This window comes from Streptomyces chattanoogensis, assembly GCF_001294335.1.
Taxonomy (GTDB): Bacteria; Actinomycetota; Actinomycetes; order Streptomycetales; family Streptomycetaceae; genus Streptomyces; species Streptomyces chattanoogensis.
Map to the genome: position 1 here is coordinate 1 of NZ_LGKG01000196.1, position 113164 is coordinate 113164.

General features: G+C 71.9%; 105 protein-coding genes, 1 tRNA gene, 2 pseudogenes and 1 riboswitch (1 of these 109 cut by a window edge). Of the genes and pseudogenes, 62 read left to right on the forward strand and 46 right to left on the reverse strand.

Going from position 1 to position 113164, the window contains the following annotated elements; translation table 11 throughout:
* Positions 1–420 (reverse strand): annotated as a pseudogene (locus tag ADL29_RS36455) (cbb3-type cytochrome c oxidase subunit I); the annotation flags it as partial.
* A 135-nt stretch (positions 421–555) separates the two neighbouring features.
* On the opposite strand from ADL29_RS36455, the gene ADL29_RS36460 reads away from it, so the two are divergent.
* Both ADL29_RS36460 and ADL29_RS36465 read left to right on the forward strand, forming a co-directional pair.
* Entirely contained in the window at positions 556–1095 is a 540-nt protein-coding gene (locus tag ADL29_RS36460; RefSeq protein ID WP_046928247.1) for an RNA polymerase sigma factor, read from the forward strand.
* Positions 1088–2137, forward strand: a complete 1050-nt coding sequence (locus tag ADL29_RS36465; protein ID WP_053927800.1) for a CU044_5270 family protein — start codon at positions 1088–1090, stop codon at positions 2135–2137. The genes ADL29_RS36460 and ADL29_RS36465 overlap by 8 nt, the downstream gene beginning before the upstream one ends.
* 55 nt (positions 2138–2192) lie before the next feature.
* Here the strand turns inward: ADL29_RS36465 and ADL29_RS36470 are convergent, their stop codons facing one another.
* Entirely contained in the window at positions 2193–3197 is a 1005-nt protein-coding gene (locus tag ADL29_RS36470) for an aldo/keto reductase (RefSeq protein WP_053927801.1), read from the reverse strand.
* A gap of 614 nt (positions 3198–3811) precedes the next feature.
* Here ADL29_RS36470 and proP point away from each other — a divergent pair.
* Positions 3812–5302, forward strand: a complete 1491-nt coding sequence (gene proP, locus ADL29_RS36475) for a glycine betaine/L-proline transporter ProP (RefSeq protein ID WP_107095183.1) — start codon at positions 3812–3814, stop codon at positions 5300–5302.
* Between the two features lie 156 nt (positions 5303–5458).
* Complete coding sequence (locus tag ADL29_RS36480; RefSeq protein WP_425424308.1) at positions 5459–6586, forward strand: DUF2330 domain-containing protein; 1128 nt, start codon at positions 5459–5461, stop codon at positions 6584–6586.
* Here ADL29_RS36480 and ADL29_RS36485 read toward each other — a convergent pair.
* Positions 6581–7390, reverse strand: a complete 810-nt coding sequence (locus tag ADL29_RS36485; protein WP_053928053.1) for an AraC family transcriptional regulator — start codon at positions 7388–7390, stop codon at positions 6581–6583. The two genes, ADL29_RS36480 and ADL29_RS36485, sit on opposite strands and share 6 nt — an antisense overlap.
* A gap of 194 nt (positions 7391–7584) precedes the next feature.
* Here ADL29_RS36485 and ADL29_RS36490 point away from each other — a divergent pair, with 194 nt between their 5' ends.
* The 3 genes from ADL29_RS36490 to ADL29_RS36500 all read left to right on the forward strand — a co-directional run bounded on the left by ADL29_RS36490 (position 7585) and on the right by ADL29_RS36500 (position 9120).
* On the forward strand, positions 7585–8070 hold the full coding sequence (locus tag ADL29_RS36490) for a DUF2000 domain-containing protein (RefSeq protein WP_078971563.1): 486 nt from the start codon (positions 7585–7587) through the stop codon (positions 8068–8070).
* A gap of 63 nt (positions 8071–8133) precedes the next feature.
* A complete protein-coding gene (locus ADL29_RS36495) occupies positions 8134–8460 on the forward strand; it encodes an antibiotic biosynthesis monooxygenase family protein (protein ID WP_053927803.1) in 327 nt (108 codons plus the stop codon).
* A gap of 99 nt (positions 8461–8559) precedes the next feature.
* Positions 8560–9120, forward strand: a complete 561-nt coding sequence (locus tag ADL29_RS36500) for a GNAT family N-acetyltransferase (protein WP_053928054.1) — start codon at positions 8560–8562, stop codon at positions 9118–9120.
* 11 nt (positions 9121–9131) lie between these two features.
* Here the strand turns inward: ADL29_RS36500 and ADL29_RS36505 are convergent, their stop codons facing one another.
* The 5 genes from ADL29_RS36505 to ADL29_RS36520 all read right to left on the reverse strand — a co-directional run bounded on the left by ADL29_RS36505 (position 9132) and on the right by ADL29_RS36520 (position 14124).
* Complete coding sequence (locus ADL29_RS36505; RefSeq protein ID WP_053927804.1) at positions 9132–9560, reverse strand: lasso peptide biosynthesis B2 protein; 429 nt, start codon at positions 9558–9560, stop codon at positions 9132–9134.
* Complete coding sequence (locus ADL29_RS36510) at positions 9557–9808, reverse strand: lasso peptide biosynthesis PqqD family chaperone (protein WP_053927805.1); 252 nt, start codon at positions 9806–9808, stop codon at positions 9557–9559. The genes ADL29_RS36505 and ADL29_RS36510 overlap by 4 nt, the downstream gene beginning before the upstream one ends.
* A complete protein-coding gene (locus ADL29_RS36515) occupies positions 9792–11627 on the reverse strand; it encodes a lasso peptide isopeptide bond-forming cyclase (RefSeq protein WP_053927806.1) in 1836 nt (611 codons plus the stop codon). The genes ADL29_RS36510 and ADL29_RS36515 overlap by 17 nt, the downstream gene beginning before the upstream one ends.
* Before the next feature lie 33 nt (positions 11628–11660).
* On the reverse strand, positions 11661–11798 hold the full coding sequence (locus tag ADL29_RS43180) for a lasso RiPP family leader peptide-containing protein (protein WP_107095175.1): 138 nt from the start codon (positions 11796–11798) through the stop codon (positions 11661–11663).
* Between the two features lie 247 nt (positions 11799–12045).
* The gene (locus tag ADL29_RS36520; protein WP_053927807.1) at positions 12046–14124 is read right to left on the reverse strand and encodes an MDR family MFS transporter; all 2079 of its coding nucleotides are present in this window, start codon (positions 14122–14124) and stop codon (positions 12046–12048) included.
* A gap of 293 nt (positions 14125–14417) precedes the next feature.
* On the opposite strand from ADL29_RS36520, the gene ADL29_RS36525 reads away from it, so the two are divergent.
* Both ADL29_RS36525 and ADL29_RS36530 read left to right on the forward strand, forming a co-directional pair.
* On the forward strand, positions 14418–15338 hold the full coding sequence (locus ADL29_RS36525; RefSeq protein ID WP_245689789.1) for a peptidoglycan-binding domain-containing protein: 921 nt from the start codon (positions 14418–14420) through the stop codon (positions 15336–15338).
* 187 nt (positions 15339–15525) lie between these two features.
* Positions 15526–16188 carry an HAD-IA family hydrolase gene (locus ADL29_RS36530; RefSeq protein WP_053927808.1) on the forward strand — a complete coding sequence of 221 codons (663 nt, stop codon included), beginning with the start codon at positions 15526–15528 and terminating at the stop codon, positions 16186–16188.
* 70 nt (positions 16189–16258) lie between these two features.
* Here the strand turns inward: ADL29_RS36530 and ADL29_RS36535 are convergent, their stop codons facing one another.
* Together ADL29_RS36535 and ADL29_RS36540 are read right to left on the reverse strand one after the other, a co-directional pair.
* On the reverse strand, positions 16259–16840 hold the full coding sequence (locus ADL29_RS36535; protein WP_053928055.1) for a TMEM165/GDT1 family protein: 582 nt from the start codon (positions 16838–16840) through the stop codon (positions 16259–16261).
* A gap of 178 nt (positions 16841–17018) precedes the next feature.
* Positions 17019–17777: an ABC transporter permease gene (locus tag ADL29_RS36540; RefSeq protein ID WP_053927809.1), complete on the reverse strand. Its 759-nt coding sequence runs from the start codon at positions 17775–17777 to the stop codon at positions 17019–17021.
* Positions 17778–17986: 209 nt separating this feature from the next.
* Here ADL29_RS36540 and ADL29_RS36545 point away from each other — a divergent pair, with 209 nt between their 5' ends.
* The 5 genes from ADL29_RS36545 (at position 17987) to ADL29_RS36565 (ending at position 22996) form a co-directional block, all read left to right on the forward strand.
* On the forward strand, positions 17987–18631 hold the full coding sequence (locus tag ADL29_RS36545) for an HNH endonuclease family protein (protein ID WP_053927810.1): 645 nt from the start codon (positions 17987–17989) through the stop codon (positions 18629–18631).
* Between the two features lie 253 nt (positions 18632–18884).
* Positions 18885–20870 carry an FAD/NAD(P)-binding protein gene (locus ADL29_RS36550; RefSeq protein ID WP_425424309.1) on the forward strand — a complete coding sequence of 662 codons (1986 nt, stop codon included), beginning with the start codon at positions 18885–18887 and terminating at the stop codon, positions 20868–20870.
* Positions 20871–20949: 79 nt separating this feature from the next.
* Positions 20950–21414, forward strand: a complete 465-nt coding sequence (locus ADL29_RS36555; protein WP_046928232.1) for a DoxX family protein — start codon at positions 20950–20952, stop codon at positions 21412–21414.
* Positions 21415–21673: 259 nt separating this feature from the next.
* The gene (locus ADL29_RS36560) at positions 21674–22330 is read left to right on the forward strand and encodes a DedA family protein (RefSeq protein WP_053927812.1); all 657 of its coding nucleotides are present in this window, start codon (positions 21674–21676) and stop codon (positions 22328–22330) included.
* 75 nt (positions 22331–22405) lie between these two features.
* Positions 22406–22996, forward strand: a complete 591-nt coding sequence (locus ADL29_RS36565) for a GNAT family N-acetyltransferase (protein ID WP_245689790.1) — start codon at positions 22406–22408, stop codon at positions 22994–22996.
* 39 nt (positions 22997–23035) lie between these two features.
* Here the strand turns inward: ADL29_RS36565 and ADL29_RS36570 are convergent, their stop codons facing one another.
* Positions 23036–23965 carry a universal stress protein gene (locus tag ADL29_RS36570; protein WP_053927814.1) on the reverse strand — a complete coding sequence of 310 codons (930 nt, stop codon included), beginning with the start codon at positions 23963–23965 and terminating at the stop codon, positions 23036–23038.
* A gap of 155 nt (positions 23966–24120) precedes the next feature.
* Here ADL29_RS36570 and ADL29_RS36575 point away from each other — a divergent pair, with 155 nt between their 5' ends.
* Positions 24121–25290, forward strand: coding sequence for a methyltransferase (locus tag ADL29_RS36575; RefSeq protein WP_053927815.1), 1170 nt, complete (start codon positions 24121–24123; stop codon positions 25288–25290).
* A 49-nt stretch (positions 25291–25339) separates the two neighbouring features.
* On the opposite strand, the gene ADL29_RS36580 is transcribed toward ADL29_RS36575, so the two are convergent.
* A complete protein-coding gene (locus ADL29_RS36580; RefSeq protein WP_053927816.1) occupies positions 25340–25921 on the reverse strand; it encodes a TetR/AcrR family transcriptional regulator in 582 nt (193 codons plus the stop codon).
* Between the two features lie 166 nt (positions 25922–26087).
* On the opposite strand from ADL29_RS36580, the gene ADL29_RS36585 reads away from it, so the two are divergent.
* The 5 genes from ADL29_RS36585 to nicT all read left to right on the forward strand — a co-directional run bounded on the left by ADL29_RS36585 (position 26088) and on the right by nicT (position 30385).
* Positions 26088–26573 (forward strand): cupin domain-containing protein, encoded by a 486-nt coding sequence (locus ADL29_RS36585; protein WP_053927817.1) that lies wholly within the window; start codon positions 26088–26090, stop codon positions 26571–26573.
* Positions 26574–26619: 46 nt separating this feature from the next.
* On the forward strand, positions 26620–27291 hold the full coding sequence (locus ADL29_RS36590) for a nucleoside/nucleotide kinase family protein (RefSeq protein WP_053927818.1): 672 nt from the start codon (positions 26620–26622) through the stop codon (positions 27289–27291).
* An 82-nt stretch (positions 27292–27373) separates the two neighbouring features.
* Positions 27374–27925: a MarR family winged helix-turn-helix transcriptional regulator gene (locus ADL29_RS36595; RefSeq protein ID WP_053927819.1), complete on the forward strand. Its 552-nt coding sequence runs from the start codon at positions 27374–27376 to the stop codon at positions 27923–27925.
* 121 nt (positions 27926–28046) lie between these two features.
* Positions 28047–28895 carry an alpha/beta fold hydrolase gene (locus tag ADL29_RS36600; protein ID WP_053927820.1) on the forward strand — a complete coding sequence of 283 codons (849 nt, stop codon included), beginning with the start codon at positions 28047–28049 and terminating at the stop codon, positions 28893–28895.
* A 114-nt stretch (positions 28896–29009) separates the two neighbouring features.
* Positions 29010–29229, forward strand: a riboswitch (cobalamin riboswitch).
* A gap of 31 nt (positions 29230–29260) precedes the next feature.
* On the forward strand, positions 29261–30385 hold the full coding sequence (nicT, locus tag ADL29_RS36605) for a Nickel transporter NicT (RefSeq protein WP_053928056.1): 1125 nt from the start codon (positions 29261–29263) through the stop codon (positions 30383–30385).
* 31 nt (positions 30386–30416) lie between these two features.
* Here nicT and ADL29_RS36610 read toward each other — a convergent pair whose 3' ends face one another.
* A complete protein-coding gene (locus ADL29_RS36610; RefSeq protein ID WP_046928224.1) occupies positions 30417–30917 on the reverse strand; it encodes a VOC family protein in 501 nt (166 codons plus the stop codon).
* A gap of 488 nt (positions 30918–31405) precedes the next feature.
* Here ADL29_RS36610 and ADL29_RS36615 point away from each other — a divergent pair, with 488 nt between their 5' ends.
* Positions 31406–32242 carry an ATP-grasp domain-containing protein gene (locus ADL29_RS36615; RefSeq protein WP_053927821.1) on the forward strand — a complete coding sequence of 279 codons (837 nt, stop codon included), beginning with the start codon at positions 31406–31408 and terminating at the stop codon, positions 32240–32242.
* Between the two features lie 692 nt (positions 32243–32934).
* Here the strand turns inward: ADL29_RS36615 and ADL29_RS36620 are convergent.
* Positions 32935–33009, reverse strand: a tRNA-Val gene (locus ADL29_RS36620).
* A 154-nt stretch (positions 33010–33163) separates the two neighbouring features.
* Here ADL29_RS36620 and ADL29_RS36625 point away from each other — a divergent pair.
* The 7 genes from ADL29_RS36625 (at position 33164) to ADL29_RS36655 (ending at position 39551) form a co-directional block, all read left to right on the forward strand.
* On the forward strand, positions 33164–34543 hold the full coding sequence (locus ADL29_RS36625) for a hypothetical protein (RefSeq protein WP_053927822.1): 1380 nt from the start codon (positions 33164–33166) through the stop codon (positions 34541–34543).
* Between the two features lie 118 nt (positions 34544–34661).
* Entirely contained in the window at positions 34662–35393 is a 732-nt protein-coding gene (locus tag ADL29_RS36630) for a DUF4383 domain-containing protein (RefSeq protein WP_053927823.1), read from the forward strand.
* 167 nt (positions 35394–35560) lie between these two features.
* Positions 35561–36265 (forward strand): FadR/GntR family transcriptional regulator, encoded by a 705-nt coding sequence (locus ADL29_RS36635; protein WP_053927824.1) that lies wholly within the window; start codon positions 35561–35563, stop codon positions 36263–36265.
* Between the two features lie 177 nt (positions 36266–36442).
* Positions 36443–37588: a galactonate dehydratase gene (gene dgoD, locus ADL29_RS36640; protein WP_053927825.1), complete on the forward strand. Its 1146-nt coding sequence runs from the start codon at positions 36443–36445 to the stop codon at positions 37586–37588.
* Positions 37589–37626: 38 nt separating this feature from the next.
* Positions 37627–38247, forward strand: coding sequence for a bifunctional 4-hydroxy-2-oxoglutarate aldolase/2-dehydro-3-deoxy-phosphogluconate aldolase (locus tag ADL29_RS36645; protein WP_046928218.1), 621 nt, complete (start codon positions 37627–37629; stop codon positions 38245–38247).
* 59 nt (positions 38248–38306) lie between these two features.
* Positions 38307–39314: a sugar kinase gene (locus tag ADL29_RS36650; protein ID WP_211274468.1), complete on the forward strand. Its 1008-nt coding sequence runs from the start codon at positions 38307–38309 to the stop codon at positions 39312–39314.
* Between the two features lie 24 nt (positions 39315–39338).
* Positions 39339–39551, forward strand: a complete 213-nt coding sequence (locus ADL29_RS36655; RefSeq protein ID WP_046928217.1) for an FmdB family zinc ribbon protein — start codon at positions 39339–39341, stop codon at positions 39549–39551.
* Positions 39552–39611: 60 nt separating this feature from the next.
* On the opposite strand, the gene ADL29_RS36660 is transcribed toward ADL29_RS36655, so the two are convergent.
* The 3 genes from ADL29_RS36660 to ADL29_RS36670 all read right to left on the reverse strand — a co-directional run bounded on the left by ADL29_RS36660 (position 39612) and on the right by ADL29_RS36670 (position 42145).
* A complete protein-coding gene (locus tag ADL29_RS36660) occupies positions 39612–40271 on the reverse strand; it encodes an O-methyltransferase (protein WP_053927826.1) in 660 nt (219 codons plus the stop codon).
* Between the two features lie 90 nt (positions 40272–40361).
* A complete protein-coding gene (locus ADL29_RS36665) occupies positions 40362–41021 on the reverse strand; it encodes a response regulator transcription factor (RefSeq protein ID WP_053927827.1) in 660 nt (219 codons plus the stop codon).
* Positions 41012–42145: a sensor histidine kinase gene (locus ADL29_RS36670; protein ID WP_425424310.1), complete on the reverse strand. Its 1134-nt coding sequence runs from the start codon at positions 42143–42145 to the stop codon at positions 41012–41014. Before ADL29_RS36670 ends, ADL29_RS36665 begins: the two co-directional genes overlap by 10 nt.
* A gap of 108 nt (positions 42146–42253) precedes the next feature.
* Here ADL29_RS36670 and ADL29_RS36675 point away from each other — a divergent pair, with 108 nt between their 5' ends.
* Positions 42254–42892 (forward strand): DedA family protein, encoded by a 639-nt coding sequence (locus ADL29_RS36675; RefSeq protein WP_053927829.1) that lies wholly within the window; start codon positions 42254–42256, stop codon positions 42890–42892.
* On the opposite strand, the gene ADL29_RS36680 is transcribed toward ADL29_RS36675, so the two are convergent.
* From ADL29_RS36680 to ADL29_RS36690, 3 genes are read right to left on the reverse strand one after another with little or no spacing between them, the layout of a single operon-like run.
* Positions 42855–43676, reverse strand: coding sequence for a hypothetical protein (locus tag ADL29_RS36680; protein WP_053927830.1), 822 nt, complete (start codon positions 43674–43676; stop codon positions 42855–42857). The two genes, ADL29_RS36675 and ADL29_RS36680, sit on opposite strands and share 38 nt — an antisense overlap.
* Positions 43676–46180 (reverse strand): phosphoribosyltransferase, encoded by a 2505-nt coding sequence (locus tag ADL29_RS36685; RefSeq protein WP_053928058.1) that lies wholly within the window; start codon positions 46178–46180, stop codon positions 43676–43678. The genes ADL29_RS36680 and ADL29_RS36685 overlap by 1 nt, the downstream gene beginning before the upstream one ends.
* A 15-nt stretch (positions 46181–46195) precedes the next feature.
* Positions 46196–47368 carry an HpcH/HpaI aldolase/citrate lyase family protein gene (locus ADL29_RS36690; protein WP_053927831.1) on the reverse strand — a complete coding sequence of 391 codons (1173 nt, stop codon included), beginning with the start codon at positions 47366–47368 and terminating at the stop codon, positions 46196–46198.
* A gap of 217 nt (positions 47369–47585) precedes the next feature.
* Here ADL29_RS36690 and ADL29_RS36695 point away from each other — a divergent pair, with 217 nt between their 5' ends.
* Positions 47586–48719 (forward strand): TerD family protein, encoded by a 1134-nt coding sequence (locus ADL29_RS36695; RefSeq protein ID WP_053927832.1) that lies wholly within the window; start codon positions 47586–47588, stop codon positions 48717–48719.
* A 35-nt stretch (positions 48720–48754) separates the two neighbouring features.
* On the opposite strand, the gene ADL29_RS36700 is transcribed toward ADL29_RS36695, so the two are convergent.
* From ADL29_RS36700 to ADL29_RS36725, 6 genes are all read right to left on the reverse strand, one after another.
* Entirely contained in the window at positions 48755–49507 is a 753-nt protein-coding gene (locus tag ADL29_RS36700; protein ID WP_046931267.1) for a TerD family protein, read from the reverse strand.
* A gap of 98 nt (positions 49508–49605) precedes the next feature.
* The gene (locus tag ADL29_RS36705; protein WP_053927833.1) at positions 49606–50748 is read right to left on the reverse strand and encodes a DUF475 domain-containing protein; all 1143 of its coding nucleotides are present in this window, start codon (positions 50746–50748) and stop codon (positions 49606–49608) included.
* Positions 50749–50801: 53 nt separating this feature from the next.
* Positions 50802–51377: a TerD family protein gene (locus tag ADL29_RS36710; RefSeq protein ID WP_053927834.1), complete on the reverse strand. Its 576-nt coding sequence runs from the start codon at positions 51375–51377 to the stop codon at positions 50802–50804.
* A 126-nt stretch (positions 51378–51503) separates the two neighbouring features.
* Complete coding sequence (locus tag ADL29_RS36715) at positions 51504–52079, reverse strand: TerD family protein (protein ID WP_030068391.1); 576 nt, start codon at positions 52077–52079, stop codon at positions 51504–51506.
* A gap of 169 nt (positions 52080–52248) precedes the next feature.
* Positions 52249–52707 carry a peroxiredoxin gene (locus tag ADL29_RS36720; RefSeq protein WP_053927835.1) on the reverse strand — a complete coding sequence of 153 codons (459 nt, stop codon included), beginning with the start codon at positions 52705–52707 and terminating at the stop codon, positions 52249–52251.
* Between the two features lie 148 nt (positions 52708–52855).
* Positions 52856–53287, reverse strand: a complete 432-nt coding sequence (locus ADL29_RS36725) for a DUF3052 domain-containing protein (RefSeq protein ID WP_053927836.1) — start codon at positions 53285–53287, stop codon at positions 52856–52858.
* Positions 53288–53804: 517 nt separating this feature from the next.
* On the opposite strand from ADL29_RS36725, the gene aceE reads away from it, so the two are divergent.
* Entirely contained in the window at positions 53805–56552 is a 2748-nt protein-coding gene (aceE, locus tag ADL29_RS36730) for a pyruvate dehydrogenase (acetyl-transferring), homodimeric type (RefSeq protein WP_053927837.1), read from the forward strand.
* Positions 56553–56653: 101 nt separating this feature from the next.
* Here aceE and ADL29_RS36735 read toward each other — a convergent pair whose 3' ends face one another.
* The gene (locus ADL29_RS36735) at positions 56654–57085 is read right to left on the reverse strand and encodes a peptidase inhibitor family I36 protein (protein ID WP_053927838.1); all 432 of its coding nucleotides are present in this window, start codon (positions 57083–57085) and stop codon (positions 56654–56656) included.
* Between the two features lie 497 nt (positions 57086–57582).
* Positions 57583–59184: an MFS transporter gene (locus tag ADL29_RS36740; RefSeq protein WP_053927839.1), complete on the reverse strand. Its 1602-nt coding sequence runs from the start codon at positions 59182–59184 to the stop codon at positions 57583–57585.
* Positions 59185–59299: 115 nt separating this feature from the next.
* On the opposite strand from ADL29_RS36740, the gene ADL29_RS36745 reads away from it, so the two are divergent.
* From ADL29_RS36745 to ADL29_RS36775, 7 genes are all read left to right on the forward strand, one after another.
* Entirely contained in the window at positions 59300–59956 is a 657-nt protein-coding gene (locus ADL29_RS36745; protein WP_053927840.1) for a TetR/AcrR family transcriptional regulator, read from the forward strand.
* A 214-nt stretch (positions 59957–60170) separates the two neighbouring features.
* Positions 60171–61385 carry an alpha/beta hydrolase gene (locus ADL29_RS36750; protein WP_053927841.1) on the forward strand — a complete coding sequence of 405 codons (1215 nt, stop codon included), beginning with the start codon at positions 60171–60173 and terminating at the stop codon, positions 61383–61385.
* A 106-nt stretch (positions 61386–61491) separates the two neighbouring features.
* The gene (locus tag ADL29_RS36755; RefSeq protein WP_053927842.1) at positions 61492–62370 is read left to right on the forward strand and encodes a DUF4429 domain-containing protein; all 879 of its coding nucleotides are present in this window, start codon (positions 61492–61494) and stop codon (positions 62368–62370) included.
* Positions 62371–62502: 132 nt separating this feature from the next.
* Positions 62503–63969 (forward strand): sensor histidine kinase, encoded by a 1467-nt coding sequence (locus ADL29_RS36760; RefSeq protein ID WP_078971565.1) that lies wholly within the window; start codon positions 62503–62505, stop codon positions 63967–63969.
* Complete coding sequence (locus ADL29_RS36765; protein ID WP_053927843.1) at positions 63966–64646, forward strand: response regulator; 681 nt, start codon at positions 63966–63968, stop codon at positions 64644–64646. Before ADL29_RS36760 ends, ADL29_RS36765 begins: the two co-directional genes overlap by 4 nt.
* A gap of 180 nt (positions 64647–64826) precedes the next feature.
* The gene (locus ADL29_RS36770) at positions 64827–65993 is read left to right on the forward strand and encodes an alpha/beta hydrolase (protein ID WP_053927844.1); all 1167 of its coding nucleotides are present in this window, start codon (positions 64827–64829) and stop codon (positions 65991–65993) included.
* Positions 65994–66067: 74 nt separating this feature from the next.
* Positions 66068–67348 carry an acyltransferase family protein gene (locus tag ADL29_RS36775; protein WP_245689791.1) on the forward strand — a complete coding sequence of 427 codons (1281 nt, stop codon included), beginning with the start codon at positions 66068–66070 and terminating at the stop codon, positions 67346–67348.
* 27 nt (positions 67349–67375) lie between these two features.
* Here the strand turns inward: ADL29_RS36775 and ADL29_RS36780 are convergent, their stop codons facing one another.
* Positions 67376–68392: an aldo/keto reductase gene (locus tag ADL29_RS36780; RefSeq protein ID WP_053928059.1), complete on the reverse strand. Its 1017-nt coding sequence runs from the start codon at positions 68390–68392 to the stop codon at positions 67376–67378.
* A gap of 109 nt (positions 68393–68501) precedes the next feature.
* Positions 68502–69035 (reverse strand): MerR family transcriptional regulator, encoded by a 534-nt coding sequence (locus ADL29_RS36785; protein ID WP_053927846.1) that lies wholly within the window; start codon positions 69033–69035, stop codon positions 68502–68504.
* Positions 69036–69270: 235 nt separating this feature from the next.
* Between ADL29_RS36785 and ADL29_RS36790 the strand changes: the two genes are divergently transcribed.
* Entirely contained in the window at positions 69271–70083 is an 813-nt protein-coding gene (locus ADL29_RS36790; RefSeq protein WP_053927847.1) for a serine hydrolase domain-containing protein, read from the forward strand.
* A 76-nt stretch (positions 70084–70159) separates the two neighbouring features.
* Here the strand turns inward: ADL29_RS36790 and ADL29_RS36795 are convergent, their stop codons facing one another.
* The gene (locus ADL29_RS36795) at positions 70160–70837 is read right to left on the reverse strand and encodes a pirin family protein (RefSeq protein WP_211274462.1); all 678 of its coding nucleotides are present in this window, start codon (positions 70835–70837) and stop codon (positions 70160–70162) included.
* Between the two features lie 58 nt (positions 70838–70895).
* On the opposite strand from ADL29_RS36795, the gene ADL29_RS36800 reads away from it, so the two are divergent.
* From ADL29_RS36800 to fabF, 5 genes are all read left to right on the forward strand, one after another.
* Positions 70896–72080 (forward strand): PucR family transcriptional regulator, encoded by a 1185-nt coding sequence (locus ADL29_RS36800; RefSeq protein ID WP_046928195.1) that lies wholly within the window; start codon positions 70896–70898, stop codon positions 72078–72080.
* An 89-nt stretch (positions 72081–72169) separates the two neighbouring features.
* Positions 72170–73126, forward strand: a complete 957-nt coding sequence (locus ADL29_RS36805) for an ACP S-malonyltransferase (protein WP_211274463.1) — start codon at positions 72170–72172, stop codon at positions 73124–73126.
* Positions 73127–73140: 14 nt separating this feature from the next.
* Complete coding sequence (locus ADL29_RS36810; RefSeq protein ID WP_053927850.1) at positions 73141–74187, forward strand: ketoacyl-ACP synthase III; 1047 nt, start codon at positions 73141–73143, stop codon at positions 74185–74187.
* A 130-nt stretch (positions 74188–74317) separates the two neighbouring features.
* Entirely contained in the window at positions 74318–74566 is a 249-nt protein-coding gene (locus ADL29_RS36815; RefSeq protein ID WP_046928192.1) for an acyl carrier protein, read from the forward strand.
* Positions 74567–74661: 95 nt separating this feature from the next.
* Complete coding sequence (gene fabF / locus ADL29_RS36820) at positions 74662–75924, forward strand: beta-ketoacyl-ACP synthase II (protein WP_046928191.1); 1263 nt, start codon at positions 74662–74664, stop codon at positions 75922–75924.
* A gap of 70 nt (positions 75925–75994) precedes the next feature.
* Here fabF and ADL29_RS36825 read toward each other — a convergent pair whose 3' ends face one another.
* Positions 75995–76489 (reverse strand): DUF3145 domain-containing protein, encoded by a 495-nt coding sequence (locus ADL29_RS36825; RefSeq protein ID WP_053927851.1) that lies wholly within the window; start codon positions 76487–76489, stop codon positions 75995–75997.
* A 323-nt stretch (positions 76490–76812) separates the two neighbouring features.
* Between ADL29_RS36825 and ADL29_RS36830 the strand changes: the two genes are divergently transcribed.
* Positions 76813–77730, forward strand: coding sequence for an SGNH/GDSL hydrolase family protein (locus ADL29_RS36830; RefSeq protein ID WP_053927852.1), 918 nt, complete (start codon positions 76813–76815; stop codon positions 77728–77730).
* 147 nt (positions 77731–77877) lie between these two features.
* Entirely contained in the window at positions 77878–78603 is a 726-nt protein-coding gene (locus ADL29_RS36835; RefSeq protein WP_053927853.1) for a DUF4097 family beta strand repeat-containing protein, read from the forward strand.
* A 43-nt stretch (positions 78604–78646) separates the two neighbouring features.
* Here the strand turns inward: ADL29_RS36835 and ADL29_RS36840 are convergent, their stop codons facing one another.
* Positions 78647–81151 carry a beta-glucosidase H gene (locus tag ADL29_RS36840; RefSeq protein ID WP_053927854.1) on the reverse strand — a complete coding sequence of 835 codons (2505 nt, stop codon included), beginning with the start codon at positions 81149–81151 and terminating at the stop codon, positions 78647–78649.
* A gap of 186 nt (positions 81152–81337) precedes the next feature.
* Here ADL29_RS36840 and ADL29_RS36845 point away from each other — a divergent pair, with 186 nt between their 5' ends.
* On the forward strand, positions 81338–81949 hold the full coding sequence (locus ADL29_RS36845) for a TetR/AcrR family transcriptional regulator (RefSeq protein WP_279634884.1): 612 nt from the start codon (positions 81338–81340) through the stop codon (positions 81947–81949).
* Between the two features lie 25 nt (positions 81950–81974).
* Positions 81975–83339, forward strand: a complete 1365-nt coding sequence (locus ADL29_RS36850) for a nitrilase-related carbon-nitrogen hydrolase (RefSeq protein ID WP_053927855.1) — start codon at positions 81975–81977, stop codon at positions 83337–83339.
* 38 nt (positions 83340–83377) lie between these two features.
* On the opposite strand, the gene ADL29_RS36855 is transcribed toward ADL29_RS36850, so the two are convergent.
* From ADL29_RS36855 to ADL29_RS36890, 7 genes and pseudogenes are all read right to left on the reverse strand, one after another.
* Positions 83378–84304, reverse strand: coding sequence for a ribokinase (locus ADL29_RS36855; RefSeq protein WP_053927856.1), 927 nt, complete (start codon positions 84302–84304; stop codon positions 83378–83380).
* 41 nt (positions 84305–84345) lie between these two features.
* A pseudogene (locus ADL29_RS45830) lies at positions 84346–86273 on the reverse strand (ABC transporter permease/substrate-binding protein).
* The gene (locus ADL29_RS36870) at positions 86263–87864 is read right to left on the reverse strand and encodes a sugar ABC transporter ATP-binding protein (protein WP_053927859.1); all 1602 of its coding nucleotides are present in this window, start codon (positions 87862–87864) and stop codon (positions 86263–86265) included. Before ADL29_RS36870 ends, ADL29_RS45830 begins: the two are co-directional and overlap by 11 nt.
* 59 nt (positions 87865–87923) lie before the next feature.
* Positions 87924–88925, reverse strand: a complete 1002-nt coding sequence (locus ADL29_RS36875) for a LacI family DNA-binding transcriptional regulator (RefSeq protein WP_046928182.1) — start codon at positions 88923–88925, stop codon at positions 87924–87926.
* Positions 88926–89107: 182 nt separating this feature from the next.
* A complete protein-coding gene (locus tag ADL29_RS36880; protein WP_046928181.1) occupies positions 89108–89536 on the reverse strand; it encodes an organic hydroperoxide resistance protein in 429 nt (142 codons plus the stop codon).
* 133 nt (positions 89537–89669) lie between these two features.
* Complete coding sequence (locus ADL29_RS36885) at positions 89670–90152, reverse strand: nuclear transport factor 2 family protein (protein WP_053927860.1); 483 nt, start codon at positions 90150–90152, stop codon at positions 89670–89672.
* Between the two features lie 181 nt (positions 90153–90333).
* The gene (locus ADL29_RS36890; protein ID WP_053927861.1) at positions 90334–91356 is read right to left on the reverse strand and encodes an NADP-dependent oxidoreductase; all 1023 of its coding nucleotides are present in this window, start codon (positions 91354–91356) and stop codon (positions 90334–90336) included.
* Between the two features lie 187 nt (positions 91357–91543).
* On the opposite strand from ADL29_RS36890, the gene ADL29_RS36895 reads away from it, so the two are divergent.
* A complete protein-coding gene (locus ADL29_RS36895; protein WP_053927862.1) occupies positions 91544–92053 on the forward strand; it encodes a MarR family winged helix-turn-helix transcriptional regulator in 510 nt (169 codons plus the stop codon).
* Positions 92054–92096: 43 nt separating this feature from the next.
* Positions 92097–92723 carry a mycothiol-dependent nitroreductase Rv2466c family protein gene (locus tag ADL29_RS36900; protein ID WP_053928060.1) on the forward strand — a complete coding sequence of 209 codons (627 nt, stop codon included), beginning with the start codon at positions 92097–92099 and terminating at the stop codon, positions 92721–92723.
* Here ADL29_RS36900 and ADL29_RS36905 read toward each other — a convergent pair.
* Entirely contained in the window at positions 92716–94317 is a 1602-nt protein-coding gene (locus tag ADL29_RS36905; RefSeq protein ID WP_053927863.1) for an MFS transporter, read from the reverse strand. The genes ADL29_RS36900 and ADL29_RS36905 overlap by 8 nt on opposite strands.
* A 180-nt stretch (positions 94318–94497) precedes the next feature.
* Between ADL29_RS36905 and ADL29_RS36910 the strand changes: the two genes are divergently transcribed.
* Positions 94498–95466 carry a TetR/AcrR family transcriptional regulator C-terminal domain-containing protein gene (locus ADL29_RS36910; protein WP_053927864.1) on the forward strand — a complete coding sequence of 323 codons (969 nt, stop codon included), beginning with the start codon at positions 94498–94500 and terminating at the stop codon, positions 95464–95466.
* Here the strand turns inward: ADL29_RS36910 and ADL29_RS36915 are convergent.
* Both ADL29_RS36915 and ADL29_RS44335 read right to left on the reverse strand, forming a co-directional pair.
* On the reverse strand, positions 95446–96684 hold the full coding sequence (locus tag ADL29_RS36915) for a PucR-like N-terminal domain-containing protein (protein WP_078971566.1): 1239 nt from the start codon (positions 96682–96684) through the stop codon (positions 95446–95448). The genes ADL29_RS36910 and ADL29_RS36915 overlap by 21 nt on opposite strands.
* Before the next feature lie 29 nt (positions 96685–96713).
* Positions 96714–96860, reverse strand: coding sequence for a hypothetical protein (locus tag ADL29_RS44335; RefSeq protein WP_169795288.1), 147 nt, complete (start codon positions 96858–96860; stop codon positions 96714–96716).
* A gap of 330 nt (positions 96861–97190) precedes the next feature.
* Between ADL29_RS44335 and pgfA the strand changes: the two genes are divergently transcribed.
* The 11 genes from pgfA to ADL29_RS36970 all read left to right on the forward strand — a co-directional run bounded on the left by pgfA (position 97191) and on the right by ADL29_RS36970 (position 111220).
* On the forward strand, positions 97191–98180 hold the full coding sequence (gene pgfA / locus ADL29_RS36920) for a cell envelope lipid trafficking protein PgfA (RefSeq protein WP_053927866.1): 990 nt from the start codon (positions 97191–97193) through the stop codon (positions 98178–98180).
* 242 nt (positions 98181–98422) lie between these two features.
* Positions 98423–99643, forward strand: coding sequence for a glycosyltransferase family 4 protein (locus ADL29_RS36925; protein ID WP_053927867.1), 1221 nt, complete (start codon positions 98423–98425; stop codon positions 99641–99643).
* Positions 99644–99650: 7 nt separating this feature from the next.
* On the forward strand, positions 99651–100376 hold the full coding sequence (locus ADL29_RS36930; RefSeq protein WP_046928172.1) for a class I SAM-dependent methyltransferase: 726 nt from the start codon (positions 99651–99653) through the stop codon (positions 100374–100376).
* Positions 100373–104794: an alpha-(1->3)-arabinofuranosyltransferase domain-containing protein gene (locus tag ADL29_RS36935; protein ID WP_053927868.1), complete on the forward strand. Its 4422-nt coding sequence runs from the start codon at positions 100373–100375 to the stop codon at positions 104792–104794. The genes ADL29_RS36930 and ADL29_RS36935 overlap by 4 nt, the downstream gene beginning before the upstream one ends.
* The gene (locus tag ADL29_RS36940) at positions 104791–106257 is read left to right on the forward strand and encodes a condensation protein (RefSeq protein WP_053927869.1); all 1467 of its coding nucleotides are present in this window, start codon (positions 104791–104793) and stop codon (positions 106255–106257) included. The genes ADL29_RS36935 and ADL29_RS36940 overlap by 4 nt, the downstream gene beginning before the upstream one ends.
* Positions 106254–107072, forward strand: a complete 819-nt coding sequence (locus ADL29_RS36945) for a class I SAM-dependent methyltransferase (protein WP_053927870.1) — start codon at positions 106254–106256, stop codon at positions 107070–107072. Before ADL29_RS36940 ends, ADL29_RS36945 begins: the two co-directional genes overlap by 4 nt.
* Before the next feature lie 139 nt (positions 107073–107211).
* Positions 107212–108282, forward strand: a complete 1071-nt coding sequence (locus tag ADL29_RS36950; protein WP_211274464.1) for a DMT family transporter — start codon at positions 107212–107214, stop codon at positions 108280–108282.
* On the forward strand, positions 108269–108520 hold the full coding sequence (locus ADL29_RS36955; RefSeq protein WP_053927871.1) for a Trm112 family protein: 252 nt from the start codon (positions 108269–108271) through the stop codon (positions 108518–108520). The genes ADL29_RS36950 and ADL29_RS36955 overlap by 14 nt, the downstream gene beginning before the upstream one ends.
* Entirely contained in the window at positions 108517–109386 is an 870-nt protein-coding gene (locus ADL29_RS36960; RefSeq protein ID WP_078971567.1) for an FkbM family methyltransferase, read from the forward strand. Before ADL29_RS36955 ends, ADL29_RS36960 begins: the two co-directional genes overlap by 4 nt.
* Positions 109370–109987 carry a hypothetical protein gene (locus tag ADL29_RS36965; RefSeq protein ID WP_053927872.1) on the forward strand — a complete coding sequence of 206 codons (618 nt, stop codon included), beginning with the start codon at positions 109370–109372 and terminating at the stop codon, positions 109985–109987. Before ADL29_RS36960 ends, ADL29_RS36965 begins: the two co-directional genes overlap by 17 nt.
* 204 nt (positions 109988–110191) lie before the next feature.
* Positions 110192–111220 (forward strand): rod shape-determining protein, encoded by a 1029-nt coding sequence (locus ADL29_RS36970; RefSeq protein WP_053927873.1) that lies wholly within the window; start codon positions 110192–110194, stop codon positions 111218–111220.
* 174 nt (positions 111221–111394) lie between these two features.
* Here the strand turns inward: ADL29_RS36970 and ADL29_RS36975 are convergent, their stop codons facing one another.
* From ADL29_RS36975 to ADL29_RS36985, 3 genes are all read right to left on the reverse strand, one after another.
* Positions 111395–111991: a histidine phosphatase family protein gene (locus ADL29_RS36975; protein ID WP_046928164.1), complete on the reverse strand. Its 597-nt coding sequence runs from the start codon at positions 111989–111991 to the stop codon at positions 111395–111397.
* Entirely contained in the window at positions 111991–112428 is a 438-nt protein-coding gene (gene trxA, locus ADL29_RS36980) for a thioredoxin (protein ID WP_281182020.1), read from the reverse strand. Before trxA ends, ADL29_RS36975 begins: the two co-directional genes overlap by 1 nt.
* Positions 112429–112608: 180 nt before the next feature.
* A protein-coding gene (locus ADL29_RS36985; protein ID WP_107095177.1) for a maleylpyruvate isomerase family mycothiol-dependent enzyme crosses the window boundary here: on the reverse strand, positions 112609–113164 show its 3' portion. Its footprint extends 215 nt past the window's final position; only the last 556 of its 771 coding nucleotides appear in the window; its start codon lies beyond the right edge, outside the window; the stop codon is at positions 112609–112611.

A 113164-nucleotide genomic window follows, 5' to 3' on the forward strand; every position in this document is an offset into this window, starting at 1 on the left:
CACACCGGTCAGCAGCACGTTCCAGGTGAAGATCGGCATCCGGAACATCGTCATGCCGGGCGCGCGCATGCAGATGATCGTGGTGATGAAGTTGACCGAGCCGAGGATGGTGCCGAAGCCGGAGAAGGCCAGACCCATGATCCACATATCTCCGCCGACGCCGGGGGAATGGACGGCATCGGCGAGCGGCGCATACGCGAACCAGCCGAAGTCGGCGGCCCCTTGCGGAGTGAGGAAACCGCCCACGGCAATCAGGGATCCGAAGAGATAGAGCCAGTAGGCGAGCATGTTCAGCCGGGGGAAGGCGACATCGGGGGCGCCGATCTGCAGCGGCATGATCCAGTTCGCGAATCCGGCGAACAGCGGCGTCGCGAACATCAGCAGCATGATCGTGCCGTGCATCGTGAACGCCTGGCGGGGAGCTTCATGCTCCGTAGGTGTCCGGGGCCGCCGCACACTTCACCGTCTCCGGGGACGAAGGGGCGTCACGGCCGGGTGTGAAGTCTCACCCGGGGAAGGTGTGAAGATCGGGGCCATGCCGGACACCAACGGTTCATGAGCACGGACGACGCCTTCGCCGATGCCTACCGCGCGCACTACTGGGCGGTCAGCCGCTTTGTGGCGCGGCGGCTGGACGGGCAGGCACATGAGGTCGAGGAAGTGGTGGCGGAGGTCTTCTCCATAGCCTGGAGACGCCGCGCCGAACTCCCCGACGCCCCGCTGCCGTGGCTGTACGGGGTGGCCCGGAACTGCCTGGCCAACACGGTGCGCGGGCTCGGGCGCTACCGCCGGCTGCTGCACCGGATCGGCCATCACGAGGCGGCGCACGGCAGGCAGACCGTGGACAGCCCCGACACGGAACGTCCCGGCTCCTGGGTGCACGACGTGCTGGCCCGTCTCTCGGCCGCCGATCAGGAGGTGCTGCGTCTGACGGCCTGGGAGGAACTGACCGTAGAGGAACTGGCGGTGACGCTGGGGTGCGGGCAGAGCGCGGCGGCGATGCGGCTGCACCGGGCGCGGCGGCGGCTTCGCGCGGAAATCGACCGTACGCGGATGACCGTGTCCGTACGAGCAGGAGACGATGGCAATGGGTGACGAACTGGATCTGCTGCGCGCGGCCGATCCCGCCCGGGCCGACGACGGCCCCTGGCGGGACGGCCCGCTGCACGCCCGCGCCGAACGCGGCCTGAACCGCCTGCTGCACAGCGCACGGACGAAGCGGGCCCGGCGGCGCCTGGTGCTCAGGGCCGAGGCCGCCGTGCTCGCCCTCGGCGCCGCGCTCGCCTTCACCTTCTCCGATGCCGGGTCCGGCAAGGCCGTTGCGATGCCCGTCGCACTCGCCCCGCGCGCCGACGCCCCCGCCGTCCCGCTGGCCGAGCTCGCCCGCCGGGCCGAGGCCAGGGCGCGGACGGCCGGCGCCGCGGACGGGCCGCACAGGGGCAGCCATCTGCAGAGCTGGTATCTGAGCATGAGGACGGGCCCCGATGCCGCGCCGCCGGTCACCGTGCCCGAGGAACGCATCACCCGGTGGCGCGCGGACGGCAGCGGCTCCGAACTGGTCGTGGCCACCGACCCGCGGCTCCCCGGCCGCCCGGTGATCAACGACACGGGCGGCAGCTGGCACACCGTCAACGACGGCAAAGTGCTGCACCGCAAGACCTATCCGGCGGGTTCGGCGGACGGGCAGCGGCAGCGACGCCTCACCGTCCGTACGAAGCCGCCGACCGACCCCGGCGCGCTGCGCGACCAGCTTGCCACGCTCTACGGGGGCGGAGGGGGCGGAAGAGGCGACACGGCGGGCCCGGCAGGCGCCCGGACGCCGCAGCTGCTGCTCGCGCTCTCGTCCCTGCGCCAGGAATGGACACCGGGGCCGCGGGAGACGGCGGCCATCGTCCGGGTGCTGGCGGATGCGGAGGGCCTGCGTCCGGCGGGTGCGGTCACCGACCGGCTGGGCCGCCGCGGTCAGGCATATGTCTACGACGGCCCGGACGGCGGCCGGAACGCCACCCGCCAGATGGTGATCCTCGATCCCCGGACCGGACAACTCCTGGGCAGCGAGATCACGTTCACAAAGAACCTTCCCGACTTGAGGATCAGGTCCGGGGAGGTGCTGTCGTACGAGGCGTGGATGCCATGAGGCGTCCCCGGGAGCGGGCCCGGGACCGGGTACGGCCTTCCGGTGGCCGGCCCGGTCAGTGGCCCAGACGGCGCAGCGCCTGCTCCGGGTAGCGTGCGCCGGCCACGGCCGCCCCGGGGACCGCCGCCCGCAGCCGCTCGGCCTGCTCGGGTGTGAGGCCCGTCCCGGCGGCCGCGGCGTTCTCCTCGACGTAGCGCACCCGTTTGGTCCCCGGGATCGGCACGATGTCGTCCCCCTGGGCCAGCAGCCAGCCGAGTGCCGCCTGCGCGGGCGTGACGCCGATCTCCGCGGCGAGACGCCGGACCTCGTGGACGAGGGCGAGGTTGCGGCCGATGTTGTCCGCCGAAAAGCGGGGCCAGCGGCGGCGGTTGTCCTCCTCGGTGAGCTCGTCCCGGGAGGCGAGCGCCCCGGCGAGCATGCCGCGGCCCAGGGGTGAGTACGCCACGACGGAGATGCCCAGCTCACGGCAGGTGGCGAGCATCTCGCCCTCCACCACGTCCCGGGTGAAGAGGGAGTACTCCAACTGGACCGCGGCGATGGGGTGTACGGCGTGCGCGGCACGCAGCGTCGCGGGGCTCACCTCGGAGAGGCCGAGATGTGCCACCTTTCCGGCCGAGACCAGTTCCGCCATGGCGCCCACGGTGTCCTCGACGGGGGTGGCGGGGTCGCGGCGATGGGCGTAGTAGAGGTCGATGCGGTCGACGCCGAGGCGTCGGAGCGAGGCGTCGCAGGCGGCCGGTACGTACCGCGGTGAGGTGTCCACGGTGTCGACGCGCCCGGTGGCGGCGTCGTGCCGCAGCCCGAACTTCGTGGCGAGGAAGACGTCGGCGCGGCGGCCCCGGTCGCGCATCCAGTGGCCGATGAGCTCCTCGTTGGCGCCGCGGCCGTAGGCGTCCGCCGTGTCGAGGAAGGTGACGCCCAGCTCGGCGGCCCGGTCGAGCGTGCGCCGGGCCTCGTCCGCGTCGGCGGGCCCGTACGCGACGGACATCCCCATACAGCCGAGACCGATCGCGGACACGGGTGCGGAGCGCTCGCCGCTGCCGAGCCGGCGGGTCTTCACCGGGTGCCGTTCCGGTAGCCGGACGTGCGCCGGTGAGCGCCGTTCAGGTCAGGTGTGCTGCCCATGACGTTCTCCCTCACGCGCTGGATCGGCTCCGCCGGACCCTTCGGGGACGGGGAAGCCGCTTGGAGGTGATCGTAACGGAGCGAACACGCCCTGGCGTCAACGGGGTTGGGCCCGCGCGCGGGGCGACGAGGGGCGCGGCCGCCGCGGGTTCCGCTGCCCGGCCGGGCCCCGGGGACACACCGCACCCAAGTGGCGGGACGTGCCCGGATGCCGGATCCTTGAGGGACGCGACGATCCATCGGCGCGGCGGCGAAGTGGGCCGTCGCGCCGTTTTCCTGCATGGCGCGCGCCACAGGGACCCGCACTCCCCCGCGTCACAGAGCGTGAGGGTTGCAGTGAATTACCGCGATATGGATCACAGACGAAAGTCCCGCGAAAATCCGCAAGGAAACGCGTTTGCCCAGCAAGGAGCGGGTAGACGACCGATCGCGCGGTCATCCGCACACTGTCCGTGATGACCCGTTCTGCCCCTATGGTCGACCTTTGCCCGTCACTCCATGGCGGGCGATGTCATGCAGTCGTCCAAGAGAGCGCAGGCGAGCGAACACGTGCCGACGCAGTCCCCCGTCGCATCCGGGGCCCCCACCCACGGCCGCGGCCCCAGCCGTACCGATGCCGCACCCGACCTGGAGAAGCGGACGTCGGACGAGGTCACCGTCGTCGACCCCGCGATGGTCAGGCGAGCGGTGTCCGCGGCCGCCCTCGGCAATGCGATGGAGTGGTTCGACTTCGGCGTCTACAGCTACATCGCCGTCACCCTCGGGCATGTCTTCTTCCCCTCCGGCAACCCCACCGCGCAGCTGCTGTCGACCTTCGGTGCGTTCGCGGCGGCGTTCCTGGTCCGCCCGATCGGCGGCATGGTCTTCGGGCCGCTCGGCGACCGGATCGGGCGGCAGAAGGTCCTCGCGATCACCATGATCATGATGGCGGCGGGCACCTTCGCCATCGGCCTGATCCCCTCCTACGCCACCATCGGCGTCGGTGCGCCGATTCTGCTGCTGGCCGCGCGCCTGGTGCAGGGCTTCTCCACCGGTGGTGAGTACGGTGGCGCGTCCACCTTCATCGCCGAGTACGCGCCCGACAAGAAGCGCGGTTTCCTCGGCAGCTGGCTGGAGTTCGGCACGCTGGCCGGTTACGTCGGCGGCGCCGGCCTGGTCACGCTGATGACCGCGCTGCTGTCCACCCACGATCTGCACGCGTGGGGCTGGCGGATTCCGTTCCTGATCGCGGGCCCGATGGGCATCATCGGCCTCTACCTGCGGATGCGTCTCGAGGAGACCCCGGCCTTCGCCCGGCTGGAGAAGGAGGCGCGCACCAAGGAGAAGGAGCGCCGCGAGGCCGAGAAGCGGATCGGCGTCCGCGAGATGGTCTTCGGTCAGTGGCGGGCGATGCTGCTGTGCGTGGGGCTGGTCCTGGTCTTCAACGTCACCGACTACATGCTGCTGTCGTACATGCCGAGCTATCTGACCTCGGAGCTGAAGTACGACGAGACGCATGGGCTGATGGTCGTGCTCGGCGTGATGGTCGTGATGATGGGCGTGCAGCCCTTCGCGGGCAGGCTGTCCGACCGCTTCGGCCGCCGCCCGGTCATCGCGGCGGGCTGCGCCGGCTTCCTGGTGCTGTCCGTTCCGGCGCTGCTGCTGATCCGCCAGGGCTCGCTGGCCGCCATCGCGCTGGGCATGGGTGCACTGGGCCTGCTGCTGGTGTGCTTCACCGCGGCGATGCCCTCCGCGCTGCCCGCGCTCTTCCCGACCAAGGTGCGCTACGGCTCGCTGTCGATCGGCTTCAACATCTCGGTCTCGCTGTTCGGCGGTACGACTCCCCTGGTGGTCACCGCGCTCATCGGGGCGACCGGCAACAAGATGATGCCCGCCTACTACATGATGGCGGCGGCCGTGATCGGCGGGATCGCCGTATGGCGGATGTCCGAGAGTGCGCGCAGGCCGCTGCCCGGTTCGCCGCCGGCCGTCGAGACCGAGGCGGAGGCCCGCGAGATCGTCCGCGCGTCCCGCGGCGCCGAAGCCGCATCGGCGGCCTGAGGCGGCCTGACGCCGCCTGACACGGCCTGAGGCGCCACTTGGGGCCGCCCCCTGGGGCGGCCTCACCGGCTCCGGCCGGTGAGGAACACGCCCGCAGGGGGAACCACAGGCACCGCCGCGCCCGTCTGTGACGCTGCCGATCACCGTGATCGGCACGTGGCGATCGGGGGACTGGGGATGGGCGCGGCTTCGGCTCGGAATGTCCGGAGCATCCGGCGGCAGCAGGCGCTGCTGGTGGTGCTGATGCTGCTGGCCATGCAGCTGGTGGCGCTGGCCAGGCCGGCGTACGCCTGCGGCTGCGGTGCGATGGTCGTCGACCCGAAGACCACCATGTCGGTGGACCGGGAGACCTCGGCGGTGCACTGGGACGGCAGGACCGAGCAGATCGTGATGAGCCTGACGGTGCACGGTGACGCCCCGGATGCCGCCTGGATCATGCCGGTCCCGCACCGCGCCACGGTGAAACTGGGCGACAGGGCGCTGTTCGACGAGCTTGCCTCGCTCACGAAGCCGGTCGAGAAGGACCGCTCCTACTTCTGGCCGCACGGCGGCGACTGGCCCTTCCGGTGGAGCGACGGGGACACGGCCGGGGCCCCCGCACCCGGCGCCGCCGGCCCGGGCGTCGGCCTCGTCGGCCGGGAGCGCCTGGGCCCCTTCGATGTGGCCCGGCTGACCGCCACCGACCCCGACGCCCTGCGCGGCTGGCTGACGTCCCACGGCTTCCGGCTGCCGTCCTCGCTCGCGACCGGACTGCGCCCGTATGTGGCCCAGCACTGGGAATACGTCGCGATCCGGCTGGCCCCCGCCCAGAAGTACGGCTTCCTGAACGGCACCCTCGACCCGCTGCGGCTGTCCTTCGCCAGCGACCGCCTGGTCTACCCGATGCGGTTGTCCCGGCTCGCCACGACGCAGCAGTCGCTGGGTCTGTATGTGCTCGCACCGCACCGGATGGAGCCGCGCGGCGCCATCGGCGGTTCGGCGCCGGAGGTCTTCTTCGCGGGCCGGATCAAGACCGAGGGGACGCCGGTGAGCGCCCTTGCCGGTACCGGCGGGGCCTTTCTGACCGCCATCGACCAGCGCTTTCCGCATCCGGAGCGGATCAGCGGCGATCATGAGCTGCGGCGGGCGGCCGCCGATACGCCGTATCGGCGGGTCCACTACACGGATGTGCTGATGAAGGCGGGCGGCGTACCCGTCTGGATTCTTGTGGTGGGCGGGGTGCTGCTGCTGGTGGTGATCGCGCTGACGGTGCGGCGGCGCAGGCGGGACGTCAGCGGGTCATGACCTCGCCGGGCCGGGGCACTGCGTCACCGCCGCGGCCCGCCGGAACGCCCCCGGTGTGATGCCGAAGCAGCGGACGAACCAGCGGTGGAAGTGCGCCTGGTCGGCGAAGCCCGCCTCGGTGGCCGCCTCGGAGGCGGGGCGGCCACCGATGAGCAGCGTGCGGGCGTGGCGCAGGCGGAGCAGCCGCTGGTAGTCGCTGGGGGACATGCCGTACGCGGCGCGGAACGCCCGGTAGAGCGCGAAGCGGCTGCATCCGGCGGCGTCGGCGAGGTCCTGGGCGGTGAGCGGCCGGCTGTAGGCGGCCCTCAGGAGGTCGCGTACCCGCCGGGCCGCCCTCGTCTGCGCACCGCCCGTCAGCTCCCGGGGCCCGGACCGGGCGGCACCCCTGGTGGCGTTGCGCCGCACCATGGCCTCGACGGCGGCGCCGAGCCGTTCCTCCCGTACGAGCGGGTCCGCGGCCCCGACCAGCGCGGGGTGCAGTCTGCGCAGCGCCCGCGCCAGCACCGGATCGTCGACCACCGGCTGGGCGAAGAGCGGCATGCTGCCGCGGCCGTCGGTGACATCGTCGAGAACGTCGCGTACCACGTCGGGACCGATGTGCATGATCCGGTAGGTGAAGCCGAGGTCGACGGCCGCCTCCCCGTCGTGCGGGTCGTCCGGGTTGAACGCCATGACCATGCCGGCGGCGCTGGTGTGACCGGCGCCGCGGCAGGTGAAGCGCTGGGCGCCGGCCTCGGTGACGGCGAACGAGTAGGCGTCATGGCTGTGCGGGTGGAACACATGCCGGACGAAGTGCGCATGCATGGCCTCCAGGGGACGCTCCGGGTCGCGCCAGTACCGCGCCCAGTCGCCGCCGCCGGTGCCTCCGCGCTCCCGGGTGTCCCCATGCTCCCGGGCGTTCCCGGCGTCCCCGTCCCGCCTCCCGTTCATGCGCCCAGTGTGCCGCGCCGCACCAGCGTTCAATACGGCGGTCCGGATGCCGGACGAGACTCCCTGCCATGACTACGCCGATCACCAGCCCCGCTGTGACTCCCCCCGCCCTCGCGACCGCGCCCGCCGCCGGCCCCGGCCCCCGCTTCGGGACCAAGATCGCCGTAATCGTCCGCGAGGACCTCGCCGTGTGGCAGAAGCTCAACGTCACCGCCTTCCTGGCGAGCGGCATCGCCCATTCCTCCGACGACATCATGGGCAGGCACCGCTACGAGGACGCCTCGGGGAACGACTACCTGGCGCTGTTCCGCGAACCGGTGCTCTGCTTCACCGCCGACTCCGGCGCGCTGTCCCGTACCCACGCCCGCGCGCTCAGCCGCGCCGTGCCGACCGCCGTCTACACCACCGAGATGTTCCGCACCGGCAACGACGACGACAACCGCGCGTCGGTGCGGGCCGTGGCCGCCGGTGACCTCGATCTGGTGGGGCTCGCGGTGTACGGGCCGCGCAACACCATCGACAAGATCACCAAAGGCCTGAAGCTGCACGGGTGACCCGTCCGGCACCACGGTGGACCTGGTCGGCGGCTCCTTTGCGCCGTACGGCACGATGGGCGCATGAGCATCGTGAAGATCAACGTGCTGACCGTCCCCGCCGAACAGCGGGAGGTCCTGGAGCAGCGGTTCGGGGCGCGCGCCGGAACGGTGGACTCCGCGGACGGCTTCGAGTGGTTCGAGCTGCTGCGGCCCGTGGAGGGCACCGATCAGTACCTCGTCTACACCCGCTGGCGGGACGAGGAATCCTTCCAGGCCTGGATGGAGGGGCCGATGAAGGCTGCTCACCAGGGCGGCGGCGAGGGCGGGGAGCGGCCCAAGCCGGCCGCGACCGGGTCCACGCTGTGGTCCTTCGAGGTGGTGCAGCAGGCGAGCCCCAAGAAGGGCTGAGCGTACGGCGGTGGCGGGCGCCGCGCGGTGTCCGTCGCCGCCGACCGCGCCGCCGAAATCGCTTGCGTCCCGCTCCCCGGCCGCGGCGACAATGCGGCCATGAGTCAGACCGCCGCCCTCCGCCTCCCCTGGACCGTTTCCGCCGAGCCTTGGGGTTCGCCCGATGCCCGGGCGCTGTTGCGGGACTACTACACCGAGGTCGCCGACCGCTACTTCGCGCTGCACGAAGGGCGGCGCGCGACGCCCGAGGAGATCGCGGAAGGCCTGGCGGAGTATCCGGACGACCATCTGACGCCGCCTCATGGCGTGCTGCTGATCGCCCGGTACGACGATGCCGTCGCCGGCTGTGCCGGGGTACGGCTGCTGGACGAGCGGACCGCGGAGCTCAAGCAGATGTTCGTAAGGGTCCCCTACCGCGGCCGGGGCGGCGCGGGCGGACTGCTCACGGCCGCCGAGTCGGCCGCGGTCCGGATGGGTGCCGGGCGCATCCGGCTGGACACCCGGCTGGATCTGGTGGAGGCGATCGCGCTCTACCGGCGGCACGGCTTCACCGAGATCCCGCGGTACCACGACGACATCTATGCGGAGATCTTCTTCGAGAAGCGGCTCGGTGTCTTCGAGGAGCGGCTGGGTGTGTGCGAGGAGCGGCTCGGCGGGTGAGTCCGGGCCGGCTATCCCTCGCCGCTCCGCAGCGGAGGTATGGAGATCAGCGGCTTGAAGTGGCCCTTGGGGTGGGGTTCGCCGACGGGTTCGCCGTCGGCTTCCACCCAGGCGTGGGCGGCGAAGGGATGGGTGCGTACGCCCGTGCACCAGGTGGGCCAGACGCCGCGTGTGCGGCAGAGCAGTGCGGTGGCGATGGAGCGTTGCAGACAGCCCTGACCGGCGCAGCGCAGGCTGACCGAGACGACCGCTGCGCGGGCCTCGAGGGCCTGGTCGGCGGTGGCCGGGGACGCGCCGCGGCGGGCGAATTCGAGGACGGTGCGCAGCCGGGCCGGTTTGGCCTTGGCGAGCAGGCGGGCGATGCCGACCGCCAGCAGCGGTACGAGCCGCCGGTGCAGGGGCAGTCGGCGTCGCTCGGCCAGCGCGACGGGCAGGCTCACGCGATCACCAGTCCCGCGGTGCGGAGTTGGCCGATCACGGTGGTGACGTCCCGCTCGGCCCGGGACGGGTCTATCCGGTGCCGGGTCGCGACGCCGGCCGCGATGTCGTCGGGGCTGAGGCCGTCGAGGAGCCCGCGCAGCACATGGGCCCCGGTGGCGTTGAGCTGCCAGTAGCGCCCGGTGCGTCCGTTGAGCAGGACGGTGCCGTCGTCGGTGTCGGTGGAGACCACGTCAGGATGCAGACGCATGGGCGTCGAACCTCCAAGCAGGGGTGGGTCGGGTGGCGGCGCGCAGCCAGGTTTCGCAGCCGATCAGCGGTTCCAGGGCGATGCTCATGGCGTTGTCCGCCTGCGGGGCCAGCAGACGGGTGCGCAGTTCGCCGGGGTCGATCAGGCCGTGGGCGGCCAGCGCGGAGTCGTCGAACAGCTCCAGGATCGCGGGCAGGTTGCGGCGCAGGCCGGAGTTGGCCTCCTCGCTGAATTCGCCCTTGGTGGAGCGGCCCAGCACCGTTTCGGGCACGATGCCGCGCATCGCCTCGGCCAGCAGCGGCTTGTAGCGCCAGGGGCCGGAGTGCTCATGGACACGGACGCCCGCCACGGCTTCGACGACCCGGTCGTCGAAGAACGGCGAGTCGAGCTGCACACCGGCCTCGGCGAACGGGCGGGCCAGCAGGCGGTACCAGGGGGCGCTGGTGCGCACCGCCAGGAGCAGCTGGTGCTGGCCGAGGTCGCGGGAGAGCGGGCGGGTGGTGTCCGCGGTGTGCCGCAGCACCTCCCGGGCCTCCGCGACGGCCGTGCCGGTGACGTAGGACGGGGCGCGCAGCGGCCACAGGCCCCAGCCCAGGCCGGGCCGGCGTTTGCGCAGCGGCGGGTCGGTGAGGTGATCGGCCTGCGCCCGCCACCATGACGCCTCGTCACCGGGGCGCACCAGCGAGGCCAGGGTGTGCAGCAGCGGCCAGCGTTCGAGCGCGGCATATCCGCGGACGTGCCGGAACGCGGCCACCGGATGGCGCCGCAGGAGACCGTGCAGATAGCCGGAGAACGGGGTGAAGAGTTCGTCGCCGCCGTGGCCGGCCAGATGGCGGTGCGATCCCCGGTCGGCGAGCAGCCGTGCGGTGTGGTGCGTGCGCGCGGCGGTGCGGACGAAGGGGTAGGGCTCTTCGGTGTCCATCAGGACGTCCGCGTCGGCGTACAGCGCGGGGAGTTCGGCGGGCGGCACCACCACGTGGTCGGCCCGGTCGAGGGCGCCGATGGAGTGGGCGGCGAAGGCGGCGTCGTCGTTGCCCGCCTCGGCCTCGCCCCATCGGAACGTCAGGAGGTCCGGGACGCTGCGGGCGGCGAGAAAGCACAGGGAGGTGGAGTCCATGCCGCCGGACAGGTCCGTGCTCAGCCGGCCCTCGGCCGGTCCGCGGTCCTGCAGGGCGGAGGTGAGCGCCTCCCGTACGGCCCGTGCCCCGGCCGGCAGCGGCTGTTCGGGGGCCGGCGGCTGCCACCACCGTACGTCCCGGGTCCGTTCGCCGTCCCACAGCAGGTAGTGGTCCGGAGCCAGCGGGGTGACGCCCTTCCACAGGGGCCGGTCGCCGAGCGCCGGCGGGACGAGCCCTCCGCAGGCAAGCCGTACGGCCAGGGCGCGTTCGTCGATTCCGGCGCCGGTCATCGCGGCCAGGACGTCGGCCCGGTCGGCGGCCACCGTCAGGCCGTTGACCCGGGTGTGGAACACCCGGCGCAGGCCGGTCAGGCTGCCCTGGACGCGCAGCCGGCCGTCGACGGAGGCGACCACGTGGCAGGAGCCGGGCAGCGCCGCCGCGAGGGTGTCCACATCGGACACCGTCCTTATCCGCGCGGTGAGTTCGGACAACCGCGTGGCGGTGACCGGGCAGACCCCGATCACCGCCACTCGTACCGGGCCCGCGGTGACCACCTGGATCTCTCCGGGCAGCCACCGTCCCACCAGCCATGGACGCCCCGACGCATGCGAGTGCACCCGCGGAGCCGCCCAGGGCACCACCACGCGCGCCTCGGCTGCGGACGCCGTGTCCGGCAGGACCACGAACCCAGCACCGGTCATCTCTGCTTGCTCCTGAGAGTCAGCCGTCGACGGTCAGCGGCCGCCGTAGTGGCCGAAGATGTCCTTGCCCCAGCCGATGAAGCCCAGCGTGTCCTCGCTGAACTCGCCGACCTCGACCAGCATCGGGGGCGCGTAGGGCTCTACGTTCGAGAGCTCGTTCTGCTCTTCCATAACAGCCTCCAACAGTACAAACCGGCAGTCATCCGACTGCCGGTTCACAAGTTAACACCCATACAAGGGACTTGATCGAACTTTTTTACGATCTAGCGGGTGATGCCCGATCCGGACGGTTAGGTTCCAGGCCAATGCCGCTGGTGGAGGGGGTGATTGAGCGGCGGAAAGCCCCTTGTCGCCGGTGAACGGGAAACGTGTTTCTCACTCGGTGGGTTCCCGGTGGGTTCCCGCTGCCCGGCCACCGTCACTTCGGCACCCCGGGCGGCCGCGGCGTCCGGTGCGGTGTGCGGGCGACGGGCTGGCGGGCGTTGCCGTCGTGCGGCTCCTCCGCGTCGGATCCGCAGAGTTCGGCGGTCAGTTCGCGGACGATTTCGGTCAGGTCGGTGGGGCAGTCCTCGGTCCACCAGTCGCCCAGCAGTTCCGCCAGGGATTCCTGGCGCGCGTCGGAGAGCCGCCCGGCCGCCTCGCGTCCGCGGTCGGTGAGCAGCAGCATCAGGCCTTCGCGTGCGGCGAGGCCGCGCTCCTCGATCTGGCGGACGCCCTCGGAGATCACGCCGAGCGGCACATTGGTGCGTTCGACGAGCAGGGCCGGTTCCACCGATCCGTAATGCCGGATGCGCAGCAGCAGCCAGCTGGCGGCCGGTCTGAGGTCGAGGCCGGCCCGCGCGGTGATCTTCTCGTAGATGTGCTTGCGGCCTTCCATGCTGCCGAGCTTGGACAGGGCGCGGGCGCATTCGTCGCGCGAGGACCGCTCGACGGGGTTGGAGGAGACCACCTCGCTGGTCTCGGGAGCGGTGACGCTGGCGCGCAGCGGCTCCTCCTTGAGGAACCAGGCCAGGGTGAAGGCGACGAGGACGACCGGGACCGCGTAGAGGAAGACGTCGGTGATGGAGACGGAGTAGGCGTCCAGGACGCGGGCAGCCGTTCCGGCCGGGAGCCGGGTGACGGTGCGCGGGTCCTCGGCGATCCTCGACGGGTCGACGCCGGGCGGCAGTTGCTGCCCGGCGAGGGCGTGGGCGATCCGCGGGCCGAGCTTGTTGGCGAAGACCGTGCCGAAGAGGGAGACGCCGAACGAGGCGCCGATGGAGCGGAAGAACGTGGCGCCGGAGGTGGCCACGCCGAGGTCCTGGTAGGGAACGGCGTTCTGCACGATGAGCACCAGGACCTGCATGACCAGGCCGAGCCCGAAACCGAAGACGAAGAAGTAGCCGCTCATCTCGGCGACGCTGCTGGCGGGGTCGAGCTGGTGCAGGAGCAGCAGGCCGAGGGTGACCACGGCGGTGCCGAGGACCGGGAAGACCTTGTAGCGGCCGGTGCGGGAGACGATCTGCCCGGATGCTGTGGAGGAGAGCAGCATGCCGAGCACCATCGGCAGCATGTGCACACCGGACATGGTCGGCGAGACGCCCTGTACGACCTGCAGGAACGTCGGGAGATACGTCATCGAGCCGAACATCGCGAAGCCGATGACGAAGCCGATGACGGCGCAGAGGGTGAAGGTGCGCAGGGTGAACAGACGCAGGGGGAGGACGGGTTCGGCGGCCCGGCGCTCCACCAGGACGAACGCGCCCAGCAGAAGGACGCCCAGTACGCCGAATCCCACGATCTGCCAGGAGCTCCAGGGGTAGGTCACACCGCCGAGCGAGGTCATCAGCACGAAGCAGGCGGCCACGGCGGCGATCAGGGCGGTGCCCAGGTAGTCGATCCGGTGCGGGGTGCGGCGGCGCGGGATGTGCAGTACGGCGGCGATGACGGCCAGCGCGACGATGCCGACGGGGACGTTGATGTAGAAGACCCAGCGCCAGCTGAGGTGGTCGACGAACAGCCCGCCCAGCAGCGGTCCGAGGACGCTGGTACCGCCGAACACGGCGCCGAACAGGCCCTGGTACTTGCCGCGTTCCCGGGGCGGCACGATGTCGCCGACGATCGCCATCGACAGCACGATCAGGCCACCGCCGCCCAGCCCCTGGAGGGCCCGGAAGGCGATCAGCTGCGCCATGTCCTGCGCGATACCGCAGAGCACCGAGCCGATCAGGAAGATCACGATCGCGGTCTGGAACAGCTTCTTGCGGCCGTACTGGTCGCCGAGTTTGCCCCACAGCGGTGTCGCGGCCGTCGAGGCCAGGAGGTAGGCGGTGACCACCCAGGACAGATGGTCGAGGCCGCCCAGGTCGCTGACGATGGTGGGCAGCGCGGTGGCGACGATGGTCTGGTCGAGTGCCGCGATCAGCATGCCGAGCAGCAGCGCGCCGATCGCGACGAGGACCGTCCGCTGGGACCGGCCCGCACCGGGTATCGCCGGAGCGCTGGTGTCCTGCGCCATGAGCGTCTCCTCCGTCCGCGGCGTGACCCGCCGTCCGTCCAGGGCGTGACCGCCATGGGGGCGGCCCGCTCCCGGCGGACCGCCCTTGGCGTTCCTTCCATCGTGGTGGGTTCCGCCCGATATGGCCTGCTGAGCGGGCTATGGCGCACCCTGCCCCCTCCGGCGGCCGTGGTTGCCCGATGGACACCCGGGGGATGCCCGGCGGACGCCCGGAGTGCCTGTCCGGACCCCGGCGGGCTCTGGATAATCGCTGCCGGTTCGAGGGCTCGACGGCTCCATGGAGGCGACCGTTCGTGACGGCACAGACCTGCCCGCACTGCTCTGCTCCCGCACGCGGCGACGGCCGGCCGGCCTGTCTGTGTGCGGCGGCCGGTGCGGAGGACTTCGATCCGCTGCGCATACGGCCGTATGTGTCACTGACCGGGCGGGACGCCCAGCCGGACAGTGCGGGCCGCCCGAACGGCTCCGGGCAAAGCTCCGGGGCCTCTACGGGAACGGACTCCTCCGCCCCCGGGGCGCCGCCCACGGTCCCCCGGCCGCGCCGCCCCGGCCCCACCTCCAGGACCTTCACCGCGTCCTGGGCGTCCCCGGCCGCCCCGGACGATCCCGTCACCCCCGTCCCGCCCCGCAAGCGCGCGTTATCCGCGGCACTGGCGGCCACCGGGGCAGCCGTGGCCGCCGCCGCGGTACTGATCGGCAGCGAGGCCCTGTCCGGCGGCGGGCGGGACCGGGCCGCACCGCCCGACCGCGGCACGGCCGCCCCCACCACCCCCTCCCCCGCATCCGACAGCCCCGAGCCCTCCGGAACCGGCTCCCTCACGGGCCCGCCCACCCGCCACGCGCCCGCGCCGCACCCCAGCTCCCGCCCGGCCCCCAGGAAGACCTACACCCTGTACCGGACACCGGCACCGCGGCCGCCCGCCCCCACCCGGGCCGCGGGCAGCGTCGGCCACGCCCCCGGCGGCCCCACGAGCGCCCCGCCCACCGGCCCGATCGTGCTCCGCGAAGGATCCAGCGGCCCGGAGGTGGCCGAGCTGCAGAACCGGCTGCGGCAGCTGGGCCGCTATCCGGGCCTCACCGACGGGCGGTACGACGCGGAGGTACGGGCCGCGGTGTCGCGCTATCAGGAGGCGTACGGGGTGACGGGAGACCCGGACGGTGTCTACGGGGCGGGGACCCGGTCCTCCCTGGAGTCACAGACCCGGGAGCCGTAGCGAGCCCTTCGGCTGACCGGGGGGGGTGGTTGTCGGCGCCCGGAACCGTTTTGTATCGTGTAGGAACAAAGTGGTTCCGCCCGTTCTCCCTGACCGGCGGGCGGGACCGCATTGTGTCTTTCGGGACCGCCTGCGTCGTTCGCACGCAGCGCCGTCCCCTCCGCCTGTAGCGCCCAGGAGCCCGCCGATGACGGCCACCACCACGCTCACCGCCCGCGCCCTGCTGCTGGACATGGACAGCACGATCGTGAACTCCGAGGCCGTCGTCGAGCGCTGCTGGCGCCGCTGGGCGGCCGAGCAGGGTCTGGACGCCGAGGAGGTCCTCAAGGTCGTCCACGGGCGGCAGGGCTGGGCCACCATGGCCGCGCTGCTCCCGGACCGCCCGATGGAGCTCAACCTGGCGGACAACCGCCGGATGCTGGCCCAGGAGACCGCCGACACGGACGGCGTCGTGCCGGTGCCGGGTGCGCCGGCCTTCATGGAGGCGATATCCCGCCTTCCGCACGCCCTGGTGACCTCCGCCGACGCCCCCCTGTCCGACGCCCGGATGCGCGCCGCCGGGCTCGCCATGCCGGTCGTACGGATCACCGCGGAGTGTGTGAGCGCCAGCAAGCCCGACCCGGAAGGGTTCCTGAAGGGGGCCGCGGAACTGGGCCACCGGCCCGAGGACTGCATCGTCTTCGAGGACTCCGAGGCGGGCATCTTGGCCGGCCGGGCGGCGGGGATGCGGGTCGTCGGGGTGGGCGACCGCGCCGCGGCGTTCGCGCCCACCGCCCACGTCCGCGACCTCACCCAGGTCCGCGTCGAGGCGCGGGCGGACGGCGTGATCGCGCTGCACATCGCGGCCTGAGCGCCCGGTCGCGCGGGCCGAGCGGCCACGCCGGGCGTCCCGCCCCGAGCGGACCCGCACGAGTCCCGCCTCAGCCCGTGACCGCCTCGTACAGACTCAGCCCCGCCAGCAGGGCCATCACCCCGGCCGCCACCTTGGTGATCAGCTTGAGCGGTACGTACTTCATCAGCGTGCGGCCGCCCAGAATGCCCAGCCCCGCCACCGCCCACAGCCCCAGGACGGCGCCGACGCCGACCGAGAGCGGGTTGTCGTAACGGGCGGCGAGGTTGGCGGTCATGATCTGGGTCAGATCGCCGAACTCGGCCACCAGGATCATCATGAAGCCCGCCCCGGAGACCTTCCAGAAGCTCTGGTCGGCGGGCTTCCTCACCTCTTCCTCGTCGTCGTGCTTCTTGAGGAGCAGCACGGCGGCACCTGCGAGGAAGAGCACCCCGACCACCGCCGCGACGATGCGGTGCGGGAGCAGGGTGAGCACGCTGCCCGCGGCGAGGGCGAGCGCGACATGCACCAGGAAGGCGGCCGCGACACCGGCGAAGACGTACGAGGCCCGGTAGCGGGTGCCGAGCATCAGGCCCGCGAGTGCGGTCTTGTCGGGCAGCTCGGCCAGGAAGATGACGCCGAAGACCACGGCGGCGACGGTGAAGCTGAACACGAAGTGCATACCTCGATCGGTCGGGCCGCACCAAAGGGGCCCGGAAGAGGGGTCGCTTCGGCACGGCAGCGTTGGACACTGCGGCCGAAGGTCTCGCTGGCGCGGTACGGCTGCGTACCGGGCTCCGGGCGCCGGCCATCCACGAGGGACAGCAGTATGTCGACGGTCCGGCGGAGAGCTACTCCCCTTCTGCTGACGTCGAGGGTACGCGGTGGATCCGTCCGCGCGCGACCAGCTCCAGCACCACCGCACACGCCGCCGCCTGCACCGCCAGCAGCGCGACCAGCACGAACAGCTGCACCGCACCGGCCTGAACGGGCGAGGCGCCGCCCAGCAGCATCCCGACGAAGGCGCCGGGGAGTGTGACCAAGCCCACGGTCCTGGTCTGGTCCAGCCCCGGCAGCAGGGCGTCCGACGCGGCCGGGCGGGCCACTTCCATCCGCGCGTCCCGGTCCATCAGCCCGAGCGCGAGCCCCGCCTCGAACTCCCCCCGCCGGGTCTCCAGCTCGTCCAGCGCGCGCCGCCCGCCGAGAACGGTGGCGGTGAGCGCGCCGCCGATGAGGATGCCGGTGACGGGGATGAGGGTGAGGCCGCGGAGCGGGAGGAGGCCGGTGAGCAGCAGCAGACCGATGACCGGGGCGACCCCGACGGCGATCGGTACGGCGGCCCACCACCAGGTGCGGTTCTGGGTGATCCGGCGGCCCGCGGTCCGTACCGCCACCGCAAACATCAGCACCAGGAAACACAGCAGCCACGGCAGCGCCCGCACCACCCAGCCGATGAGGTAGGAGACGGCGGCCAGCTGGGCGGCGGCGCGCAGACCCGCGACGGCGATGGCCCGGCCGTGGCCCAGGCGGGCCACGGCGGCGACGGCCACGGCGACGGCCAACAGGACGGCGAGGACGACTCCGAGGGTGACGTTGACCGGCAGCAGCACGCGCTCACTGTAGGGGGGCGGATGCGCCGGTATGTCCCAACCGGACTGCCCCGCCACACTCATGGCGGCCCGTCAGCGATGCTGTCAAGACCTTGAACTGACGTGAGCATGTCGTCACTCTGTTACCTGGAGCCCATCCGGTGGCAACCCCACGTCGCCACCATGGGCCCGCTGCGAACTCAACTTCCCCCCACTTCAAGGGAGTTCCGATGTCAAAGGTCTACGCGCGTCGCGTGTCCGTCGCCGTGGGCGCGGCCACGGCACTGATCGGCACCCTGGCGCTCAGCGGCCAGAGCGCCCAGGCCGCCCCGCCCAGCCCGCCGGACGCGGCCACCGCCCGGACGTACCTCGCCGGGATCAAGGAGCAGCCCGAGGGCCCGCAGGACGGCTACAGCCGGGACAAGTTCCCGCACTGGATCGACCAGGGCAACAACTGCAACACCCGCGAGGTCGTCCTCAAGCGGGACGGTACGGACGTGCAGCAGGACGGCAGCTGTGCGGCCGTGAGCGGCAAGTGGGTCTCGGCCTACGACGGCGCGACCTGGACCCAGGCCGCCGACCTGGACATCGACCATGTCGTACCGCTGTCGGAGGCGTGGAAGTCGGGTGCCGCGCAGTGGACCACGGAGCGCCGCAAGGAGCTCGCCAACGACCTGACGCACTCTCAGCTGATCGCCGTCACCGACAACCTCAACCAGGAGAAGGGCGACAAGGACCCGGCGAAGTGGCTGCCGCCGAAGACGTCGTACCACTGCGAGTACGCCCGGATGTGGGTGTGGGTGAAGCATGAGTACGGCATGACCGCGGACTCCGCGGAGAAGGCCGCGCTGAAGAAGATCCTCGACGGCTGCTGAGCCCTCCGGTGACGCCGCGCGCCCGCCGTCCGGTGGCCCCGGACGGCGGGCGCAGCGCCGTACCGCACCCTCGGGACGGCGCCCGGCGCTTGGGGCGGTCTGGCGGGTTTCGGCCTTCGCTGCGCGGCTTGCCGGGTAATGCGGTGATGCGGGGGCATCCGCTCCTGCGGGCCCACGGCCACCAGGCGGGCGGCCCGCATTTCCGCGCGTGATTTTGGTCTACCCGGGTGCTGAAACGCTGGGGAAGGCGGTGATGATGGGGCGCACGATTCGCCCGCCGCCCCAGGGAGAGCCCCTCTTGGCCGCCGACCACATCGCCGACCGCCACGCCCGGCCCGCCATCGCCCTCGTCGGCGCGGGGCCGCGCGGTACGAGTGTGCTGGAGCGGATCTGCGCCTCCGCCGCCGAACTGGCCCCGGACGCCCTCCTGGCCGTTCATGTCATCGACCCCGCCCCGCCCGGTGCCGGCCAGGTATGGCGCACCGCCCAGTCGCCCGAGCTGCTGATGAACACCGTGGCGTCGCAGGTCACGCTGTTCACCGACGCCAGTGTGGAGTGCGCGGGGCCGATACGCACCGGGCCGAGCCTGTACGACTGGGAGGGCTGCGACGTCGGGCCGGACGACTACCCGGCGCGGGCGCTGTACGGCCGCTACCTGGAGTGGTTCCACCGCCGGGTGGTGCGCACGGCTCCGGAGGGGGTGACGGTCGTGCCGCACGCCGCCCGTGCCGTACGTCTGGCGGAGGCGCCCGACGGCACCCAGTCGCTCCACCTGGACGACGGCCGGGTGCTGCACGGCCTGGGGGCGGTGGTGCTCGCCCAGGGCCATCTGCCCGCCGCGCCCGCCCCGGAGGAGCAGCGGCTCGCCGGGTACGCCGCCGCGCACGGGCTGCGCTACCTCCCGCCCGCCAACCCGGCCGACCTCGCCGCGGACCTGTCGGCGCTGGCCCCGGGCCGCCCGGTACTGCTGCGCGGGCTCGGTCTGAACTTCTTCGACCACATGGCGCTGCTGACGACGGCCCGCGGCGGGCGGTTCGTCCGGGCGGCGGACGGGACACTGGCCTACCGGGCCTCTGGGCGCGAGCCCCGGCTGTACGCGGGTTCGCGGCGCGGCGTCCCGTATCACGCGCGCGGCGACAACGCGAAGGGCGCGCACGGCCGTCATCTGCCGCTGCTGCTCACTCCGGAGGTGATAGCCGCCTTCCGCAAGCGCGCCGACTCCGGCGATCTGCCCGACTTCCTGGTGGAGGTGTGGCCCCTGGTGGCCAAGGAGGTGGAGACGGTCTATTACGAGGCGCTGCTGGGCCGGCGGGGAGGCGGCGCCCCCGGCGGCACACCGGAACGTTTCCGCGCGCGTTTCCTGGTCAGCGCGCACCGCAGCCCCGAAGAGGCCGCCGTCCTGGACGCGTTCGGCATCGCGCCGGCCGATCGCTGGGACTGGGACCGGATCTCCCGCCCGTACGCGGACCGACGGTTCGCCGGGCCCGCCGCCTTCCGGGACTGGCTGCTGGCCCGGCTGAGGCAGGATGTCGCGGACGCCCGGCACGGAAATGTCGCGGGTCCGGTCAAGGCGGCGCTGGACGTCCTGCGGGATCTGCGCAACGAGCTGCGGCAGATCGTCGACCACGGCGGACTGCTGGGCGCCTCCCGCCGCGACCATCTGGACCGCTGGTACACGCCGCTGAACGCCTTCCTGTCCATCGGGCCACCGCGGCGCCGCATAGAGGAGATGGCGGCACTCATGGCGGCGGGGGTGCTGGAGGTGATCGGCCCCCGGATGGAGATCCGGCCGGGTGCCGTCGACGGTGGCGGGCCGGGCTTCACGGCGCATTCGCCGGATGTTCCGGGGTCCGGAGTGACGGCGACGGCCCTGATAGAGGCGCGGCTGCCGGAGCCGGATCTGCGGCGCACCGCCGATGAGCTGCTGGCCCGCCTGCTGGCCGACGGGGGCTGCCGGCCGCACACGGTGGACGGTTACGAGACCGGCGGCCTGGATGTGTCGCCGAGCCCGTACCACCTCGTCGAGGCCGACGGCAGGCGCCATCCGCGGCGCTTCGCGGTCGGGGTGCCGACGGAAGGGGTGCACTGGGTGACGGCGGCGGGGGCGCGTCCCGGGGTGGGGTCGGTGACGCTCGCCGACACGGATGCGGTGGCGCGGGCCGCGCTCCGGGCGGCGGTGCGGGTGCCGGTGCCCGCGGGTGCCGGCGGGGCGGGTGCCGGCGACACGGCAAGATGTTGAACTTGCAAGTACATCTTAGGTTCCCCTAACCTATGCCCTCCACGGTTCCCTCGTCCCCAGAACCCGCAGGAGACACTTCATGTCCGCTCAGCTGACCTCCTTCACGCAGAGATCGACCCCGCACGTCCTCGCGCTGTTCCGCGTTGTCATCGGCCTGCTCTTCGCCTGCCACGGCGCCTCGTCGCTGTTCGGCGTCCTCGGGGGCGCCATGGGCACCGGCGCCAGCGTCCCCACGGGCGCCTGGCCCGGCTGGTACGCCGCGGTCATCCAGCTCGCGGGCGGCATCCTCGTGATGGTCGGCCTGAGCACCCGCGCGGCGGCGTTCGTCAGCTCCGGCTCGATGGCGTACGCGTACTTCTCCGTCCACCAGGGCACCGCCCTGTGGCCGATCCAGAACGGCGGCGAGGCGTCCGCGCTGTTCTGCTGGGCCTTCCTGCTGATCGCCTTCATCGGCCCCGGCGCCTGGTCGCTCGACCGCCTCTTCTTCGGCGACCGCCAGGCCGAGCGGGCACCCGCCGCCGAGCCCGAGCCGAGCGCCGTCTGATCCGGCGCCCGATCTGTTGCGGCGAGCGTCCCCCTGCCGCTTCCCGGCCCGTACGGCATCGCCGCCGTACGGGCCGTCTCGTTCCAGGGGGCCGGTCCAGCCGTCCCAGGGGGCCGGTCAGGTGCTGGTCCGGTGACCCACGCAACACCTGCCGCCCCAGGTCAGAGGCCCGAAAGGGCCAGGCGTACGCTGTATGGCTGAAGGGCCGCCCCTGCCGCACCGAGCGACGTCGCGGCGGGTTCGGACCGGGAGTGGCACGTTGTTGGAAGACCTGGGGTCCCTCAGCGGCACCCCCTGGGTGTACGTGATCGTCAGCCTCTCCATCGTCCTCGACGTCTTTGTGCCGATCCTGCCCAGCGGGGTCCTGGTGGTCGCCGCGGCGACCACGGCCGCCGGTACCACCACCGCCGCCGACGCCGTCGGCTCCGTGACCGCCCGCACGTCCGTCCACGGCGGGACCCCCCACCTGGCCGCGATGTTCTCGCTGGTCCTGTGCGCGGCCACCGCCTCGGTACTGGGCGACATGGTCGCCTACCGGCTGGCCTGGCGCGGCGGCGACCGCTTCGACCGGGCCATCGGCCGGTCCCGCCGCCTGTCCGCCGCGCAGGAACGCCTCGGCGCGGCGCTCACCCGCGGGGGCGGCGGCATCGTCGTCCTGGCCCGCTTCGCACCCGCAGGACGCTCCGTGGTCAGCCTCGGCGCCGGCGTCGCACACCGTACGGTCCGCGAGTTCCTGCCCTGGTCCGCGCTGGCCGGTCTCACCTGGGCGGCGTACAGCGTGAGCCTGGGCTACTTCGGCGGCCAGTGGCTCGGCGCGTCCTGGGCGAGCACCGCGCTGTCCGTGGTCGCCCTCCTCGCCGCGGGGTCGGCGGCGGTGTACCTCATACGGCGGCCGGAGCGCCGGGCGGCGCACTGACGGCCGGGGCCGGGCGCCGGGTGGGAGCGGAAAACGCATGGCTCGTTGTCAGACCCCGGTGCGACCATTGCGGGCATGAGCAGTCCGAGCGGTTCGAGCGGTGCAGACGACGTCGGCGGCATGAGCGACCCGATCCGCAGCGGCAGCGTGCGGACCGGCGGGTGGCTCCCCCGCCCCGAGACCGCCGCGGACATATCCGCCGTCCGCCGGGTCAACCTCGCCGCGTTCGGGACGGCGGAGGAGGCGGATCTCGTCGACGCGCTGCGCCGCGACCCGGCGGCCTGGCTCCCCGGTCTGTCGTTCGTCGCCGACGCCCCTGACGGCCCGGTCGCCGCCCACGCCCTGCTGACGCGCTGTTACGTCGATGATGTCCCGGCCGTGGCGCTCGCGCCGTGCGCGGTGGCCCCCGAGCACCAGAAGAGCGGTGCGGGCAGCGCGGTGATCCGGGCGCTGCTGGACGCGGCACGGGCGGCCGGCGAACGGACCGCGATCGTGCTCGGCCATCCGCCGTACTACCCGCGCTTCGGCTTCGAACCGGCCACTGCCCGCTTCGGCATCCGGCCTCCGCAGCCCTGGCCGGAGGAGGCGTTCATGGCGCTGTCCCTGGACGGCTCCATACCGCCGCGCGGCACGGTCCGTTATCCGGCGGCCTTCGGCACCGGCTGACCGGCTCCGGCCGCCGGGCCCGTCCGGCCGCCGGGCGGGCTACGCCTCCGGGGACCTCGCCTCCTGCGGGCCCTGCGCCTCCTCCGGGACGACCGCTATCGGGCAGACGGCGTGCAGCAGTACGGCATGGGCCACCCCGCCCAGCCGCCGGCCGATCGGCAGCCGGCGGCGGCGCCGTGCGACCACCACGAGATCGCTGTCCTGGGACGCCGCCACCAACTGCCCGGCGGCGTCCGCGTTCCGCAGCTCGACCTGGACGCCGACCTCGGGGTGGCGGGCGCGGTGCGGGGCGAGGGCATCGGCGAGCTGGGTGCCGAGCGCGTCCTCGTACTCCCGCTGACCGGTCTCGTAGGCCGTGACGTACTCGAAGGCGGGCGGCATCAGCAGCGGCCAGGAGTAGCCGGAGACGACCTTGAGGCGGGCGCCGCGGCGGCTCGCCTCGGCGAGCGCGAAGCCGATCGCGCCGGGCTCGTCGAAGGCAGCGTCCACGCCGAGGGCCACCTGCGGGACGTCCGGCGGCAGGCGCTCGCCGTCCTCGCCCCGCCGGGTGCCGCCGCGGTCCGGGCGGGGTACGACCACGACCGGACAGGCCGACTGGGCGGCACAGGCCATGCCGTTGGAGCCGAGCAGCAGGCCGGTGAAGCCGCCGCGGCCGCGGGAGCCCAGGACCAGTAGCTGCGCCTCGGCGCCCAGCGCGGGCAGCTGGGTGTCGGTCAGCCCGCTGAGGCTGCGGAACGCCACATCCGGCAGGCTCCAGGCCAGCGGCTGCGCACGCAGCTCGTCCAGCACCGGATCGCCGGTTCCGTCGTCGTCGGCGACCCGCACGGCGGTGACGTACGGCCAGACATGCACCACCTGGAGCGACGCGGACCGCAGCCGCGCCGCCTCCCCGGCCCAGCGCAACGCCCGCTCACTGTCGGCGGAGCCGTCCACCGCGACGATGACCGGGAGATCGCCCCTGTCCGCCATCCACACCCCCGTTCGCCCGCTTTCTCGCCTCATTCCATCCTGCTCCCGCCCGGGTGCGGACGACAGCGGGCGCAGGTTCCGCCCCGACACGGAGTAGAGTCGAACGTCGCCCTCCGCAAGGAGGGACCCGAACCACTGACACGAGGCACAATTCGGTGAACTCCCCGGTCGTCGCTCCGCCGGTCGTCACATGGACCGAGGCCGACGAGGCCCGCTCCGCCCGCTGGCGTTCCGAGAACGGCTCCCCGCCGCCCCGCCGGATCGTCATCGCGGACGACCGGACCAGGGCCGACGACGCCTACAAGCTCGCCTGCGAGGGCACCGCCCTCCTGTGGCGCGGCGATTTCCACAACGCCCGCCAGTTGCTGACGGCGCTGACCCGCCGCATCGACCGCCGCCCCCGCAAGGCGCCGCCCGCCGATGTCACCCAGGCGTTCCATCTGCACCGCGCCGCCCAGAACCAGCGCGCCCGCATCCTGGGCATGCTACTGGTCCCGCTCGACGCGTCCTACACCGTCCCGCTGCACCGCGCGCCCGACGTCCGCGAGGCCTGCACCAGGGCCTACGGCCCGCCGCCGGAGCCGGAAACCGCCGGCCCCGCTCCCGCCGGCTCCCTGCTCTCCCTGCGGGAACTGCTCGCCCTCATCGGCGCCAACGAATGGCGCAGAAAGGGCGTCGAGATCCCGGCGCTCGGCGGCGACCGGATCCATCCGCACTACGGCGTCTTCTCACCGGCCCGCGGCGAATACGTCGACCTGGTGGCCGAGGCGCCGCTGCCCGGCCGGGACCTGGCGTTCGACATCGGCACCGGCACCGGCGTACTGGCCTGCGTGCTGGCGCGGCGCGGGGTGCGGCGGATCGTCGCCACCGACCAGGATCCGCGCGCGCTGGCGTGCGCCCGCGAGAACACCGAACGGCTGGGGGCCGCCGGGCAGGTGGAGGTCGTCGAGGCCGATCTGTTCCCGGCCGGGCGCGCCCCGCTGATCGTCTGCAATCCCCCCTGGGTGCCCGCCAAACCGACGTCCCCGGTGGAGCGCGCGGTCTACGATCCGGGCAACCGGATGCTGCACGGCTTCCTGGACGGCCTGGCGGACCATCTGGCACCGGGCGGCGAGGGCTGGCTGATCCTTTCCGACCTGGCCGAACACCTCGGGCTGCGGCCACGCGCCGAACTCCTGGACGCCTTCGCCCGAGGCGGTCTGACGGTCCTGGACCGGCTCGACATCGCACCGCGCCATCCGCGTGCCCGCGACACCTCCGACCCGCTCCATGTGGCCCGCGCGGCGGAGGTCACGTCCCTGTGGCGGCTGGGCGCGGCGACCTGACACCGCGGGGCCCGCGGGCCGCCGGCCGGAGCACCCGCCCGTACCGGTCTCAGCCCGAAGTCCCCAGCCCCGCACACGCGTTGTGCACATAGCGGCGCCAGTCCCCGGCGTCATTGCGGATCACCGCGGCCAGCCCGCAGACGATCATCACCACATCACCGACCTCGGCATCGGGCCGCACGGTGCCCTCCTCCTTGCCCCGGGCGAGGAGTCGGGCGGCGACGTCCTCGGCTCCCGCACGCCCTTCCCCGGTCGGTTCGGCCGATCCGAACGCCGCCTCGATGGATGCGGACAGCCCGCGCTCGGCACCGAGCACCTCCCCGATGTGCTCGAGGTAGGCGGCCAGTCCTTCCGAGGCCTTGGCGCGCGGCAGACAGGCCGTGCGCCCGAACTCGACGATCTCCGCCTGCCGTTGCTCCCCCACCGCGGCGATCAGGGCCGCCCGGTTCGGGAAGTGCCGGTAGACCGTGCCGACGCCGACCCCGGCCGCACGGGCCACCTCGGGCATCTGCGCCTCGTCGCCGCGCGCACGGAACACCTCACGCGCGGCGTCGAGCACACGGGTGCGGTTGCGCTCGGCATCGGCGCGTGGTCTGCGTTGCGGTGCGGGGGAGGTCGAGGAGGCTGCCACATCGCCGATGCTACTGCTACGCTAAATAAACGGAATCGGATTCCGATTCTGTTTTCACCTCCTGCTTCCGCTTCCCTTGCAGCTCCCTTCTCAGCTTCCGACTTCCCAGCTTCCGATCTCGCGCACGTCGTCTTATGTCCGGCTCCGGAGAGGACCAGCAATCACCATGCCCAAGGAGACAGCGCGGCCGAGGCCGTCCGCAGAGCGCTTTTTCGCACTGCCGGCCGGCGCACGGCGACCGGGACGGGTCCCCCTCCCGCCGGGTTTCGCCGTCAAGGCCCGCACGAGCGACACCGAGGGCCGGCTCTCCGTCCTGGAGACCCAGCTCGACATCGACATTCCGCCGCACATCCACCACGACGCCGACGAATTCCTCTACATCCTCGAGGGCGAGATGGAGGTCGACCTCGACGGCGCCACCCATCGGCTGACGCCCGGAATGTGCGTCCTGCTGCCGCACGGCATACCGCACGCGCTGCGCAACGCCTCCCGGCCGCCCGCCAGATGCCTGCAGATCTCGTCACCGGGAGGCTGGGAGGAGTTCATGGAGGACATGTTCGAAGCCGGTCCCGTGGTCATGAAGGACGGACACCCCGACCTCGGCCGCCTCAACGAGATCGGCGCCGCATACGGGATGGAATACCGGCGCTGAAACCCGCCCCGGCAACCCGCCGCCCATCGGGCACCATGGACGCACCATGGACACCCCCTACCTTCTGTCCCGCGCCCGCCGGCTCGCCGCCTCCGCCCGCCCCGACCGCCGACGGCTGCTCGGCATCGCGGGCCCGCCCGGCGCCGGCAAGTCCACCCTCGCCGCCCACCTGGTGGCGGAGCTGGCCGGACAGGCCGTACTGGTCCCGATGGACGGCTTCCATCTCGCCGAGGCGGAGCTGCACCGCCTGGGCAGGATCGACCGCAAGGGCGCACCCGACACCTTCGATCCCGCCGGATATGCGGCACTGCTGACCCGCCTGCGCTCCCCGGAACCCGGCACCGCCGTCTACGCCCCGGCCTTCGACCGCCGCATCGAAGAACCGGTCGCCGGAAGCATCCCCGTAGCACCCCACATCCCCCTTGTCGTCACCGAGGGCAACTACCTCCTTCTCAACTCCCCGCCATGGGCGCCCGTCCGCGCTCTGCTCGACGAGGTCTGGTACGTCGACCTGGACACCCCGGAGCGGGTCCGGCGCCTGGTCGACCGCCATGAACGCTTCGGCCGCCCGCGCGCCGACGCCGAACGGTTCGTCCGTATCTCGGACGAGGCGAACGCCCGCACCGTGGCGGCGACCCGCGACCGCGCCGACCTCATCGTCACCTTCACCCCCGAAGAAGCCCCCCTCCCACAGCCCGACCGGACACCGGCCGGCTAACCCTCGCTCCGCCCTCGCTTCACCGACATCCTTCCGCGCACAGCGCCTTCCCAAACGACACTTCCGATGTCATTCTGACACCATGAGTGTCGTAAAGAGTGGTATCGATAGCGGTAGCGATAGCGACGGTGACGACGGACCGGCCCCCACCGACGACCTTCTGTACGGCGTCATACGGCGCCTGTGGCCCCTGCACCGCACGGTCGTGCGCGCGGTGGAGCGCGAGCTGGAAGGCACAGGCATGACCGCCGGCGAGCACGCACTGCTCGATGCGCTGCGCAGCCAAGGCCCCCGGACGGTGCCGCAGTTGGCCCGCACCATGGGCCTCGACCGGCAGCCGGTGCAGCGCTGGGTGAACCACGCGGCGGAGCTGGGCCTGGTGGCGACGGCCCCGAATCCCGCGCATCGCCGTTCATCCCTGATCGAGCTCACCCCCGAGGGCAGCGAACTGATGCGGGGAATCCAGGAGTCCGAGGCCGCCGAGCTGCGCCGCGCGCTGTCCGACCTGTCCGCGCAGGAGGTCTCGACGACGCTTCGCGTACTCGACCGGCTCGGCGAGGAGTTCCGGCATCTCGCGAACGGCTCACGCGTCGCCCCGGAGGACCCCGACAACAAGGACAACCACCCCGAATAACCGCAGATCCGCACCATCTCATAACCTGCAGGTCCCACGGCTCGACGCCCCCGTCGCACCGCCCCGCCGGTCGTTCAAGACCGCTCGTTCAAGACCGCTCGTTTCCGAGGGAGTGCAGAGAATGACCCACCCGTTCGCCGCCTGGACCGAGCTCGACAACGGCACCGTGCCGATCGAGGAGGGCGAGCTGTTCTACGAGACGGCTGGCGAGGGTCCCGCGGTGGTGCTGCTGCACGGCGGCATGCTCGACCAGCGCATGTGGGACGAGCAGTTCTGCTGGCTGGTGGGATCCGGCCACCGCGTGATCCGTTACGACTCCCGCGGTCATGGCCTCTCGTCCACCGCCACCGGCGACTGGGCCAACCACGACGACCTGTGCGCGCTCCTCGACGCCCTCGAGGTCCCCAGCGCCGTCCTCGTCGGTCTCTCGCACGGCTCCCGGGTCGCCCTCGACACCGCCCTCGCCCACCCGGAGCGGGTCAGCGCCCTGGCGCTCGCCTCGCCCGGGATCAGCGGCCGCGCCTTCACCGACCCGTTCGTCCTCGGTCATATCAAGGAGCAGGTGGCGGCGATCGGCGCACCGGACGGCCTGGAGCGGTATGTGGAGCACTTCTTGCGGATGTGGGTGGACGGCCCGCACCGCAGGCCGTCCGATGTCCACCCCGGACTGCGCGAGCGGATCCGCGCCTCGGCCACGGCCACGGCCGAGGCGCACGCCGACGGCGTGGGTGCCGGCATGCCCCTGGAGGTCGGGGCCGCCGGCCGGCTGTCCGAGATACGGGTGCCGACGGTCGTCTTCGACGGCGATCTCGACAGCACGGACATCAGCGCCAACGCCCACGCCCTCACCCTCGCCGTGCCGGGTGCCCGCAGGGTCCGCGTACCCGGCGCGGCCCACATGGTCAACCTGGAGAACACCGCCCTGTTCGACCACGAACTGCGCGCCTTCCTGTCCTCCTTGGCACGCTGATACCGCCCGGCCTCCGAAGGCAGCCCTCGCACCACTCTCACACCACTCCGGGACGGCTGGTCCAGAACGGCTGGTCCGGGACGGCTGGTCAGAACGGCCACTGCAGGTCGGCAGTTAAAGTGACCATGCCGTGGTGTTCGGGAAGACCGGTGACGGACCTTGTGGTCCCAGTCCGGAGCGGCCCTCGCCACTGTGATCGGGGAGTTTCCGGCCCTTCCGTATGCGCGGCGCGCGTACGGCGCCACTGACCGCAGCCTGCGGCCGGGAAGGCGGGGCGGGCACGAGCGTCAGCGAACCCGTAAGCCAGGAGACCGGCCACGGCATCTCACGAACTGATCCACGAGGTGCTGGAGCGTGACCGCCGGATGGCCCTGTCCACCGATACCCCGAGCCCGACCACCCCTGCTTCCCCTGCTTCCCCGACTTTCCGCTGGCGCCGGCAGGACACCGTCCGCACCGCCGGCCTGATGGCCGTCATAGCCGGCCTGCACGTCATCGCCTTCGGCGTGCTCTTCCTGCTCGTCGTCCCGTATCACTACTCCGTCGGAAGCCAGGTCTTCGGCGTCGGGCTCGGCATCACCGCCTACACCCTCGGCATGCGGCACGCCTTCGACGCCGACCACATCGCCGCCATCGACAACACCACCCGCAAGCTGATGGCCGACGGCAAACGGCCGGTCTCGGTGGGCTTCTGGTTCGCCCTCGGCCACTCCAGCGTGGTCGTCGTGATGGCGGCCCTGGTGGCGGGCGGCGCCCAGCTCGCCGGCACCCTCCTCAACGACGCGTCCCGCACCCACCAGGTCCTCGGCACCATCGGCACGACGGTCTCGGGGACGTTCCTCTACCTCATCGCCGCCCTCAACCTCATCGCGCTGGCCGGGATCTGGCGGGTCTTCCGCGGTATGCGCGACGGCAACTACGACGAGGCCGAACTGGAGCAGCGGCTCGATGCGCGCGGCTTCATGAACCGCTTCCTGGGACGCTTCACCCGCTCCATCTCCCGCCCCGGCCAGATGTTCCCGCTCGGCTTCCTCTTCGGGCTCGGCTTCGACACCGCGACCGAGGTGACGCTGATGGTGATGGCGGGCAGCGGCGCCGCGGCCGGTGTGCCCTGGTACGCGATCCTGTGCCTGCCGCTGCTGTTCGCCGCCGGAATGAGCCTCTTCGACACCCTCGACGGCACCTTCATGAACTTCGCCTACCAGTGGGCGTTCTCCAACCCGGTGCGCAAGGTCTACTACAACCTCACCATCACCGGCCTGTCGATCGCCGTCGCGTTCTTCATCGGCACGATCGAGCTGGTGACCGTGCTGCACGACAAACTCGCCCTCGACGACCCCCTGACCGGCTGGATCTCCTCCATCGACCTCGACAACGCGGGCTTCGTCCTCGTCGGCCTGTTCGTGGTGGTGTGGGCGGCCGCGCTGGCGTACTGGCGCCTGTCCGGAGTCGAAAAGCGCTGGGCGGCGCGAGGGGCGTCGGGCTCGTAGCCCGTACACCCCCGGCCAACGCGCCGGCCTGTCAGGTGGCCGAGCCCGCCGCCGCGCCGGTCATCAGGTCGGGTCCCCAGCGCTTGAGCTCCGCCGCGAGATCGAGCGGCCGCAGCCGGTCCTGCTCGTCCGGGCCGGGCCACTCCTCGCGGGGGACCCGCCACATCACCTCGAACTCGTTGCCATCCGGATCCTTGGCGTACAGGGACTTGGAGACGAGATGGTCGGTGGCACCCACCAGGGCGCCACGGGCCGCGAGCCGGGTCTCGGTCGCGGCGAGTTCGCCGAGCGTCCCGACCTCCCAGGCCAGGTGATAGAGCCCGGCGCGACCCGCCTCGGGTCCCGGCGCCTCCGCCCCCACCGCGAACAGCCCCAGATCGTGATCGTTGAGCGAACCGGGAGCGCTGAGAAAGGCAGCGCGGCCCGGTATCTCGATGTCCAGCGTCAGCCCGAGGGCTTCGGTGTAGAAGGCGACGGACCGCGCCACATCGCGGATGTAGAGCACCGCGTGATTGAGACGTCGTACGGACAAGAACCTCTCCCAACTCCCGACGTGGCGCCCCCGGGACGCCGCGGCTCCACTACTCCCCGTGCACTTCCGCTCACTTCTGCGCACTCTACGATTTACTTGAAACTTCAATTCAATGCCTGTGACGATACACAGCGCCCCCCGCAACGGACAACCAAGAACAAGCCGAAAAAGCCGAACAACCACACAAACGCGCCCCCTGGGAGCGCCGCAGCACTGCCGTACAACCTGGGCCCGGCCCCGTACCTCGGCATGTGGCCGACGGAGCGGGCCGAGCACGCGGACCGGATCGCCCGCCTCGGGCCGGACGACGGCCACAGCCACGGGCAGCTCGCTGGGCCGTCCTGACGCCCACCGGGCTGCTCGCACCGCATGCGGCCACTGCGGGTCGGTCGACGACGTCCCGCGGGAACGAGGCTCAGGCAGCCGGCACCAAGCCCGTGCCCCGCGCACCGTTAGGCTGACGGGACCGCCGCCCGAGGAGATGCACCGTGCCCGCCCGCCCCAGTGTTCTGTTCGTCACCGATCTCGCCTACCAGGCCCGCGGACGGCGCTACTGCGACGAGGACGTCTTCCTCACCTCCCGGCTGCGCAACGACTTCGACATCGCGCTGTGCCACCCGCTGGATGCGGCCGCGCTGATGGATTCCTTCGACGCGGTCGTGGTCCGCAACAGCGGCCCCGTGCTGCACTACCAGCAGGAGTACGACGCCTTCCGGGTGCGGGCCACGGTGCGCGGCACCCGGGTCTACAACCCGCTGTCCGGGCGCGGCGACATGGCCGGAAAGCAGTACCTGCTGGATCTGACCGCCGCCGGATACCCCGTCATACCCACCGTCGACCGGCCCCAGGACCTGCACATGCTGCCCGCAGCCGGTCAGTACGCGGTCAAGCCGAAGGCCGGCGCGGACTCCATAGGCCTGGCCTTCGTCCCCCAGGACGGCCTGGGCGGCCTCGCCTACGGCGACATCCTCGTCCAGCCGCGCATCGACTTCCGCTACGAGGTGTCGTTCTACTACGTCGACGACGCCTTCCAGTACGCCCTCCATGCCCCCGATCCCGGCCGGCGCTGGGTCCTGGAGCCCTACGAGCCCACCAGCACCGACCTCGCCTTCGCCGACCGCTTCATCGACTGGAACACCCTCGGCCACGGCATCCAGCGCGTGGACGCCTGCCGCACCCAGGAAGGCGAACTGCTCCTGGTCGAGCTGGAGGACCTCAACCCCTACCTGTCCCTGGACCTGGTCCCCGACCACACCCGCGACACCTTCGTGACGAGCATGACGGCCTCCCTCCACCGGTTCCTGGACGCTCCGCCACACCCCTGACCTGCAAGGCTGCCGGACAGCGGACAGCCGGAGGCGGGGCCCCTGGATGCGCGTCAACGGCCGGCCCACCCAGCAGGACAACCGCCGGAAGCGCCAAAGCGGCCACCTTCTCGCCAACTCCCGTGCCATCCAAAGCAGTTCACTGCATCGCGCACCCCGCAAAAGATGCACGCCAGGACCAACTGCACTGCCCGACCGGGGGGCGACAAACCCGGGACATGACAGCCATGTCCATACGCGCCTGATCTCCCCAGTCAGGCGGCGATCCGCCGACAACGGCGACAAGAACGTCGAGCCGGCCACTGCTCACCGGCCGAAGCCTGGCCGTGGCGCCACCGCCAGGCCGGCGGTCACGCCGTCCCGCCATCACTCCCGCCCAAAGGCGGCTCCGTCACCCCTGGGCGATCGGCGGCAGCCCCGTCGAGGCCGGGACAGATGCGCCCCACCCGTCTCTGCCCCGGCCATCGTCCCGGACGCTTGCAGCCGGCCCGTACGGGCACGAGGAACGGCTTCTCCCGCGAATGCCACTCGAGCGCCGCCACCCAGCGCATGATCATTCCGACTCCGCAGAGCCCCGCATCCCCGGGACAACCACCAGCGCCCCGTCCCCCGCCCATCCCCCGCAACGCAAAAAAATGTCCTTCCGGATCATGCTCCGGAAGGACATTTCCTGCGTTTATGCTGGTCACACATGGTGGGCACAGACGGATTTGAACCGCCGACATCTGCTTTGTAAGAGCAGCGCTCTACCGCTGAGCTATGCGCCCTGGCCGAGCCGACAGACTACCTTGCCGACGGGGCTGCACTGCAAACCAGTACTAAACCGGTGCTCGAACCGCGAACTTACCGGCCGGTGTGTTCGTTTCTGCGGAGTGGGAGAATGACAGTCGGTTCTGGGGCGAATCCGATCGGGAGAGGGATGTGACGGCGACACACACGCAGCCGTACGAGCAGCGAGCACGCCGTCGTCCCCGGAGGGGTCCCGTCACAGACCTCGTGACGCTCGTCCTGCTGCCGTTGCCGCTGTTGGCGGCACTGGCGCCGCAGTCGTTCGCGGGCGGGGGGACGCGCCGCTGGTTCGGGCGGGGGGACGGACAGCGGGCCGATGCGCAGGCCGCGAAGGATGCCGCGGCGGCGGCGTTCTACGAGCTGGACACCGCGCAGCGGGATCTGCGGATCTCCATAGAGACGATCACCGCGGTCGACGATTCGCCGGCGGCCCGGCGGGCGGCGGAGGAGTACGCGGGGTTCGGCCGCCGGATCGATGAGGTGAGCCAGGGATACATCACCGCCGTCGATTCCCATGATCTTGACCGGGACGACCTGGACGGCGCGGCGATATCGCGGGCACGGGCCGATCTGAACCGGGCCAAGGACGAACTGAACAAGGTCAAGGCCGACCTCGACCGCTTCGCGCAGGGGCTGGGGCCGCTGCTGCAGAGCGCCGAGACGCAGCTGGCACGGCTGGCACCGGCGGTGGAGCGGGCGCGGCAGACGCTGCTGGCGGCCAGCAATGCGCTGGATGCGGTCCGGGCGCAGGGCCTGAAGGCCGACGAGCTCGCGGCACGGCTGGCGGCGCTCGCGCCGGAGCTGACCAAGCTCAATCAGGGCGCCGGACAGCACGGTGTCCAGGAAACGATCCGGCGCGCCGACGACGTGCTGCGCAAGGCCGAGGAAGTACGTAGCGAGGCCGAGCGGCTGCCGGAGAAGGCGGCGGAGATCGACAAGCGGCTGGTGTCGCTGCGGACGCGTGCGCAGGCGATCAGCACCCGTGCCGAGAAGGTCGATCCGATCCTGAGTGAGCTGCGGCGGCGGTACAGCTCGGCGTGCTGGCAGGACCTGCAGAAGGTGCCGGAGCAGGCCGCGGAGTCCGTCAGGCAGGCCGAGGCGAAGCTGCGGGAGGCGCAGCAGGCCCGCGACGAGCAGCGCTGGGCGGATGCCACGACCAGGCTGGGGACCGTACGGGCCCTGCTGGACGGCACCGACGCGGCGGTGTCGGCGGCGGGCGACCGGTTGCAGCGGCTGGATGCGGTGTCGTTCGACCGGCAGAAGGAGGTCGATCGGACGCGCTTCGCGATCCGTGATGCGCAGCGGCTGGCGATGGCCGGGCGCAACACCCCCGATCCGCGGCATGCCGGCCCCCTGGACGATGCGGTGGCGCGGCTGGAGCGGGCGGTGGCGGGCCTGGAGGGCCGGCATCCGGACTGGTGGCATTTCCTGACCGAGACCGAGGCCGTACGGGAGACCGTCGCCCGGGTGGTGCAGGAGATCCGGGAGGGGCGGGGCGCGGCCGGCGGCTGAGGCGCGGCCCCTGGCACGCCCTGGTCCCCTTGCCGAGCGCGATGGCGTGAAGCGACGCGTTGGCGGATGCTGGAGTGAGTACGGCCCAGGCGGCACATCTGCGCGAAGGAGGCCGGACATGGCTACTGGGGCTACTGACCAGACCCTGCACGGGCCCGCCAACCCATTCCACCGGGTCAAGCTGCGTCGTACCCGGCTCGATGAGCATCTGCCGGTGGATCACCGGCTCAGCAAGGTCTACCGCATCGGCGCCGGGCTGATGGGCCTGGTGCTGATCGCCTTCGGCATCCTCGGTCTGACCCACAACATCGGCTTCTTCGACACCGGTGGCGACACCGTCGCCGGACTCAACACCAATGGCGCGCTGAGCGTGCTCTCTATCGTCGTCGGGGCGATACTCGTCGCCGGCATGGTGATCGGCGGGAACTTCGCCTCGACCCTCAACATCGTCTGGGGCGTCCTCTTCCTCCTGAGCGGCTTCGTCAATCTGGCACTGCTGCAGACCGGCGCGAACTTCCTCGCCTTCCGTATCCAGAACGTCCTCTTCAGCTTCGTGGTGGGGCTGATGCTGCTGGTCTTCGGGATGTACGGACGGGTGAGCGGAGGGCTGTCGAACGACAATCCGTACTGGCGCGCCCGCCACCCGGAGGAAGCGGAACAGTTCGACCGCGGGCAGTGGCATGCCGTATCCGGCATGACGGCCGGACGGCAGTCGTTCCGTGTGCGGGTCCAGGGCACCTTGCATGCCGGACGGGGCTCGCTCGGACCCGGCACCAGCATTACCGGCCCCCGCACCCGCACTGGCAGTGCGGCAGGCAGGGGGAGCGGCAGCGGCAGCAAGGAGGCGTGAGCCCGGGGCGAGGAGACGTCAGGGCGTACCGAGGTGGGGTCGTGACTCGGTACGCCCTGACGGCTGGCCAGGTGGCGGGGGGCGAGCCGGGTGTGCGTGGGCCGTGAGCGCCGGTGGCGGACGCTCACGGGCCGGTCACCCAGGGGGCCGGAGCAGGGAGCAACGGCATGACGCAGCTGGGGAACGCCGCCTCGTCCGCAGGACGCGGAGGGCACAAGGAAACCGTCGAAGTGCTCGCCGGGCGCATCCTCGACGGCACCTACGGCGAGGGCAAGGCCCTTGCCCTGCCGGATCTGACGGCGGAGCTGGACGTCAGCCAGACCGTGGTACGCGAGGCACTCAAGCTGCTGGCCGCCAAGGGGCTGGTCGACGCCCACCAGAAGGGCGACAGCGTGGTGCGGCCCCGCGAGGACTGGAACCTCCTGGACAGCGATGTGCTGCGCTGGAAGCTCGCGGCCGGCGCCTCCTCCGATTTCTTCGCCGACATGCTCGAGCTGCGCCGTTCGATCGAGCCCGCCGCGGCCGCGCTCGCGGCGGAGCGCCGTACCGATGACGATCTCGCTGTGCTCGACGCCGCAGTGAGCACGATGGCCGTCCCCGACGCCGATCCGGCGCTGCTGATCCGCGCCGACGCGTCCTTTCACACGGCGATGCTGCTTGCCTCCAACAACCGCTTCTATGCGCAGCTGCAGCGGGTGATCGTGCCCGTGCTCATCCAGCGCGACCGGGCCGTGCACGCCGGCGGCGGCGAATTCGAGCACCCGCATCCCGCGCACGCCGCGGTCGTCGAGGCCGTACGCGCCCGGGATGTCGACGGCGCCTATATGGCGATGCTCGAACTGCTCGACAAGTCCGCCCACGGACATCCATAGGCCGCCGCCTGCCCGGCGCCGGATCCGCGCGGCGATAAGGATCACCACCGCCAGTGCCAGTGCCACTGCCACCACCATGGCCACGGCTGCGGCTGTCGTTGCGGTTGCGGTTGCGGCAATGACGGCGGCGGGCAGGACGACGCGTAAGACCCCGGTGCCGAAAGGACGGTCCGCTCCATGAAGATCAGCCGCATCGAGACGTTCCTCGCCCCGCCGCGCTGGATGTTCGTCCGGGTGGAGACCGATGAGGGCGTCGTCGGCTGGGGCGAGCCGGTGGTCGAAGGGCGGGCCGAACCGGTCCGGGCGGCCGTCGAGGTGCTGTCCGAGTACCTCCTGGGGCAGGACGCGGCCCGGATCGAGGACCACTGGCAGGTCATGACCAAAGGCGGCTTCTACCGCGGCGGGCCGGTGCTGTCGTCCGCCGTCGCCGGCCTGGACCAGGCGCTGTGGGACATCAAGGGGAAGCAGTACGGCGTCCCCGTCCATCAGCTGCTGGGCGGCCCCGTACGGGAGAGGGTCCGTGCCTACGCCTGGATCGGCGGCGACGAGCCGCAGGCCATCCGGGACGCGCTGACCGCTCAGATCGAGGCGGGCTTCACGGCCGTCAAGATGAACGGCTGCGGCCGGATGACCCCGGTGGCCACCCCCGCCGAGGTACGGGCGTGTCTGCGGCGGGCCGAGACCGCGCGCGAAGTCCTCGGCGACGAACGGGACTTCGGCCTCGACTTCCATGGGCGGGTCTCCCCCGCCAACGCCCGCAGGCTGCTTCCCCTGCTGGCCGAGTACGCGCCGATGTTCGTCGAGGAACCCGTGCTGCCCGACCATATGCATGCTGTCCATGACCTCGTGAACACCTCCACCATTCCCATCGCACTAGGTGAACGTCTCTTCACCCGCCGTGAGTTCCTGGATCCGCTGAATGCCGGCGTGTCGATCCTTCAGCCCGATATTTCACACGCCGGGGGCATCTCCGAGCTGCGCCGGATCGCCGCCGTCGCCGAGGTGTACGGGGCGCAGCTCGCCCCGCACTGTCCGCTCGGCCCGGTCGCGCTGGCCGCCAGCCTCCAGGTCGCCTTCACCACGCCGAACTTCCTGATCCAGGAGCAGTCCATCGGCATCCACTACAACCAGGGCGCCGAGCTGCTGGACTACGTCGCGGATCCGGAGCCGTTCCGCTTCCACGGCGGGACGCTGCTGCGAACCGACCGGCCGGGGCTCGGCGTGGAGGTGGACGAGGCCGCCGTGCGCGCGGCCGATGAGAAAGGTCATGCCTGGCGTAACCCGGTCTGGCGTCATGAGGACGGTGCTTTCGCAGAATGGTGACCGCAGGGGCACGGGAGCGGGAAGGGAGGAGGAAAGCCATGGACTTCAGCACAGCGCTCCGGGCCGAGCGGCTGGTCGCCATCGTCCGGGGCGAGGACGCGGAGGCGGCCTTCCGTACGGTCATGACGCTGGCGGAGGAAGGCGTTCCACTGGTCGAGGTCTCGCTGAGCGGACGGGACGCGCTGACGGTCATCCGGCGGGCGCGCGCCGGACTCGGCGATGCGGCCTGGCTCGGTGCGGGCACCGTGCTGTCCGCCGCTGACGCCCGACGCGCCGCGGAGGCCGGCGCCAACCTGGTCGTCACCCCCGGTCTCGGGGCCGGCCTGGAGGAATCCGTACGGCAGGGGCTGCCGACGCTCGCCGGGGTGCTGACGCCGTCGGAGGTGATCGCCGCCGATGCCCTGGGCGTCTCCGCACTGAAGCTCTTCCCGGCCTCCGTGGGCGGGCCGGAGTATCTGCGGGCGCTGCGCGCGCCCTTCCCCGAGCTGGCGTTTGTGCCGGTCGGCGGGGTGGACGCGGCCGCGGCGAGCGAGTATCTCGCGGCCGGGGCGGTGGCGGTGGGAGTCGGCTCGCCGCTGATCGGGGACGCGGCGGACGGCGGAGACCTGGGTGCCCTGCGCCGGCGGGTGGCGGAGTTCAAGGCGGCGTGCGCGTGGTGACCGAGCGGGGGCGCGGACCGGTCCACGGACGCGCGGGCTGGGAGGAGCGGCGGGCGACGCTGCGGGCGGGGCCGCACTCCGGGCCGGACGTCCTCACCTTCGGCGAGACGATGGTCGCCCTGCGCGGCAGCGGTCCGCTGAAACTCGGCGGCACGATGAACGTTTCCATCGCCGGTGCGGAGAGCAATGTCGCGATCGGCCTGTCCCGGCTCGGCCACCAGGTGCACTGGGCGGGCGCGGTCGGCGACGACGAGGCCGGGCGGCTGGTGCTCCGTACGCTGCGGGCCGAAGGCGTCGCGGTATCCGCCGCCTCGGCCGACCCGGACGCCCCGACCGGACTGATCCTCTTCGAGCCACGGCTCCCCGAGATCACCCGGGTGCACTACTACCGCGCGGGATCTGCCGGGTCCCGCCTTCAGGCAAGTGCGGTGGAAGAGGCCTTCTCGGCCGCCCCGCCGCGCATCCTGCACCTGACGGGCATCACGCCCGCACTCGGTCCGGCGCCCCTCGCGACGGCCCGTCGCGCACTTCGACTCGCCCGGGAGCACGGCTCGTTGGTCTGCCTCGACGTCAATTTCCGCTCTCGCCTCTGGACCGCCGGGGAGGCCTCCTCGGTCCTGCGCGAGTGGATTCCCTCGGTCGACGCCCTGATCGCCTCTGACGACGAGCTTCCCCTGTGCCTGCCGACGGGCCCGGCGGCGGACACCGCGGGCCCTGGTACGGAGCGCGGCCCGGCCGTGGCGGCGCAGGCCAAGGAGCTGCTGGAGCTGGGCGTCGGGGAGGTCGTGGTCACACTGGGCGCGGACGGGGCGACGGCCTTCACCGGCGACGGTTCACTCCACCGGCCCGCACAGCTGGTACGGGCCGTGGACGCCGTCGGCGCGGGCGATGCCTTTGTGGCGGGCTATCTCTCGGCGCTGCTGGACGGCGCCGACATGGCCGGACGTCTGGCACGCGCGGTCACCACCGGTGCCTTCGCGGTCGCCTCCCCCGGTGACTGGGAGGGTGCGCCGACCCGCGCGGAGCTGGGCATGCTGGGCGCACCACCCGGCACGGTCGTGCGCTGACGGCACCGCGGCTAACCTGTGGCCATGCCTCGTTACGAATACCGGTGCCGCCCCTGTGGCTCCACCTTCGAGCTGAACCGGCCGATGGCCGAGTCCTCCGCCCCTGCCGTCTGCCCCGACGGCCACGAGGACACCGTGAAGCTCCTCTCCACGGTCGCCGTCGGCGGCTCCGCGTCCGCCCCCGCGCCCAGCGGCGGCGGGGGCGGCGGTTGCTGCGGGGGCGGCTGCTGCGGCTAGGGCCCGTCCGGCGGATCAGGGTCGGAAAGGCTGCGGCATCCCGGCCCGCGCCGGACCGGCCTACCGCCGGCGCGCCACGGTCACTCCGTCCGCCACGGTGAGCATCACCGCCTCCATACGCTCGTCGGCCCGCACATGGTCGTTGAACTCCCTGATCGCCAGCGCCGGTCCGGTCACCTCCGGGTCGGTGACCTGGCCGTGGAACAGGACGTTGTCCGCGACGACCAGGCCTCCGGGCCGCATCCTGGGCACCACTTCCTCCCAGTAGGGGATGTAGTTGGCCTTGTCCGCGTCGAGGTAGACGAGGTCGATATGCGGGTCGGCCGGCATCGCCCGGAGGGTGTCCAGCGCGGGCGCGATCCGCAGCTGGATACGGTCCGAGACCCCGGCCTGCGCCCAGGCCTCCCTGCCGTATGCCGTCCACTCCTCCGAGACGTCGCAGGCGATCAGGGTGCCGTCCGGGGGCAGTGCCTGGGCCATCGACAGTGCCGAGAATCCGGTGAACGTCCCTACCTCGACGATGTGCCGGGCCCCGATCAGCCGTACCAGGAACGCGAGCAGCGGCCCCTGCTCCTGTGCCGACTGCATCTCCGCCATGTCCGGGATCCGCTGGTGCGTGATCTCCACCAGGCCCCGCTGCACGGCGTCCAGCGGCGGATTGTGGGCGAGGACGTAGTCGTACAACTCGGGGGTGATCGGCGTGCTCTTGGACTTGGTCACTGGGTCTCCTCCTGATCCCCGGCAGCGGTCCCAGCCGCTGCCTCGACAGCGCAACCGGCCGCCTCGGCGAGGCCGGCGGAGCGCCATCGTCTACGTTCCCAGGTAACGCAGCACCGCCAGCACCCGGCGTGAGTAGCCCGATGTGCCGGTGAGGCCGAGTTTCTCGAAGATCGCATTGATGTGTTTCTCCACGGCGCTCTGCGAAATGTGCAGCCGGGCGGCGATCGCCGCATTGGTATGGCCCTCCGCCATCTGCGCGAGCACCTCCCGTTCTCGCCCGGAGAGCGTGCCCAGCGGGTCCGTACGTCTGCTGCGCGCCAGCAACTGCCGTACGACTTCCGGGTCGAACGCCGCCTGTCCGGCGCCCACCCGCTCCAGGGCGTTCAGGAATTCGTCCACCTCCACCACTCGGTCCTTGAGCAGATAGCCGACTCCTTCACTGTCGTCGGTCAGCAGTTCCGTCGCATAACGGCGCTCGACGTACTGCGACAGGACCAGCACGCCGACATCCGGCCAGCGCTCCCTGATCTGCACCGCTGCCCGCAGTCCTTCATCCGTGTGCGTGGGCGGCATCCGGACGTCCACCACCACGGCGTCCAGTCGTTCCTCCGTTCTCTCCGCCCGCTCCAGTACGGCGATCAGCCGGTCGGCGTCGCCGACCGCGGCCGCGACCTCGTGCCCCTCCTCGGCCAGCAGACGCACCAGCCCCTCCCGCAGCAAGATCGAATCGTCGGCAAGCACTACGCGCACGGCAGCTCCGCTGTGATCGTGGTGGGTCCGCCGGGCGGGCTCTCCACCCGGAATCGGCCGTCGAGGGCGGCAACCCGGCGGGCCAGCCCGAAAAGGCCGCTGCCGGAGGAATCCGCGCCGCCCGGTCCGTCGTCCTCGATACACACGAGCACGCCGTCCCCGCCCGGGGCGACGCGGACCGATATCAGCCCGGCGTCCGCATGCTTGACGGCGTTGGTGACGGCCTCGCAGACCACGAAGTAGGCGACCGTTGCCAGGGCGGTCCCGGGCTCGCGGTCGAGCCGGTAGTCGAGTTGCACGGGAACGGAGGACCGTTCGGCGACCGTCTCCAGGGCGGCCCGCAGCCCCGCCTCGTCCAGGACCGTGGGATAGATCCGCCACGCCACTTCCCGCAACTCGGTCAGCGCCTGGCGGCTCTCTTCATGGGCCTGCCGCAGAAGCTGATCGGCCCGCATCTCGTCCCGGCTGCGCAGCGCGCGGCCCAGCAGCATCCCGAGCGCCACCAGTCGCTGTTGCACCCCGTCATGCAGATCGCGCTCGATACGGCGACGCTCGTCGTTGACCGCCGCGACCACACCGGCGCGGCTGGCCGCCAACTGCTCGATGCGGCGCTCGAGGACCTCCTCGGGGCGGGGGCCGAGGAAGTGCCGCGCCAGCAGCCCTTCCAGATGCGTGACCCCGAACACGCCCTGCATGCCGACCAGGAGGAAGAAGAGATTGCCGACACCGGTCGCGGCGACATCACCGGGGTGATGCAGATCGGTGAAAGGCCAGACCAGCACCGCCCACAGCACGGTCGCCGACAGCGGTGCGAAGACCACCACCATGCCCACCACGCCCATCACCCAGCGCACCGCCACATATTGGAGTGCGCGTACACGCGCGTACGCGTGGGAGACCTCCGCCTCGCCGAACCGCGCCAGCCGTCGGCGCTCGACCTCGGCCAGGCGGCCGGCGACGGCGGTCAGCGGCGTCAGTACGGCCCGCCGTCCGCGCGGCCAGGGCAGGACGATGAGCAGAACGAGGGCGGAGAGCAGCGTGAAGGGAAGCTCGACGACCGCCGTGCAGGCGCCGATCCCCAGGCTCGTTGTCAGGCGCGCAAGGCGCCGCATCAATCCGCGCACGATCATGACGCTAGCGGGGCCAGGGCGGGCGCACACTGCGGAAAACCGCAGTCTTCTGTGCGGCTTTCCGCAATGTGCCGCCGCTCGCGAATTCATAGCTTTGACTACATGATCGAGAGCATCGGAAACACCGCACCCGGCTGGATCACGGACCTCATGGACGCGCTCGGCGCGCCCGGCGCGGGTCTCGCGATCGCCGCAGAGAATCTGTTCCCGCCGCTGCCGAGCGAGGTGATCCTGCCGCTGGCGGGCTTCGCCGCAAGCCGTGGCGGTATGCAGCTGACGTCCGCGCTCGTGTGGACGACCCTCGGCTCGGTGACCGGAGCGCTGGCGCTGTGCGGCGTGGGCGCACTGCTCGGGCGGGCGCGTACGGTCGCGATCGCGGCGAAGCTGCCGCTGGTCAGCGTCTCCGATATAGAGAAGACGGAGCGCTGGTTCCGGCGGCACGGGACCAAGGCCGTGTTCTTCGGCCGGATGATCCCGATCTTCCGCAGTCTGATCTCGATACCGGCCGGCATCGAGCGGATGCCGGTGCCGGCTTTTCTCGCCCTGACCACCCTCGGCAGCCTCATCTGGAACACGGTCTTCGTCCTCGCGGGCCATGCCCTCGGGGAGCACTGGGAGGAGGTGACCGGTTATGTGGATGTCTATGCGAAGGTGGTGCTCGCGGCGGCGGCGCTGGCGGTGGCGGCGTTTGTCGTTGTCCGCGTCAGCAGGCGCGGCCCGGGACTGCGGCGCCGCGGATGAAGGCCCGGACGATCTCCTCGCCCGCTGCGACACCACGTTCGTCGAGCGCCGTGACATGCGGGGCGTGCCAGCCGGAGTCCGCCAGTTCGCCGTGTCCCGGCCGCCATCCGCGGTCGGCCGCCAGCAGCAGATCGGCGTCGAGAAGAGAGTCGCCGGCCGCAAGGATCTCGGACGCGCCGGTGCGGCGCGCCACCTCCGCGACGGCAGCGCTCTTGGTGAGCGGCTTCGGCACGGCGTAAATCTTGCGGCCCTGCAACGACACGGTCCAGCCGCGTTCCTCCGCCCAGCCGGTGAGGTCCTTCACCCAGGTCTCCGGGAGCAGCGGGCGCTCCACGACGAGGTAGGCGAAGAGGTCCTCGGCGACGCGTTCCTTGAGCAGCCAGGCCGGGTCGGCGGTGCGGACGAGATGCGCCCGGATCTCGTCGAGGGGCGCACACTGCGACGCGAGACGCTCGGCGACGACGCGCTGCCAGTCGGGATCCGATTCACCCCGTACGAGCAGGTGGCCGCCGTTGGCGCAAATGGCGAACTCCGGTGCCGGACCCGGGAGATGGATGCGTCCGTACTGCTCACGGGTGCGGGTGGTGGTCGGCACGAAGGTGGTGCCGGCGGCCAGTTCGGCGAGCAGCGCGGCTGCCGTCTCCGTCATATAGGAAAGCGGCTTGCGTTCGTAGGTCTCGACGCACAGCAGACGCGGGGCCTCGGCGTCGGGCATGGCGAGGTTCAGCGCGGCGGCCGAATAGATCAGGGTGCGGTCGAGGTCACTGGCGACGATGGCACTCATCAGGAGGCCACCGCCTTTCCGTCAGCGCCCGTGGCACCGCGCGTGAAGCGCGGGTGGATCAATCCGACGCAGGTATAGGGCAGTTCGTCGACCTCTTCGACGGGCACGCCCCGTTGTTCGGCCAGGAGGCGCACATGATCGAGATCGGCCCCGGCACCCCGCTGGGCGAGGATCTTCCAGGGGACCCGGCGCAGCAGGACGCGCGTGGTCTCGCCGACACCGGGCTTCACGAGGTTGACGTCGTGGATGCCGTACTCCTCACTGATGCGCTCCACGGCCGCCCAGCCCTCCCAGGTGGGCGTCCGGTCTGCGGCGGCCAGTTCCTTCACGTCCGCGGCGACGGCATCGGCGACCTCGTCGAACCGCGCGCTCACCGCGTCGAGGAAGGCGCCCGACGCATCGGCGGTGGCCAGCTCGCGGTAGAACTTGGCGCCGTGGAAGTCGTCCGGGCCCACGAGGTCGTCGCGCAGGACGGTGCGCGATATGAGCCCGGAGACGGTGGAGTTGAGGCAGGCGGAGGGGATCAGGAAGTCATCGCGGGTGCCGTAGGTCTCGACGCAGCCGCCGGGGTCGGCGAGCACGGCGATGCGTGGGTCGAAGCCGGGGAAGTCCGCCAAGGCCTGAGCGAGTTCGCGGGTGATGGCGCCCTTGCCGGTCCAGCCGTCCACGAAAACGACGTCCGCCGGATCGTGATGGGCCGCCAGCCAGCGCAGGGCGGTGGTGTCGATCCCCCGGCCGCGCACGATGGAGACGGCGTAGTGCGGCAGGTCCAGGCCGTGGGCGTGCAGTGCCCAGCGGCGCATCAGCACACCGACGGGCGTACCGGCCCGCGCCAGCGACACCAGCACCGGCCGCGCCGGGGCCGGGCGCGACCGCTCGGCGAGCACGGTCTCGGTGACGGTCCCCACAGCCCGCGCGATCCGGCTCGCCGAGGTCTCCAGCGCGCTGTGGAAGAGCGCCTGGTACTGCTCGCTCGGCTGGTATTCGACGGGCAGCGACTCGGCGTAGTGGGCGCCGCCGCTCTGGATCGCCTCCTCTCGTTCCTCGGTCGGCGCTTCCAGCGTGACGTCGGAGAGGTCCTGCAGCAGCCAGCCGACCTCCTCGGCGGCGTACGAGGAGAAGGCGGGGCCGCGCAGCGGCTCGGGGAGGGGCATGGAACGGGCCTGTTCTTGCGGGGTGTACGAGGGGATGACGGCGAGCAGCAGCCGGTCGGTGTGCTCGGCGAGCCGGTCCAGCAGACCGCCGGCGGCGTGCAGTTCGGGGCCGTCTCCCTGCGAGTCGACGACAGCCACGATGGCATCGAAGCGGCGCGCCGGGTCGGTCCCGGCCGCGACGTTGTAGGCGTAGCGCTCCCCCGGCCCGTCGGCCGGCCGGTCGTGCGCGGGGAAGGAGAGCCGGGTGCGTATGGCGTAGCCGGGGTCGTCCACGGCGAGCACGGGCGACCGGGTGGTGGTCGAGAAGTAGACCGCCGCGCCCTCGTCCGGCGTGGCCGGTGCGCCGAGGTGGGTGTCCAGGGCCTCGGCGATCCGCACCGGCGCGTACATCAGCTCCTCGTTGCCGAGGACGAGGATCCGGCGGGCGCCGTCCAGGTGGTCCGCCAGGCTGCCGGCCATGGCCGGCAGCGCCGCCTCCAGCCGCTCGCGGTGCGCCGGTGTGAAGCCGTGCCGTCCGCCGTCGGGCAGTCCGGCGGGCCAGTCGAGGCCGACCCGTACGGCGTCCGCCCGGCGGTTCCCGCGGGCCTCCCCGTTCCGGCCGGGTGCCGGCGACGGGGCGGCGGCCTCATGGGCCGCGACGAGTTCCTGGCCGCGCGCCAGCACATCCGCGGGGAGCCGTACGCCGCCCGCGGCCAGGGAGACGAGGTCGACGCGGGCCCCCAGTTCCGCCGCGAACTTCTCCAGGTGGCTGCGGTCGGCGTCCGAGCGCATGTCGACGAGCGCGACCACCACGTACCGGTCGCGGGGAAAGCGCGCGTGCAGCGCCTTGATGGTGTTCAGGACGGTCCGTCCGGTGGAGAACTCGTCGTCGACGAGCACCAGCGGACCGTCCCCGGCGAGGAGGTCCGGCTCCTCGGGGAGCAGCAGATGCGAGGTGGCGTGGCTGTGCTCCTCCTCGAAACCGCCCACCTGCTCGACGCCGGTCACCGGCCGGCGGGTGGAGTGCAGGTACGGCGCGAGCGCCAGGCCGTCGGCCACGGAGTGCCCCAGCCCGGTGGCGGTCTCGGCGTAGCCGAGGACCACGGCGCGGGCGGCGGCTTCGTCACCCAGCAGCTCGCGAACCCGGCGCCCCAGTCCGTAGCCGGCGCCATGGACCGCACCGGGCCGCTGCGGTACGTGCTTGCCGAGCACGTTCGAGACGAGCAGATGAGCCCGCTTCGGGTTGCGTCGCAGCGCCAGGCCCAGCAGCTCCGGCAGGTCGTCCCCGCCGCTCAGCGAGACGCCGAGCCGCTCGGCCACCCAGTCTCCGGTCCACACCACGCGCTTCGTCTTCTCCATCGTTTCGTCCATGTCGTTCACCGGTTCTCAGGTCTGCGGAAGGCTCGCCGTGAGCAGTTCCACGAACCCGATGCCCTCCCGGGCGACGCCGAACGCCTCCGCGCGCAGCAGGGTGCGTTCGGCCCAGGCCCGGTGCGGCTTCACCTCGTTCATCTTGTTCGTGTACGCGGAGCGCAGCACCCCACCGTCGCCCCGCTCGGGCCGCAGAATGTCCGCGGCGTCGCTGAACTCCTCGTGGCTGACGACCGAGAGGGCGTGCACCGGCGCGACGTGCGAGGGGTGGATGCAGGTCTTGCCCTGCAGGCCGTTCGCCCGGTCCAGTTCGATCTCCCGAAGCAGACCGTCCATGTCGTGCTCGATCAGTGCCGTACGCAGCTCCTCCGCCCGGCCGAGGAACGGGCTGCGGCGCAGCTGCGGCTTGAACATCCGCTCATGCAGCCGGAAGTACTCCCACACCGGGCCGGTGACCGTGAAACCGGTGCCGTCCGCCCGGCCGAGCACATTCACCACGTCGGCGATCACGGAGGCGACGATGTGCACGTCATAAGCCGTCATGTCCGGTGCCCTGCGCAGCCCGTAGGCGGAGCAGAAGTCCGTGACCCCGAGCCGCAGGGCGAGCACCCGCTCCCGGTACTTGTTGACGGTGTCGGCGATGCCCTGGAGGGTGTCGATACGGCTCTCCAGATGCAGCAGCTGCGGGGATTCGAGCACCGGCATGGCGAACAGCCGCCGTCCGCAGGCCGACTCGGCCGTGGTCAGCGCCTCCAGGAAGGGCACTCCCCGTTCCGCGGTGAACTTCGGCAGCACGAAGCCGGACAGCCTGCGCACCGTGGGCCCCATCCGGCGCACAAGATCCGGTATCTGCCCGGGTTCGCGTACCCGGATGAAGAGCAGCGGCAGGTCCGTGCCCGCCGCGGCCGCCTCGTCCAGAAGGCCGAACTGCCGCACGAGATTGTCCTCGCCGGCCACCACATCCCTGTCGCCGATGGAATCCTCCAGGCACAGCACCATGGACACCACGCCGCGCCCGGCCTGCTTGAGGATGTCGTCGGCCAGCCGTGGGCGGGTGGCGGGGCTGTAGAGCGTGGCGCCGAGGGCGACGGCAAGCGTGCGCGCGGGGGAATCGGCGGTGAACTCCGCCGGCTCCTGGTGGAACAGTGTCTTCCGGATGTCCGGCGCAAGGTGCCCAAAGTGGCGCATACAACTCCCCGTATACAGGCGGGACCCGGCGCCCCCGCTGCGTCTCGCTGTCTGGATCCAGCCGGTAATCGTACGTGTGCCTGGGTGTCGTTAGTTCCCCCGTGCGTGAAAATCTCGTATCCCACACACGGCGTCCAGATGTCCGCGCCCGCGACGCGACGACGCCCGGAAGGCCCCCGCGTTGTCCCTGCGACCTCCGGGAAGGCAGGATTGCGGCATGACGCACGCGATGCTGAAAGGGTCGAACGTACCCCTCGATGCCACGGCTGTCCGGGCTGTCCTGCGCTGGACGCCCGCCGCCGGTGTCCCCGATGTCGATGCCTCTGCCCTGCTGGTGGGGCCCGAAGGACGCGTGCGCTCCGACGAGGACTTCGTCTTCTACAACCAGCCACGGCATCCCAGCGGCATGGTCCGGCATCTGCCCAAGGCCCGCCTCGCCGACGGCATGGAAGAGACCATCGAGGCGGATCTGGCAACCCTGGACCCATCGGTGGACCGGGTGGTGCTGAGCGCGTCGTCGGACGGCGGCGCGTTCGGGCTCGTACCGGATCTGCGGGTCCTGCTGTACGACGCGGCGGTGAGCGGGGGCGAGCCGATCGCGGTGTTCGACGTGGTGCCCGATACCGGCAACGAGACGGCACTGATCTGTGGCGAGCTCTACCGGCGCGCCGAGAACTGGAAGTTCCGCGCGCTGGGGCAGGGCTACGAGAGCGGACTGGTGGGTCTGGCGACCGAGTTCGGGATCACGGTGGAGGAGAACGACTCGGCGCCCGCCGGGCCTGCCGCGACACCGGCCCCCGAGGATTCGGCCCCGGAGGCCCCGACCCCGGCACCGCCCGCCCCGGCACCCACGACGACGGGCGCCGAAGCGCCTGCCGAGCCGCCGGCCGCCCCCGGGCCGTCCGCCGGATCCGCTGCCCCGGTGAGCCCGCCGCCCAGCGCGTGGCCCGAGCAGGCGGCGGGCTCGCCCGCGGCCCCGGACCCCGACGCCGTCACCCAGCACATGCCGGACCCGATGCCGGAGCCGCACTCCGGAGCCCCGCAGCCGTCGGCCGCCGCCACGCCCCCGCCGCAGCCCACCGGCGGCGGCTACGGCTACCCGCAGAACGTTCCGCCACCGCCGGCACAACCCCCGACCCAGCCCCCCGCACAGCCCTCGTACGGCTACCCGGGCCCGCCGCCGCAGCAGCCTCCGTACCAGCCGCAGCAGCCGCCCCCGTCCGCCTACGGCTACCCGCAGCAGCCGCCGCACTCTGCCCCGGCGTACGGCTATCCGACGCAGCACCAGCCGTTCGTGCCGGATCCGTCGTTCGTGCTGCCGCCGCAGGGCCCGCAGTTCCAGCGCCGGTAGCGGAGCGACCGGGGGCGGCACACGGTCTCAGCGCATCAGACCTTCGACTTGTACCCCCGCCCCCACTGCAGTCCCCAGCCGTACAGCCGGTCGAGCTCTGCCTGGAAGCCGTAGACGTACTTCACCTCGCGGCGCACGGTCAGCCCGTCCTTGCCGTTCTCCAGCATGAAAACGGCGCAGGAGCGGGCCTGCGGCGCCCGTTCGTCGAGCTTGACCTCCACCCGGGGCCCGGCGCTCGGGTAGAGCGTCACGACCGCGTGCGTACGGTCGAACGCGGGCGTCCCGTCGTAGATGTAGACGAAGATCAGCAGCCGCTTGATGTCGTCGCGATGGTCCAGGTTGACGTAGAGCGTTTCACCGGACCCCGAACCGAACCGGTCGTCGCCGCTCAGCTTGACGAAGGGTGCGCCGTTGAGGTCGCCCAGGAAGTTCCCCAGCGGCTGCACCACGCCCTTGGTGCCGTCCTTGAGTTCGTACATACAAGCCAGGTCCAGGTCCACATTGACCACGGCCGGGCCCTGCGCCTGGACGATCTCGGGCTTGAACAGCCTGCCCGGGTGCCGCAGCAGGCTGCCGGTGCGCTGACCGCCCCGCTCACCGAAATCCGAGGTCCGCATCTGCCAGCTCAGATTGACCCGCAGATGCCCGGCGGCCGCCCCCTGCTTGGTCAGCGAGACGACCGGATTCCGCTTCGTCAGCTCGACGACGTACGACGCTCCCCCCGCTCCCCCGCTGTCGAAGTCGAACTTCTGGGCGCCACCGCGCCACAGACTCCCCAGAAACGACACCTTTCCCACCCCATTGCTCGGCCCAATTGCCGCGGGGCGGCCCCGAGGTCTGCACCCCATGGCCGCCCCGCAGAGAGCGTTCCTCAATCAGCGCCGCGTCACACTCCGGACGCGACTTCCGACCTGGCTCCCTCTTCGTCCCCCGGCTTGCCCTCGCGCCGGTTGCGCACCACGGAGGAGGCGAAGGAGAGACCGATCAGTGCGATGCCGATCAGGCCGGTGACGACCTCGGGGATCTCGTACTTGATCGTGAGGAGCAGGATGACCGCCAGCGCGCCGATCGCGTAGTGGGCACCGTGCTCGAGGTAGACGTAGTCGTCCAGGGTCCCCTTGCGGACGAGGAAGACCGTCAGCGAGCGGATGTACATCGCGCCGATGCCCAGGCCCAGCGCCATCATGAAGATGTCGTTGGTGATGGCGAACGCGCCGATGACCCCGTCGAAGGAGAAGGACGCGTCGATGACCTCGAGGTAGAGGAACATGAAGAACGCGGCCTTGCCGGCCAGGCCCACGGCCGAACCGGCCGAGGCGCCCTTCTTCTCGGGCTGACCGGTCTCGGCGGCGTCGTCGCCGTCCTCGTCCTCCTCGTCCTCCAGCTTGTCCTCGAAGTAGCCGGAGATGCCGCCGACGACGAGATAGGTGATGAGGCCGGCGACGCCGGACAGCAGCACCGTGGCGCTCTTGTCACCGGCGCCGTGCGCGGCCGCGGTGGCCACGGTCATCGAGGTCACCAGCAGAACGACCAGCGCGATGATGACGGACAGCATGTCGAGCTTGCCCATCCTGGCCATCGGCTTCTCGATCCACGACAGCCACTTGTAGTCGCGCTCCTCGAAGATGAAGTCGAGGAAGATCATCAGCAGGAACATCCCGCCGAAGGCCGCGATGGCCGGATGGGCGCTGGTGACCAGTTCCTGGTAATGCGCCTTGTCGTTGATGGCGAGATTGACCGCTTCGATCGGTCCCAGTTTCGCGGTGATCGCGACGATCACGACCGGGAAGACCAGTCGCATGCCGAATACCGCGACAAGGATGCCGACGGTCAGGAAGATCTTCTGCCAGAAGGCGTTCATCTTGCGCAGGATGCCTGCGTTGATGACGGCATTGTCGAAAGAGAGCGAGATCTCGAGGATGGACAGGATCCCGACAATTGCGAGCCCCTGCCACCCCCAGAGAACGCCGGCCAAGGCCAGGCCGAGCACCGTGATGGCGAACGACCAGCCGAAGGTTTTCAGGAGCACTGCCTACCCAATCCCTCGCTGTGTGGGGTCCCCCGCGCGCAGCGCGCGGCGCTTTACGAAACGTTGACCCCGAAGTCTAGAGCGATGCCCCGCAGGCCCGACGCGTACCCCTGCCCCACCGCCCGGAACTTCCATTCGCCGTTGTAGCGGTAGACCTCGCCGAAGATCATTGCGGTCTCGCCGGCGGCGTCCTCACTGAGGTCGTAGCGGGCGAGTTCGCTGCCGTCGGCCTGATTGACGATCCGGATAAAGGCATTGCTGACCTGGCCGAAGCTCTGGCCGCGCAGTTCGGCCTCATGAATGGAGACCGGAAAAACGATCTTGTCGACCTGCTCGGGGACCCCGGTGAGATCCACCAGAATCGACTCGTCGTCGCCCTCCCCGTCGCCGGTGAGGTTGTCACCGGTGTGCTCGACGGAGCCCTCGGGGCTCTTGAGGTTGTTGTAGAAGACGAAGAACTCGTCCCCCAGCACCCGGCCCGACTCGCACAGCAGCGCGCTGGCGTCGAGGTCGAATGGCGCTCCAGTGGTGGAGCGTGCGTCCCAGCCGAGACCGACCATGATCTGCGTAAGATTCGGCGCGGCCTTGGACAGGGAGACGTTGCCCCCCTTGGCGAGTGTGACGCCCATAGTGTTCGCTTCCTCCCCGGTGTCGGCGCGGGCGGCTTCCGGCCCGGCCCGTATCCCTTTCAAGCACGCCCGGCGCCGTACTCCCCGGGCGGGGTGTACGGCGCCGGACGCGGCGTGTGTGCTCGCTCAGACGTTGACGCCGAAGTCCTGCGCGATGCCGCGCAGCCCCGAGGCGTACCCCTGGCCGATGGCGCGGAACTTCCACTCCGCGCCGTTGCGGTACAGCTCGCCGAAGACCATTGCGGTCTCGGTCGAGGCGTCCTCGCTCAGGTCGTAGCGCGCCAGCTCGTTGCCGTCGGCCTGGTTGACGACGCGGATGTAGGCGTTGCGGACCTGGCCGAAGCTCTGCTGACGGGTCTCGGCGTCGTAGATCGACACCGGGAACACGATCTTGTGGACATCGGCCGGCACCCCGGCGAGGTTCACCTTGATCGCCTCGTCGTCGCCCTCGCCCTCACCGGTGGTGTTGTCACCGGTGTGCTCGACCGAACCGTCCGGGCTCTTCAGGTTGTTGAAGAACACGAAGTTCTGGTCGTTGCCGACCTTGCCCTGGTCGTTCGTCAGCAGGGCACTGGCGTCCAGGTCGAAGTCCGTACCGGTGGTGGTACGGGCATCCCAGCCCAGACCGACGAGGACGGCGGTCAGATTGGGGGCTTCCTTCGTCAGCGAGACGTTGCCGCCCTTGCTGAGGCTGACTCCCACGAGTCCTCCCATAGATTCGAGGGGTACGTAAAGATTTGCGCCCCCATCGTGCATGGCATCGGATCAACGAATCGATCCTAGTGACCGGTTCCCACCGATTGCAGATATCGCACTCGGAAGCACACGGATGCCGGTCGTGCGGGCGCCCTCGGGCACCCCGGAAAGCGGCTCAGAGCGAGTCGAGCGCCTTGATGTAGTCGTTGAGGTCGCGGGCGTCGGGCAGGCCGTTGACGACCGTCCAGCGCACCACGCCCTCCTTGTCGATGACGAAGGTGCCGCGCACCGCGCAGCCCTTCTCCTCGTCGAAGACGCCGTACGCCCGCGAGGCCTCGCCGTGCGGCCAGAAGTCCGACAGCAGCGGGTACTCCAGGCCCTCCTGCTCGGCGAAGACGCGCAGCGAGAACGGCGAGTCGTTGGAGACAGCCAGCAGCTGAACGTCGTCATTGGCGAACTTCGGCAGCTCGTCGCGGAGCGCGCACAGCTCACCGGTGCACACACCGGTGAAGGCGAACGGGTAGAAGAGGAGGACGACGGCCTTCTCACCGCGGAAGTCGGAGAGCTTGACCAGCTCACCGTGCTGGTTCTTCAGCTCGAAATCCGGAGCCTTCGTGCCGACCTCGATCGCCATGGGGTTGCTTCCCTTCCGCTCACGCACAACTGGACGTGACCAACCCTACGCGCCGCGCGGAACGCCCCGGAAACCGCTCCTGAACAGCGCCGAGCCCCCTCCGGAACGGGCCGGAGAGGGCTCGGCGGCAAAGCCTGTACAGGCGGGCTCAGCGCTTCTTCGCCGCCGCCTTCGGGGTCACCAGGCGGCTGCCGCTCCAGTCCTTGCCGGCGCTGACGCTCTTGCTCGCGGACAGGCCCGCGGTCGTCGCGGCCTCGCTGACCTCGCTCGCCTCGACATAGCCGTCGCGGCCGGTCTTCGGCGTCAGCAGGAGGATGGAACCTCCCTCTTCCATGTACGCGATGGCATCCACCAGCGCATCGGTAAGGTCCCCGTCGTCCTCACGGAACCAGAGCACCACGGCATCGGCGACGTCGTCGTATTCCTCGTCGACCAGCTCGCTGCCGGTGGCCGCTTCGATGGCCTCGCGGAGATCCTGGTCGACATCGTCGTCGTAACCGATCTCCTGGACCACCTGGTCGGCCTTGAAACCGAGCCTTACGGCAAGGTTCGTCTCCGCGTGGTCCGCGGTCGCGCTCACGGATTGCCTCCTGTCATCTTTCGGAAAGTTTGTGGACCCCGCGCGTGCGCGGGGCTTTGGGCGTAGTCCACACGGGCCGGGCGGATCGCGCAAGTACCCGGCGGCCGAGACCGCCGAAACGGTGACGATTGGACGCGTCTCGCCCCAACCACGCCCCCATCAGGACAGCCTGAAGTGATTCACGCCACAGCGTTTCGTCGGGTTTATCGGGTAGTCGCGCGCGACTGGTCCCATCGGGGGGCGCCGGCCACGCCCGGGATGCGGATTCGAGGGCCGTACGGCCGTACGCGAAGGACTTTCGGCATGGGCGTATGGTTGCGATTTGGCCGGTCCGAGAAATCGGCCCTTTCAGCGCCCATCTCACAGCCGGTGGTTACCCAACGGTAGAGATGACGTATCCCAGTGACTCGGTACACGATGGAAGACGGCGCGACACAAGGCAGAGACAGCATTCGTCCGCGTGCGCAGCATCAATAGCGTGCAGAGCACGATACGAACCGAACACCGAAGGAACAGCGTGGCTTCCGGATCCGATCGAAACCCGATCATCATTGGCGGCCTTCCCAGCCAGGTCCCGGACTTCGATCCAGAAGAGACCCAGGAATGGCTCGACTCGCTCGACGCAGCCGTCGATGAGCGAGGCCGGGAACGCGCCCGCTACCTCATGCTCCGGCTGATCGAGCGGGCCCGCGAGAAGCGTGTCGCCGTGCCCGAGATGCGCAGCACGGACTACGTGAACACCATCGCGACCAAGGACGAGCCGTTCTTCCCGGGCAACGAGGAGATCGAGCGCAAGATCCTGAACGCGACCCGGTGGAACGCGGCCGTGATGGTCTCCCGCGCCCAGCGCCCGGGGATCGGCGTCGGCGGCCACATCGCCACGTTCGCCTCCTCCGCCTCCCTCTACGACGTGGGCTTCAACCACTTCTTCCGGGGCAAGGACGACGGGAAGGGCGGCGACCAGATCTTCTTCCAGGGCCACGCCTCCCCCGGTGTGTATGCCCGCGCCTATCTGCTGGACCGGCTCTCCGAGGCGCAGCTCGACGCCTTCCGCCAGGAGAAGTCCAAGGCCCCCAACGGCCTGTCCAGCTATCCGCACCCCCGGCTGATGCCGGACTTCTGGGAGTTCCCGACCGTCTCGATGGGCCTCGGCCCCCTCGGCGCGATCTACCAGGCGCGGATGAACCGTTACATGCAGGCGCGCGGCATCGCCGACACGTCCGACTCGCATGTGTGGGCCTACCTCGGCGACGGCGAGATGGACGAGCCCGAGTCGCTCGGCCAGCTGTCCATCGCCGCCCGCGAGGGCCTGGACAACCTGACCTTCGTCGTGAACTGCAACCTGCAGCGCCTGGACGGCCCGGTCCGCGGCAACGGCAAGATCATGCAGGAGCTGGAGTCGCAGTTCCGCGGTGCCGGCTGGAACGTCATCAAGCTCGTCTGGGACCGCAGCTGGGACCCGCTGCTCGCGCAGGACCGCGACGGCATCCTGGTCAACAAGCTCAACAGCACGCCGGACGGTCAGTTCCAGACGTACGCCACCGAGACCGGCGCCTACATCCGCGAGCACTTCTTCGGTGACGACCACCGGCTGCGCGCGATGGTCGCGAACATGACCGACGACCAGATCCTGCACCTGGGCCGCGGCGGTCACGACCACAAGAAGATCTACGCGGCGTATGCGGCGGCCAAGGCGCACAAGGGCCAGCCGACGGTGATCCTCGCGCAGACCGTCAAGGGCTGGACGCTCGGTCCGAACTTCGAGGGCCGCAACGCGACCCACCAGATGAAGAAGCTGACGGTCGACGACCTCAAGGGCTTCCGCGACCGGCTGCATCTGCCGATCCCGGACAAGGACCTCGAGGACGGCCTGCCGCCGTACTACCACCCGGGGCCCGACTCCGAAGAGATCCAGTACATGCACGACCGCCGCAGTGCGCTGGGCGGCTATGTGCCCACCCGTGTCGTGCGCGCCAAGCCGCTGCAGCTGCCGGACGACAAGGCGTACGCGGGCGCCAAGAAGGGCTCGGGACAGCAGAAGATCGCCACCACCATGGCGTTCGTGCGGATCCTGAAGGACCTCATGCGGGACAAGGAGATCGGCAAGCGCTTCGTGCCGATCGCGCCCGACGAGTACCGCACCTTCGGCATGGACGCGTTCTTCCCGTCGGCCAAGATCTACAACCCGCTGGGCCAGCAGTACGAGTCGGTGGACCGCGAACTGCTCCTGGCCTACAAGGAGTCGCCGACCGGCCAGATGCTGCACGACGGCATCACGGAGGCCGGCTGCACGGCCTCGCTGATCGCCGCGGGCTCGGCCTATGCGACGCACGGCGAGCCGCTGATCCCGGTCTATGTCTTCTACTCGATGTTCGGTTTCCAGCGGACCGGTGACCAGTTCTGGCAGATGGCCGACCAGCTGTCGCGCGGCTTTGTGCTCGGCGCGACCGCCGGCCGTACGACGCTGACCGGTGAGGGTCTGCAGCACGCCGACGGCCACTCCCAGCTGCTGGCGTCGACCAACCCGGCCTGTGTCGCCTACGACCCGGCCTACGGGTACGAGATCGCGCACATCGTCAAGGACGGTCTGCGGCGGATGTACGGCGAGACCGCGGACGGCGAGCCGGGCGAGGACGTCTTCTACTACCTGACCGTCTACAACGAGCCGATCCAGCACCCGGCGGAGCCGGCCGACGTCGACGTCGACGGCATCCTGAAGGGTCTGCACCGCGTCAGGGCCGGCGAGAAGGGCGAGCACGCCGCCCAGATCCTGGCCTCCGGCGTGGCGGTGCCGTGGGCGATCGAGGCCCAGCAGATCCTCGCGGACGAGTGGAACGTCAAGGCGGACGTCTGGTCGGCGACCTCCTGGAACGAGCTGCGCCGTGAGGCCGTCGAGGTCGAGGAGCACAACCTGCTGCACCCGGAGGAGGAGCAGCGCGTGCCGTACGTGACGCAGAAGCTCCAGGGTGCCGAGGGTCCGAAGGTGGCGGTCTCGGACTGGATGCGTGCCGTCCCGGACCAGATCTCGCGCTGGGTCCCCGGCACGTACCAGTCGCTGGGCGCCGACGGCTTCGGCTTCGCGGACACCCGTGGCGCGGCCCGCCGCTTCTTCCACATCGACCCGCAGTCGATCGTCCTGGGTGTGCTCACCGAGCTCGCCAAAGAGGGCAAGGTCGACCGCTCGCTGCTGAAGCAGGCGATCGACCGCTACCAGCTCCTGGACGTCGCGGCGGCCGAGGCCGGCGAGGCCGGCGGCGACGCGTAACGCCCGGCCGGCGAGCCGCATCAGCGGTCTCGTCATCCGTCTCCTCATCAGTGCGATGCCCCCGACAGCGCCCCGCTGCCGGGGGCATCGCGCGTCCGGCCTCATCGCTCCCAGACCTTGAACGCCCTTACCTGGTACGGGGACCGGGGCACCCAGCTGCCGCCGCCCGGGTAGGTGTCGAACTCGGCGGTCTCGGCGCATTCCACGCTCTGGTAGGTGGTGACCGGCCGGCCCGTGCGGTTGGCGAGCGCGGCGGCACTGCTGCCCTCGGGCAGCGGGACGCAGCTCTCGATGTCGGTGTCGGAGAGCTCGTAGGTCCGCCGCTCGCCGCCGAAGTCCGCCTGCGGCCAGATGCACAGCTGGCCCGCCGCACAGTCGCCCGAGGCGGGGGCGGTACGGCCGCCCGGAGCCGCGTGCGCGGCTGGGGTGCCGAGGGCGGACGGGACGGCGAGCGCGGCGGCCAGTGCGGCAAGGCCGGTCAGGAGCGCGGTGGTCCGGGACGGAAGCGGACGCAGACGCAGACGCAGACGCATAGGAATCTCTCCCCCGTGAAGTACGACGATGGCGTCCCGCGACGGCGGATTGCCCGCGGCGGGTTCGTCATCGAGCTTCGCGAGGGCGCCGCGCGGTTGCCAAGGCCGTGGCGGCGCCGCCACCCGGATCAGGTATGTGGACAGCCGGAACGGCGCGGAGCGGGGCGCCGGTGCGCGGTGTTGACGCGGGGCGGGCGGCGCGGGCGGGGTGCGGAAACCGTTCCTCCCGTGGTCTGCCGGGGCCGGTGCGCGGGGGTCGTTCCTGGAATGCCGTTCCCGGGCCGGCCGATGCCCGTGACGGCTCATCCGGATGAGGGATTCGCCTCGCCGGAGGAGCCCAACTGCCGCCGGGCACATAGCGGGTGGGCCGGAAGAAGGCCCGGAGCGGCGGGTTGACGCGCCGTGCTGACGTCCGGCGGCAGACGCGACGGCGCGCGGCGGGCCGGGGGAGTACCTCGACCGGCCGCGCGCCGGGTGCCGTCCGCAGGAAACGCGGGTCAGATGTGGCCGACGCCCGCGCCCGCCTCGGCGTTGGCGCCGCGCTTGGTGAAGGTGGCGACCACGGCCGCGACGATCGCCACGCCACAGGCGACCGTGAAGGCCAGGCCCATGCCGGAGACGAAGGTGTCGTGCGCGACGGAGGCGATCTTCTGGGCGATCTCCGGCGGGGTGCCCTTCGGCACCGGGGCGATGCCCGCGGAGACGGCGTCGGACAGCTGGGACGCCTGCGCCGGCGGAACCGGCGGCAGGCCGGCCGACTGCCAATTGCCCGGCAGGTCGTTGTCCACGCGGGAGGCCATCACCGCGCCGAGCACGGCCGTACCGAGGCTGCCGCCCACCTGCATCGCGGCCTGCTGCAGACCGCCCGCGACGCCCGAGAGCTCCAGCGGGGCGTTACCGACGATGACCTCGGTCGCACCCACCATGACGGGCGCCAGGCCCAGGCCGAGCAGGGCGAACCAGACGGACATCGGGCCGGTGCCGGTGGTGGTGTCCAGGCCGGACATGCCGTACATCGCGACGGCGGTGAGGACCATGCCGCCCACCAGCGGGATCCGCGGGCCGAACTTGGTGATCAGGGCGCCGGCGAGCGGCGAGCCGACGATCATCATGCCGGTGAGGGGCAGGAGGTGCAGACCGCTGTCCACGGGGCTCATGCCGTGCACGTTCTGCAGGTAGAACGTCACGAAGAACAGGCCGCCCATGAAGGCGAAGGCCATCAGCACCATCAGGACCGTGCCCGCGGTCAGCGGCACCGAGCGGAACATCCGCAGCGGGATGAGCGGCTCGCGGACCCGGGTCTCCAGCACGGCGAAGAGCGCGAAGAGCACCACGGCGCCGATCAGGAAGCCCCAGGTCTTCATGTCGCCCCAGCCCCACTCGCCGGCCTTGATCAGCGGCCAGATGAGGCAGAACATCGCGCCGGAGAGAAGCACGATGCCCGGGATGTCGAAGGAGCGGGGGGCGTTCTGCGCGCGGTGGTCCTTGAGGATCACCAGGCCGAGGACCAGCGCCAGGATGCCCACCGGGACGTTGATGAAGAACACCGACTGCCAGTTGACGTGCTCGACCAGCAGTCCGCCGACGATGGGGCCGCCGGCCGTGGAGGCGCCGATGACCATGCCCCAGATGCCGATGGCCATGTTGAGCTTCTCGGCCGGGAAGGTGGCGCGCAGCAGTCCGAGCGCGGCGGGCATCAGAAGCGCGCCGAAGAGGCCCTGCAGCACGCGGAAGATGATGACCAGCGCGACCTCGTGGGAGAACCCGATGGCACCGGAGGCGGCGGCGAAGCCGACGATGCCTATCAGGAAGGTCTGGCGGTGGCCGAAGCGGTCGCCCAGCTTGCCCGCCGTGATCAGCGAGACGGCCAGGGCGAGCATGTAGCCGTTGGTTATCCACTGGACGTCGGCGAGCGACGCGCCCAGGTCCTGCTTGATGGCGGGGTTGGCGATGGCCACGATGGTGCCGTCCAGGGCCACCATCATGACGCCGATGGCCACGGAGAAGAGGGTCAGCCACGGATGGCCTCGCAGCCCCTTCGGGGGCTCCGGTACGGAAAGTTCCGGCGCGGCGTCGGCGACCGGGGTCTGAGAACTCATACGACGAGGCTAATGTCAGCCACTGACAGTTGACAAAACAATTCATCAGTCGGTAACTGTCATTTAGCTCACAGGTATTCTGAGCAGCGAGAACACCATGGAGAGGCGGCGCAGGATGGCGACCCCGACGCCGCAGGCGGCACCCCCGGGCGGGCTGCGCGAGCGCAAGAAGCAGCGCACCCGCGACGCCCTGATCCGTGCGGCACTGGAGCTGTTCACGGAGCAGGGATACGACGAGACGACGATCGACGAGATCGCGGAGGCGGTGAACGTCTCCCAGCGCACCTACTTCCGGTACTTCGCCAACAAGGAAGAGGTCGTCTTCGCCGTCCAGGAGATGGTCGAGGCCCGCTTCCTCGAGGAGCTGCGCGAACGGCCCGCCGCCGAGGCCCCGTTGACGGCACTGCGCAGCGCCGTGATGGTCGCCTGGGACGAGATCGGCAGCGCGATCGAGTCAGTGGTCCCGGTGGAGCTGCACATGCGCTCGTACCGGATGATCGAGTCGACGCCCGCGCTGATCGCCGCACATCTGCGGCGCTCCTCCGATCTGGAGGAGCAGATAGCTCGGCTGATCGCCGGGCGCGAGGGACTGGACGTGGACACCGACCCGCGGCCCCGGGTGGTGGTCGCGGCGTTCTGCGGCGTGATGCGGGTGGCCGGGAAGGTCTGGGGCGAGGGCGAGGACTGCAGCGTGGCGTCCATCCGCACGCTGACCCAGTCCTATCTGGATCACATCGGTCCGGCCATCGACGACGACTGGCGGGCCCGGTGAAGAACGGCCGCGGAGCCCGGTGATCTTCGTCACGCGCTGACGGTGCACGGCCCGGCCTGCGGGACACCCTCACGGCCTTCTGTGCCCATGCCTGCACGGCCGAGCACCGGAATTCACCACCCGTTGTCCGGTTCGGTCGAAATACCCACCGCAAAACGTGATCTGCCTCACCACCGCAGCGGTCACCCTCTCCCGTCTCCTAGGGTGGCTCGCGGTGAATTCCTTCCCGGGCCTGAGCCCCTCCTTCGGTTTCCTGCAGTCCACCGTCTGGCGCGCCGCACTCGCCTTGATGGTGGTGTTCGTGATGCTTGCGCTGACCGGCTGGACGGCCATCAGAGGCACCAAGGAGGACGCCAACCCGCTGGCCACCGCCACGGCGGCCTGGCAGCACGCCACCTTCCACGGGCACCCGCTGCCCGACCCGAAGGCCGCGCCGGACACCGTCCGGGCCTACTTCTCCACGCTCGACCGGGCCGAACAGCGGCAGCTCGCGGCCCGGTACCCGCTCGTCGTGGGCAACCTGGGCGGCGCGCCGGTCGAGCTGCGCTACCGCGCCAACCGGATCGCGATCGACAAGGCCCGCGCCGTCGAGAAGCGGCGCATGAACGACCACCGGCTCACGCCCGTCGGCCGTCAGACGGCGGGCCGGCTCATGCACCGCCTCGAGTCGCTGATGAGCCCGCACCGGCAGATCCTGGCCTTCGACCCGGCCGGGGACGGACGGGCGGCGGAGGTCTTCGGCGATCTCTCGACGGCCCGCCGGGTTTCCGTCGTGGTGCCCGGTGTGGACACCAATCTGTCGACGTTCGAGCGCACCGCGAAGGCGCTCACCGCGCCCGTCGGCATGGCGCGGTCGCTGTACAAGGCCGAGCGCGCGGCTCGCCCGGACGCCCGTACGGCGGTGATCGCCTGGGCCGACTACACCTCGCCGGGCGGACTGGGTGTCGAGGCCGCCACCGGGCAGCTCGCCGAGGCCGGCGCCGTGCGGCTGCGCGCGCTCACCGAGTCGCTGCCCTCCGGCGCCTCCGTCTCGCTGTTCTGCCACAGCTACGGGTCCGCGGTGTGCGGCGTCGCCGCGCGTCATCTGCCGTCCAGCGTCGAGGACATCGCGGTGGCCGGCAGCCCCGGGATGCGGGCCGGGAGCCTCGCCGGGCTGGGCACCCACGCCCGGGTCTGGGCGATGCGGGACGCCGACGACTGGATCCAGGACGTGCCCTATCTGGAGGTCGGCGGGCTCGGCCACGGCGCCGACCCGGTCGATCCGGCCTTCGGGTCCCGGATCCTGTCCGCCCAGGGCGCCCAGGGGCATGCGGGCTATTTCGCGCCCGGCACCCAGAGCCTGAACAACTTCGCGCTCGTCGGGGTCGGTGCGCTCGCCTCGGTGCACTGCGCGACCACCGACCCGCAGTGCAGCGCCGACCTGGCCTGAGGGGGCCGGACGCGGCAGTTCCGGTGGCCGGGAGGCTCTTGACGCGCGTAGCGCAAGGTTTCCGGAAGGGGGACGGGCGGGCAACCGCCCGCATACGATGAGCCGCATGGGTGATGTGCTGGCCGGTTTTCACGCCGTCTGGGAGTTCGACACGGACTCCGTGCTCATCCGCTTCGAACGGGGGATCCGCAGGCCGAAGCTGTTCCAGGCGCTCGGCGAGCGACGCATTCCGTACGAGGCGTTGAGGTCTGTCGAGCTGACCGAGGGCAGACGCGGCACGGTGGTGCTGCACGCGCTGCCGCGGCACGGCGCCGACCCCCTGATGGAGGCGGCGGACGGACAGCTCAAGGAGGACGCCGACCCTTACCGGCTGGTGCTGCCGGCCGAGCGCGCGACGCTCGCCGAGTACTACGCCGACGAGCTGGGCACTGTGCTGGGGCCCGCCGCCAAGGAGCCCGCCGACCGCCATCTCGTGGCCGCGCCGGAGCCTCCGCTGCACTTCAAGGCGTATGACGGCAAGGCGTCCTTCGACGGGAGTTCGGTCGCCTTCCGCTGGTTCTGGACGGGTGCGTCGTCGGCGAAGTGGAAGCGCGGCGACCAGAGCTTCCCGGTCGGCGAACTGGCCGGGGTCGAATGGCGTTCGCCGGAGATCTTCAACGGCCATCTGCGGCTGCTGGAGCGGGGGGCGCGCGACGCGGCGCCCGGTGCCGCCGATCAGGATCCGGCCGCGGTGGTCTTCGGGCTCGGCTACGGCCCGGTCCATGAGTCGCTGCCGTTCGCGGCCTCGGTGCTGCAGGCCGTACGGGCCGCGGAGCCCGCGGCGGATGCGCGGGAGCGCCGGCCGGTGCGCCGGGCCGGGCACGCACGCCGGGACCCGGCCGATATCGCGGAGCGGATACGGCATCTCGGTGAGCTGCATGATGCGGGGCTGCTGACGGATGACGAGTTCAGCGCGAAGAAGGCCGAGTTGCTGGCGGAGCTCTAGAGGGCGGGGCCGCGGGCCGGGCACCGGCCGGGACGCGTGCGCGGCGCCCACACGTCATACCGTGGTACGGCTCGTAAGCCCGGACCCTGGTATGACGCCCGGCGAGAGCGGTCCGCCTACATTGATCTCGCGATGTTCAAGCGATCTCTCACCCCAGAACGCGAGCCGACCCGCAGCGCCGGGCGCGAGCCGGCCCGCAGCCGGACGATGCGCGCCGCGCGGCAGGCGCTGCACGTCCTCGCCGTCGAGCTCGGCACCCCGACCGATCCCGGCACCCCCTTGTTCGGTGCCGTCCGGAACCGCTGGCTGCGCCTGCTTCCGTACCTGATCGCCTTCCTCTTCGCCGTATCCCTTCTGCCGTCGGGCATCCACGTCCTCGTCGCCGATTACGGGATGAACGGGGCGCTGGCGGGCGCGCTGGCCACCGCACAGACCGCACCGCTGTTGCTCGCGGTGACGCGGCCGCTGCAGGCGTGGTGGGTGATCTTCGCGGCGGACGTCATCTGTGCCCTGGCCCTCACCGGCACCGACGGCGTGGCGGGGCGTGCCTGGCCCTGGCCGCCCACGGTGATCGTCGGGTATCTCGTGCTGATGCTCGCGCTGTCGCTGCGTGAGCGCCGTCGCACCCTCATTGCCGTATGGCTGATGACCGGAGCGGCCGGCATCCTCTCCGAGCCGATCACCCCCGAGCCGATCGCCCCCGAGCACACCATCAGCACCTGGGTACTGCTCTTCGTGCTGTCCGGCGTGATGCTGATGATGGGCGCCACGCTGCGCGAACGGGGCGACGCCCAGCGGAAGCTGCTGGAGCAGGAGACCATCAGCGAGGCCGAGCGGGCCCGCCGTACGCTGCTGGAGGAGCGCACCCGTATCGCCCGTGAGCTGCACGATGTCGTCGCCCACCACATGTCCGTGATCACCGTCCAGGCCGACAGCGCGCCCTACCGCATCAACGGCATACCCCAGGAGGCCCAGGAGGAGTTCGGGGCGATCGCCGCGACGGCGCGTGAGTCGCTGTCGGAGATGCGCCGGCTGCTGGGAGTTCTGCGTAGCGAGGAGACCGAGCGGCACCACGAGGGCCCGGAGAAGGCCCCGCAGCCCGGGATCGGCCAGCTTCCCAAGCTGGTCGAGGGGACCGTGCGGGCCGGTGTGCCGGTCGAACTGGCGCTGCCCGAGGAGCCGGTGGCGCTGGAGCCGGCGGTGGATCTGTCGGCGTACCGCATCGTGCAGGAGGCGCTGGCCAATGTGGTGCGGCATGCGCCGGGAGCGCAGACCCGGGTGTCGGTGACGGCCACGGCGGACGGCTCGCAGCTGACCGTGCTCGTCGTCAACTCCGCGCCGCCTGCGCCCTCCGCGCCGCTGGAGCCCGACGGCACGGGGCACGGCCTGATCGGGATGCGGGAGCGGGTGCGGCTGGTGGACGGCTCGCTGGACACCGGGCCGCTGCCCGACGGCGGCTTCCGGGTCGCGGCCCGGCTCCCGCTTGCGAGCCCCGCGTCACCTTCGATATCGAGGCCCGCTCCCCCTGCCACGCCGACGGCGGCCCCGTCGCCTTCCCCCGCCCCTCCCCTCTCAGAGAAGGACTCCGACTCCACATGACCACTCGGGTGATCATCGTCGACGACCAGGCCATGGTGCGGGCGGGTTTCGCCGCGCTGCTCGCGGCGCAGAGCGATATCGATGTGGTCGGCGATGCGCCGGACGGGGTGCAGGGGGTGGAGCTGAGCCGTCGGGTGCATCCCGATGTGGTGCTGATGGATGTGCGGATGCCCGAGATGGACGGGCTGGAGGCGGCGCGGCAGCTGCTCGATCCCCCGATAGGTGTCACCCACCGTCCGAAGGTGCTGATGCTGACCACCTTCGATGTCGACGACTATGTCTACGAGGCGCTGCGCGCGGGCGCCTCCGGGTTTCTGCTCAAGGATGCGCCGCCGGCCGATCTGATCTCCGCGGTCCGGATCGTGGCGGCGGGTGAGGCGCTGCTCGCGCCCTCGGTGACCCGCCGGCTGATCGCCGACTTCGCACGCCAGCGGCCGGCGCCCCGCAAAAGCCGTGCGTCGCTGCGGCTGAACGGCCTCACCCCGCGGGAGACGGAGGTGCTGGAGCTGATCGCCCGCGGCCTCTCCAACCAGGAGATCGCCGACGCTCTGGTCCTTGCCGAGCAGACCGTGAAGACCCACATCGGCCGTGTGCTGGCCAAGCTGGAGCTGCGGGACCGCGCGCAGGCGGTGATCTTCGCGTATGAGTCGGGGCTGGTGGCGCCCGGTGAGCGCTGACCGGGGTGGGGTTATCCCCCGGTGAGGGGGTGGGGCCGGTCCCTCGGCCGTGAGGACGAGCGGGGCGGCCACCCCATACCCCGGTATCACCAGGGAGTTGGCCCCGTGGTGTGACGTCACGTCAGGCACCCTCTTCCTACGTTTCCCTCCGCCACACCACCGGAAGAGGGAGACACCACCATGTCCGTGCTGCGTACCGCCGTGCTCCGCAGCAAGCGCACGCTGATCGCCGCCGGGCTCGCGCTGGCGGTCGTCGCCGGGACCGGTGGGTGGGCGGCCGGTTCCGCACAGACCGCCGTCACCGGCCCCGCGCCGGGAGCCGCCGCCTGGCGGGCGGATCACTCGCTGGGCCGGCCGCTGCCGGATCCGGCGACCGCGGGGCCCGCCGCCGTCGCCCGCTTCTTCGCCTCCCTGACCGACGCCCAGCGGCATGCGCTCGCGGCCCGGCACCCCCTCACCGTCGGCAATCTCGACGGCGCGCCCATCACCCTGCGGTATGAGGCCAACTCCCTTGCCCTGAAAGCGGAACGCATCCGACAGCTCACCCGGGCCGCCGACCCCGCCGGCACCCTCCAGGACCACCGGCAGGCCCGGAAGGCGGCCGACCGCTGCGCCGCACTGCTGGCGCCCGGCCGCCACATCCTCGCCTTCGACCCGCGCGGCCGGGGCCAAGTGGCCGAAGTCCACGGGGAGATGACCACCGCCGAACGGGTCGCCGTGATCGTGCCCGGTTCGGATATCGACCTGGGCTCCTTCGACCGCGCCAAGGACCCGTACGGCACGCCGACCGGCATGGCCACGTCGCTGCGCAGGCAGATGGCGGCCACCGCGCCCGGTACCCGTACCGCCGTCATCGCCTGGGCCGGCTACACCACCCCGGTCGGTCTCGGTCCGGACGCCGCCACCGGGCGGCTGGCGGAGGCCGGGGCCCCGCGCCTGGCCCGTTTCCTGACCGGTCTGGCGGCCACCGGCGTCCCGGCCCCGGCGGTGCTCTGCCACAGCTATGGCTCGGTCGTCTGCGGACTGGCCGCGCCCCGGGCGGGCCGCGGCGCGATCGCCGACCTGATCGTCTTCGCGTCCCCCGGGATGCGGCAGGACAGCGCGGCGGAACTGCACACCGCGGCACGGGTGTGGGCGGCCCGGGACGCGTCCGACTGGATCGGCGACATCCCGAACGTCCAGTTCCTGGGCCTGGGCCACGGCGAGGACCCCACCGACCCCGCCTTCGGCGCCCGCCGCGTCCCCGCCGAGCGGGCCGAGGGCCACACCGGCTACCTCGCCCCCGGCACGGACTCCCTCCGCAACTTCGCCGCCATCGCCCTGGGCCGCTACGTCGACGTCCGCTGACCGGCGCCGTCGTCTGCCCGCCGCCCCGTGCCTTGCTCGCGTCCCGCACAAGACGTCTCACACAAGGACCTCTTATGGCTACCACTGCACTTCTCGCACCAGCCGGTCATGTCAGCCCGGGCCGCAGAGCCGGCCCTGCGGTGCGCGGCGCGCTCCGACGGGCGGTCCGTTCGATCGAGGACCGGACCCCCGCCCACCGCGACCGGGCCATCGACGGTCTGCGCGCCCTCGCCCTCCTCGCCGTGCCCACCGGACACTGGCTGCTCGGCGGCTTCACCCGGGACGCGGAGGGGGCGCTGCACAACGCCAGTCCGCTGACGGCCCTCGGGTTCCTGGCACCGCTGAGCTGGGTGCTGCAGATGCTGGGCGTCTTCTTCCTCGTCGGGGGCTGTGCCTCGGTGCGGTCGTACCGGCGGGCCACCGCGCGGGGCGAGTCGGCGGCCCGGTGGCTGGGCGGGCGGCTCGCCCGGCTCGGGCGGCCGGTTCTCGGGGTGACCGCGGTGTGGGCCGCGATGCTGCCGTTCCTGTACGGGCTGGGGGTGCCGGCCGCCACGCTGCGGACCGGGGCGACGCTGGTCATCCAGCCGCTGTGGTTCGTCGGTGTCTACGCGGGGGTGACGGCGCTGACCCCGTACTGCGTGCGGGCCGCGCGGCGGCTGGGTGCGTGGGCCGCGGTGCCGCCGGCGGTCTGCGTAGCGGTCGTCGACTTTCTGCGCTACGGGCCGTACGCCGACGCCATGCCCTCCTGGCTGAGCCTGCTGAACCTCCTGCCCGGCTGGATGTTCGCCTATCAACTCGGCGTCACCTGGGGCGAGAAGCGGCTCGGGAAGCGTGCGGCGTGGGTGCTCCTGGCGGGTGGCGCCGCCCTGTTCGCCCTGCTCCTGCTGGCCTTCCACTACCCCGCCAGCATGGTGGGCGTCCCCGGGCAGGACCGTACGAACTCCCACCCGCCGTCGCTGCTGGTCCTGGCCCTGGCCGCCGCGCAGTCGGGCGCCGCCGTCCTGCTCCACGACCGGATCGCACGGTTACTGCGCCGGCCCGCCCTGTGGGCACCCGTCGTCGTCATCAACCTCTCCGCGATGACGATCCTGTGCTGGCACCAGACGGCGATGCTGACGGCAGCCGTTCCGGCGTCCTTCCTGGGCACCGTTCCCGGCCTCACCGTCGTCCCCGACACCGTCGGCTGGATCCTGGAGCGGCTGGCATGGATGCCGCTCTTTGCCGTCGCCCTCGTCCTCATCGCGCGCGTCACCCGCCGCTTCGAGGCCCCGTGGACCGGCACCACGCTTGTCCGCCGGGCCGCGGCCGCGCTGCTCGCCGCCGGGTTCGCGGTCTTTGCGCTGGGGCTCGCATAGGTCCCCGGCAGGCGGGCGGCTCCGGCGCTACTCCCTCCCCGCGGAGGTGAACGTCATGTCCGCGTACCGCGCGCCCGCCACCTGTCCGGCGAGGGGCTCCAGCAGCGCCAGGTCCCGCTCGGTCAGCCGGAGCCGCGTCGCGGCCGCGTTCTCCTCGACCCGGGTGCGCCTGCGGGTGCCGGGGATCGGTACGACGGCGAGACCCCGGACCGCGGACTGCTGCTGGACCCAGGCCAGGGCTACCTGGCCGAGGGTCGCGCCATGGGCCTTCGCGATCTCACGGACCGGCTCGAGCAGGGCGGCGTTGGCGGCCGCGTTGTGGCCGGTGAACCGGGGCTGCTGACGGCGGAAGTCGTCGGCGGTCAGTTCCTTGTCGGCGTTGACGAAGGAGCCGGTCAGAAAGCCGCGGCCGAGCGGCGAGTACGGGACGAGGGCGATGCCGAGTTCGGCGGCGGCCGGCACCACACCGTCCTCGATGTCGCGGCTGAAGAGGGACCACTCGGACTGGAGGGCCGCGATCGGGTGGACGGCCTGGGCGGCGTGGAGTTCGGAGGCGGTCACCTCGCTCAGGCCCAGGTGTTTGACCTTGCCCTCGGCGACCAGCTCGGCCATGGCGCCCACCGTCTCCTCGATGGGGACGTTCACCTCGCGGCGGTGCATGTAGTAGAGGTCGATCTCGTCGACACCGAGGCGGCGCAGGCTGGCCTCCACGCACTGGCGGAGGTACGGCCGGTCGTTGCGGATGCTGCGCCTGGCGGGGTCGGACGGATCGAGGGAGATCGCGAACTTGGTGGCCAGCACGACCTCGTCGCGGTGCGCCCGGATGAAGGGCGCGATGAATTCCTCGTTCTCGCCCATGCCGTACATGTCGGCGGTGTCGTAGAGCGTGATGCCCAGCTCCAGGGCGCGCTCCAGGGTGGCGCGTGCTTCGCCGGCGTCCGTCGGGCCGTAGGCGAAGCTCATGCCCATGCAGCCGAGGCCCTGGACCCCGACCCGCGGGCCGCCGGTGCCCAGCTCGACGGTGTCGATCTTCTTGTCCGTGATGCCGTTCGTGATGCCGTTCGTGAAGCTGTCTGCGATGCCGTCTGTCATGAAAACCCCCATAAGTTCTCTATTTTCCCTAAGTCCCGAAAATTCTCAGAGCCCGGAAAACTCAGACATGTTCGGGCGCCCGCCGGGCCTCCGCATAGAGGTCGATCTTGTAGTCGAGGACGTCCAGCGTGCTGTGCAGCTCCGCTATCCGCTGCCGTACGTTCTCGCGGTGGGCGGTCAGCAGCTCTTCGCGTTCGGCGAAGGTGCTGTCGCCTTTCCGTACGAGCTCGGCGTAGCGGACCATGTCCGCGACCGGCATGCCGGTCAGCCGCAGCTTGGTCACCAGGTTCAGCCAGTTCAGGTCGCGGTTGGTGAAGCGGCGCTGGCCGGTGCGGGTGCGGTCCACGTGCGGCATCAGGCCGATGCGCTCGTACCAGCGCAGGGTGTGAGCGCTGAGGCCGGTGTGCTCGGCGACCTCACTGATCGTGTACCGGTCGCGGCCGGCCGGCCGCGGGTGCGGGGGCACCGGCGGGCAGCCGCTCGGCCTGGACCACGGCTCCTCGGGGCGGCGCGCATCCGGCTGGGCCCGGCCCCGGCCCGGAAGATCGGCCCCGACCGCCTCGTGCGCCACGCGTTCGCTCTGTATGACCGTCATGCCCCGTTTCCCCTTTTCCCCGGACCGGCGTCTTTCCCCGGACCGGCGTCTTTTCCCCGGACCGGCGTCCGCCTCCAGACCGGCGTCGCTGCATTTCCCCGGGCGGCGCCGCCGGACCGGCCCGCCCCTCGACAACCCCAACGCTAGAGACTTCGAGTGCACTCCAGGCAAGCGTGGATCACGGCCGGTCTTGACCAGAATTTGAGGCGGCGAGGGCACCCCTTAGGCTCGGGACATGCAGAGCCTGCGGATGATCGAGAACTGGCCGGTGCCCACCGCTGCGGCCGCCGTCGTACGAGCCGATGGCACGGTGGCCGGCTCCCACGGACCGCTGGAGCACCGGTTCCCGCTGGCGTCCGTGACCAAGCTGATCGCCGCGTACGCCGCGCTGCTGGCCGTCGAGGAGGGCGCCGTCGAGCTGGACGAGCCGGCCGGGCCCGAGGGGTCGACGGTCCGTCATCTGCTCGCCCACACCTCGGGGCTGGCGTTCGACGAGCAGCGGACGATGGCGGCGCCGGGAACGCGGCGGCTGTATTCCAACTTCGGGTTCGAGGTGCTGGGCGACCACCTCGCCAAGGCGACCGACATCCCCTTCCCGGAGTATGTCCGCGAGGCGGTGCTCGAGCCGCTCGGCATGGGCGCGACCGAGTCCGCCGGTTCGCCCGCCAAGGACTATGTGTCGACGGTCGCGGATCTGATCCGTTTCGCGGCCGAGTTGCAGGCGCCGCGGCTGCTGGCGCCGCAGACGCTGGCCGAGGCGACGTCGGTGGCGTTCCCCGGGCTGAACGGCGTGCTGCCCGGCTTCGGCCACCAGAAGCCCAACGACTGGGGGCTGGGGTTCGAGATCCGGGACGGGAAGTCGCCGCACTGGACGGGGGCCGCGTCCTCGCCCCGCACCTTCGGGCACTTCGGGCAGTCCGGGACGTTTCTCTGGGTGGACCCGGAGGCGGGGGCGGCCTGTATCGCGCTGTCCGACCGGGCGTTCGGCCCGTGGGCGATCGAGGCCTGGCCGCCGCTCACCGACGCGGTGCTGGCCGGACTCCGCTGATCCGGACTCCACCGATCCGGACCCCGCGCAGCCGGACCGCGGGCAACGGCCACCGCCCCGCCCACCGCCGGTCCGCCTACCAATAGGGCTCTTCCGGCTCCGCCAGCATCTCCCAGATCAGGCACTCCGCAGCGGCCAGGGCCGCCAACTCCAGGCCCGTCCCGCCGGTGATCCGCGCCGCGTCCCCGGGCTCCAGGCGCTCCTCGCCGACCCGTACGGAGCCCCGTACGACATGGACGTACGCCCGCGCGGCCTCGGGGACGGCGGTGCGTTCGCCGGCGGCGAGGCGGCGCAGATGGAGCAGGGCGCCGGCCCGGGGCAGCGCGTACGGGGTGCCGTCGGCGATGCCGCGGACCACCTCGTACGCCGGCTCGCCGCCGAAGGAGAGGGGGGCCAGCCACATCTGGACGAAGCGCAGCGGGGCGGAGCCGTCGTTGCGCTCGGTGTGCCGGACGCCACCGCCCGAGCTGAGCCGCTGGAGGTCGCCGGGCCGTACGGTGGTCTCGTGGCCGGCCGAGTCGCGGTGGGTCAGCTCGCCCTCGACGACCCAGGTCACGATCTCCGTATCGCGGTGCGGATGCTCGTCGAAGCCGGCGCCGGGTGCCAGGTGCTCCTCGTTGCAGGCGATCAGCGCGCCGAAGCGGAGGTTGCCGGGGTCGAAATGCGGCCCGAAGGAGAACGCATGGAAGGTCTCGATACCGGCGTCCGGGTCGCCGCCCCGATAGCGTTCAGCGCCTTTGCGCACATCGATCATGGCGCCACCGTAGCCCCGCCGCGCCACCCCCTCATCCCGATAGGGCAGGCTTGTCCCCGTGTCTGAACCCGCATCGCGCGACGCGCACCCGCACTCCGCGACCCTCCGCCGCCTGGAGAAGTCGTCCGGCAAACTGGCGGCCGCGGCCATCGCCCGCATGGATGCCACGCTGCCGTGGTACCGCGCGATGCCACCGGAGAACCGCTCCTGGATCGGCCTGGTGGCACAGGCCGGTATCGCCGCTTTCACCGAATGGTTCCGGCATCCGGAGACCCCGCAGGCGATCAGCACCGATGTCTTCGGCACGGCGCCGCGCGAGCTGACCCGGGCGATCACGCTGCGGCAGACCGTGGAGATGGTCCGCACCACGATCGAGGTCATGGAGGCGGCGATCGACGAGGTCGCGGCCCCGGGCGACGAGTCCGTACTGCGCGAGGCGCTGCTGGTGTACGCGCGGGAGATCGCGTTCGCCACCGCCCAGGTGTATGCCCAGGCCGCCGAGGCCCGGGGCGCGTGGGACGCCCGGCTGGAGTCGCTGGTCGTCAACGCGGTGCTGTCCGGCGAGGCCGACGAGGGAGCCGTGTCGCGGGCGGCGGCTCTCGGCTGGAACTCCCCCGAGCATGTGTGTGTGGTGCTCGGCACGGCGCCCGACGGGGACAGCGAGCTCACCGTCGAGGCGATCCGGCGAGCCGCGCGGGCGGCCAAGCTCCAGGTGCTGACCGGGGTGCTGGGCTCGCGCCTGGTGGTGATCGCCGGCGGTTCGGACAATCCGCTCAAGGCGGCGAAGGCACTGATCGGGCCGTATGCGGCGGGGCCCGTGGTGGCCGGGCCGGTGGTCTCGGACCTGCTGGCGGCGACGCGTTCCGCACAGGCCGCGGCGGCCGGACTGCGGGCCTGCGCGGCCTGGCCGGACGCCCCGCGGCCGGTGCTCGCGGACGATCTGCTGCCGGAGCGCGCGATGGCATCCGACCCGGTCGCGCGGGACCAGCTGGTGGAGGAGATCTACAGACCGCTGGAGGAGGCGGGGTCGGCGCTGCTGGAGACGCTGAGCGTTTATCTGGAACAGGCGAGCAGCCTGGAGGGCGCGGCGCGGATGTTGTTCGTCCACCCCAACACCGTGCGCTATCGGCTCCGACGTGTGACGGACGTCACCGGATGGTCACCCTCCGATGTCCGTTCGGCGTTCACCCTGCGTATCGCGCTGATTCTGGGGCGTCTGGCTGACGGTGAGACGCAGCCCTAGACTTTTGTCCGACACCAACAATTCCCCCGATGGTTCTTCGTCCCTGTCCCCACGGGCGGGCGGGACCTCCCACAAGAGAGAGTGTGAGGGTGCTCGTACTCGTCGCTCCCGGCCAAGGCGCTCAGACGCCCGGCTTTCTGACCCCCTGGCTCGACCTCCCCGGTGTCGAGGACCGGCTCCGTGAGTGGTCCGCCGCCATCGATCTGGACCTGGTCCACTACGGCACGAAGGCCGACGCGGAGGAGATCCGCGACACCGCGGTGGCACAGCCGCTGCTGGTGGCCTCGGCACTGATCTCCGCCCGGCAGCTTTTCGCCACCGGCGAGGACGTCTCCCGCCAGGTCGGCGCCACCGCCGGGCACAGCGTCGGCGAGCTGGCCGCCGCCGCGCTGGCCGGCACCCTGACCGACGGCGCCGCGATGGAGCTGGTGCGCCGCCGCGGGCAGGCGATGGCCGACGCCGCCGCCGTCACCGAAACCGGTATGGCGGCCCTCCTGGGCGGCGACGAGTCCGTCGTCCTGCCGCATCTCGAGCAGCTGGGTCTGACGGCGGCGAACGTGAACGGCGCCGGGCAGATCGTCGCCGCGGGCACCGCCGAGCAGATCGCCGCGCTGGCCGAGAACAAGCCGGAGGGCACCCGTCGGGTCGTCCCGCTGAAGGTGGCCGGTGCGTTCCATACTCACCACATGTCGCCCGCCGTTTCGGCCCTCGAGGCCGCGGTCGCCGAGCTGTCGGCCACCGACCCGCACACCGCTTATGTCTCCAACAAGGACGGCCAGGTGGTGAGTTCCGGCCAGGAGCTGGTGCAGCGGCTGGTGGGCCAGGTGGCCAATCCGGTGCGCTGGGACCGGTGCATGGAGACCTTCAAGGAGCTCGGCGTCACCGCGATCATCGAGGCGGCTCCCGGCGGCACCCTGGTCGGTCTGGCCAAGCGCGCGCTGCCCGGTGTGCAGACCCTTGCGCTCAAGACCCCGGAGGACCTCGACGCGGCCCGCACGCTGATCGCCGAGCACTCTTCTCCCGCAGCCGACCTCGCGGCCGAATAAGGAGACCCAAGAGCATGACCTCGAAGATCAAGCCGGCGCAGGGCGCCCCGTACGCGCGGATCATGGGTGTCGGCGGCTACCGTCCGACCCGTGTCGTGCCGAACGAGGAGATCCTCAAGCACATCGACTCGTCGGACGAATGGATCCGTTCGCGCTCGGGCATCGCCACCCGCCACTGGGCGGGCCCGGACGAGACCGTCGCGATGATGTCGGTGGAGGCCGCCGGCAAGGCGATCGCCGATGCGGGTCTGACGCCGGAGCAGATCGGTGCCGTCATCGTCTCGACCGTCTCGCACTTCAAGCAGACCCCGGCGATCGCGACCGAGATCGCGCACCGCATCGGTGCGGGCAAGCCGGCCGCCTTCGACATCTCGGCGGGCTGTGCGGGCTTCGGCTACGGACTGACCCTCGCCAGGGGCATGGTGACCGACGGCTCCGCGGAGTACGTCCTGGTCATCGGCGTCGAGCGGCTCTCGGACCTGACCGACCTGGAGGACCGCGCGACGGCGTTCCTCTTCGGTGACGGCGCGGGCGCGGTGATCGTCGGCCCCGCCAAGGAGCCCGCGATCGGCCCGACGGTCTGGGGCTCGGAGGGCGACAAGTCCGAGACCATCAAGCAGACCCTCGCCTGGGACGTGTACCGGACCACTCCGGTGCCCGGCGGCGACGGCCCCGAGGAGCGCACCGCTCCCGAGGCCGTCCGGTACCCCGCCATCACTCAGGAAGGCCAAGCGGTCTTCCGGTGGGCGGTGTTCGAGATGGCGAAGGTCGCCCAGCAGGCGCTGGACGCGGCCGGAGTCAGCCCGGACGACCTGGACGTCTTCATTCCGCACCAGGCCAATATGCGGATCATCGATTCGATGGTGAAGACCCTGAAGCTGCCGGAGAGCGTGACGGTCGCCCGCGATGTGGAGACCACCGGCAACACCTCGGCCGCCTCGATTCCGCTCGCAATGGAGCGGCTGCTGGCGACCGGACAGGCCAAGAGCGGGGACACCGCGCTGGTCATCGGCTTCGGGGCGGGTCTCGTCTACGCCGCGACGGTCGTTACCCTCCCCTAGGCAAGATCTGCGCAGCACCGCATGGATTCGTAAGTGTCGGCCGCTGCACAGAGCTTCACCGCTTCACCGTAAATAACGCAGTAACTGCAGTGAATACCGCAGTTCCCTAAATGACCGAAGGAGCGCCGCCATGGCCGCCACCCAGGAAGAGATCGTCAAGGGTCTCGCCGAGATCGTGAACGAGATCGCCGGGATCCCCGTCGAGGACGTCAAGCTGGACAAGTCCTTCACCGACGACCTGGATGTCGACTCGCTGTCCATGGTCGAGGTCGTCGTCGCCGCCGAAGAGCGCTTCGACGTGAAGATCCCCGACGAGGACGTCAAGAACCTCAAGACCGTCGGCGACGCGTCCGACTACATCCTCAAGCACCAGGGCTGATCCAGCTCCCGGAGCTGATCCGGCTCCGGCGCATGTCGCCACCTGGCGGTGGCGCCGTCGATTCAGACCCCTCTAACCGTGGAGAAAGAATTCCAGTGAACTCGACCCATCACACTGTGGTCGTCACCGGTATCGGCGCAACCACACCGCTGGGTGGCGACGCAGCCTCGACCTGGGAGGCAATGCTCGCCGGCCGCTCCGGCATCAGCCTCCTGGAGCAGGAGTGGGCCGCCGACCTTCCGGTGCGTATCGCCGGACAGATCGCCGTCGAGCCGACGGAGATCATCCCCCGTCCGCAGGCCCGCAAGCTGGACCGCTCGGCGCAGTTCGCCCTGGTCGCGGCGTACGAGGCCTGGAAGGACGCGGGCTTCACGGGCAAGGCGGGCGATGAGCAGGCCGTGGACCCGGACCGTCTCGGTGCGGTCATCGCCTCCGGTATCGGCGGCGTGACGACCCTGCTCGACCAGTACGACGTGCTCAAGGAGAAGGGCGTACGCCGCGTCTCCCCGCACACCGTGCCGATGCTGATGCCCAACTCCCCCTCGGCCAACGTCGGCATCGAGCTGAACGCCCGCGCCGGTGTGCACACGCCCGTCTCGGCGTGCGCTTCGGGCGCGGAGGCCATCGGCTACGCGATCGAGATGATCCGTACGGGCCGTGCGGACGTCGTGGTCGCGGGCGGCACGGAGGCGGCCATCCACCCGCTGCCGATCGTCGCGTTCGGCAACATGATGGCGATGTCCAAGAACAACGACGACCCGCAGGGCGCCTCCCGCCCCTACGACGTCGACCGCAACGGCTTTGTGCTCGGCGAGGGCGCGGGCGTGATCGTCCTGGAGTCCGAGGAGCACGCCAAGGCCCGCGGCGCCAAGATCTACGCGGAGGCCGTCGGCCAGGGCATCTCGGCCGACGCCCACCACATCACGCAGCCCGAGCCGTCCGGCACCGGCATCGCGCAGGCCGTGCAGAACCTCCTGGACAACACGGGCCTCAAGCCCTCCGAGATCATGCACGCCAACGCGCACGCCACGTCGACCCCGCAGGGCGACATCGGCGAGATCAGGGCGCTGCGCAAGGTGCTCGGCGACGACCTCGACCACATCGCGATCTCCGCGACGAAGTCGATGACCGGTCACCTCCTGGGCGGCGCGGGCGGCGTGGAGACCGTGGCCACGGTCCTCGCCCTGAAGAACCGCATCGCCCCGCCGACGATCAACATCGACAACCTCGACCCCGAGGCCAACGCCGACATCGTGCGCGGCGAGCCCCGCCCGCTGCCCGAGGGCACCATCGCGGCGCTGAACGACTCGTTCGGCTTCGGCGGCCACAACGTGGTGCTGGCCTTCCGTACGGTCTGACACCCGCCCGGCATGCGCCGAGGGCCCGCCCGGTGACTCCGGGCGGGCCCTCGGCGCATGTTCCGGCTCCTCAGACCACCTGGTGCAGCCAGCGCACCGGGGCGCCCTCGCCCGCGTACCGGAACGGCTCCAGCTCGTCGTCCCAGGGCTTGCCGAGGAGCTTGGCGACCTCGGCGGACAGGTCCGTCTCGCCACGCGCGGAGCGGGCGACCGCGGCGCGCAGCCGGTCCTCGGGGATGAGGATGTCGCCGTGGATGCCCGTGACGGCGTGGAAGATGCCCAGTTCGGGGGTGGAGCTGTAGCGCTCGCCCTCGGCGGTGGCGCAGGGCTCGGCGGTCACCTCGAAGCGCAGCAGATGCCAGCCGCGCAGCGCGGAGGCCAGCTTGGACGCCGTGCCCGCCTGGCCCTGCCAGGAGAATTCGGCTCTCCAGGTGCCCGGGGACGCCGGCTGGCGGATCCAGTCGAGGTTGACGCGCACACCGAGGACGCCCGCCACGGCCCATTCGACATGCGGGCACAGCGCGCGCGGAGCGGAGTGGACGTACAGAACTCCACGTGTCGTCACCGGGACCTCCAGTGCGGTTCGAGGTTCGCCTTCCCCAGCGGCCTCGTGCCCGTTCCGGTTGCGGCCGGGACAGCTGACATTCTGCCCCAGTGATCACTTCGGCACCAGCATGCGAGGTGACCTACAGTAAACACCATTAGCCGTAATTTGCCGCAAAAGGGACAGGAAATGACGTGATGTAATTTATCTGTGCCGACTGCACGTGCCACTTTGCGTCACCGCCCGGCAGGCACGGGGCAAAGCTACCGCGCGGTGCCGGGCGAGGGGGTGACGTACCGTCGGTACCCGAAGAGATATCACTCGCACGCCGGAGGGGACAGGGGATGACGCACATTGATCGGCCCTTTCGCCCCCGGCGTCACCGGTCCGCCGGTCCCGTCACCCGTGCCGCGGCCGCCGTCTGCGCCCTGGTGATCCCCCTTGCCGGCTGCGGTGGCGGCTCCGCCGGACCGCACCCCGGCCCGTCCACCAAACGCCCGGCCGCGAAGGCGGGACCCGTCTGGCGCACGGATCCCGGGTCCATCGCGGCACTCGGCGACTCCATCACCGTCGGATTCGACGCCTGTACGGTGCTCTCCGACTGCCCCGAGGTCTCCTGGGCCACCGGCACCGACCCCAAGGTCGACAGCCTGGCCCGGCGGCTGGTGCGGAACCCCGTCACGCACAGCTGGAACCACGCCAGGACCGGCGCCCTGATGAGCGAGCTGCCCGACCAGATCGCCGCGGCCGCGCGCCACCGGCCCGAGCTGGTCACGATCCTGATCGGCGCCAATGACGCCTGCCGCAGCGACGTTCGGGCGATGACCCCCACCCGCACCTTCCGCGCCGACTTCGAACGCGCGCTGAAGAAGCTGCGGCGCGTCCTGCCGCGCACTCAGGTGTATGTCGCCGCGGTGCCGGATCTGCTGCGGCTGTGGTCGGAGGGGCGCAAGAACCAGCTGGGCAAGCAGGTGTGGAAGCTGGGGATCTGCGGATCGATGCTGCGCGATCCGGACGATCTGACGCGGTCGGCGGAACGGCGGCGCGAGAAGGTGCGGGACCGGGTCATGGCCTACAACCGGGCGCTGGCGCGGGTGTGCCGCAAGGACGCGCTGTGCCGCTTCGACGGGTCGGTCTTCGACTACCGCTTCACGGACCGTCAGCTGAGTACCTGGGACTGGTTCCACCCGGGCATGCGCGGACAGCGGGAGCTGGCGGAGCTGGCGTTCCGGACCATCACCCGGGTGGAATCCCGTAGGTGACGAACCCTTGACGATCCCTTACCTCCGGGACGGAAACCCCTAAGGGTTCGGGGACGTGAGGTCATCCCGAATGGTGATGCGGGCGGGTGCGCGGGGCGGAACGATGGAGCCGAAAGATTCACTTGACCGCCTCAGGAGATATTCGCCATGGTCCGGCCGCCCGCGTCCCCCCGCGCCCTTCCCCTCGTTCTGTCCGGCGCCGTACTGGCCGTGGGCGGGTTGTCCCTGACGGCCTGTTCGCTGGCCTACGGTCCGACGGAGACGGCGCAGCGTACGTACGCGGTCGACGGCAAGGTCACGGCCGTGTCGGCGACCACCCACGGCGGGGACATCGAGATCGTGCCGACAGCGGCCGGCGGCAAGGTCAAGGTGACGGAGAAGTACGAGTACAACGACGAGAAGCCGGCTCCCTCGCACTCGGTCAAGAACGGGCGGCTCACCCTCGAGGCCGAGGACTGCTCGGGCTCCGGGCAGCGGTGCATGGTGGGCTACCGGGTGCTGGTGCCGCGTAACACCTCGGTCGATCTGCACACCAGCGGCGGGGACATCACGGTGCGCGGCACCTCCGGCGCGATCTCCGCGGAGACCAGCGGCGGGGATGTCACCGTCGCGGACTCCACCGCGCGCACGGCGCAGGTGAAGACCAGCGGCGGGGATGTCGACGTCACCCTGGCCGCGGCGCCTGACGAGGTGTCGGGGCGGACCAGCGGAGGCAATGTCACCATCCGTGTGCCGAAGGGTTCCTACGCCGTGGACGCCTCGACCAGCGGCGGCACCCGCAAGGTCTCGGTGCCCACGGACGGCGGCTCCGCGCACAAGATCTCGGCGAAGACGAGCGGTGGGGATGTGACGGTGGAGTCCGCGTCGTCCTGAGGGGCGGCGCGGCCGTCCGGCCGTCGGGCGGTCGCCTCCGCGGTCAGCGGATGGTGACCTCCGCGGTCAGGCGGCGGTCGGTGATGCTGTGCGCGGCCTCGACGGTGTAGTCGCCCCGGACGCGGTGCCAGCCGCCGGTCCGCTCCTCCCAGACCTCGAAGGCGCGGCCCGGCAGCGGAATCTCGACCTCCGTGCTCTCGCCGGGACCGGCCTCGGCGGAGGCGAATCCGGCCAGCCAGCGGGCCGGGCGCTCGACGGCCCCGGAGGCCGTGCCGCCGCTGTCCCTGGGGGCGAGGTAGATCTGGACGACCTCGCGTCCGGTGCGCCGCCCCGTGTTGCGGAGCCGGACCCGCACCGAGTCCGGGGTGGTGTCCAGCGACTCGTACTCCCAGTCGGTGTAGCCGAGCCCGTGACCGAAGGCGTAGGCGGGGGCGGGGCTCGAGGGGGAGCGGTCGCCGTGGCGCTGCCAGGCCCGGTAGCCGATGAAGACGCCCTCGGCGTAGGCGAGCCGACCGTCCGTCGGGGTGACGCCGCTGACCGGTGCGTCCTCGAGGCGGGCCGGCCAGGTGGTGGGGAGGCGGCCGCCTGGTTCGTGGGTGCCGAGGAGGACATCGGCGAGGGCGGCGCCCGCTTCCTGGCCCGGGAACCAGGTCAGCAGTACGGCCGGCACCTGCTCCCGCCAGGGCAGTTCCACCGGGGACCCGGCGTTGACGACCACGACGGTGTTCGGGTTGGCGGCGGCGACCCGGGTGACCAGCTCGTCCTGGCGGCCGGGGAGCCCGAGGTCCCTGCGGTCGAAGCCCTCGGACTCGACCTCGTCCGTCGTGGCGACGACGACGATCGCGACATCGGCCGCGGCCGCCGCGCGCACCGCCTCCTCGAGCGCGGCGTCCGGGTCGGGCTGCGGTTCGCTGTGCCCGAGGGTGAAGTTCAGGGCGGCCGTGGCCGCACCGGAGCCGGCGGGGAGGTGGCGCAGGGTGACGCCGACCCGCTCGCCCGCCGTCAGCGGTACCGGAATCCGGCGCTCCACGGGGTTCAGGAAGCTCTCGAAGGGATCGCTGCCGACGGGCGCGCAGTGTTCGTCGAAGACGACCGCGTCACCGACCGTCAGGTGGAAGGCACCGGTACCGGAGACGGCGAAGGTGTGGTCGCCGGTGACCTGCGGGGTGAAGGTGCCGGTCAGCTCGACGGTGTGGAGGCTGTGCGGGGTGACGCCTTCGGGGAAGCTGCCGACGGCATGCACCTTCCCGTCGAACTGCGGCGTGTCGGCCAGGAGTCGGCCGTCCGCGGCGAGATAGCGGGCGCGCAGCGTGAAGCCCTCGCGGGCCCGCGGGACCCGGGTGCGGGGGTCGGCGCCGAGGGCGAAGGTGACCTCGGCGTCCCGGGGCAGCGCGGCGCGCAGGCCCTCCAGCGGGGAGACGATCCGGTCGGGGAAGACGGTGGCGGAGCCGCCGCCGAGGACCCGGGCGTCGCGGGCGGCCGCGCCGATGACGGCGACCTTGCGGAGCGCGGCGGCGTCGAGCGGCAGGAACCCGGCCCGCGCCCCGCCGGCCGGCTCGTTGCGCAGCAGTACGCACGCCCGGCGGGCGATCTCACCGGCCAGCGCCGGGCCGTCGATCCCCCGCGGGACCTCGTCCGGGCCGACCGCGGCCGGTACCCCCTCCAGGCATCCCGTACGGGCGGCCAGCCGCAGGACGCGGCGCACCGCGTCGTCCACCTCCGCCTCGGTCACCTCGCCCGCGCGGACGGCCGCGGCGAGCGGAGCGCCGTAGACCGTACGGGGTCCCGGCATCGCCACGTCCAGGCCGCCGCGCAGCGCGCGCACCGTATGGCGGGCCGCCGTCCAGTCGGAGACGTTGACGCCGTCGAAACCCCATTCGCCGCGCAGGACTTCCCGTACGAGCGGGCGGTGCTCGGTCATCGTCGAGCCGTTGACCTGGTTGTAGGCCGTCATGATGCCCCAGGGCCGGGCGTGGCGGACGATGTGCTCGAAGGGCGCGAGGTAGAGCTCGCGCAGGGGGCGGTCGGCGATGCGGTTGTCGACCGTGAAGCGGTCGGTCTCGGCGTCGTTGCCGACGAAGTGTTTGACGGTGGTGCCGACACCGCCCTCCTGGACGCCCGTCACGTAGCCGGCGCCGATCACACCGGTGAGCAGCGGGTCCTCGGAGTAGCACTCGAAGTGGCGGCCGCCCAGGGGCGAGCGGTGCAGATTGACGGTCGGCGCCAGGAGGACATGGACGCCTTTGCGGCGGGCCTCCTGGGCGAGGAGCTGACCGGCCCGGCGGGCCAGTCCGGGATCCCAGGTGGCCGCCAGCGCGGTGGGGCTGGGCAGCGCGACGGAGGGGTCCTCGGCGCTCCAGTGGCGCCCCCGTACGCCGATCGGGCCGTCCGACATCACCAGCGCCTTCAGGCCGATCGCCGGTACGGCCGGCAGCGTCCACATGTCCTGGCCGGACAGCAGCCGTGCCTTGGTGTCGAGGTCGAGGGCGGCCAGCGCCCGTTCCACGGCCTGCTCCACCGCGGCGGTGCGGTCGTTCGGGTCGGTCATGCGGCGCTCCCTGAGTGGACGGACGGCTCCCGCGGCAATTCCGTGACGGACCCGGCCGCGGACTCCGGCGGACTCCCGGGCCGAATCCTTCCCTCCTTGCCGGGCGGACGGTAGGCGACGTGATCATTCCGTAATCCGGTCTCACCGTCCCGCAAGGGGCCCGTCCGCCGGAGTTACGCTCTGTCGGTGACGGCACAGGATCAGGGCGCGCGGCGGAGCGGCGGACGGCAGGCGCAGCGCGCGGAGCGGCGCGAGGCGATTCTGGAGGCCGCCATGGAGCTCATCGCCGAACGCGGCTACCGCCGCACCTCGCTCGCCGCGGTGGCCGAACGCGCCGGTCTCACCCAGCAGGGGCTGCTGCACCACTTCCCCACCAAGGAACTCCTGCTGGTCGCCGTCCTGGAAGCACGCGACCGCTGGGACCTGGCCTCCTCCGCCGCGTCGGCGGCCGGCAGCTGGCGCACCGGCACCCTCGCCCAGCTCGTCGACTACAACGCCACCCGCCCCGGCATCGTCCAGACCTACACGGTCCTGTCCGCCGACAGCGTCACCGAGGACCATCCGGCCCGCGCGTTCTTCGAGTCCCGCTTCCGCGCCGTACGGGAGGCGATGGCCGCCGTCCTGCGCGCCGAGTTCGGCGAGACGCTGCCCGGCGGCCTGACACCGGAGCGGGCGGCGCCGCTGCTGGTCGCCGTGATGGACGGGCTCCAGCTGCAGTGGCTGCTGGATCCTCAGGACGTGGACATGCCCGCGGCGTTCCGGGATTTCGTCGCGCTGCTCGGGCGGGGCGGGGACTGACCGCCGCGACGGGCATCATGGGCAAATGATCATTGCTGCCGCACAGTTCACGCCCGTGCCGGGCGATATCGATGCCAATGCCGCGCGGATGGCCGCGCTCATCAATGAAGCCGCCGGACGCGGCGCCGGGCTGGTGGTCTTCGCCGAACTGGCGCTGACGCAGTACGACCTGGCGGCGATAGCCGCGGATCCCGGGACGATGACGGTCACGCACGACGACGCCCGGCTGGCGCCCGTGCGGGAGGCCTGCCGGGCGTCCGGGGTCGCGGCGGTGGTGAACGCGGCGGGGCGGGGGGCCGGCGGGTCCGCACCCACCATCGCCTCGTTCGTCTACGGGCCCGACGGCGGGCTGCTGACCCGTTACGACAAGCGCCATCTGTACGAGGGCGAGAACGATGTCTTCGCGGCGGGGACGGCGGACGGCCGGTTCACGCTGGGCGGGGTGCGGTTCGCGCTCGCCACCTGCTTCGACAACAGCTTCCCCGAGGTCGCGGCGCGGGCGGCGGCGGACGGCTGCCGGGTGTATCTGGCCAGTTCGTTCCATGGCGCGGCGGACCGGGTGGCCCGCTATGCGCAGCTGGCCCGGGACAACGGACTGCATGTCCTGCTCGCCAATGGGATGGGCGTGGGGAGCGCCGGTGAGGCCTGCGGGCACAGCGGGGCCTGGCTGCCCGGCGGCGAGCAGGTGGCGGCGGCCGGGCCCGATGGCCCGCCGGAGCTGGTGCTGACCGATGTCCGGGACCGGATCACGCTGATGGCGGACCCGGAGATCGCCGCGATCCCGGTGCGGGAGTGCGGAGAGGACCTGGTGGACGTGCGGGGCGCCGCGCCCGCGCTCCTGGTGGCCGAGGGACGGCACGACGAGAGGGGCGACTACGCGCATCTGCGCACGGGCGTGCTGCGGCGGCTGCTGGCCGCGCAGGAGGCGCTGCCGGACGGGCTGCGGCTGGAGCTGCTCGAGGGCTACCGGCCGCCGGGCCTGCAGCGCCGCTATTTCGAGGAGTACGCGGACGAACTGCGGGCCGCGTACCCCGGCTGGGACGCCGCCCGGATCCATCGGGCGGCCAGCCGGTATGTGTCCCCGCCGGACATCGCACCGCACAGCGCGGGCGGGGCGGTGGATCTGACCCTCGTCACGACGGACGGGGGACATGTCGACATGGGGACGGAGGTCAACGCCTCGCCGGAGGATAGCGACGGCGCCTGCTACACCGGCGCCCCGGGCCTGACGCCCGCGGCCCGCGCCAACCGGCGGGTGCTGAGCGCCGCGCTGTCCGCCGCGGGACTCGTCAACTACCCGACGGAGTGGTGGCACTGGTCGTACGGCGACCGCTACTGGGCCCTGATGACGGGTGCGGAGCATGCCCTGTACGGGCCGAAGGACCTGTAGCGGCGGCGCCCGGCGGACGGGTCCCGGGCGCCGCCGGCTCAGGCCCCGGAGAGCGCGTCCAGTTCCGCCGCGGTCGGGTAGGACGGCTGCGCGCCCGGCTTGGTGACCGCGGCGGCGCCGACCCGTACGGCGAAGCGGGCCGCGTCGGGGAGCGCGTCGCCGCGGGCCAGACGGGTGGCCAGGGCGCCGGTGAACGCATCGCCGGCGCCCGTGGTGTCCACGGCCTTGACCCGTACGCCCGCGACCTCCGTCACCCCGGAGGCGTCCAGCACCAGCGCCCCCTCGCCACCGAGGGTCACCACCACCGAGCGGGCGCCCTTGTCGCGCAGCGCATGGGCCCACTCCCCCGGCTTGCCGTCGGCGAGCCCGGACAGCTGCCGCGCCTCGTGCTCGTTGACCACCAACGGGTCGGCGACGGCGAGGAGTTCGGGTGCCAGGGGCGCCTCGGGGGCCGGGGAGGGGTTGAGAACGACGCGGGTGCCGGCGTCCTCGGCGGCCGCGGCGGCGGCGCGTACCGACTCCATCGGGATCTCCAGCTGGAGGGAGACCACCGAGGAGGCGGCGATGACGTCCGCCGCGGCGGCCACATCGGCCGGGGTGAGGGCGGCGTTGGCGCCGGGCGAGACGACGATGCTGTTGTCGCCGTCCGGGCTGACGATGATCATCGCGGTGCCGGTGCGCGCCGCCTCGTCCACGATGACCGGCGCGACATCGGTGCCCGCGTCGCGCTGCGCGCTCAGCAGCAGTTCGCCGAACGCATCGCCGCCGACCCGCGCCAGCAGGGCGGTCCGCCCGCCGAGCCGGGCCGCGGCGGCCGCCTGGTTGGCCCCCTTGCCGCCGGCCGACTCCATCAGGTCCGTGCCCAGTACGGTTTCGCCCGCGCCGGGCCGCCGCTCGACCCGTACCGTCAGATCCGCGTTGGCCGAGCCGACCACCAGGACGTCGTACATATGCCGTTCCTTCATTTCCTGCCCTTCGATGTGGGGGTCGGCTCCCTGTGGCCGGCTCACCCGTGTGTCCCGAATTCCGCGGCGTTCTTCTGCGTCACCAGCACCACCGGCACCTTGACCGTCCGCGGCAGCTTCTCACCGCGGGCGGCTTTCAGCGCCCAGTCCACGGCCTGCCTGCCCAGGAGTCGCGGCTGCTGGGCGACGGTGGCGGTCAGCGTGCCGTCGCGGACCGCCGTGACGCCGTCCGGGGTGCCGTCGAACGCGACCACCTCGACGTCCTTGCCGGAGCGGCCGCCGAGCGCCTTGGCGGCGCCCAGCGCCATCTCGTCGTTGGCGGCGAACACCCCGGCGATGTCGTGGTGCGCCTGGAGCATGTTGGCCATCACGTCCATGCCCTTGGTGCGGTCGAAGTCGGCGGGCTGCCGGGCGACGACCTGGATGCCGGGGTACTTGCCGATGCCCTCCTCGAAGCCCTTGCCGCGCTCGCGGGCGGCGGAGGTGCCGGGCTGCCCCTCCAGGAAGGCCACCTTCCCCTTGCCGCCGAGGGATTCGGCCAGCGTACGGGCGGCGAGACGGCCGCCGGCGACGTTGTCGGAGGCGATGGTCGAGCCGACCCTGCCGCCGTTGACGCCGCGGTCGAGGGAGATCACCGGTACGTCCGCGCGGTTGGCGACGCCGACGGCCGGGACGGCGGCGTCGGAGTCGACCGGGTTGATGATGGCCGCCCTGACGTTCTGGCTGGTGAACGTCTCCAGCTGGTTGATCTGCTGGGTGGGGTCGTTCTGCGCGTCGGTGATGTTGAGGTGCAGGCCGCGGGCGTCCGCCTCGGCCTGTGCGCCCTCCTTGATGCCCACGAAGAACGGGTTGTTCATGGTGGACAGGGCCAGCCCCAGGTCCGTGTCGCCGCCGCGGTCGCAGCCGCTGAGGGCCGCCACCAGCAGCAGCGCGGCCGCTGCCGTCACACCCGTACGCCGCCTCATCGCGCGCTCCGGCGCCGCAGCGTGTCCAGGAGGACGGCCAGGGCGATGACCAGCCCGGTGGCCACCTGCTGCCAGAACGCCGAGACGCTCAGCAGGTTGAGGCCGTTGCGCAGGACGGCGAGGATCAGCGCGCCGATGAGGGTGCCGGAGGCCTTGCCGGAGCCGCCGGAGAGGCTGGCCCCGCCGATGACGACGGCGGCGATGGCGTCGAGTTCGTAGCCCATGGCGGCCTGCGGCTGGGCGGAGGTGAGCCGGGCGGCGAGCACGATGCCCGCGACGGCCGCGAACAGGCCCGAGAGGGCGTAGATGACGAGCTTGCGGCGCTTGACGTCGATGCCGGAGAGCCGGGCCGCCTCCTCGTTGCCGCCGATCGCGAACATCGCCCGCCCGGTGTACGTACGGGCCAGGATCAGCGCGGCGATCAGCCCCATCGCGATCATGACGAGTACGGGGACGGGCAGCCAGCCGCCGAGGGTGTCGCCGAGCGCGCTGACCGAGGCGGGGAAGGCGATCGGCGAACCGCCGGAGAGGACCAGGGCCAGGCCGCGGCCGACGGAGAGCATCGCCAGCGTGGCGATGAAGGCGGGCAGTCTGCCGTGGGCGACCAGCGCGCCGGAGGCCAGACCGGCCGCGGCACCGACGGCGAGGCCGAGCAGGACGGCCGTCCACACGGGCAGACCCCGGTCGGTGGCGGCCCAGGCGACGACGATGGCGGAGAGACCGGCGACCGAGCCGACGGACAGGTCGATGCCCGCCGAGACGATCACGAAGGTGACGCCGAAGGCGAGGATCGCGGTGACCGATGCCTGGACGCCGACGTTGAGGAGGTTCTGGCCGTTGAGGAAGTCCCGGGAGAGGACCGCCATGACGGCGGCCAGGGCTATCAGGCCGCCCAGCGGGCCGTTTCTCAGGACGGCCCGCGAGAACCACGGCCCCGGCCCGCCCCGGTCCGGTGCCCGCCCCGCCGCCTCCGCGGGGACCGCCTTCTTCAGCTCAGCGGACATCGAAGCTCTCCCCCGCGCTCTCGTTCGTGTTCCTGCCGGGCGCCCGGACGGCCAGTTCCATCACCGCGTCCTGCGTGGCCTCGCCGGCCGGCAGCTCACCGGCCAGCCGGCCCTGCGCCATCACCAGCACCCGGTCGCTCATCCCGAGCACCTCGGGCAGATCGCTGGAGATCATCAGCACCGCACGGCCCGCCGCCGTCAGCTCGTTGATCAGGCGGTAGATCTCCACCTTCGCGCCGACGTCGACACCGCGCGTCGGCTCGTCGAGGATCAGCAGCCGGGTGTCCGTCAGCAGCCATTTGCCGATGACGACCTTCTGCTGGTTGCCGCCGGAGAGCGTGCGGGCATGCTGCGCCAGACCGCTCATCCGTACCTTCAGCCGCTCGGCGACGGCGGCCGCCGCGCGCCGCTGCCCGCCCCGGTCGACGAACCCGCGGCGGGTGTCGCGGTCGAGGCGGGCGAGGGTGAGGTTGTCCTGGAGGGAGGCGTCCAGGACCAAGCCCTGGCCCTTGCGGTCCTCCGGGACGAGCCCGAGCCCGGCGCGCATCGCGGCCCGTACGTCGCCGCGGGCCAGGGTCCTGCCGTCGATCTCGACCGTGCCGGCGTCGTAGCGGTCCACGCCGAAGACGGCCCGTACCAGCTCGGTACGGCCCGCGCCGACCAGTCCGGCCAGGCCCACGACCTCGCCGGCCCGCACCTCGAAGTCGATGCCCTCGAAGACCGGGGCGGCCGCCGTGCCGCGACGGGCCCCGGTGGCGTAACGGGTCAGGCTGCGGACCTTCAGCAGCGGGGCGCCCGGCCCGTCGGGGCGGCGCCGCGGGTACTGCTCGGCGATGTCCCGGCCCACCATCAGACGGATCAGCTCGTTCTCGCCGGTGGCGGCGGGCACCTCGGCGACCGAGCGGCCGTCGCGCAGCACGGTGACCCGGTCGCCGAGCGCGCCGATCTCCTCGAGGTGGTGGGTGATGAAGATGATGCCCACGCCGGCGTCGCGCAGCTCGCGGACGACCCCGAAGAGCGTCTCGACCTCCCCGGAGGTCAGGACGGCGGTCGGCTCGTCCATGATCAGGACGCGGGCGTTCAGGCTGAGCGCCTTGGCGATCTCCACCATCTGCCGGCGGGCGATGCCCAGTTCGGCGACGGGGGTGCCGGGCGGGACGTCGAGGCGTACCCGGTGCAGGAGTTCCGCGGCGCCGGCCCGCATCGTCTTCCGGTCGACCAGCCCGAGCGCGGTGCGCGGCTGCCGCCCCAGGAAGATGTTCTCGGCCACGGTGAGCCCCGGGACGAGGGTGAACTCCTGGTGGATCGTGGCGATTCCGAGCCGTTCGGCGTCCTGCGCCGAGCGGATGTGCACCTCCTGGCCGTGCGCCGTGATCCGGCCCTCGTCGGGCCGGTGGACGCCGGAGAGCATCTTGATCAGCGTGCTCTTGCCCGCGCCGTTCTCACCGAGCAGGACGTGCACCTCACCGCCGCGCAGCGTCAGATCCACACCGTCCAGGGCGCGCACGCCCGGGAAGGACTTGGTCACCCCCTCCATCCGCAGCAGTTCGCGATCGCTGCCGCCCGGTACGTCGTCGTCGACGCCGCTCATACGCTGCCCTCGCTTCCTTCCGGTGTGCGTCCGGTGTCCGTGTGCGGGTACGGGCTGGGTCAGTGGGCGGGGGGCTCGCCGCAGGAGCGGCGGGTGACGAGCCGGGCGGGCAGCAGCACCGAGCCGGCCGGGCGCCCCTCGATGCGCGCCAGCAGGGTGTGGACGGCGACCCGGCCCAGTTCGCGGGTGGGCTGGGCGATGACGGTCAGCGGCGGATCGGTGTGCGCGAACCACGGCACGTCGTCGTACGACACCAGCGCGACGTCGTCGGGGACCCGCAGCCCGCGCGCCTTGAGCTCGTCCATCGCGCCGAGTGCCATCAGGTTGTCGGTGGCCAGCACCGCGTCGGGCCGCTGCGGCAGGTCGAGGAGGTCGCTCATCACCCGGCGGCCGCCGGTGTGCTGGAGGTCGTGGGCGGCGCCGACGCGTTCGTCGGGCAGGCCGATGCCGTGGGCGGCCAGGGCCGTACGGAAGAGGTCGAGGCGTTCGTCGCCGGTGGGGGTGCCGGCCGGGGCGACGATGATCGCGGGACGGCGGCGGCCGAGGGCGGCGAGGTGGGCGGCCAGATCGGTCATCGCGGCGCGGCCGTCGGCGCGTACGCAGGGGGCGTCGATGCCGGGCACGGTGCGGTCGAGGAGGACCAGCGGGGTGCCGGAGCCGACGACCTCGCCGAGCATCGCCGAGCCGGTGCCGGCCGAGCTGACCAGCAGCCCGTCGATCCGGCGGTCGAGCAGGGTGCGGATGTGGTCGTCCTGCTGCTCGGGGCGCTCGCCGGCGTTGCCGATGATCAGGCTGTAGCCGAGGCTGCGGGCCTCGTCCTCGACGGCGTCGGCGAGCTCGGTGAAGAAGGGGTTGGTCAGATCGCTGATGATCAGCCCGAGCGCGCCCGTGCGCGCGGTGCGCAGTGCTCGGGCCACGTTGTTGGGGCGGTAGCCCAGCTCCCGTACGGCGGCCAGCACCCGTTCGCGGGTCTCGGCGACCGGGCTGTGGCCGTTGAGGACCCGGGAAACGGTGGCGACGGAGACCCCTGCCCGCTCTGCCACGTCCTTGATGTTCGCCATGGCGCCGTTGCCATTCTGCTTGTGCCGTCCGCGTCGTCGCGGCCAACGTGTAATCGTTTTCGCGAGGCTCTAGGTAATCGATTACACGAGCTCGGCGTCAAGACGCCGCAAAGATGACCTGCGTCACAAAGACAGGGGGCCGCACCCCGGCGGGGTACGGCTCCCGGCCATGGTCACTGCCGTCAGGCGACGGTCAGCTTGACCTCGATGTTGCCGCGGGTGGCGTGCGAGTACGGGCACACCTGGTGCGCCTTCTCCACCAGCGCCTTGGCGGTGTCCGCGTCGACGTTCGGGATCGAGGCCGAGATCTCGACCGTGAGACCGAAGGCACCGGCCTCGGTCTTGCCGATGCCGACCTTGGCGGTCACCCGGGACCCGGACACATCCTGCTTCTCCTGGCGGGCGACGACGCTGAGCGCACCCTGGAAGCAGGCGCTGTAGCCCGCCGCGAAGAGCTGCTCGGGGTTGGTGCCGGCGCCGCTGCCGCCCTGCTCCTTGGGCGGGTTGACGATCACGTCGAGCTTGCCGTCGTCGCTGGCGACACGGCCGTCGCGGCCGTTCTCGGCGGTGGCGACGGCGGTGTAGACGACATCGACAGTCGGGATGGACATACGAAATCCTCCTGTGATTCGCCGCGACTCGCGCCCACGGATCGCGACGGCTTGCCGCTGAGCCTAACGGGCGCGGGCAAGGGGGCGGGGGGACGGGGTGTGGGCGCCCGCAGACCCGCCTCGGGGACTTCCGTCAGCCACGCCCGCGCCGCCGGTCCTCCTCCCCCGCCCCGGGAGCGAACGCCCGGGCGACGGCGAGGCTGTCTTCGTAGACGTGGTGACGGGTGATGAGGCCGTTGTCGACCGTGAGGTGCAGGGCGAAACGGGCGCGGTAGGCGTGGCCGGTGGGGCGGGCGGTCTGACGGATTTCGCCGAGCACGACGGCGTCGCCGCCGTCGACGAGGATGCGCTCGATCTCCGTGGCCGCCTGCCCGGGTATGTGGTGTTCGGCAAGCTCACGGTAGTGCGCGGCGGCGTCGGCGCGGGTGGAGCGGTGGCGGATCCAGGGGGTGGCGGTGCGGCCGTGCTCGTCCTCCGGCCAGTCCAGCTTCCAGTCGGCCCGTTCCGCGTACAGCTCGGCGATGCGCTCGGCGTCGCCCTCGCCGATGCGGCGCAGCAGTTCCTCCACCACAGCGCGGGTGGCGGCGGGCGCGGGGGTGGCGGCGGGTGACGGCATGGGTGCCCCTTTGGTCGGGAAGCCGCGTCAGGCCTGACGCGGGGAGAGCGTCATCCTTGCCCGCACCGGGGCGGACCGGCGATTACCTCCCAGGTAAGGGCAGGCACCCCGTGCACCGCGGCGGGGGTTCTCCGAGGCGGCTCGGAGAACCCCCAGGCCTGCCCCTGATCCTGACGTGGCGTCAGGCGTCGAGGCTCACGATCATCTTTCCGGTGTTCTCACCGCGGAGCATGCCCAGGAACGCGTCGACGGCGTTCTCGATGCCGGATACGGTCGTCTCGCTGTACTTCAGCTCGCCCGAGCGCACCCAGGACGACACCTCCTGGACGAACTGCGGGTGGAGAGCGCTGTGGTCCGATACGAGCAGACCCTGCAGGCGCAGCCGCTTGCCGATCACCAGGGCGAGGTTGCGCGGTGCCGCGGGCGGCTCGGTGGTGTTGTACTGCGAGATCATGCCGCATATGGCGACCCGGCCGTGCACGTTCAGGGAGCTGATGGCCGCTTCGAGGTGCTCGCCGCCGACGTTGTCGAAGTAGACGTCGATGCCGTCGGGTGCGGCCTTCTTGAGCTGCTCGGCGACCGGGGTGCCGTTCTTGTAGTTGAAGGCCGCGTCGAAGCCGTACTCCTCGACCAGGAGCCTGACCTTTTCGTCCGAGCCGGCGCTGCCGATGACGCGCGAGGCGCCCTTGAGCCTGGCGATCTGGCCGACCTGGCTGCCGACCGCGCCCGCGGCGCCGGAGACGAAGACGACGTCGCCCTCCTTGAGGGAGGCGACCTCCAGGAGGCCGGCGTAGGCGGTCAGGCCCGTCATGCCCAGGACGCCGAGGTAGCCGGAGAGCGGGGCGAGCGCGGGGTCCGCCTTGGTGGCGCGCGCCGCGTCCAGGACCGCGTACTCGCGCCAGCCCAGGCCGTGCAGGACGTGGTCGCCGACGGCGAACTTCTCGGAGCGGGAGGCGATGACCTCGCCGACCGCGCCGCCGTCCATGGGCTCATCCAGCTGGAAGGGCGGGACATAGGACTTCACGTCGTTCATCCGGCCGCGCATGTACGGGTCGACGGAGAAGTGGCGGTTGCGGACCACGATCTGGCCCTCGGCGGGCTCGGGGACCGCGGCCTCGCGCAGGGCGAAGTCGTCCGGGGTGGGCCAGCCGTGCGGGCGGGCGGTGAGGTGCCATTCGCGGCCGGTTGCGGGAAGTGCGGACATCAGCGCGGTCCTCCAGATTCTGCAGGGTGCTTTCGGTACATCGGCAGGTCGGCGCCTCGGCGCCTCGGACGTCAGTGGTCGGCGCCTCGGAACTCGGATGTACTTCAGATACCCAAATGATTCAGGTACTGAAACAATGATGAGCATCGATGTTTCATGTTGTCAAGCAATTGGGTACCCTAGGGGCATGACAACGCGCGCAGACTCCCTGACCGTCGAGGTCGTCGATCTCATCGGCACCGTCGTCGCCCGTTACCACGAGGAATACGAGCACGCCGCCGCCGAGCACGCCCTGACCGGCGCGCAGGCGCGGGTGCTCAGCCTGCTCCACATAGAGCCGCTGCCCATGCGCAAGGTCGCCCAGCGGCTGAAGTGCGAGCCCTCGAACGTCACGGGGATCGTGGACCGCCTGGAGTCCCGCGGTCTGGTCGAGCGCCGGCCCGATCCGGCCGACCGCCGGATCAAGCTCGCCGCGCCGACCACCGAAGGCACCCGTACGGCCGAGCGGCTGCGTGCCTCCCTCGACTTCGCGCGCGAGCCGCTGGGCCAGCTGACCGTCGCCGAGCGCACCCTGCTCAAGCAGCTGCTCCAGCGGATGCTGGGCATAGCACCGGAGCCGGAGGAGATAGCGGCGGAGCAGGCGACGGGAGGCGGAGTGGGTACCGGAGGCGGATTGGCCCAGGAACGGCGGGCGTGAATGTCCCAGGTGACCGGCCCGGATGCCCTCTAACCTGATCCGCATGACGTCCCAGAGCCCCCAGACCCGCCACACCGTCGACTTCTACTTCGACCCGATCTGTCCGTTCGCCTGGATCTCCTCCCGCTGGATCCTGGAGGTCGAACGCCACCGCGACCTGGACCTCCGGTTCCGGGTGATGAGCCTGTCGGTGCTCAACGAGGGCCGCGAGGATCTGCCCGAGAAGTACCGCGCGCTGCTGGAGGCGGGCTGGGGCCCGGTGCGGGTGTGCATCGCGGCCGCCCAGGAGCACGGCGAGAAGGTGCTGCGCGATCTGTACACCGCGCTCGGCACCCGGATCCACACCCACGGCCGCGAGGACACCGCCACCGTCATCGAGGAGGCGCTGGCCGAGGTCGGTCTGCCGGCCGAGCTGGCCCTCGCCGCCGGGCGGGAGGCGTACGACGATGCGCTGCGCAAGAGCCACCACCAGGGGATGGACCCGGTCGGCGAGGACGTCGGCACCCCGACCATCCACATCGACGGGGTCGCGTTCTTCGGCCCGGTGCTGATGGCGATTCCGCGGGGCGAGGAGGCGGTACGGGTCTTCGACGGCGCCCGCCTCCTGGCCGGTTACGACAAGTTCTTCGAGCTGAAGCGGACCCGTACCGGGGAGTTCGACTTCAGCTGACGGTGGCCCCGGGAGCCGGCGCCGCGGTTCCGGCAGCCGGATCCGTAACGGCCGGATCCGTAACGGCCGCGCCCTCCGCGGTCCGCACCCGCCGCAACAGCGCCACCGCCAGCACCGCCGCGCACACCATCACACCCGCCGCACCCAGCACCGCCGCGTGCATCCCGTCGACGAAGGCCGCGCGGGCCGCGGTCAGCAGCGCCGCGCCCGCCCGGCCCGGCAGCTGCCCGGCCACCGCTGCCGCACCCGCCAGCGTCTCGCGCGCCGCATCGGCCGCCGCCGCGGGAAGCCCGGCAGGCAGCAAATCGCCGATGCCGGACCGGTACTGCGCGCTGCCGACGGTCCCCAGGATCGCCATGCCCAGCGCACCGCCCAGCTCCGTGCCCGACTGCAGCACCGCCGAGGCGGAGCCGGCCCGCTCCGGCGGGGCGACGCCGATGGCCAGTTCGTTGCTCAGCGACATCACCATCATCAGGCCCGCGGCATAGACCGACGAGGCGACCATGACGTACCAGAGCGTCGAGCCCGGTTCGAGCCCGGACAGCCAGGCGAAGCCGCCGGCGGCGATGGCGAACCCCAGGCCGATGACGTACGCCCGGTCCATCCGCCGGGAGAGCGTCGCGGCCAGTGGCGCCATCCCGCCCACCGCGAGGGTCGGCACCAGGTTCCACAACGCGGCCTCGAGCGGGCTCATGCCCCGTACGGACTGCAGATACTGGGTGAAGAAGACCGCGCAGCCGACCAGCGCGAACATCGCCAGCAGGTTCATCAGCACCGAGACGCTGTAGCCGCGGTGCCGGAACAGCTCCAGGTCGAGCATGGGATGGCGGGCGGTGCGCTGCCGGCGGACGAAGGCCGCGGCGGCCAGCAGGCCGATGACCAGGGCGATGACGGGCAGCGCCGTCAGGCCGTTGCGGGCGATCTCCTTGATGCCGTAGACGCAGGGCAGCATGGCGAGGAGGGAGAGGAGCGAGCCGGGCAGGTCGAAGCTCCCCGCCGCGGGGTTCTTGAACTCCGGGAGCAGCAGCGGCCCGCAGACCAGCAGCAGCACCATCGCCGGGGTGTTGATCAGGAACACCGAGCCCCACCAGAAGTGTTCCAGCAGCGCCCCGCTGAGCACCGGACCGACCGCGATCCCGCCCATCGTGGCCGCCGACCAGATGGCGATCGCCTTGCCGCGCTGCTTGGCGTCGTGGAAGAGATTGCGGATCAGGGCGAGCGTGGACGGCATCAGGGTCGCGCCGCCGACGCCGAGCAACGCCCGTGCGGCGATGAGCATTCCGGCGCTCTGCGCATACGCGGCGATCCCGGAGGCGAGGCCGAAGAGGAGGGCGCCGGACAGCAGCAGCTTGCGGCGGCCGATGCGGTCGCCCAGCGCGCCCATGGTGATCAGCAGGCCGGCGAGGACGAAGCCGTAGACATCCAGGATCCACAGCTGCTGGACGCTGCTCGGTTCGAGTTCCGCGGTCAGGAACGGCACCGCGAAGTAGAGCACCGACACGTCCATCGAGACGAGGAGGCAGGGCAGCAGGAGGACACCGAGGGCGGTCCACTCCCGGCGGCCGGCCCGAGGTGTGTACGAAGTAAACGTCATGCTGGCACCGTAAGCAGCGGACGCTTACCGTGCAAACATGAAGCAGGAAAAGGGCGTTGGTCGTGCATCACACTAGTGCACCCAGCTAGCGCGGCGGCGTGAAAAGCGGCTGCACTGCTACCCTTGGAGCCACTGAACCGTCCCTCAACCGCTCTAGTGCACTAGTACGGAGGTCGCCCCGTGGACGAGCCCGCTCCGCCGCCCTACCGCCGGATCGTCGCCGAGATCCGGCGCCGTATCGACTCCGGCGAGCTGACGCCGGGCGACCGGGTGCCCTCGACCCGACGGATCACCCAGGAGTGGGGGGTGGCGATGGCGACCGCCACCAAGGTGCTGACGACGCTGCGCCAGGAGGGGGCCGTACGGGCCGTGCCGGGCGTGGGCACCGTCGTGGCCGAGCCGCAGCGGGCCGCCCGCACCGAACCGCCCCGCGGGCGCCGGCCGCGCGACACCGACACCGGGCTGAACCGCGACCGCGTCGTCCGGGCGGCGATCAAGGTCGCCGACGCCGAGGGGCTGCGGGCGCTGTCGATGCGCCGGGTCGCCGCCGAGTTCGGGGTGTCCTCGATGGCGCTCTACCGGCATGTGGCGAACAAGGAGGCCCTGGTGCTGCTGATGGCGGACGCGGCGTTCGCGGAGGTCCGGCTGCCCGATCCGGCGCCGGAGGGCTGGCGGGACCGGATGGAGGCGGGGGCGCGGCTGCAGTGGGCGCTCTACCAGCGGCATCCGTGGCTGGCGCAGTATCTGTCGATCACCCGGCCGCAGCCGATGCCGCGGGCGATGGCGCTGATCGAGTGGACGATGGCGCGGGTCGCGGGGGTGGATCCGGTGACGCTGATCCATATGGCCGTGACGCTGCTGAACTACGTACGGTCCACCGCCGCCGGCTTCGAGGACGACCTGGAGGCCGAGCAGGAGACCGGGATGGACCGGAACCAGTGGATGGCGTCCATGGAGCCGGCGTTCGAGGGCATTCTCCGGTCCGGTTCGTACCCCATGTACGCGGGGATCGACGGGGCCGGGGAGGGTGTGGTGACGCTGGAGACGGTGTTCGAGTTCGGGCTGGCGCGGCTCCTGGACGGCATGGAGGTGGTGGCCGGGCGCCGGACGGCGGCGGGGCCGGGACCGTCAGCCGAGCTCCCCGCGTAACCTCCGGGCCCGTAACACCAGCTCCAGCTCGAACCGGCGGTCCGGATCGTCCACCTCGCCGCCCCACAGCTCCCGTATCTGGCGCAGCCGGTAGCGCACGGTCTGGGGATGGACGCCGAGCCGGGCGGCCACCTCGGGGGCGCCGCCGCGGGTTTCCAGCCAGGCGAGCAGGGTTTCGGCGAGGCGGCGGGCGTGGGTGGGCCCGCAGCGGGTCAGCGGGGCGAGGCGGCGGCGGGTGAGGTCCTCGATCAGCTCCTCGGGGGGCAGCAGGACCAGCGCCTCGGTGTGCTCGGTGCACTGCAGCAGCTCGCCCGCGGGCAGCAGTCCGCGCTCCATCAGATCGACCGCGGCCCCGGCCCAGCGCAGCGACTTGGCGGCGTCCAGCAGCGGTACGGCGGGTCCGATGGCGCCCGACCAGCCGGCCGCGGCGCGCGCGAGCAGTTCGCGCCGCCCGGGGGCGTCCGGTTCGGGCACCACCATCCGCGGCCGTTCGCTCTCCATGTCCAGCAGGACGTCGGCGGCGACGGCGGGCGCCACCGCCTCGCGGGCCGGGCGCAGCAGGACGGCGACGGCGACGCGTTCGGGCAGCGGCCAGCCGATCCGGGCGGCGCGCTCGGCGAGCGTGGAGAACGGCCCGGCCGGCCCCGTACGCCCCGGCCGGGGCCGCCCGCCGCCGCGGCTGGCGAACAGCTGCTCCATGAGCCGGCGCTGCAACCGCAGCCGTTCCCCGGCCTGGCGGGCGGCGGCCTCGGCGTAGCCGCGTACGGATTCGGCGACCAGTCCGTCGAGATACTCGAAGCCCGACTCGGCGAGTTCGTACATCGCGGGTGCCGGGATGGCGACCTGCTGGCCGATCTCGGCGAGCCGGCGCCAGGCGAGTTTGACGCCGAGCCGGTAGATGGCCTGGAGGGCGTCCAGACTGCGGCCCTGGATGCCTTCGCCGCGGCCGAACTCCTGGAAGACCTGCGGGTGGACATGCGGACCGTCGAGGCCCGCCGTCATGTGCTCGACGAAGTGCTCGAGCGACTGGCGGATGCCGACGAGGGCCCGTGACTCCCCGAACTCGTCGGGCATCAGGGGGAGTTGGGGGAACTGGCGGCGGATCTCGCGCAGGATGTCCTCGGCCAGCGCGGGCACCTCGTCCAGGGCGAGGGCGGCGAACCGCCGTACGTGGCTGGGCGGGACCTCCCGCCAGGCGGAGCGTACGGCGGTCACCATGTCCTGGCCCTTCTCCGCATACCCGGCCCCTATTCGCCGGTCCGGCCGAAGGTCACCAGCGGCACATTGGGCTGCTCGGGGGTGGCGTCCAGGGCCGCGACGATGCCCAGCGCGGCGCCGACGGCGAGCGCGGCGGCGGCCAGTGCGGTCAGTGCGGCGGCGAGCGTCCGGTGCATGGCGCGGCGAACCCTTCGTCGGTGCCGGGGATCCTGGCCGGTCCCCGTCGGGGCAGGTACGGCACCCGGCGCGGCCCGGGGCGTACGGACCGGGTGCACGGGTCGGGCGCCGGGCGGGCCAGGACGGGCGGACCGCGGGGAACGGGCTGCTCGGTGCCGCGTCCCACAGCGCGGCACCACGGCAGTTCGTGGTGCCTGCCGAGTGTGGAAGGGCATTGACGCACTGTCAAGGGTTCGCTTACGTTCCCGGCCCATGGCGCCCAGGGTCTCTCCGGCGCCGCCGCACGTGCACCAGAGCGTGTTCCTTTCACCGCTTCCAGGAGTGCCCGTATGCCCGAATCCGGAAATCCCGCCACCCCCGCCACCGCCTCTGCCACCGCCTCGCCCCGCTCGCTGGTCCTGCTGGGGCTCGGGGTCTTTCTGCTGGTCCTGGCGCCCCTGCTGGCCTGGTACGTCGCCCCTCGGGCCAAGGTCACACCGGTCGATGTCGATGTCACCACCGTCTTCACCGGCACCGGCAGCTACTTCGACACCGACGCGCTGCGGACCGTGCGACGGCAGAAGATCACCATCACCCGGCATGTGCTGGGCGATGTCGCGGCGAGCGAGCGCAGCGGACGGGCGGTGTGGGATGTGTCCACGACGGTCGACACCCCGAAGACGCTGGCGCTGCGGGATCCCCGTAAGGCGTTCCAGTGGACCACCGAGCGCTGGGTCACCGACCGGCGCACCAATGCGCCGGTGCACTGCTGCGAGGAGGCCCCGGCCCGGTTCGACGGCGATGCCTACCTCAAGTTCCCCTTCGATCTGGAGAAGAGGAGTTACCGCTGGTGGGACAACACCCTGGGGGCCGCCGTGCCGCTCCGTTACGCCGGTACGAAGACGGTCCAGGGGTATACGGGGTATCGCTTCACGGGGACGGTGCCGGCCGCCAGGACGGGCAGCCGGCAGGTGCCGGGCAGGCTCGTCGGCCGGCCGCGGCAGGGGCAGATCCAGGCCGAGGAGTGGTATGCGAATTCCGGGATCGAGCTGGTCGCCGACCGCCGTACGGGCCGGATCATCGACGCCGCGATCTCGCCGCTGAAGACGCTGCGGGCCCCCGGTGGCCGGCGCGATGCGGTGACCCTGTTGCGCGGTGAGCATCTGCGGTTCACGCCCGCGACGCAGCGGGCGCAGGTGCGGCTGGCGCAGGCCGACAGCGAAAAGCTGGCGCTGGTGAGTGGGGTGCTGCCGGTGGGGTCCGCGGCGGCGGGCGGGGTGCTGGCGCTGATCGGGGTGGTGCTGGTGGTGCTGGGGAGGCGACCGGGCGGCCGGTCCTGAGCGAAGTGATGAACCGTCAGCCCAATGGGTCCGGGTTTTTGTCACTCCGGTGAGTAGCCCTGGCGCACGGCGCGGCGAAAACTGTCCACCCCACACCGGCACCACCCGCACCGGCACCACCGGACTTGCACCACCGGACCTGCACCACCGCACGTGCACCGCCCCCGCACCGCCTCGCACTCCTCAGCACGCAGTACGTCCCCCACCGCTGGTACCGCACCCTGAGACGAGTTGGAGCGCCCATGCCCCAGCACGTACAACCGTCCCCGCCACCCGTGCAGCCGTCCCCGCCGCTCGGGACCCCCTCCGCCCCCTCCCCCTTCGGCCCGTCCCCCTCCGGGCCGCCCCCGCTCCCCCGCCGTATCGTCTTTCTCGCCCGCCGCGACCTGGGCAACCCCGCCGCCGGCGGCTCCGAGCTCCTGGTGGACAGGATCGCCGACGGGCTCACCGCGCACGGCCACGAGGTCACCCTGCTGTGCGGCGGGCCCGCCCCCAAGCTCTCGGCTCCGCTCGAGCAGGGAGGTACCCCCGTCGAACGCAGCTACCGGGTCGTCTCGGCGGGCGGCGACGCCGGTCACTTCCTGCGCGCGCCCCGTCGGCTGGCCCGCCGGGCCGGCGACTGCGATCTGCTGGTCGAGGTGTGCAACGGGATGCCGTATCTGGCGCCGCTGTGGCACCGCGGCCCGACCCTGTGCCTGGTCAACCACGTCCATACGGACCTGTGGGGGATGCGCTATCCGGGACCCGCCGCCCGGCTCGGCCGCAGGCTGGAGCACTGGGCGCTGGCCGGGGCCCACCGCCGTAACCTGCTGGTCGCCGTCTCCGGCTCGACCGCGTCCGCGCTGCGGGCGCTCGGGGTGGAGCGGGACCGTATCCGCCTCGTCCACAACGGCGTCGAGGAGCCGGGACCGCTCGCACCCAAGGACCCCGAACCGCTCTTCCTGGCCATGGGCCGGCTCGTCGAATACAAGCGGATCGATCTGCTGCTGCGCCTGTGGGAGCGGGTCCGCCCGGTGACCGGCGGACGCCTGGTCATCGTCGGCGACGGCCCGGAGCGGGCGCGGCTGGCCGCGGCGGCCGGTCCGGGCGTCACCTTCACCGGCCGGATCTCCGAACAGCGCAAGCATCAACTCCTCTGCTCCGCCTGGCTGTTGCTGCACCCCTCGGTGGTGGAGGGCTGGGGGCTGGTGGTCATGGAGGCCGCCGCGCGCCGTACGCCCACGGTCGGCTTCGACATCCCGGGGCTACGGGACTCCGTCGAGGACGGTGTCACCGGGCTGCTGGCCCGCGGTGAGAGCGCGTTCGCCGCGCACTGGTGCACCCTCGCGCTCAGCGCCCGCCGCCGGGACGCCCTGGGACTCGCGGCGGAACAACGCGCCGCCCGCTTCCGGTGGAGCCATACGGTCGCCGACTTCCGGGCGGTCGCCGCGGAGGCGTTCCTCACCGCTCTCCCCGGGCGGTGAGGCCCCCGTGCGCGACCCTTCGCTGCGCAGGTCCTACACGCTCTTCCGCGCCTTCCTGCGGGAGCAGAGCGAACCGGAACACTGTTACACGCTGCTCGCCCGGGACGCCGCCGACCAGGTGGAGCGCCATGCCCCGCTGAAGGGCGCGGTGGTCGCCGATGTCGGCGGCGGCAGCGGTCACTTCACCGAGGAGTTCCGGCGGCGCGGCGCCACGGGCCTGCTCTTCGAGCCCGACACGGCGGAGCTGCACGCGCGCGGACGGGTGCCCGACGGTGCGGTGGTCGCCGACGGCTATCTGCTGCCGCTCGCCGACGGCGCCGCCGACATCTGCTTCTCCTCCAACGTCCTGGAGCATGTCGCCGACCCGGGGACGTTTCTGAGCGAGATGATCCGGGTCACCCGCCCCGACGGCCTGATCTATGTCTCCTTCACCAACTGGCTGTCCCCCTGGGGCGGCCACGAGACGGCGCCCTGGCACTACCTGGGCGCCGAACGGGCCCGCGCCCGCTACCGGCGGCGCACCGGCCGGCCCGCCAAGCACACCCTGGGCGAGAACCTCTTCGCCCTCCACATCGGACGCACCCTGCGCCAGGTACGTGCCCGCGACGATGTCGCCGTCCTGACGGCCCGTTCCCGCTATGCGCCGTTCCTCGCCGAGACCATCCCCCGCCTCCCGGGGGTCCGTGAAGTCGCCACCTGGAACCTTCTCCTCATCCTCCGGCGGTTGCCATGACCCAGACCCTGCGGCTCTCCCCGTCCCCCGGATCGCCCGGCACCGGCGGCACACCGACGCCGTCCCCGGCCGGCCCGCCACCGGGCGAACCCCGCCGCATGCGCTGGCTGTTCGCCTTCTGGGCGGTCACCCTGGCCGGGTTCCTCGCTCCCGCACCGGGCAAGATGACGTTCGAGACCAAGCTGGGGGTCACCACCGACCCCTGGAAGTTCCTCGGCGACCTGGCCCAGCTGTGGCACGACCGGGCGGGCTTCGGCGGTATCGCCGACCAGTACTTCGGCTACGCCTTCCCCGCCCTCCCGTACTACGGCGTGACGCATCTGGTGCATCTCCCCGTCTGGCTGGCCGAACGGCTGTGGATGTCGCTGATCGTCACGGCCGCCTTCTGGGGCGCGCTGCGGCTGGCCGAACGGCTGCGCTTCGGCACCCCGCCCACCCGGCTGCTCGCCGCCGCCTGTTACGCCCTGTGGCCCACCTTCACCATCGTCATCGGCTCCACCTCCGCCGCCGCGCTCCCCGGCGCACTGCTCCCCTGGGTCCTGCTGCCCCTGACGAACCCGCAGCTCAGCGCCCGTATCGCGGCCACCCGCTCGGCGCTGCTGATCCCCTTCATGGGCGGCGTCAACGCGGCCTCGACGCTGGCCTCGCTGTTACCCGCCGGCCTCTACCTGCTCTCCCGTACCGGGCCACGCCGCCGCAAGCTCCTCGCCTGGTGGCTGCCGGGCGTCGTCCTGGCCACCGCCTGGTGGGTGGTCCCGCTCCTCCTCCTGGGCATCCACGGCGAGAACTTCATGCCGTTCATCGAGCAGGCGGACACCACCACCGGCACCATGTCCGCCACCGAGCTGCTGCGCGGCGCCGGCAACTGGGTCGGCTACCTCAACTTCGGCAAACCCTGGCTGCCGGCCGGCTGGACCATGACGGCCAACTGGTTCGCGGTGCTGGGCTCGGCCCTGGCCGCCGCTCTGGGGCTGGCCGGTCTCGCCCGCCGCGATCTGCCCGAACGCCGCTGGCTGCTGCTGACCGTGCTCGCCGTCGCGCTGATCGCGCTGGCCGGATACGGCGGCGCCCTGGGCGGCCCCGCCCACGGGCTGTGGCAGGACTGGCTGAACGGCTGGCTGCGCCCGTTCCGCAACATCTACAAATTCACCCCCGGTCTGGCCCTGGCGCTCACCCTCGGGCTGGCACACCTCCTCACGGTCGTCACCGAAGGACGCGGCACCCGCCGAATCCCCTCCCGCCGCCGGCTCCCCCTCCTGACCGCCGTACTGCTCCTCCCCGCCCTCGCCCTCCCCTTCCTGACCGGCACCGTCCTCCAGCCCGGCGCCTTCACCAAGCTGCCCGGCCACTGGGAACGCACCGCGGGCTGGCTCAGGGCCCACAGCCCCCACAGCCGCGCCCTGGTCGTCCCCGCCACCGCCCATGGCATCTACACCTGGGGCTCCCCCATCGACGAACCCCTCGACGTCCTCGCCGCATCCCCCTGGGCGCAGCGCGACTTCGTCCCCTTCGGCACCCCCGGCGCCCGCCGCACCCTGGACGCCGTCGAACAGGCCCTGATGACCGGCGCCGAAGTCCCCGGCCTGCGCGACTACCTGGGCCGGGCGGGCATCCATGACGTCGTCGTACGCAACGATCTCGACCCGGACCAGATCGGGTACGTCCCGCCGGGGACCGTCAAACGCACCCTGGAGGCCTCCGGCTACCGCAAGGCCGCCGCCTTCGGACCGCTCACCACCAGCGGCCGGATCCCCGCCGGGGCGCCGCTGCAGATCCAGGGCCTCTATCCGCGCCAGCGCTCGGTCGAGATCTACCGGCCGGCAAACACCCCGGAGCCCGGCCCGGTCACCGCCAAGCCCGTCGCCGACACCGCACAGCTCAGCGGCGGCCCCGAAGCCCTGCTCCAGCTGTCCGCCGACCCCACGCTGCGCAACCGGCCCACCGTGCTGACCGGTGACCACCACCCGGGCCTGGGCACCGTGCCGCTCCAGCTGACCGCCGACGGCCTGCGCCGCGCCGACACCCGCTTCGGCCTGGTCAACAGCAATACGTCGTATACGTACACGGCCGGGGAGACCAACCACCCCGACAGCGTCCAGGACCCCGGCCGGCCGCCCCGGCAGATCCTGCCGGCCTCCGGCATCGAGCACCAGACCACGGCCGTGCTCCGCGGCGCCTCCTCGGTCACCGCCTCCACCAGCGGCAACTGGCTCTTCCACCTCCCCCAGTACGACCCCGTGAACGCCTTCGACGGCAACCCGGACACCGCCTGGGCGGAGGGCAGCGCGGGCGACCCCGTAGGTCAGTGGATACGTATCGCCTTCACCAAGCCCGTCTCCCTTCCGTCCTCGCTCTCCCTGACCCCGCTGCCCGGCGACGGTCTCCGGGCCGCCCCGACGTCCGTACGGATACAGACCGACCGCGGCAGCGCCGAGAGCCCGCTGCGGCCGGACGGCACGCAACAGCAGGTCAAGGCACCGGCCGGGACGACGACTTGGCTGAAGCTCACCATCCTCGGCTCCCAGACACCGCGGGCGGGGCTCTCCGGTGCGGGCTTCCGCGAGATCTCCGTACCCGGCGTCCAGGTCACTCGTCTTCTTCAACTCCCGGCGGATGCGCAGAGTTCCCGCAACGGCACGCCGAGTTCCGGTCAGGGGAGCAGGACCGGCGCGCCCGCCGAGACCTTCTCCCTGCACCGGGGCAGCGACCCGGGCGGCCTCTCCCCGGTCTCCGCCGAGGTCGGCCTGCACCGCCAGTTCCGTACGGACGCCGGCGCGTCCTACACCGTTTCCGGCACGGCGCTGGCCGTCCCCGGCACCGAACTCGACCGGCTGCTGGACCGGATCGCCCCCGAACAGAAGGACCGGATCACCGCCACCGCCGACTCCACCAGCTTCGGCTTCGGCCAGTCGCTCAGCCCGCGCAATCTCGTCGACGGCGATCTGACCACCGCCTGGATCGCGGGCGACCGGCCCACCCTGCACCTCCGCTGGCCGGGCAAGAAGAAGATCGACCAGATCGTGCTGGCCGCGGCCGGCGGCATCTCCACCCGGCCCGAACAGATCCTGGTCAACTCGCCGGACGGGGCGGCCACCGCCGGCGTCGACGAGAACGGCCAGGCCCGCTTCGACCCGATCACCACCGACCGCCTCGACATCACCATCAGCAAGGTCAAACCGCTGACCCTGCACAACCCGGTCGCGGGACAGGCCCTGCAACTGCCGGTCGGGCTCAGCGAGGTCTACCTCCCCGCGCTCGATGCATACCGCACCCCGCGGCCCCCCGCCGGAAAGCGCTTCTCGCTCGGCTGCGGCCAGGGCCCGATGCTCGCGGTCGACGGCGTGCTGCACGCCACCAAGGCCTCGGGAGACCTGCGTGACCTCACCGAACGGCGCCCGGTCACCGTGCAGTTGTGCGCCGGGGAGCAGCGCGACGGGCGGCTGGAGCTGCCGTCGGGGCGGCACCGGGTCGAGGCGGGCGACCAGGGCCCGCTGGCCCTGACGGACGTGACGCTGAGCAGGGGGCACACAACGGCCCCCGACCGGGCTGCGTCCCCTCGCAGGACAACTGTCAGGGACTGGGCGGGGGACCACCGTACGGTCTCCGTCGGCCGCGGCCGGGCCGTCTATCTGCAGATGTACGAGAACGCCAACGACGGCTGGCAGGCCACCCTCGACGGGCGGGCGCTGACCCCGGTGCGGCTGGACGGCTGGCAGCAGGGCTTCCTCGTCCCGGCCGGCGCGGGCGGCACCGTCGAACTGTCCTACGCCCCGGCGGCCGTCTACGACCTGGGGCTGATCGGCGGAGCGGCGGGCGTGCTGCTGCTCATCGCCTCGGCTCTGGTGCGGCGCACCCCGCGCACCCCGCCGCCCGCCCCGGTGGCGCCGCCCGCGCCGTCGTGGGTGCTGGGCGTGGTGGCGCTCACCGCGGTGGTGGCCATGGCTTCCGGGCCGTTCGCGGTGGTGGTGCCGTTGCTGGCGGTGGTGGCGCGGTTCCGGCAGCGGCTGCTGGCCCCGGTCGCGTTCGCGGCCATGGCGGGCGCCGGCCTCACGGCGGCCGTCGGGGCGGGTGAGCCGGTCGCCGCGGACCGGGGGGCGTTCAGTGCCGTTGCGCAGGGGTTGGCGCTGGTGGCGCTGGCGGCGGCGGTGGTGACGGTGCCGGGGGTGTCCCGGACGGACGCGGCCGCCGGTGCGGATCCCGGTCCCGGGGACGCCCCGTATGCCCCACCGGCCCCGACGGCCCTGCCCCCGCTCCCCCGGCGCGACCGGGACCCGGCACGGCCCGGGCCCGACGGACCGTCCGGGCCCGTCGGGCGACCCATCCAGGCCAGGGGGCGGGCACCGGGCGGCGGCCCCCACTGGGCCGACCGGCGGCGGCCCGCCGGGCCGCCGCGCAACGGGGAGGAAACCGACCGATGACCGCACTGCACCAGCCACCCCGGCAGGAGCCGGACGGCCGGGACACCGCCCCCACCGGTGCCCCGGCCCGCCGGCCCACCCTCACCCGGGTCCCCTTTCCCGTCGTCGACGAAATCTCCCGGCACTGCCTCCAGGACGACGAACCGGAGACCGTCCATATCGAGGTGCACCTCCCGGGCCGGACCAACCACGACCGCCTGCGCACCGCGTTCCACCAGGCGCTCCTCCGCCACCCCCGCATCCTGATGCGCCAGGCCCCGGCCCACTGGTGGCGGCGCCGCTACGAATGGCAGCTCACCGCCGCCCCGGACGCGGACCCGGTCGTCTTCCCGCCCCCGGGCCCCGACGCCCTCGTACGCGCCCGGGAGCGCGCCCTCACCGACTGCCCGCCCCTGGACGCCTCGCCCCCGGTCCGTCTCGAGGTGATCGAGCACGGCCCGGACGCGGCCAGCGGCACCGTGCTGCTCCTCACCCTCAACCACACCGCGCTGGACGGCCCGGCCTGCCTCCGCGTGCTGGCCACCGCCGCCGAGCTGTACGGCGGCGCCGACAACTCCCCCGCCCCGCCGCCCGTACGCGCCATCGGGCCCCGTACGCACCAGTCCGGCCGCCCCGCTGCCGCCGCCCGCCCCGACAGCAACGCCCCGGCCACCGGGCACCGCCTCACCCGCCCGGCCCGGATCGCCCCCGACAACGCCACGCCGACGCCTGCCGACGGGCCTGCCCACGGCATACCGCTGCGCACCAACGGCATGCTGATCACTGAACTGCCCGTCCCGGCCAGACCCGCCCGGATCGACGGCCAGGCGCCGTACACCGTCAACGACCAGCTTCTCGTCGCCACTTCGCTCACGGTCGCCCGATGGAACCGGCTGCACGGCAGGCCCACCACCCCCGTGGTCATCACCATGCCCGTGGACGACCGGCCGCGCGGCAGCGAGATGCCCATCGGGAACGGCACCCGGCTGGTCACGGTGGGCTTCGGCCCGGAGGAGCGCCGGGACGCCGAACTGCTCGCGGCCGACCCGCCCGACCCCGGAGCGGTCGCCCTGCTGCTGCGCCGTACGGCCGACCGCACCCGCGCCCTCAAGTCCACCCATGGCCATCAACTCGGCCTGACCGGACGGCTGTTGACCGCCCCTCTGCTGCCCGTCGGGGTACGGGGCGCGGTCACCCGTGCACTCCGCACCGCCGCCGCCCCCTGGACCTCCACCACCCTCCTGTCCAACATCGGCCGTATCCCCTATCCGCTCGACTTCGGCGACGCCGGGCGGCCGACCGCGGTGTGGTTCTCCGCCCCGGCCCGGATGCCGCGGGGGCTGACCGTGACCACCGTCTCGGTCGGCGGCCGCATCCAGCTCGCCCTGCGCTGGTCGCACGCCCTCCTGGACGACGCGGCCGGCACCCGGCTCGGTGCCCTTTTCGCCGGCTCCCTCGCCGCCTCCGAAGGAGACGTCCGATGACGCCCCGGCCCCGCACCCCCACCCCCACCCCCACCAGCGCCGCGGCCCGGCCGCCTGCCGGACTGCGGGACTTCTACGAGGACCCCGCAGTCCCCGTCGCCTCCGGCACCGCGCGCAGCCGGCGCCAGGCCCAGCTCCTGGCCCGCGCGCTCGGCCCCGTACGCACCGGGGCGCCGGCCGCGACGATCCTGGACATCGGCTGCGGCGACGGCACCGCGGCCGCCACCGCGGCACAGGTCCTGGCCGGGCACCGTCTGGTGGGCGTCGACTGGTCCCAGGACGCCCTGCGCCGCGCCGGGACCCGTATCCCTTATGCCATCCGCGGTGAACTGACCGACGGCGGGCTGCCGTTCGCGACCGGCTCGGCCGATGCCGTTCTCTTCAGCGAGGTCATCGAGCATCTCGTCGACCCCGACGCCGCCCTGGACGAACTGCACCGCGTGCTCCGCCCCGGCGGCCACCTGATGCTCTCCACCCCCAACCTGGCCGCCTGGTACAACCGGGGACTGCTGCTCGCCGGAATCCAGCCCGTCTTCTCGGAGGTGAGCCTGCGTCATATCCACGGCCGCCCCGGCACCCAGGTCGTCGGCCATCTGCGCCTCTACACCGCCCGCGCCCTCCGCAGCTTCCTCACCGCCTCCGGCTTCGACGTCCTGCGCCTTGCCGGAGCCCCCTACCACGACGTACCCCGCCCCCTGCGCCCCCTCGACCGCGCCGCCTGCCACCTCCCGTCCCTGTCCTCCATCCTCCTCACCCACGCCCGCCGAAGAAGCCGGCCCGCAACAGAAGGCCCACTACAGAAGGCCGGGAACTAATCACGCTCCGTAATCGTTGCCGTGAAGAGGAAGGAGGCAGGGAGGCAAGGCAAGGCCCGGGGAAGACACGAACGCACCCGCACGAAAGGCCCGCACACACGAAAGGCCCGCACAGAAGCCGCACAGAAGGGAGCAAGCGATGCTCTGGTGGGGCGTGGCGTCCGCGCTGCTCGCCAACGTCCTGTACAGCACCGGTTTCGTGCTGGAGAAACGTGCACTGTCCGCGCTGCCCGCCCTCAGCACGCGACAGCCCGCCCGGGTCGTCCGCCACCTCCTCGGCAGCCCGCTGTGGATCGGCGGCTCGCTCGCCCTGGCCGCCGGCTTCGCCGCCCAGCTCGCCGTGTACCGCACCCTGCCCATCGCCGCCGCCCAGGGCATCTTCGTCTCGGGCCTGGTCCTGCTGCTGCTTCTGTCCTCGGCGGTGCTGGGCGAGCGGACCAGCAGCCGGGAGCGGCAGAGCATCGTGGCGATCCTCGTGGCGCTGGTGATGGTCGTCGCGTCCCTCCAGGGCAGCGATGCCCGGACCATCGCCCGCACCGCTCCGCCCGCGACGCTGCTCGCGATCGCACTGCCGTCGCTGGCCGCGGGGCTGCTGCTGTACGGCTCGGCGGAACGGCGCGCCCGACGCCGCCATCGCCTGCCGACCGCGGGCGTCCCCTACGGGGTGGCCGTCGGCCTCCTCTACGGCGTGAGCTCGCTGGCCATCAAGGGGGTCTCCGGCCTGCTCACCACCGACCACATCCCGGCCACCGTCGCCCAGCTCTTCCGCTCGCCGTACCCCTACCTGCTCCTGTTCACCGGAGCCACCGGGCTGGTGCTGTCCCAGACCGCGCTGCAACGCTGCCGGGCCTCGGTCATCGTCCCCGTCTGCTCCACCATCACCTGCGTCTTCACCGTCGCCTGCGGCACCGTGGCCTTCGGCGAACCGCTGCCGGCCGATCCCCTGCGGCTGGCGCTACGGCTCGGGGGCACGGCCGTCGCCCTGGCCGTCCTCCTGGCCCTGCCCCGCCACGAGCCCCCCGCACCGGCACCCCACACCCCGGCGCCCCCGCGCCCGAGGCGTCCGCCACAGGCCCCGAACTGCCCGCCACAGGCCCCGGTCCGTACATCGCAGGCCCCGGTCCGTCCGCAACAGGGCCCGAATCATCCGCAACCGTCCGACCGTGAACCCTCCACCGCCATTACGGAGTTGAGCCATGAAGCCCGATGACCCGCTGCTGAAGATCCTCGCCTGCCCGCTCGACAAGGGCCCGCTGTCGCTGCTCGTCCCCGACGACGTGCTCTACAACCCCCGGCTGCGCCGCCGCTATCCGATTCTCGACGGCATTCCGCAGCTCCTCCCCTCCTCCGGGGAACAGGTCACCGACGCCGAGCATGAGCAGATCCTCCGTCGGCTCACCTCCGACCGGGCCGGCGGGCCGGCACCCGGCCCGGAGGTGCGGTCGTGACGCTTGCCGCGCGGCTGGGGCGGTGGCTGCCCGGCCGGCTGGTGGCGGCGCTGGCGGCCGGGCTCTACCCGCGGTTCGAGCCCGAGCTCGGGCGGCTGGCCGACTTCTGTCCGCCGGGCGGTACGGCCGTGGACGTGGGCGGGTGGTTCGGGCCCTGGACCCGGCGGCTGGCCCGGCGCGCGGAGCGGGTGGTGACCATCGAGCCCGTCCCCCGTCTGGCCCGGCTGATCGCGTCCGGCACCCCGCCGCATGTGGAGGTGGTGCCGGCCGCGGCCTCCGACCGCACCGGCTGCGCCACGCTCTGGCTGCCGCCGGACGGCCGCGGCGACCGCGGGGTCTCCTCGCTGGTGCGGCGTGAACTGCACGGCACCGCCCTGGATGTGCCCTGTCTGACCCTGGATTCGCTGGAGCTGGGCTCCGTCACCCTCATCAAGATCGATGTGGACGGCGGTGAGCTGGCGGTCCTGCGCGGCGCGGCGCGCACCATCGAGCGTGAACTCCCGGCGCTGTTCATCGAGTTGGAGACGCGCATCCAGCCGCTGGCGCCCGTCCTGGACTGGACGGCAGCCCGTGGGTATCGCGGCTGGGTCCTGCCGCACGGCCGCTGGACGCCACTGGCCGATTTCGATCTGCCCGCTCATCAGTCCCGCACCTCCCATGTCGCCGAACACGGCCTGCTGCGCCGCTCCCTCGCCCCGCACCGCCGCTACGTCAATTCCGTGCTCTTCCTCCCCGCCGGCATCCGCCCCGGTCCCGCTCCCTCCCCGGCGCACGCCCCGCCCGTGCACGGCCGCCATGAACCCCGCGGCAACGACCCCCGCGGCCGTGATCTCCACGACCATGTCCATCATGAACCCCGCCACTGACAATGACCCTCCAGCCGGCCCCGCCACCGCCTCCGGCCTGCCCGGACCCGTCGCCTTCCAGCTCGTACTGCTCCGCCGCATGGCCGACCACCAGCCCGGCCTCGTCGAGGACGCGCTGCGCACGCTGGGTGTTTCCCGGGCCGATCTGCGCGAGGCCAACCGCCGCTGGCAGGCGCGGATGCACGCCCCGCGCGCGCCCGGCGGACTCCAGCCCTACCGCGCGCTGCTCGGCGCCCCCGAGAACGTCACCGCCCGCCGCCTCGGCGATCTGACCTGCGAGGCCCTGACCTGGCCGGTCCCTCTCTGGCCCGATCTGCGGTTCGAGATCCTCACCGCCGCCCGCGGCACCGTCTGGAACGCCTGGCTCGTGCGCGCCCCCGGCGCCGCCGCCCCGGCCCTGCGTACGGCCGCGGACCTCACCCCCTGGTCCTGCACGGTCGACGAGGTCGTCCGCGCCTTCCCTCCGGCCCGTCCGATGGAGGGCAGTGCCCCCACTCGCTTGGCGCTGGCCTGTACGGTTCCCGATCCCGATCCGCATGCGGCGCCGCATGCGCTGGTTGCGGAGTTCACCTGGGGGCTCTTCCAGCGGCTGGTGGACTGACCTGCGGCCCGGGGGCCGGCCCACCGCCACCCGGCCCACCGTGTCCCCCAACCGGACCTCCCCAACGGGCAGGTGACGGGCGCTCGCCACACGATGGCCAGGAATGACTTTGCGCACGTTCCACCCACACCGGCCCCAGGCCACCCCGGCCCATAGGGCACACCGACCTATCGGGCATGCCTGCCCCTAGGGGAGGAATCCGCCATGACCATAAGCCTCGCCCAGCTGCGGCGCTGCTCCGTTGCCGTCGACCTCGGCGCGGCCCGTACGAGGGTGTATGTCAAGAACCAGGGACTGATCGTCGACGAGCCGTCGGTGGCCGCCGTCAATGTCCGTACGGGAGCGCTGCTGGCCGTCGGCGCGCAGGCCGAGGTGATGGACGGCCGCACGCCCGACTACATCCGCGTCGTCCATCCGGTCTCCGGCGGCACGGTCGTGGACATCGACATGGCCCAGCGGCTGCTGCGCAACCTGGTCGGCGACAAGCTGCGCAGGACCTGGCGGCGCAAGCCGTCGATACGCGCCGCGGTCTGCATGCCGTACGGCAGCGAGCCGCTGGCGCAGCGGGCTGCCGTGGAGACGCTCACCGGGCTGGGCGCCCGGCGGGTGGAGCTGGTCGACACGCTGCTCGCGGCGGCGGTCGGCTGCGGCCTGCCGGTGGAGCAGCCGGAAGCGACCATGATCGTGATGTGCGGGGCGGGCACCACGCAGGTCGCGGTGCTCTCCGTGGGGTCGGTCGTGGCCGCCGAGACCGTTCCGGTGGGCGGCAACGCCATCGACCATGCGGTGATCCAGCACATGCGGCTGCACCATGAGCTGCTGGTGCCGAATCAGGCCGTCCGTCCGCTGCAGACGATGCTGTCCGGCGACGCTGCGCAGGCGTCCTCGACCGAGGTGCACGGCCGTGATGTGGTCAGCGGACTGGCGCGTTCCGTACGTGTGGACACCGAGCGGGTGCTGAAGGCCATCACCACCCCGTTGACGGCGATCGTCGACGGCATCGGTTCGGTGCTGCGCAACTGCCCGCCGGACCTGGTGGCCGATCTCGGGGAGCGCGGCATCATACTTGCGGGCGGCAGTGCCCTGACGCCCGGTCTGGAGCAGATGCTCCAGCAGGCCACCAGCATGCCGGTGCATATCGCGGACCGTCCCGGCACCTGCGCCGTCCACGGTCTGGGCGCCCTGATCGAGGGCAAGGTCGAGCCCCTGCATCTCGATCCCCTGGGTTCGTGAGAGCCGCCGGGCACGGTGCCGGCCGGCGGCCCTGTACGAGCGGCCGCCGCCCCGACACGGAAGACCGGCCGCCGCTCTGAGCCCCGCCGCCCCTCGGCGCAGACCTCGGGCGTCTGCGCACTGCGGCCCCACGCTCTCCGGCTTCGCACCGGACTCACCGGGGCCCCGGCTTCCTCACAGACTCCGGGCGTTCCAGGCGAGAACCGCGGGCCGGCCGTGCTCGGTCCCCAGGACGCCGACCGCCCCGGTCTCGAACGTGAACAGCCCGCCCGCGGAGGCCGGGAGTCCGAGCCTGCGGGCGGTCAGCACCCGCAGAAAGTGGGCGTGCGCCACCAGGGCCACCTCCCCCTCGTCCCCCTCGAGGTACGGGGCGATCCGCGCCAGGACCCGGTCGGCACGCGCCCCGACCTGTTCGGGCGACTCCCCCGGGTGCCCGGCGGGGCCGGGGGCGACGCCGTCGCGGAACAGATACCAGCCGGGCCTGCTGCGCCGGATCTCGGCCGTGGTGATGCCCTCGTAGCCGCCGTAGTCCCATTCCTGCAGGTCAGGGTCTACTTGCGGCGGCGCGAGGCCGGCGAGTTCGGCGGTGCGCAGGGCCCGCTGCATCGGACTGGCGTACACCTGCCCGATCGTCCGGCCCGACAGCAGCGGCCGCAGCGCGCGGGCCTGCTCCTCGCCGCCCGTGGTGAGCGGCAGGTCGGTCCGGCCCGTGTGGCGGCCGTTGCGGCTCCACTCGGTCTCGCCGTGCCGGATCAGCAGCAGACGGCTCACTAGCCCTGCGCCTGCTGTTCCTGTCCGGCCTGCTGGGCTTCGGCGACCGACGCGCGGACCTCGTCCATGTCCAGCTTGCGCGCCTGGTCGATGACGTCCTCCAGGGCGGCCTCCGGGAGCGCCCCGGGCTGGGCGAACACCGCGATGTTGTCGCGGACGATCATCACGGTCGGGATGGACTGGATCTGGAAGGCCTGCGCCAGCTCGGGCTGCGCCTCCGTGTCGACCTTGGCGAACACCAGGTCATCGTGCTTCTCGGACGACCGCTCGAAGATCGGGCCGAAGCTCTTGCACGGGCCGCACCACTCGGCCCAGAAGTCGATCAGGACGAAGTCGTTGCCGGAGACGATCTCGTCGAAGTTGTCCTTGGTGAGCTCTACCGTGCTCATACGTGCTTCCTGCTTCCGGTCTGGGGTCGTTGTCCGATCGGTGTCCACGTGCGGTAACGGCCACGGTCGGCACCGTATTCCGCATCTGTTCACCGGACCATCCGGCTCCCCTGCCCACCGAACGCCGTCCTAGACATCCCGTCCGGGTCGGGGTGGCACATCCCACGCCGACGGCCCACGAGGTGACGCCGGCCGGGACCTTCCAGGTCCAGGCCTCGCATCCGGCCGTCAGATCCAGTACGGCGCCTCCGGCACATCCTGCGCCCCGGCGACGGTCAGCCCCACCGCCGCCTTGCCCCGCCCCGTGAGCCACGCCAGCACATCCCCGAGCGGGCCCCTGATCACGGGCCCGCCACCGGCACCGATGTCCCGGACGAGCTCGGCATCGGTTGCCTCGATCCGCATCGGCGGAACCCCGTCCCGCCGCGCGAGCGCGCCGATGACGTCGTCGATGACGAACCGGGCCGCGGACTCGGGTACGTCCCCGAAGGCGTATCCGGCCGCCAGGTCCGCGTGGTGCACCTCCAGCTCCCGCACCCGTGTGGCCACCAGGCTTCCCGGCGTGCGCAACTCCCCCGTCCGCAGCCGTACGCGTCGCCGCCAGGCCTCTTCGGGAAGTGTCCGTACGGCCTCGTCGAAGTGGGCGGCACTCGCCCTGACGTCATCGACCAGCGCGGCGACCGGCCGCCGCGCCCCGGCCTCGATCTCCTCCTCGCGTGCGGCCATGCTCGCGTACTGGGGGATCTCCTCACCCGTACGCGCCCCTTCCAGCAGGCGGCACAGG

Excerpts from the sequence above, each read along its gene's own strand:
- ADL29_RS36585 (WP_053927817.1), top strand. The coding sequence starts at position 26,088 with ATGCCCAAGGAGACAGCGCGGCCGAGGCCGTCCGCAGAGCGCTTTTTC.
- ADL29_RS36970 (WP_053927873.1), top strand. The coding sequence starts at position 110,192 with ATGACCATAAGCCTCGCCCAGCTGCGGCGCTGCTCCGTTGCCGTCGAC.
- ADL29_RS36965 (WP_053927872.1), top strand. The coding sequence starts at position 109,370 with ATGAACCCCGCCACTGACAATGACCCTCCAGCCGGCCCCGCCACCGCC.
- ADL29_RS36755 (WP_053927842.1), top strand. The coding sequence starts at position 61,492 with ATGGGTGATGTGCTGGCCGGTTTTCACGCCGTCTGGGAGTTCGACACG.
- ADL29_RS36855 (WP_053927856.1), bottom strand. The coding sequence starts at position 84,304 with ATGAAGGAACGGCATATGTACGACGTCCTGGTGGTCGGCTCGGCCAAC.
- ADL29_RS36550 (WP_425424309.1), top strand. The coding sequence starts at position 18,885 with ATGATGGGGCGCACGATTCGCCCGCCGCCCCAGGGAGAGCCCCTCTTG.
- ADL29_RS36465 (WP_053927800.1), top strand. The coding sequence starts at position 1,088 with ATGGGTGACGAACTGGATCTGCTGCGCGCGGCCGATCCCGCCCGGGCC.
- ADL29_RS36765 (WP_053927843.1), top strand. The coding sequence starts at position 63,966 with ATGACCACTCGGGTGATCATCGTCGACGACCAGGCCATGGTGCGGGCG.
- ADL29_RS36680 (WP_053927830.1), bottom strand. The coding sequence starts at position 43,676 with ATGAGTGCCATCGTCGCCAGTGACCTCGACCGCACCCTGATCTATTCG.
- ADL29_RS36905 (WP_053927863.1), bottom strand. The coding sequence starts at position 94,317 with ATGACGTTTACTTCGTACACACCTCGGGCCGGCCGCCGGGAGTGGACC.
- ADL29_RS44335 (WP_169795288.1), bottom strand. The coding sequence starts at position 96,860 with ATGCACCGGACGCTCGCCGCCGCACTGACCGCACTGGCCGCCGCCGCG.
- ADL29_RS36785 (WP_053927846.1), bottom strand. The coding sequence starts at position 69,035 with ATGACGGTCATACAGAGCGAACGCGTGGCGCACGAGGCGGTCGGGGCC.
- ADL29_RS36570 (WP_053927814.1), bottom strand. The coding sequence starts at position 23,965 with ATGGCGGACAGGGGCGATCTCCCGGTCATCGTCGCGGTGGACGGCTCC.
- ADL29_RS36915 (WP_078971566.1), bottom strand. The coding sequence starts at position 96,684 with ATGGTGACCGCCGTACGCTCCGCCTGGCGGGAGGTCCCGCCCAGCCAC.
- ADL29_RS36495 (WP_053927803.1), top strand. The coding sequence starts at position 8,134 with ATGAGCATCGTGAAGATCAACGTGCTGACCGTCCCCGCCGAACAGCGG.
- ADL29_RS36500 (WP_053928054.1), top strand. The coding sequence starts at position 8,560 with ATGAGTCAGACCGCCGCCCTCCGCCTCCCCTGGACCGTTTCCGCCGAG.
- ADL29_RS36590 (WP_053927818.1), top strand. The coding sequence starts at position 26,620 with ATGGACACCCCCTACCTTCTGTCCCGCGCCCGCCGGCTCGCCGCCTCC.
- ADL29_RS36635 (WP_053927824.1), top strand. The coding sequence starts at position 35,561 with ATGACGCAGCTGGGGAACGCCGCCTCGTCCGCAGGACGCGGAGGGCAC.
- ADL29_RS36955 (WP_053927871.1), top strand. The coding sequence starts at position 108,269 with ATGAAGCCCGATGACCCGCTGCTGAAGATCCTCGCCTGCCCGCTCGAC.
- pgfA (WP_053927866.1), top strand. The coding sequence starts at position 97,191 with ATGCCCGAATCCGGAAATCCCGCCACCCCCGCCACCGCCTCTGCCACC.
- ADL29_RS36830 (WP_053927852.1), top strand. The coding sequence starts at position 76,813 with ATGACGCACATTGATCGGCCCTTTCGCCCCCGGCGTCACCGGTCCGCC.
- ADL29_RS36925 (WP_053927867.1), top strand. The coding sequence starts at position 98,423 with ATGCCCCAGCACGTACAACCGTCCCCGCCACCCGTGCAGCCGTCCCCG.
- ADL29_RS36565 (WP_245689790.1), top strand. The coding sequence starts at position 22,406 with ATGAGCAGTCCGAGCGGTTCGAGCGGTGCAGACGACGTCGGCGGCATG.
- ADL29_RS36510 (WP_053927805.1), bottom strand. The coding sequence starts at position 9,808 with ATGCGTCTGCATCCTGACGTGGTCTCCACCGACACCGACGACGGCACC.
- ADL29_RS36740 (WP_053927839.1), bottom strand. The coding sequence starts at position 59,184 with ATGAGTTCTCAGACCCCGGTCGCCGACGCCGCGCCGGAACTTTCCGTA.
- ADL29_RS36655 (WP_046928217.1), top strand. The coding sequence starts at position 39,339 with ATGCCTCGTTACGAATACCGGTGCCGCCCCTGTGGCTCCACCTTCGAG.
- ADL29_RS36675 (WP_053927829.1), top strand. The coding sequence starts at position 42,254 with ATGATCGAGAGCATCGGAAACACCGCACCCGGCTGGATCACGGACCTC.
- ADL29_RS36870 (WP_053927859.1), bottom strand. The coding sequence starts at position 87,864 with ATGAGCGGCGTCGACGACGACGTACCGGGCGGCAGCGATCGCGAACTG.
- ADL29_RS36875 (WP_046928182.1), bottom strand. The coding sequence starts at position 88,925 with ATGGCGAACATCAAGGACGTGGCAGAGCGGGCAGGGGTCTCCGTCGCC.
- ADL29_RS36720 (WP_053927835.1), bottom strand. The coding sequence starts at position 52,707 with ATGGCGATCGAGGTCGGCACGAAGGCTCCGGATTTCGAGCTGAAGAAC.
- ADL29_RS36460 (WP_046928247.1), top strand. The coding sequence starts at position 556 with ATGAGCACGGACGACGCCTTCGCCGATGCCTACCGCGCGCACTACTGG.
- ADL29_RS36710 (WP_053927834.1), bottom strand. The coding sequence starts at position 51,377 with ATGGGCGTCACACTCGCCAAGGGGGGCAACGTCTCCCTGTCCAAGGCC.
- ADL29_RS36790 (WP_053927847.1), top strand. The coding sequence starts at position 69,271 with ATGCAGAGCCTGCGGATGATCGAGAACTGGCCGGTGCCCACCGCTGCG.
- ADL29_RS36950 (WP_211274464.1), top strand. The coding sequence starts at position 107,212 with ATGCTCTGGTGGGGCGTGGCGTCCGCGCTGCTCGCCAACGTCCTGTAC.
- ADL29_RS36840 (WP_053927854.1), bottom strand. The coding sequence starts at position 81,151 with ATGACCGACCCGAACGACCGCACCGCCGCGGTGGAGCAGGCCGTGGAA.
- ADL29_RS43180 (WP_107095175.1), bottom strand. The coding sequence starts at position 11,798 with ATGGAAGAGCAGAACGAGCTCTCGAACGTAGAGCCCTACGCGCCCCCG.
- dgoD (WP_053927825.1), top strand. The coding sequence starts at position 36,443 with ATGAAGATCAGCCGCATCGAGACGTTCCTCGCCCCGCCGCGCTGGATG.
- ADL29_RS36880 (WP_046928181.1), bottom strand. The coding sequence starts at position 89,536 with ATGTCCATCCCGACTGTCGATGTCGTCTACACCGCCGTCGCCACCGCC.
- ADL29_RS36900 (WP_053928060.1), top strand. The coding sequence starts at position 92,097 with ATGACGTCCCAGAGCCCCCAGACCCGCCACACCGTCGACTTCTACTTC.
- ADL29_RS36545 (WP_053927810.1), top strand. The coding sequence starts at position 17,987 with ATGTCAAAGGTCTACGCGCGTCGCGTGTCCGTCGCCGTGGGCGCGGCC.
- ADL29_RS36695 (WP_053927832.1), top strand. The coding sequence starts at position 47,586 with ATGACGCACGCGATGCTGAAAGGGTCGAACGTACCCCTCGATGCCACG.
- ADL29_RS36530 (WP_053927808.1), top strand. The coding sequence starts at position 15,526 with ATGACGGCCACCACCACGCTCACCGCCCGCGCCCTGCTGCTGGACATG.
- ADL29_RS36630 (WP_053927823.1), top strand. The coding sequence starts at position 34,662 with ATGGCTACTGGGGCTACTGACCAGACCCTGCACGGGCCCGCCAACCCA.
- ADL29_RS36810 (WP_053927850.1), top strand. The coding sequence starts at position 73,141 with ATGACCTCGAAGATCAAGCCGGCGCAGGGCGCCCCGTACGCGCGGATC.
- ADL29_RS36600 (WP_053927820.1), top strand. The coding sequence starts at position 28,047 with ATGACCCACCCGTTCGCCGCCTGGACCGAGCTCGACAACGGCACCGTG.
- ADL29_RS36885 (WP_053927860.1), bottom strand. The coding sequence starts at position 90,152 with ATGCCGTCACCCGCCGCCACCCCCGCGCCCGCCGCCACCCGCGCTGTG.
- ADL29_RS36745 (WP_053927840.1), top strand. The coding sequence starts at position 59,300 with ATGGCGACCCCGACGCCGCAGGCGGCACCCCCGGGCGGGCTGCGCGAG.
- ADL29_RS36945 (WP_053927870.1), top strand. The coding sequence starts at position 106,254 with ATGACGCCCCGGCCCCGCACCCCCACCCCCACCCCCACCAGCGCCGCG.
- ADL29_RS36815 (WP_046928192.1), top strand. The coding sequence starts at position 74,318 with ATGGCCGCCACCCAGGAAGAGATCGTCAAGGGTCTCGCCGAGATCGTG.
- ADL29_RS36850 (WP_053927855.1), top strand. The coding sequence starts at position 81,975 with ATGATCATTGCTGCCGCACAGTTCACGCCCGTGCCGGGCGATATCGAT.
- ADL29_RS36890 (WP_053927861.1), bottom strand. The coding sequence starts at position 91,356 with ATGTCCGCACTTCCCGCAACCGGCCGCGAATGGCACCTCACCGCCCGC.
- ADL29_RS36555 (WP_046928232.1), top strand. The coding sequence starts at position 20,950 with ATGTCCGCTCAGCTGACCTCCTTCACGCAGAGATCGACCCCGCACGTC.
- ADL29_RS36485 (WP_053928053.1), bottom strand. The coding sequence starts at position 7,390 with ATGCATGCGCACTTCGTCCGGCATGTGTTCCACCCGCACAGCCATGAC.
- ADL29_RS36685 (WP_053928058.1), bottom strand. The coding sequence starts at position 46,180 with ATGGACGAAACGATGGAGAAGACGAAGCGCGTGGTGTGGACCGGAGAC.
- ADL29_RS36735 (WP_053927838.1), bottom strand. The coding sequence starts at position 57,085 with ATGCGTCTGCGTCTGCGTCTGCGTCCGCTTCCGTCCCGGACCACCGCG.
- ADL29_RS36515 (WP_053927806.1), bottom strand. The coding sequence starts at position 11,627 with ATGACCGGTGCTGGGTTCGTGGTCCTGCCGGACACGGCGTCCGCAGCC.
- ADL29_RS36595 (WP_053927819.1), top strand. The coding sequence starts at position 27,374 with ATGAGTGTCGTAAAGAGTGGTATCGATAGCGGTAGCGATAGCGACGGT.
- ADL29_RS36940 (WP_053927869.1), top strand. The coding sequence starts at position 104,791 with ATGACCGCACTGCACCAGCCACCCCGGCAGGAGCCGGACGGCCGGGAC.
- ADL29_RS36690 (WP_053927831.1), bottom strand. The coding sequence starts at position 47,368 with ATGCGCCACTTTGGGCACCTTGCGCCGGACATCCGGAAGACACTGTTC.
- ADL29_RS36775 (WP_245689791.1), top strand. The coding sequence starts at position 66,068 with ATGGCTACCACTGCACTTCTCGCACCAGCCGGTCATGTCAGCCCGGGC.
- ADL29_RS36795 (WP_211274462.1), bottom strand. The coding sequence starts at position 70,837 with ATGATCGATGTGCGCAAAGGCGCTGAACGCTATCGGGGCGGCGACCCG.
- ADL29_RS36835 (WP_053927853.1), top strand. The coding sequence starts at position 77,878 with ATGGTCCGGCCGCCCGCGTCCCCCCGCGCCCTTCCCCTCGTTCTGTCC.
- ADL29_RS36520 (WP_053927807.1), bottom strand. The coding sequence starts at position 14,124 with ATGGCGCAGGACACCAGCGCTCCGGCGATACCCGGTGCGGGCCGGTCC.
- ADL29_RS36645 (WP_046928218.1), top strand. The coding sequence starts at position 37,627 with ATGGACTTCAGCACAGCGCTCCGGGCCGAGCGGCTGGTCGCCATCGTC.
- nicT (WP_053928056.1), top strand. The coding sequence starts at position 29,261 with ATGGCCCTGTCCACCGATACCCCGAGCCCGACCACCCCTGCTTCCCCT.
- ADL29_RS36895 (WP_053927862.1), top strand. The coding sequence starts at position 91,544 with ATGACAACGCGCGCAGACTCCCTGACCGTCGAGGTCGTCGATCTCATC.
- ADL29_RS36770 (WP_053927844.1), top strand. The coding sequence starts at position 64,827 with ATGTCCGTGCTGCGTACCGCCGTGCTCCGCAGCAAGCGCACGCTGATC.
- ADL29_RS36935 (WP_053927868.1), top strand. The coding sequence starts at position 100,373 with ATGACCCAGACCCTGCGGCTCTCCCCGTCCCCCGGATCGCCCGGCACC.
- ADL29_RS36490 (WP_078971563.1), top strand. The coding sequence starts at position 7,585 with ATGACTACGCCGATCACCAGCCCCGCTGTGACTCCCCCCGCCCTCGCG.
- ADL29_RS36760 (WP_078971565.1), top strand. The coding sequence starts at position 62,503 with ATGTTCAAGCGATCTCTCACCCCAGAACGCGAGCCGACCCGCAGCGCC.